Source organism: Fluviispira multicolorata (assembly GCF_009208585.1).
In the GTDB taxonomy this organism is placed as follows: Bacteria; Bdellovibrionota_B; Oligoflexia; order Silvanigrellales; family Silvanigrellaceae; genus Silvanigrella; species Silvanigrella multicolorata.
Map to the genome: position 1 here is coordinate 1 of NZ_WFLN01000007.1, position 115343 is coordinate 115343.

Consider the following 115343-nt stretch of genomic DNA (forward strand, 5'->3'; position numbering starts at 1 on the left):
AAAATTTCAAGAAAGCAACTTGAATTTTCAATTAAGATGGGATGTTTTGAATTCTCACTTGCTTCCATAATTTTCTGAAAGAATTGTTTAATTTTTTTTTCTGCAACTTTTTTAACACCCATACTATGATACATGAGTCCACAACATTCATTAGGGAAATTTAACATTTTAATTTCATAATTTAATTTGTTTAGTATGGATTTTATTTTATCGAGCATGGAATCGTTATTTTTTTTATCTAATAATTTACTTGCACAAGATGGGAATAAAAATACTTTTTTTTCTTGCATAAGAGAGAACTTTCTATTTTATTTTTCGAGTTATAATAAGAAAATATTTAGCAAATAAGTTTGTTATATAATGGGTTTTTGAAAATAAATTCCAAAAAAAATACTTTTCATATGTGCAGTTTATTGAACGCCAATCTTTTATAACTTTTCCTGTATCTATTCCAACAGGGCATGTAATAGCGCACATTCCGCTGGTAGCACAGGTGTCAGAACCAAAATATTTAAATTTTTTATTCATTTTTTTGAATTCTAAATTTTCATTATTTTGTTTAAGAACATACATTGTTCTTAGTGAAACAATGCGCTGTCTTGGGGTCAAAGTTAGACCATATGAGGGACAAACTCTTTCACAGGCACCACACTCGTTACATTGGTCAAAGTCAGGATTAACTTGAGGAACTCGTTTTAAATTTTTTATGTGAATATTTTTGTCGTTCGAAAAAATAACATCTGGATTTAAAATAAATTCAGGATCTAAATATAATTTTATTTCGCGCATGAGCTCATATGCAAGGGTTCCCCACTCCATTTCGACAAAAGGAGTAATATTTCGTCCTGTTCCGTGTTCAGCTTTTAATGATCCATCATATTTTTCTACAACGAGTTCGGAAAGTTCTTTCATAAACAATTTATATTTTTGAGTGTCCGCATCCGTTTCAAAGGACATTTCAATTAGAAAATGTAAATTTCCATCTTTAGCATGCCCAAATAAACAAGCATTATGAAAGTTATGCTTGGCAAATAATTTTTTTAGGTCTTGGGTGCCATCAGAGAGCATTTCTAATGGAAATGCAATGTCTTCTAGTAAAGCAATATATTTTGCACTTCTTTTTGCCTGTATTATTGGTAAAATACTTTTTCTTATTTTTAAAATTTGTTTGTAATTTTGTCCTGCAAAAAATTCTGTAGAGTAGAGTATGCCTTGGACCTTGGATAGTTTTTTATTTATTTCAAGAATATTTTGATCTAATAAATACTCTTCATTTGCTCTTAAATCTACTATCAGGGCGGTTGTGGATTTTGGATCAAATCCCTTTGGTATAAAAATAGAGAGTTCGTTTTTTGCACATTCAAGTGATACATTGTCAAGCAATTCTACTGCAGATGTTATTGAACTATTTAGAGCACTGACTGCATTCATTGCAGATTGAATATCATTGAAAAAGATAAGTGCCGCTCTTTTATACTTTTCGTCACTTACACTTAAAAAAGTGATCTCAGAAATAAATCCGAGAGTTCCTTCTGAGCCAATCATGAGATGAGCAATAATTTCAATGGGGTCGTTAAAGTCTAAAAAAGCATTTAGGCAATAGCCAACTGTATTTTTAATTGTGTATTTTTTTCTAATTTTTTCTATGAGTTCATTATTTTCATTAATTCTCTTTTTTATATTTAAAATTTTATTTAAGAGTTCTTTTTTATTTTCTCTGAAATGTCTAACAGACTCTTGTTTGCTTGTATCTAATACACTGCCGTCACTAAAAATTATTCTGATATCTTGCATAGTATGGTAGCTATTGTGTTTTACTCCGCAACACATTCCACTTGCATTATTAGCAGCAATACCTCCGATTTTCGCAAAATCAATTGAAGAAGGATTTGGACCAATTTTTTTATTAAATTTTGATAAATAGTAATTAGCATCTTTACCAATAACGCCAGCTTGTAAACGAATAGCATGTCCTTCATTAAGTATTGTATATGCGCGCCATTTCCAGCTGATGACAATTAGAACAGAGTTTGTAATTGACTGCCCAGAGAGTGATGAACCGGCTGCACGAATTGTCACAGGTATATGGTATTTCTTTGCAAGTATAAAAATATTCTGTACTTCAATTTCATTATCGACAATAAGAATTGCTTTAGGAATTAAAATATAATGACTCGCATCATGGGCATATGCGTGACGGTTTAGGGAATCTATTAGAACTCTGGATTTTGGAAGAAAATTATAAATCTTTTTTAAGAACTCTAAAGGTATCTTTTCAAAATTTTGGTCTTTTAATTTTTGCAACATAAAATCTTAAAATGCTCCATTTAAAAACTTTTTACAATTTATGGTAAAGGTTGTATAGCATTTATATCTTATCTTTATTCTCTTTATGTGTCTATATGAGTTTGTAGACGTAGCCTTTGTCTGGACTTAAAAATGCTCATTTTTTTCTCTTATAAAATCTCTAATTATTTTCTTTTGGAGTATATTATCAAATTAAGAGTTATGATCTCAATTATTTTAAGTTCATGTTTTAATAATTCTATATTGCTGTTTCATATTTATGAATTATCTATTGTAGATGCATATATTTCAAAAATTGTTTTAAATAGAGAAATTTTTTTGACTCAGGAATAGGAAGAGGAATTCAACGCAAAACATGAAAGCAAATGATCTTGATTTTTGGTTTGCAGCAATGTGTATTTTAATGTTATCTATTTAAATTGTTAACTTTAAGCTTCTTTTTCCTGATATCTTTGTTAAATTCTAAGGATGGGATGCAAATATATTTGGTTATTTACCAGGGATGGCAAGTTTAGAAGCTTTTTTATAGCTACATTTGTTATTTTCAAAGGGAGATTTTATCTAATGCTTATTTTATTAAAAGTAAGAAAGAGTAGCTTAAATGTATGCAATTATAGTTGATTCCTTTTCAAGTGGCTTTGAATATTTAAGTGAGCTTAAAAAAAATGATATTAAGATTGTTTCAGTTATATCGAAAAAAGCAAAATATTTAAATTTTAAAGAAAAGATAGAAGATATAATTGATGAGGAAGAAGAGTATTCTGACCTAATAAAAAAAATTAAAGAATATGTTGAAAATGGAAAAATTTTATTTTGTCTGCCTGGAAGCAAATCTGGTGTTGAGCTTGCTGAAAAAATTGCAAATACTTTACAGTTAAAAACTAATCTAAAAGATTTTTCTAGATCAAGAGTAAATAAGTACTTAATGCAAGAGCGCATGAAAGATTGTGGATTGAAATCTATTAAACAAACCATAGTAACTCATTTGGATGAAGAAAAGTATGGTTTTAATTATCCTGTCATATTAAAACCTACACAAAGTGCAGGAAGTGATGCTGTTTGTTTATGTAAAAGTAAAAAAGATTTAGTTTATTATCTAAATACACATTTGGCTGAATTAAATAAGCTTGGAAACGTAAATAATGAAGTCTTAATGCAAGAGTTTATTGAGGGAACTGAGTTTATTGTTGATTTAGCTACGTATGATCAGCATTCTGAATTGATTGCTATGTGGGAATATGAGAAACAAATGTTACCTGAAGGAGCTTTTATTTATTCAGCTTTAAAGCTTCTAGACAGTCAACATATATATTTTCAAAAGCTATTAAAATACTCTTTAGATGTTATTCATGCTCTTGGTGTACGCATTGGTCCATCTCATGTAAAAATTATGATGAATAAAAAAGAAGAACTTGTATTAATTGATGTAGGTAGTTGTCCGCATGGAGGAAAATCTCAATTTATTATGAAAGAATGCTTGGAGTATAATCAAATATCTAGATCGCTTGATCTGATTTTAAAAGGTACAAAAGTAGATAGATATTATCCTAAAAAATATGCTCAAATCACATTTTTAATCTCTAAGAAGAGTGGAGTTTTTCAAAAATTTTCATACTTAAATGAACTGAAAAAATTACAAGGATTTTCTCAGTTTTTTCCATATATCTTTGAAAATGAAAAACTTGTAAATACGATGAATCTGTTTACAACTCCAGGTATTGTGATATTTATCCATAAAACTGAAGCTGTTGTGAAAGAAAGCGTGAGGCAATTCAGAGCACTTGAGCTGCAAGAAGATTTTTATCAAACAAAAATCTAAAATAACTTGACACACTCTGCAAAGACAGATACCCATGAATTCAACAAAGTTTAACGCTTTGGCTGTGCTGATTGCAACGGGGAAATACCGGATCCCATTCCGAACTCCGAAGTCAAGCTCGTTAGCGGCAATGGTACTGCACTTTTAAGTGTGGGAGAGTAGCTCTGTGCAGCCATTAAATTTAAAATCCACTAAATACATATTTAGTGGATTTTTTTTCTTATAAATTCATTAACTCTGGTGAGTTTATTTATTAATAGATAAAAGAAAATCCTCCTTTTTTGCTTCGATATATTTATAATTGTAGAGTTTAAATTTAATTCATTTATTTATAATAAAAGGATTTTTTTTGTTGTATTTTATTTTTAAATTATTCTTTTATAATAAATAAAAATATATTATAAAATTATCGATGGTTAGATTGGTTTCTATTAATATTATTTAATTTGGGGTATAAGCTGATATGAAGTTTTTTATTATAATAATTTTATTATTTTTTAGAACTCAATCTTTTTCTCATGAAAAAACCTATGTGTATTGTGTCAATGCTTTTGGCAAATGGAAATGGTTGGAAAATGAACAAGGGCAAATTGAACAAGTAAGTGGCACTTTGCATAAATGGCATACGAATTTAACCAGTAATAAAATCAGAATTAGAGATGTCTATTTTCATTACTTTATTCCAATTAATGCAGAGCAAAAAATTTCCGAACTCAGTCAAAAGTGTATTAAAAAATTTGGAAAAGAGTTTTTTACACCTCAACCAGCAAATAATAAATTTAATAAGTGGAAAATTTTTGCAATTGATCATGAAAATTTTATAAGTGGAATATTTGATAGTAGTCAAGCTCCTTTTTATTATTATCCTTCAGTTTTTGATAATAGAAGTATTGTCCAATATAATATTATTCCTTATGTTTTTAATCAATTAAGTTTTTTTACGTTAAAGAAAAATATTATTTTTTTTGAACCAAAAACCTTTGAAAGAAAGGCATTGAGTGAATTTAAGTGTAAGCTTAATTGTTGATTTGATTGTTTTTATTAAGTATTTGATTTTATTGTATAAAAATATCAATGTCTCTTATCATTGAGATTTAGAGGAGGCCAATAATTCTCCAAACAATACTTGTCATTCTTGAGTTTTTAAGATACGTACTCCATTCCAGCTCAGGGTCATAGACCTAATGCTTGGATATTTTATATAGAAGGGGGGTGAACAATATGCCAGTTGTAAAGATTAAAGAAGGCGAAACCTTTGAAAGCGCAATGCGTCGTTTTAAGAAGCAATGCGAAAAAGCAGGTATTCTCTCTGAAATTCGCAAACGTGAGCACTATGAAAAACCCTCTGTTAAAATCAAGAGAAAACGTATGGCTGCTCGTAAGCGCGCTCTAAAAAAACAAAAGAAACTCATGGCTTAAGCCTTAATGAGCGGTTTTTTTGAGCTAAGATAGAGCTTTAAAGAAAGAGAGAGTTGTTCTTACGGCTCTCTCTTTTTTTTCCTGAGTGCTGAAAGTGTGGTAGGTTTGATCTCCTTGGAGTGGAAAAGTAAACTGAAACTACCCAAAGGTAAATCTATCGAACTTAAAGTATTAAAAAAGCTGCGAAAAGTAGTTTCGTTTTGTTCAATAAAATGGTGAGGTTCTTATTTGAGGCTTCGCAAGCAATCTATTCAAAATATTATTGATTCTATTAATTTACAAGAACATCTCAAACGTTACATAGAAGTTAAGCGTTCGGGGAGCCATGCTGTTGCCAAATGTCCTTTTCACCAAGAATCGACCCCAAGTTTTTATATTTATCCAACAAACTATCATTGTTTCTCATGCAAAGCACATGGCACTGTGGTTGATTATGAAATGCATAGAACGGGAGCTTCTTTTCGAGAAGCTATGGAAAACCTCTCTGAAATGTATCAGATACCTTTAGAATTTGAGTCTCCTACTGAAAGAGATCAAAAAAATCAATTGAGTTCTGCATTTTTTGATAAGCAAAATAAAAACTTAAATGACATGGAAGGTTTTTTTAAAGAAAATTTAGCAAAACTTATCCAAAAATTAGATGAAGAAAAAACGGATTTATTTTCTTTTATAAATAATGGTTTAAAGGGGTTTCTTGATTTTTCTTATACTGGCTCAGAAAGTGAGTTTCAGAATTTTTTTTCACGTAGTCAAATATCAATTCAGACAAATTTAGATCTTTCTGAGCGATTTGCTTTTCCTGTATATAAAGATAATGGGAAAATAACAGGGTTTCTTTTTTCAAATAAAATTCAAGTATTTATTAATAATTCTTCGCAAAATTATATAGACCTATTTGAAGATTTAGAAACTTATACTCCTTTTCCTAAATCATTTTTGCCTATACTTAATTGGAACACAGCGCGCATACATGCAACAAAAGCAAAAGAATTATTTGTTGTTTCAAGTATCCCTGATTTTCTTACATTAGTGAAAAAAGGAATTTTAAACGTAACAATCTGTTTACAAGAAAAATTAGATATTAATTTAGCTAAAATATTTTCTAAACGCGTTCCTATTGTTACATTAATATTGGATGATTCGCAGTTTGGAAATTCATTTTTATGGAAAACATTTGTTGATAATATTCATATTGATGATCTTTTATTTCAGGTGCTTAGATTTCCAAAAAAACCTGATAGTTTAGAAAGATTCTTAACGAAATTTGATACCAATGGAGTTTTAAATTGGCTTGCAAATTCAAAACAAATAATTGACGAAGTAACTGTAAAAACTATGAAAGATCTTCCAGCATCACAGAAAATGGAAGAGTTTAAGAAAAAAGTATTACCTGTTTTAAATAAAATTGAAAATTATGCACGTAAAGATAGGCTGCTAGATTATTTATGTAAAGAGCATTTTGGCTCTGCCAAGGATATTCTTTATCAAGCAACCTCAAGTTTACATATTGAATATACACAAAAGAAAAACTCTAATTCTATAAAAATAGATGAGAAAAAAGGAAGTTCTTATTTATTAAAAGCATCTCATCAATCTGACATAAAAGATATAAGTGATATTCATGGGGATAAAGATTTTTTAAATAAAACAATTCTATTTTATAATAGAATTCTTATATCAGAAATAGGGAAAGAAGCTCGTTTTTATTTACAGGAAAGAGGAATTTCCAACGAGCAAATGATAAGTTGGAATTTAGGTTTTTCTCCAGGAAGCAATGAATTATCTCGTAAAGTAGAATTAAAAAGAATTGAAGCTGAGAAACCCCTGAAATTGGGTCTAATTAAAAATAGTAAAAATATAGGTAAATACTTTGATCTTTTTCATGATCGAATTATCATTCCTATTTATGGAAATGATGGTTCACCTGTTGCTTTAGCTGGGAGACTTTTTGTTAAAAGTCAATTTAAGCAAGCAAAAGAAATGCCAAAATATATTAATTCACCTGAGTCTGATTTATTTGCAAAATCACAAATTTTATTTCATTTTCATGGTGCATTAAAATCAATTATCAGCTATGGATATGTCATTGTGGTTGAGGGTTATATGGATTGTATTTCTCTTGTGAATGCAGGGATATCAAATACGGTTGCCGTAATGGGGACTGCTTTAACCCAAGCTCATATGGAAGTTTTAACAAAGGTTACAAAAAGAATTGTTATTTGTTTTGACAGTGATAAAGCGGGTCAAAATGCTGCTAAGAGATCTTTCTCGGTTGCTTTTCCATTTTCTGGGGTAGATCTTGAATATATGTTACTCCCAGAAGGAAAAGATCCTGACGAGTTCATAAGAAAATTTGGTGTAGAACGCTTTCATAAGTTAACAAATCAATGTGTTCCCTTAATTCATAAGATATGTGATTGGTTATATGAAGAATCTAACGCACAACCTGAACGATTTCTGAGTTTAATAAAGGAGCACATGCTGACTCTGGTTATTGCTCATCCAAACGTACAAACTCAAAATGAGGTTTTGAGTTTTTTATGCGAAAGATACTTTTCTAATATGACGGTTGTGGGTTTACGAAAAGAAATGGAAAGTTCTTCGTTCTTTTCATCGAGACCTCTTTTTGTTAAAGAAGCTTCTGCACCGCAATCTGGGTTGCTCGCTGATTGGCCGGTTCTAAATGTCCACGAAGTGAAACTTCTTTTTACGCTTCTTCATTCGAAATTCTTCGAATTACCAGAGCGCTTAAAAAATGTTGCACAAGGTCAGTCAAGTGAAGAAGAGTGGGATGAGAAGATCTGTGCTTTGGCGCTAAATCATCAAATGAGTTCAGAGAGTTTTTCGGTTTTTCTTGAATTTATTTCTATAATGATTGAAAATCCTTATGTTTCTTTGCTAGATTTAGAGAGTATTGAGAAGGACGGGCTTTCTTCGCATGCGAAGCTCCTTATTGCTTATGTTACGTCAGAAGCTCATATTTTATTGCAGTATCATAAGGAGGAATTGTTGAAGGAAAGCTTGCCTGTCAATGCGTCCATGATATCATTAAAAAATATTTGGGATTTAAAAAACTCTGGCTTTTTAAGGTTTCAGTTGCGGAATGTTAAACTATCCTCTCAACGAGGGGGATTAACCTCTTTTGTTGCAGAGACTTTACTTCATCTCGAACTCGAATATATTGACAATGCTTTAAGAGCATTTTCAAGTTTTCATTTTGATGATGAAATAGACAAGCAATTTCAGGATCTTGTCAGAGAGAGGACGCGACGGCGTACAAAATTTAGCAATTTTGAATCTTTTAGTTTGCAATGAGAGAAAAATCATTTCAAATTATTTCTTTTGTGCTATTCAAGCATCGCTGTTCGAATAGTTTTTTGTTTTGTGATTCTTGGGGGTTTTTAAAATATGACGAATTCCAAGTCAAAGTCAGCTGTCATTGGTAGTCAGAAACGTGCTTCTGAGCATACCCAAAGCAAAGAAAAAACTACGAACTCAAAGCCTGCACAGCAGGTAAAAAAAATTGAAAAGACTCCTGCGAAAGCTCAGCCTCAAGCGAAGTCTGCGGAACCATCTAAGACAGTAAAAAAAGAGAATCAGCCTTTGACTAAAAAACAATCTGCCAAACCATCTGAACATGTTTCTAAAGACTCACCGGAAGCTGCGAAAGAAGTTAAAAAATCTGCTGCAGTCAAACCAGAAAAAGATATGAAACATAATGTCGTTAAACCTCAAAAAGAAGCTAAAGAGGCTGAAAAATTGGGGGAAAAATCAAACTCCTCTAAGTTAGAGAAAAGTGGAAAAGTGAGTGATAAAGAATCGATTAAAGCTCCCTTAGTTGAGAAAAAAGTGCTTAAACCATCTGTTCCTGCTGCTCAAATAGTAAAAGGAAAAGAAAAATCTGTAGCAACCTCTTCAACTAACGCAAAACCAGTGAAAGCGAGCCTCTTAAAGTCCGAAGGCTCTGTGAGTAAATCAGTTGTACCTAAGACATCTGGTGGACAAAAGAGAATTATTGATAAACCATTGGGCGAAACTGTATCGGCAGAAAAAAAAGCACAAAGTGACGTTTTCTCTGCAAAAAATCAGCCCAAAAAAGCGGCACCTAAAGAAGGTGATCTTATAAAAGATAAAAAGAAAAGACCTTCTTCAGATAAAATTATCTTAATCAAAAAAGATAAATCAGTTGAAGGAAAGGAAGGTCTTTCTTTAGAGCAAGCGAATGAAGAAAAAGATAAAAAACTATCCATTGCAGCGGCTACCGCAAATTCTAAGAAGAAGGAAGCAAAACCAGAAGCAGGTGGTAAGAAGACTGTTAAACAAGCTAAAGGCAAAGGTTCTGACTCTGAAGAGGAAGATTCATTTGAAGAAGCTGCCGTGGAAGAAGAGGCAGATGATTTCACTCTCGATGAAGAAGAAGATCTTCTTGCAGAAGTGGATGCTGATTCTGAAGACCCAACAACTTTGCCTGAAGATGACTTTTTAGCGGCAGAGGAATTTGGAGCCGATCTCGGGGGCGAAGAAGAAGAACTCGATGCTGCAGGGCGCAGCAACGATCCCGTGCGTGTTTATTTAAGAAAAATGGGTCAAGTGGCACTTCTCTCTCGCGATGGCGAAGTTGAAATTGCCAAAAAAATTGAAAATGAAGAAAATAAACTTCTCGAGCATTTAGTCTCATTGCGTATTGGTATTAACCATATGTGTGATGTTGGACAGAAATTTATCGACGGTATTATCAAAGCAAAAAATCTTGTAAAAGGTTTTGATGACGAACAAGATCAAGCTAATGACGAAGGTCAATCCCAACGTGTTCGCGTGCTCGTGGAAAGCTTTATGAAGCTTGCTAATACTGTTGTTGAGATTGAAGATAAATTTGGTTTACAAGGTCTTGATAAACTTTCAAATCATGAGCGCGAAATTTTAAACGAATCTCGCGGACAAATGTTTGAAATTGTTAAAGAAATAAATGTTAATCGTCGTATTATTCAACAGATAGTGACTGAACTTGACACCCATGCAAAATCTGTATCCGATTGCATGAAAGAAATTAATAAGGTTAAAGTCAGAACTCGTCTTGATGAGGCACGTCTTGCTTCTTATTGTAGCAATAATGCAGCTCGTCCTATCGAAGTAAATTTCTTAACCGAAAGAGATTGGGAAAACTTTAAAAACACTTATATTTCAGCTCAAAATGCAATTTTATCCAGCGAGCAAGCTTGCTTTCTCAGTCGCAGTGAAATCGCAATAAAGTATCAAGTTATTAATAATGCAAATCGTTTTGCTGAAGAAGCAAAGCGTGAACTTATTGAAGCAAACTTGCGCCTTGTTGTTTCAATTGCTAAAAAATATATGAACCGTGGTCTTCAATTTCTTGACCTCATTCAAGAAGGCAATATTGGCTTGATGAAAGCTGTTGAAAAGTTTGAATACCGTCGAGGTTACAAGTTCAGTACTTATGCAACTTGGTGGATTCGCCAAGCGATCACACGTGCTATTGCAGATCAAGCGCGCACTATTCGAATTCCTGTGCATATGATTGAAACTATTAATAAAATGGTAAGAACAAGTCGTCAGCTAGTTCAAGAAATGGGACGTGAACCCACTCCCGAAGAAATTGCGCAGCGCATGGACATGAGCATTGAAAAAGTGCGTAAGGTTATGAAAATTGCACGTGAGCCAATCTCTCTCGAGGCTCCAATTGGCGAAGAAGAAGACAATCACTATGGAGACTTTTTGGAAGACAAAACTCATGGTGCGCCAATTGACATCGTTGCAAATCAAAGTCTTTCCGATCAAACCAAAAAAGTTTTGGCAACTTTAACCTCTCGCGAAGAAAAAGTTTTGCGGATGCGTTTTGGTATTGGTGAAAAAACTGACCACACTCTTGAAGAAGTTGGACAAAGTTTTGATGTGACACGTGAACGCATTCGTCAGATTGAAGCGAAGGCGTTGCGAAAACTACGTCATCCAAGCCGTTCCAAGAAATTAAAGGCGTTTATTGAAAGCTAAAAAAAGGTGTTTCGTTTAACGGAACACCTTTTTTTAATTAAATTCTTTTTCAGCTTCTATTTTTATTTTTCCAGTAAAATTATGAAGAGGAACATAACCTTTTTCAATAGAAATACGAGCCGCCGCGATTTTTGGAAATTTATTGCCAATTGAGTTCAGTAGATGTTCTGCGAGATATTCTAAAAGTTTAATTTTATTCAGTTCTTTTATTTTTTCTGTGATATATTCACACACATAACTATAGTCGACTGTATTTTCAAGCTTATCATCTGTATCATTGAGTTGAATTTTTAAAGAGAGATCAAGGCGCAAATTTTGTCCAATTTTCTCTTCATACTGGTTGGCTCCTAGATAAAGAAATACCCTTAGATCGGTGATATGAATCCAACAGAATTCCTGTTTTTTTAATAGCTTACTGTAGTGGGAAACCACGTTCATTTTTTATTCCTCTATTTTTTGGCGATAAGCGAGAAACAAAGTTATAAAAAAGATCCAAAGTAATTGTTTCTCTTTATCCACAGCATCACATAGAACAAAGGTGACCTTATGACAAATCCAAAGAGTTCAGAGATAGCAAAAAAGTATATAGATTTGGCAAATAAATATGGAGCCCATAATTATCATCCCCTAGAAGTTGTTCTCACAAAAGGGTTTGGAGAATGGGTCTGGGATATCGACGGCAAAAAATACCTCGACATGTTGAGTGCTTATAGTGCGGTCAATCAAGGACATTGTCATCCTCGTTTGCAAAAAACTCTTATGGATCAATCACAAAAAATCACTTTAACTTCAAGAGCATTTCATAACGATCAAATGGGCCTTTGGTTAAAGCAAATTACAGAAATGTGCGGGATGGATATGGCTTTGCCTATGAACACTGGGGCAGAAGCTGTTGAAACTGCAATAAAAATTGCTCGTAAATGGGGATATGTGGTAAAAAAAATTCCTCTCAATTCTGCAGAAATTATCGTTTGTGATCACAATTTTCATGGACGCACTTCAACTATTGTGAGTTTTTCGAGTGAACCTCAGTACAAACAAGAGTTTGGACCATTTTGTGGGGGATTCAAAGCAGTGCCATTTGGAGATGCTGATGCTTTGGAAAAAGCGATAACTCCAAATACAGTTGGTTTTTTATTTGAGCCTATTCAGGGTGAGGCGGGAATTATTGTTCCGCATGATGGTTATCTTTCCCAAGTGAGTTCAATTTGTAAAAAACATAATATTTTATGTATTGCTGATGAAATTCAGACTGGTATGGGGCGTACTGGAAAACTCTTTGCCCATCAATACGAAGACTGTCATCCTGACGTGTTGATTCTTGGTAAAGCATTGGGTGGAGCATTTTATCCAATCTCAGCTGTTGTTGGGTCTAAAGATGTCATTGGGGTGCTTAAACCGGGTGATCATGGCTCTACTTTTGGAGGAAATTCCTTAGCATGTGCTTTGTCGCAAACGGCCATGAGTATTACGATTGAAGAAGATCTTCCACAACGTTCATTTAAACTCGGAGAAAAATTTAGGAAAGCATTATCTATTCTACCCAAGCATGTTGTTAAGGAGGTTCGTGGAAAAGGGCTCTTAAATGCGATTGAAATTCAAAAAGAAGCAGGGCATGGGCGTTTTTATAGTGAACTTTTACAGGAACGTGGTATTTTAGCTAAAGAAACACATGATGTTACAGTTCGTTTTGCTCCTCCACTTATTATGCAGGATTCGAGTTTAGATTTTGCAATTAAAACTATCCTTGAAGTCTTTTCAAAGACTCAAGATGAGTGGTCTAAGAAATAAGATTTGACTTTTGCTTTGTTGGTTGCTATAAGAATACGTGCTTTCATAGCCGTCCGTTTAAATGGCACAACCAGCCAAAATCCCTTCTTATTTTTCCCTTTCAACTTTTTTTCTTTTGGAATCATTCAGCATGGCAGATGACAAAAACAATGATGACTTCGATAATGAGTCACCTCGTAAACGTACTACAAATACAACAACAACAAGAAGATATATCCGTAGAACTCCCGATGAAAATAATCTTTTCAGCGAGAATAATGCGCCTGCTTCAAACTCTAGTGAAAATTCTGAAGTAGAAGGAATTTCTACCTATACACCTTCGCGCCGTATTTTTACGAGGTCAAAAGACTCATCAAATGCTCAATCTTCAAATAATTCGAGCATGTCGTCTTCAAACTCTCCAGCAAGCTCTCAAGCCGCTTCATTTTCGCCACGCCCTTTCGGAATGAATGCGCTTCCCCCAAATAGAATGGGATCTCCGCAAGCTTCAATGAACGCAGGAGGAGGCTCAACAAGTCATCCCGCTTCACCCGCTATGCAACAGCAAGGTGGTAGCAATACTCCTCAAAATCGTTCTTTTCAGGGACAAAATAATTTTTCTCAACCTATGAATCGCAATCCAAATATAGGTAGAAGACCAGAAACCCCACGCCCAGTTCCTACGGGTGATGAAAAAGAACCTGAATTTAATTCAGAAGTTCCTGTTATGAACCTTAAAGAACTTAAAGAAAAACACATCAGCGATCTCGTCCATATGGCAAAAGAAATGGGCATCGATGGCGCTGCAAACTTAAGAAAACAAGATCTTGTGTTTGCATTGCTCGAAGCGCAGGCTGTGCGCAATGGTGTTGTTTATTCCGAAGGTGTGCTCGAAACTTTACCCGATGGTTTTGGTTTCTTAAGAGCTCCTGATTATAACTATTTGCCTGGGCCAGATGACATTTATGTTTCTCCATCGCAAATCCGTCGCTTTAATTTACGCACAGGCGACACAGTTTCTGGACAAATTCGTCCACCAAAAGACAATGAACGTTATTTTGCTTTGTTAAAAGTTGAATCTGTAAACGGTGAAACTCCTGACTTTACAGGCGAGAAAATTTTATTCGACAACTTAACAACAATTCACCCTGACTTCCGCTTTAAACTCGAGCATGATCCTCAGGTTTATAGCACACGTCTTATCGATCTCTTTGCCCCAATTGGTAAAGGCCAACGTGCTCTTATTGTTGCGCCACCAAAAACAGGTAAGACAATTCTTTTGCAAAATATTGCAAACTCAATTGCACAAAATCATCCCGAAGCTGTTCTTATTGTATTGCTTATTGATGAACGTCCAGAAGAAGTAACCGATATGGAGCGCTCCGTACGTGGAGAAGTCGTTAGCAGTACGTTTGACGAGCCAGCCCAACGTCACGTTCAAGTTGCCGAAATGGTAATTGAAAAAGCGAAACGTTTGGTTGAACATAAAAAAGACGTTGTTATTTTGCTTGATTCCATCACACGTCTTGCTCGTGCTTACAACAGTGTTGTGCCACCAAGTGGAAAGATCTTAACAGGTGGTGTTGATGCCAATGCTCTTCACAAGCCAAAAAGATTCTTCGGTGCGGCACGTAACGTGGAAGAAGGTGGAAGCCTTACCATTATAGCAACAGCACTTATCGATACCGGTAGCCGTATGGACGAAGTTATTTTTGAAGAATTCAAAGGTACAGGTAACATGGAACTTGTGCTCGATCGTCGCTTAGCAGAACGCCGTGTGTTTCCTGCTATTGACATCAATAAGAGTGCAACCCGTCGTGAAGATCTCCTTCTTGGTCGTGAAACTCTCAATCGTTTGTGGGTTCTTCGTAAAGTTCTTCATCCAATGTCACCTATTGAGTCTATGGAATTCTTATTACAAAGATTCGAACGTTGTGAAACCAACGATGATTTCTTAAACAGTATGAATGGTTAATTTCATTTGTATTGATGGACAGAAAGAGAATTATTTAAAAATGAGTCTTAAATTTATTTGAGACTCATTTTTTTTATAAGGAGCCTAGATTTTAAATGAACTACTTTCTTAAATAGTTTTTCTTATTTTTGTGGTAATTCCAAAATGGCAAATTGGACCTATTCCATGCCCAATTTTATAATAAGATCCTTGCAAAATAGATTTTGAAATAAATTTTTTTGCTTCTTTAAATGATTCAACTCTATTTAATCCAATTGCTAAATTTGCAGCAAATGCAGCAGAGAATGTACACCCAGTTCCGTGTGAATTATTTGTGAAAAACTTTTCAGATTCAAGCCAAAATACTGTAACTTTATTTTCACTAGAAATGGCCATGCAATCTGAACATTTATTTCCATTTGAAAAATGTCCGCCTTTTACGACAACGGCCTGTGGCCCTAAAGAAAGTAAATCAATAGCTGCTTTTTCAATATCATAAAGTGATTGAATATTTCTTGAGAGTAATATTTCTGCTTCAGGTAAATTTGGTGTTAAAATCTCAGTTAATGGGAATAAATTATTTATTAATGTTTTATATGCATCATTTTTTAAAAGTTGAGTTTTATTTTTAGATAAAATCACAGGATCCAATACAATATTTTTGCATTTATATTCAATTAATTTTTTTGCTACAATCTTAATTATTTCATTTGAAAACAGCATTCCTATTTTAATCGAATCAAAATCAATATCTCTTAAAACGCAGTCTAATTGGGACTCAATAGAGCTTTGTGGTATCTCATGTATATTAAAAACACCCATTGTATTTTGTGAAGTAACAGCCGTAATAACAGATGCTCCATAACATTTGAATTCATGGAAAGTTTTTAAATCTGCTTGAATTCCCGCTCCACCTCCTGAATCTGAGCCTGCAATACTGAGCACTTTAGAATAAGCCTTAAATTTTTTTGAATTTTGCATAGTAGACATCCTAATATTTTAAAGTTATACAATTTGCTGATCACCAGAGGAGCTCTTAATCGAGCTGAGATTGCCATTTCGGCTAAACTCTTGGAACCTGATCTGGATTATACCAGCGTAGGAAGAGTGATAGATTTTGTTTAATCATATTTTAAATTTACAACCGCAAATATTTAAATATAGAGTTATTAGCAAGCAACATATATCTGCATTTATATTTAAACACATCTTTTTATCTCATTCCATAGTTTCCGCTGGATTTCCAATAATTATTTTTAATAAAGGAATTCATCTTTTATGGAAACTTTTAATCATTTTGATCCAAAAGAAATATTTCAAGATCATCCAGAGAGTCATAAAATTTATTTAGAAGGTAGTATATTTAAGGAAATAAAAGTTCCTATTCGTGAAATTAGAATAAATGGAAATAAAAAGAAAGATATTCCCAAAAGTTTTTATGCTTATGATACATCAGGAGCTTATTCTGATAAAAATTCTCATATTAATATCAACGAAGGTTTATCTCCTATAAGGAAAAATTGGCTTTTAAAGAGAAAGCCAATTCATGGGGGAGCAACTCAAATGGGATATGCTAAAAAGAATATTATTACTGAGGAAATGGAATTTGTTGCAATCAGGGAGTCACACCATAATTTAAAATTGTTTGAAGAAAATAATGAACGTGAAAAAAGGTTACAAAGTAGAAATAAAAAATTTACTATTCCAAAAATAATAACACCTGAGTATGTCCGGAATGAAATTGCAAATGGTCGAGCCATTATTCCTGCTAATATAAATCATCCTGAACTTGAGCCAATGATTATTGGTAGAAGTTTTTTAACCAAAGTAAATGCAAATATTGGAAACTCAGTAATAAACTCTTCAATAGAAGGAGAAATTGAAAAATTATTATGGTCATTACGTTGGGGTGCTGATACTATTATGGATCTTTCAACAGGTAAAGATATTAAAGAAACAAGAGAATGGATTTTAAGAAATTCACCGATTCCAGTAGGTACAGTTCCAATTTACCAAGCTTTAGAAAAGGTAGGCGGTATTGTTGAAGATTTAAAATGGGAAATCTATCGAGATACTATTATTGAACAAGCTGAACAGGGAGTAGATTACTTTACGGTTCATTCTGGTATTTTGTTACCTTATATTAGCTTAACTCGAAATAGAATGACAGGAATTGTTTCCCGTGGTGGAGCTATTATGGCTAAGTGGTGTACTTCTCATCATAAAGAAAATTTTATCTATACGCACTTCCAAGAACTTTGTGAAATAATGCGTCATTATGATATTTCTTTATCTCTTGGAGATGCCTTACGCCCTGGCTCTATTGCAGATGCAAATGATGAAGCTCAATTTTCTGAATTAAAAACCCTTGGTGAGCTTACAAAAATTGCATGGAAATTTGATGTTCAAACAATGATTGAAGGACCAGGACATGTGCCAATGCATCTCATCGAAGAAAATATGGAAAAACAAATTGAGTATTGCCATGAAGCACCTTTTTATACACTAGGACCTCTGACAACTGATTTTGCTCCAGGTTATGATCACATTACCAGCGCAATAGGTGCTGCAATGATTGGATGGTATGGATGTGCAATGCTTTGTTACGTTACGCCAAAAGAACATCTTGGTTTGCCAAATAAAGATGATGTAAAACAAGGACTCATTGCCTATAAAATTGCCGCACATGCCTCTGATCTTGCCAAATGTCATCCTGCAGCAAGGAGCTGGGATGACGCACTTTCTTATGCAAGATTTCATTTTCATTGGGAAGACCAATTTCATTTAGCGCTTGATCCCGCAACAGCTCGTAAACATCACAATGAAAGTTTACCAGAAGAAAAAAATCTCCATACTCCTTATTGTTCTATGTGTGGGCCTCGTTTTTGTTCTATGCGAATAAGTACACAAATATATAATGCAGAAATAAATTTATAAATCATTATTATTTTTAAATGAGGTTAATCACTTGAGAGTTGGAATTATTGGTGCAGGAGTGCTAGGGAGACTTATTGCAATTGATCTTTTTAAAAGAAATTATAAAGTCACTCTATATGATAAAGGCGATATTTTTTCTTCAAAATCTTGCTCAGCGACTGCAGCAGGAATGCTTGCTCCTTGGTCAGAGGCATATGAATCAACTCAGATTGCTTTTGAACTAGGAATCATCTCGTTAAAATTATGGCCTGAAATTTTAGAATCATTAAATGCAGTGAGTTTATTGGAAAGGCAAGGTACAGCGCATCTTGCTCTACTTCGTGATAAACAGCAATTAGAAAATTATTTTAACCGTTTGAATAGAAGAGGAATTGCTTTTGAAGCAATTGAAATTAATAAAAATAATAGAAAAGAATTTATCGGAGATTATTCACATGTGTATTCAATAGGGTATTATTTTCCCAATGAAGCGACCTTAAATCCGAGAGAGTTTATTTTAAAATGTAATGGTTTTTTTAAAAAAAATAATATTATTTTTAAATATAATAGCGAAGTGATTGCCTGTGAAAAAAATAAAATAAGTACTGAGCAAGGTGAATTTAATTATGATCTTGTTATTAATACTATGGGTATTGGCGCGAAAAAAAATTTTGAAGCAAGCACTGAAACTTTAAGAGGAGTTCGTGGATCATTGGTACTTGTGAATGCTCCATTGGTTAATGTTCATTCAGTCATTCGCTTGATTCATTCACGTTTTCCAATTTACATTGTTCCAAGAGGAAATCATAATTATATAATTGGTGCGACAAGTCATGAAACAGAATGCTTAAAACCAATAACAGTTGAATCATTACTTGAGCTTTTAAGCGTTGCCTCACATTTTGATAAAGGTTTTTTAGAGGCAAATCTACTTGAGCAAAGAGTCAACTTACGACCAACATTTACAAGCAACTCACCCCATTTTTATACAAAGGATGGAGTTTATTTCATTAACGGTTTGTCTCGTAATGGAATAACTATTTCACCCGCTTTAGCTAATATATTTTGCAATTACGTTCACAAAAAAAGAGATCTATTTTTAGATAATTTAGAAATAGAAAGTGATATTATGGAGAAGTTATGGCTGAAATAATATTAAAAATTAATGGAAATGAAAAAAGTTTCAACATAGAAAAATTAAGTATACAAATGCTTTTAGAAAAAGAGTTTATTAACTCGAAGGGCATTGCTCTTGCCTTAAATAAAGTATTTATTCCCAAACAAAAATATTCTGAATTATTCCTTCAAAATAAAGATGAAATTGAAATTGTTACCCCATTCCAAGGAGGATAAATGTTAAATTTATACGGGGAAAAACTTAAATCACGTTTTCTAATTGGCAGCGCAAAATATCCTTCTTTAGATATTTTAAAAAATGCTGTGATTGCATCTGATGCTGAAGTTATTACTGTTTCTATAAGAAGATTATCAGCAGAATTAAATGAGAAAAATTCATTTTGGGAAATAGTAAAATCTTTTAATTTAAGGATTTTACCAAACACTTCTGGTTGTTATCTAGCAAAAGATGCAATTACAACAGCCCAAATGGCAAGAGAGATATTTGAAACAAATTGGATAAAACTCGAAGTGTTTGGTGACAGTTTAACTTTGCAACCAAATCCTTACGAATTATTAAAAGCTGCCGAATATCTTGCAAAACGTGATTTCTGCTTGTTTCCTTATATGACAGATGACTTGGTTATAGCAAAAGAACTCGTAAATCTTGGTTGTGAGGTGTTGATGCCGTGGGCTTCTCCCATTGGTTCGGGTAAAGGAATTATAAATCCATTTCAATTGCAGGTTTTACGAGAGCGATTTCCTAAAATTACATTAATTGTTGATGCGGGAATAGGTGCCCCAAGCCATGCTGCCCGTGCGATGGAGTTAGGAATAGATGCAGTTCTATTAAACTCAGCAGTTGCCAATGCGCATGAATCAATTGAAATGGCAAAAGCTTTTTCAATGGCTATTGTGGCCGGACGAAAAGCATTTTGCAGTGGAATTATTCCACAAAGTGAATTTGCAATTTCTAGCTCTCCTATGATTGGCATTCCCTTTCAGTAATATATTTGAGGAACAAATGCTTGAATCAGAAAAAAATAAAATGAGATTTTATCCTATAGTTGATAATTTTTATTGGGTAAAAAAATTAGTGCATTGGGGTGTTAAATCAATTCAGTTAAGAATTAAAGATAATAATAATTTTAAAAATAATTCTGTCGAAAAATTTGATTTGGAAACTGAGATAAAACTTTCAATTGATTATTGTAAGAGACATCAATGTCAACTTTTTATAAATGATTATTGGGAGATTGCTTTAAGGCATCAAGCCTATGGAGTTCATCTGGGTTATGAAGATTCGCAAAGTGTTGATATAAAGGCTATTCACAATGCAAAAATTAAACTTGGTCTGAGTACACATGATTATAATGAACTTGATTTTGCATTAAAGCAGAGCCCTTCATATGTTGCTCTTGGCCCTATTTTTCCGACTCAAACAAAAATAATGCGTTTTGCTCCACAGGGTATTCTTAGAATTAATGAATGGAGAGAATTAATTCCTAGGGATATTCTATTAGTTGCTATTGGAGGAATAAGCTTAGAGCATGGCTTAAGTATTTATTCAAAAGGGGCAAATAGCATTTCAGTTATTAATGATTTTAAATCTGCACAGGATCCTGAAAAACAAATTAAAAATTGGATAAAATTAGGTAAAATTTATGAATTTTAATAAATATTCAAGACAAATTTCACTCCCATTTGTAGGTGTCTTTGGACAAGAAAAAATTAAAAATACAAAAGTTGTGGTTATTGGAGCTGGGGCTTTAGGGCATAGTACTTCAATTTATCTTGCTGCTTCAGGTGTTGGAGATATTACTATTTTTGATCAAGATATTGTTGAAGAATCAAACCTGTCGAGACAGATCTGCTTTACAGAGCAGGACATCGGGAAACCTAAGGCGGAGTGTCTTACAAGACATCTTAAAGAACTCTATTCAGACATCAATTTTCGCTTTTTCAATCGGAAATTTTCTGTGGAGGAAAGTAATTTATTACCATATAACTGTAACATTATGATAAATGCGAGCGATAATTATAAGGCAAGGCGAGCAATTAATCAGGTGAGTTTGCAAAAGAATATTCCATGGATAGATATTGGAATTTTTAAAACACAAGGGCATTTCTGTTTATTTAAACCAGGTTTAGGCTGTTATGAATGCATATTTCCAGATGTTTTCGATTCAACAGAAAATTGTTCTTTATCTGGAGTTTTATCTCCCATCTGTGGTATAATTGGTTCTTTTGCAGCAAATGAAGTTGTTAAGTTCATACTGGAAAAATATTCAAAAGTTGTGAACCATTTTTTTAGTTTTGAATTCCTAGGAAATGATTTTAAAAAATTTTATTGGAAAAAAAATATGGATTGTCCTTCATGCAATAGATTTTTGAATTTAAATGAACTTAATAAATAATTATTTTTTGATCGTAACCTCTATTTGAATTTGACCCTTTTCCATAAAGAAAAAGGGAATGAATAGACAAATTAACTGCGCTTCGAAAGGAGTTTAAGTATGACTAGAGGTGCATTAAAATAAAAGAATAATATAGAATAAATTCTAGCTGAAATTAAAAAAAGAGAATAAATAAAAAAAATATATTCGATAATGAAATTGAATGTTCTTGTCCTTCCTAAAAATCAAGTGCAATGAACAAATCATACAGGCACTTGAAAAATAGTAACTCTACATTCAAATGCAAGATGGTGTTTGGCTTCCTTGCTGGATAATTGCAACTAGAATAGGTTTTTTTAAAAATCTCTCCCAGCTCTTTTGGTGCCTTTAAATATTTGCAATAGAGCCTCTGCTATCCTAGCAAATGAAAATTCAGAAAAAATAAATGCTATTTGAAGTATTGATCAAAATGGGGATACATTATTTATGACTTATGAAGGCAATACAGATTCTGAAGTTGATATTAAATACATTGATATACAAAATTAGAATTTCATAGCGCAGTAGAATTATAGCTAAATAAATTAGGAAATGAGCCTACATTACTTAAATTGTTTTTTAAAAAAAATGAACTTCGTTTTATTGATTTTTTTTCTCCTTTAAAATTTAACTCTGAGGAGAATATCGCTGAGTAGTAAATTCAAAAAGCTGACATCTTCGATGCATGGGTCAATAAGTAACCAATTTGTCTTTATGAAGTTTGAATTTTTTAATAAATATTAACGAAAGTTTGGTTTAAGAAATCATCAAAATATTATTCATTGAAAATGATGCTATAAGTATTAAATAAAATACACAAATAAAAGAGATGTGGTTAATTGTAAAGTTTTGAGGGAAATAAAGTAAGTAAAATTATAAAAATAATCTTCCAAAGTAAGGATACTTAGACTAATTTTTTTATTTAAAGTTTCGTTTATATATTCTTGTCCATTTTATATTAATTCTTGATTTACAAATGAAAGCGAAAAATATTAGAAAAAATGGAATATAAATTAATACAACTGGATTTATATAATTAACTAAAATACCTGTTGTTACAGAAATAAAAGCCATAGAGAATGTCAATATCTGATATTGCTTTGAGCTTGCCAATCCAATTTCGTCAGATGAAAAATATTTTTGAAAAGCATACATACCTAAAGAAAAAATAATATTCGAAAATATATGAGCAAAAATTATTATTAATAAAGATAAAAATAAATAGTTACTAAAATACAAGAAAGTATATAATAGCAAAAATAAAAACATTAATAAAAAAAATAACATTTTATTACTATAAATTTTATTAAACATATTTCTCTTAATAATCAATGGGCCGCACATCTGACCAATTGATTTGCTTAAAATAAATAATATTGCCGGCGTTAGAATGTAATTAAATACAGTCACATTTGAACCAAATTTATTCCCAATTATAGGTAATAATGAAATTGATGGCGTTGTTATTATCGCAATATATATCATCATAAAAAAAGCATATCTTTTTTTATGATGCATATTTTTAAAATAAAATAAATAACTAGTAAAAAATTTATATTTATTTATTTTATCTGTTAATATAATTTTTGAGACTCTTTGAGTTAGATCTCTTTTGAGACAAAAAGCTAATGAAAAAATCATAAATGATAATATATAGCATATCATATTTATAACCAAATATTTTTGTGTATTAAATAAATTATAAACAATAGATCCAATTCCAGTTCCTATTATAGTATTAACTGAAAAAACATAAACATCAAACTTTGCGGCTAGTGGTAGCATTTCATCATTTATAAAGACACGCTTTATGTATATTTGAAATGGCGGATAACATAATCCAGCAATAAAGGATGAAAAAAATTCTGCTGAAATTAGAAACACGATCTGATGGTAAGTAGCTACTATTAAAGGAATAATTAAGGAAATAAATCCAATAATTTGAGCACCTAAAATTAAATATATTATCTTAAATTTAAAAGTAAAATAACTTCCAAGTCTACTTGAAAAGAGTCCAGGAAAAACTGCTAAAGAAAAAGCGATTGTAAAATATACTGGATTGGCATTTAATTTTACCAACTCTCCATAAACAGCGACTTGAGTAAAACCGATCCCAATTTGCATAATTAAACTGGCTAATAAAAAATAAATAAAATAGAAATTATTTCTTAAAAAATTTATCATAATATATTCCTAATTAACATTTTTTACAAGATCAAAATCTACTATAATAGCAAGGCGTTGCCAATTATGCTTAATTTTTTTTACACTATGCCAAGAATGTTCCGATATTTCAAAGCTAAAAAATGTGTTGAATTCTGGATTAATAATATCATAGATTTTAAAATCACCAGATATTAAATTCTTTTCATATATAACAAGCTCCCCCTCAGATAAGTATGTCCAATCTCTTGAAATATAAAAAATCACTGTAAAATCTCTATTTTGATTAAAATCTGTATGAGGAAGCAATCTTTTACTATTCGTTTTAATACCTGCTTTTTAAACAGGCAAACATGAAAGAGAATTTCATATTATGGAATAATATAACGAAACAAAATCCTATTTTGGAGAGTAGCGAGATTTTTGGAGGAATCAAGATTTTATAAAATTAATGTCAAACCGTTTAAATTTTAATATGGTGAATTCCGTATTAGATGTCAGTTGTGGAGTTGGGCATTGGGGTTGGATATTCATGCCTTTTTTTCCTGAATCAACTTTACTTTCTCGAATTAATATGGGAAAAATATCTATTTTAAAAGAAAACTCTTTTCTTTTGCTCAAGTAAATGGAATTGAAAACGTTGTTTTTACTTTGCTGCCCGTGCAGAAAACATCTCATTTCCAAGTAACAGCTTTGATATGGTAACATGTTAAACAATGGTTAAAAAATTAAATTTATCGCATATTAATGTTTACCAATCTGACAAGGCTTCTTCTTATCTTCCGCCCTATGAAACAGACGAACAAAAAGCAAATGTAATGCAAGTCTGTGGAAATGAGAAAGCTAAAAATATTATCTTGCTGACGGAGGCACTAAAGAAGATTTTAATTCTCATTGGGGATTCTTAAGAAATGAGGATATAAAATTCAAAGAACGAATTTTTGAAAAAAATTTTACATTGCAGGTGGTTCATTCACTACTATACTTAATATTTGGAAGAAAATAATTTACAATTTTGATAAATATATTTTAGACACTAAGCTTAAAACTCCCGCTGATACATTAATTGAGCAATGGGATTTAAATATTTGCAACAGAGCCTATGCTTTCCTTTTTTTGTTGCCTTTAAATATTTGCAACAGAGCTCGTTTTATTCTATGGTATGCGAATCTATATAATTTAAATTTTATTGCAAAAATAGATATCAATTATGCGTCTATTATTGTCATGACGATTATTAAAACTATAAAGGAGGGAAAGTGTTCCTAGAAAACCTTAATTCAAAACTAGAGTCTTTACAATCTCTTGTTGGGAATACGCCACTAAAACTTCTTAGATTTAAAGGGCTAAATCTTTTCGCGAAGCTCGAGTTTATGAATCCCGTTGGTAGTGTTAAGGATCGCCCAGCTTTGCGAATCCTTTATCGTGCACTTCAAGCCGGAAAAATAAACGAAAAGACACTGATTGTGGAATCCTCTTCGGGAAACTTTGCTTCTGCGTTAGCCATTTATTGTCGAGAACTTGGTTTGAATTTCATTCCGATAATCGATCCCAATATCTCAAGTTGCTACGAGGACTTTTTACGTATCACTTGCGATGAAGTTATTAAAGTTCAAGAACGAGACGAAACAGGTGGTTATCTTCTTACACGTCTTGCGGCAGTAAGACGTATTTGCTCCAATACTCCAAATAATTTCTGGCCAAATCAATATGAGAATATTGAATGCATGTGGGCACATTATTTTGGTGGTGGAGCTGAACTTGTTCGTGATCTTCCAAAACTTGATTACGTGTTTCTTGGTGTGAGCTCTGGTGGCACAATATCCGGTATTTCTCGTCGTTTAAAAGAGGATTTTCCTGATTGCAAGGTTGTAGCAGTTGATGTTGAAGGCTCTGTCATTTTCGGAGGGCCTGCTAGCAAACGCTATATCCCAGGTATTGGTGCGAGTTTAAGACCTAGCCTTCTGAATGAGGCGAAGATTGATGAAGTTGTATATGTGACGGAGCGAGCCAGTGTGGATGGGTGTCTTGAGTTATTGCATCAGCATGGTCTTTTTGTGGGAGGGTCTACAGGAAGTGTTTATGCAGCTATAAAAAGTTATTTTTCAAATCGTTTGCCAATGGCTAAAATTCCCACTGTCGCTTTCCTTTGTGCAGATCGCGGAACAGCTTATTTGGATAAAGTTTTTAACTCGAAATGGGTAGAATCAACTTACCCTTCAAAAAGGGAATGCTACCAATGAATCGTCATAAGTGTCGATTCCAACCATTTATCCCGCATTCTCAAGAAGTTCGGGGCTATCCACTCTGTGAGAGTCCCAGTTATATCGTTCATCGCTACAATCTTGAATTTCGTTCACAGCATGGATTGATTGTTGCATTGGATTTAGCATCATCAAAGGGGAATCCTCCGCTTCCTCACGAGAAAACGAGGACTAAAAAGGTTGAAGAACTTAAGAGACACTTTTCTATGAGTGAATGGGATGAAAACATCATTATGCTCATAACCCGTTGGGGTGACAAACTATCTCAAGCATGTAGAGCCGTTGCTTCAAAAAGTGAACCTATTATTACAAAAAGTGGACAGTTTGGAAAAGAAGAGTTTTTTCTTGTTAATGATTCTTGCGTAAACGCTGAAATCTCTAATCTGCTTAACGAGATTGGTGATATTGTGATTGCAGATGGTCACCATCGTGTTGAAGCTCTTCGATGTTCACTCGCAGAATCTGAGTTTCCAGAACAAGATACACAAATCCTAGCATTGTTGTTACCCGAAACTGAAATCTCAGTTCTCAGTTACAATCGAATTGTTAAGCTTCAACACGGGGTAGAACTTGATGAAATGATTACATTTTTAAGGGAGCGGTTTCAAATGAGATCCGTATCTCCTGTAACGAATTCTTCTAATATATTTGGTGACGAGATTCTCATCGTTAGTGCACTTGGTTTTTTTACATTAAGACTTCCTGATGAAGAAAAAATGAAACCCTCGCTTTCACACCGTCTCCAAGAAGAGATTCTCATACCCTATTTTGAATTAAATGATCCTGAAACGAGCGATCGAATTGAATTTGTACAGGGAGATTTGAACACTCATTCTCTCTCAACTTATATTGAGAATAATCATGATCGGATAGCTTTTATATTGCCACCTCCTTCACTTGAAGAAATTTTCAAGTGTGCGCAATGGAATTCACTCTATCCTCCACATTCCACTTATTTTCCTTTGAAACCAGCTAGTTTCTTGATTCGTGAACGTCAATTTATGGCAAGAAAATCGAACCTTTCACAACCGCAGAGAGAGTAAAAATATATAAGTTTATTGAGATTATTTCTAGTTACTACTGGTTTTTTGATGGGCTTTACTCGCTTCTTCCGCCGTTATTCCCTCAAGACCAAGCTGATCGCTGTTGATTCGATAGAGTCTGTCACCTTTGGTTCCAGTTGGAAAATGACCGAAAGAAATATCGATATGTAAGGAAATAAATATGTTTAACAGAGAGATAAATTTTGAAGTGATTACGGGAGATTTTATCAATAAAGTCATCGAAACCTCCCGACGGGACATTATCGAGCTGGTTCGCCAAAGCTATCTGACTCACCATCAGGGGAAAACAGAGAACCCAGACAGTTATTTCCTACGTTTTAAAAATAAACCGGAAGCAAGAATCATCGCGTTGCCAGCGGCCATCGATAATCCTGAGTCTGACATTTCTGTTTCCGGCATTAAGTGGATAGCAAGTTATCCACGAAATATCGAAGCTAACTTGCAGCGAGCATCGGCGGTAATTTTGTTGAATGACTATAGGACAGGGTATCCGTTCTCATGTCTAGAAGCATCACAAATCAGCGCGGCGCGAACTGCAGCTTCCGCGGTATTGGCAGCTAATTATCTTGGGCCAAGCGGTAAACGAGCTAAGAGTCTGTCGGTAATTGGCAGCGGCCTAATAGCCCGAACTATCCTGTCATTTTTCAAGGATGAAGGTTGGCAGTTTGATAACGTATTGATTTACGATATCTCTGAAGAATATCGCGACGCATTTATCAGAAATACCAAAGCAAAAGCGCTCTATCCTGTACGAGCAGCTAAGGACCAGGCTGAAGCGTTGTCCGCCGACATTGTTATTTTCGCCACGACAGCAGCATCACCATATGTAACAGATGAACGTACATTTGCAGCTCATCAATTTGTGCTTAATATTTCCTTGCGTGATCTTTCCCCAGAAATAATTCACGCTCACAACAACGTGTTAGACGATGTTGAACATTGCATGAAAGCTAATACTTCACCGCATCTAGCTGAGCAAAAATATGGACACCGTCTTTTCATCAACGGCACTTTGGCACAATTCATAAACGGTGAGATAAAACTCGATAAAACTAAAGCCACTCTGTTTTCGCCCTTCGGGTTGGGCGTGCTTGATTTGAGTCTGGCAATGTTTATTTATCGTCATAACCAACAAGCGCCAGGACGACACATCATTCCAAGTTTCTTCCCTGACACTCAATGTTGGAGTCTTTAATTAATGAATAATCATTATAATGTCCAGCCTTTGGTCGGCGGTGCTTCACATGTTTTTCTGGTGACAGCCAATAATAGCGAAGCGTCCATTGCTGGTTTTTTTCGAAATCGCAATATCGATGAGATTTTGGCTGAGAAGGGTGCATTGCTCTTTCGTGGTTTCCCTATCAAAGAGGATCAGGATTTCAGCCGGTTAGTAAGCTTCCTAGCGCAAGAAGAACTGACTTATCAGGAACGTTCGACTCAGCGAAAGAAGACTGCTAAGGGTGTTTATACAAGCACAGAATATCCAGCGGCGAAAACTATTGCAAACCATAGTGAAAATGCATTTCAAAGCGTGGTTCCGGGTAAGATCTTGTTCTATGCTCATCAAGCTGCACTCAAGGGAGGAGAAACCCCTATTGCTGATAATGCTAAGGTTCTAGCGCTCATTGATGAATATATAGTGGACAGTTTCCGGCAGAAAGGTATTCGCTATCTACGTAATTTTGATGGAGGTTTTGACCTTTCCTGGCAAGAGGCTTTTCAGACAGAGAGTAAGGCCGAGGTTGAGTCTTACTGTAAAAAAAATGTAATTGATTACGAGTGGTTGTCCGACAGCCATCTGCGCACTTCTCAGTATCGTAGTGCTACGCGCAAACATCCCCTAACGGGTAAAGAGATGTGGTTTAACCAACTGCATTTGTTCCATATCACCAACTTGGAGTTGCCGATTCGGCAGGCATTGCTCGCTAGCCTAGGTCGGGATTTGTTGCCGCGCCACGTGGTGTATGGTACTGGGGAAGAAATCCCTGATGAAGTGGTAGACCATATTCGGAAAGTATTAGTTCAGGCGGAATTGGTCTTCCCTTGGCAAACCGGAGACGTACTGATTGCGGACAATATTCTAGTCAGCCATGGGCGCAAGCCTTTTGAAGGGGAACGGTCAATACGGGTTGCCCTGATCGATCCCGTTTACCCTTCAGCAGAGGAGAACGCTTATGCTAACCGTTGATTTTTCCTGCCAACCCTCTTTGAATACGCTACTAGAAATAACTGCTAAGCGTTTCGCGAATCGTGTGGCGGTACAAGATGAGACACGGGCTCTGACATTCGTTGAACTTTATGATGAGGTTGTCACCCTAGCAGTTAGATTGCAGGCGCTGATTGAACTGGGTGACCACGTGGCCGTTCAGTTAAGACGCGGGCTCGATTATATCGTCGCGGCCTATGCTATATGGAAGGCTGGAGGAGTCTACCTACCGTTGGACGATCAGTGGCCGCAATCACGTATAGAGGGGATACTGCATCAGGCGCATGTACAGGTACTTATTACACATGCCTCTCAAGTGGGGTTTGGTATAACCTTGACCGAGCTGAACCCAGAATCTCGGACAGAACTTCTGGCAACAGACGTACCCGCCTATATTATTCATACTTCTGGCACCTCTGGGAAACCCAAAGGGGTGGTGATTAGCCATGAGTCATTGTTGCATCTGGTAGGCAGCCATCAGCGTGATATTTATCAGATGCATGGCGTCACCGAAGGGGACGTCGCAATCAATGCGTCTTTCTGTTTTGACAGCTCACTAGAACGTCTGGCTCTGGTGGCTTTGGGATATAGCGTGCACGTTGTCAGCGATCGAGTGAGAAAATCGCCGCATGAGTTGGTGGCATATTTGCGCAAATATCAAATCGTTAATGTAGATTTAGTGCCTTCCCACTTAAAAGTATTACTCAATGTGGGGCTGAATGAGAAATGTAGAGCGCTGCGGCTGGTGATTGTCGGAGGTGAAGCGATTGACGCCGAACTTTGGCATAAACTTGCTGCATATGATGCAGTTTATATCAATGTCTATGGCCCTACCGAAAATACTATTAATACCACCTTCTGTGAGATCTGCGGCGAAACTCCTCATATTGGCCACCCATTTGAAAATGTGGAGTGCCTGCTCCTAGATGAGGATGGACAATGTTGTCCTCCGGGAGAGGCTGGTGAACTTCTTGTGGCCGGTAGACATCTTTCGTTGGGTTATTACAATGCACCTGAATTGAACGAGCGAGCCTTTTTTAACTTCAAGGGGCGGCGTTACTACCGTACCGGTGATCTGGTACAGCAGCAAGTTCAAGGAAATTTGCTGTTCCTCGGGCGTATTGATGACCAGGTCAAAATAAATGGATACCGGATTGAACTGGCTGACGTGCAATACAATTTAGCTCAATTACCCGGCATACAATTCGCTGCAGTGACGCCGCTCAAATTACCTTCCGGACAGGGCCTTTTGGCCTCCATCGTCTGGCATACCGATGCCGATGGTCGGAAACTTTTCGACCTCGCGGCATTGCTTGGCGAGAAGTTGCCATCCTACATGGTGCCCGATCGCTGGCAGCAACTTGATGCATTGCCGCTGACTGATAACCTAAAGCTTGACCACAAATCGCTACTGAACAGTTGGCAAAAGCACCAGAGTGAAATCGATAAGAATGTCCATGGTGAGCGGCTTTCTACGACTGAACGACGGATTCAGGCTATCTGGCAACGGATACTGATGCGATCTCAACTGGCCCCTGACGCTCACTTTTTCGCTTCAGGTGGAGACTCCATGGCGGCAATGACACTACTGGTTGAATTGAACAATGAGATGTCGCACGAGATTGGGTTGAGAGAGATTTTCAAATACCCGACGATTCGCAAAATGGCCGCTTGGCTTGATGCCAACACTGTGCAATCGGAGGGTCGGAGATGAGCCTGATTTTTTGTCTGCCGCATGCAGGCGGAGGGGCTCACCATTATTCTGGCTGGGCACCGTATTTTGCCCCTGGGATTGAGTGGGAACCTCTTGATTATGCTGGACACTTTTCTCGAATGAATGAACACGCATACACAACATTCGAACATGCAGTTCAGGATCTGACAGATGAAATGATATCCCGCGCTGACGGTCGCCCATTCGCTGTATTTGGTCACAGCATGGGCGGTGCGCTCGCCTATGAAATTGCTCATCTTATGGTCGAACGACAAATGGCACAAAATCTCTTGTTCATTGCAGTGTCCAGCGCATTACCACCACACAGACGTGATCCAGATATGCTTCGTTATTACGAATTGTCCGATAGGGACTTTATTCAGCACCTAGTTGATACCGACGGCATTTCGTCGCAACTGGCTGAACTGCCTGAACTAATGTCTAATTATCTGCCATTAATTCGGAAGGACTATCAACTTTATCAACAATACCAGCCACAGACGCGCCCACTATTATTTACCCCTCTATTTGCTTTGTGGGGCGAGCAGGAGGAGGTGCACAACCTCAAAATGCCGAGCTGGGTGGATCTCAGCCGCGTTTTCGTCGGGAGTGGGATTTATCCTGGCGGCCATTTCTACTGGCGTAACTGTTTAAATACTGTCACAGCCGATATTTCGACTATCGTCGAACAATTAGCAGCCTGTCAGACCACAGGTATTAACCAATCATTAGGAGTATCCCTATGCCAATTTTAAACAACAAAGAAGTTATTGTGATAATTGATGCTTGGTCCGGTGGCAAATATTTAATTCCCGCTTTTCAGGCTTTGGGGTATTTTTGTCTGCATATTCAATCTCCGTTTCTCCCAGCGATCTTTGTTAAGGACAACCAATTGGCTATCGATCGTAGCGATAAGCATATCGTTCATGATGGTAATTTTGAAACCCTCCTCAAAGCGTTGAAACCTTACGCTATCAAGGCCATTTTGGCTGGCAGCGAAGGCGCGGTTTCTTTGGCCGATCAGTTGAACGACGTCTTGGCTCTCAAGTTTACTAACCAGGCAACACTCTCAGCTGCGCGACGCAACAAGTTTTTGATGCAGGAGCAGCTTGCACGCAGCGATGTAGCATCCATTGAGCAACAGCTAATCACCCATCTCGACGAATTGCGGCGCTGGCTGGCGAGTTACAATCGCTGGCCTGTAGTACTGAAGCCGGTGCAAAGCGCTGGCACCGACGGCGTGTTTATCTGCCATAGCCTAAAACAGGCCGAACAGGCATTTGATGCCATTTTGAGCAAGAATGATCTGTTTGGTAACTGTAACCTTGAAGTGCTGTGTCAGGAGTTTCTAGAGGGTGAGGAGTTTGTGGTCAATGGTATTGCCTGCCAGGGGCGGTACTTTTTTACCGAATTATGGCAGTCTAAAAAGAAACAGCACAACAGCTTCCCGGTGTATGAAACGCAGTATCTGTATTATCAGAATGATGCCTTCTTTGATGTGCTGTCTGCCTACACTGAGCAGGTATGTCATGCGTTGGGTATTGAGAACGGGGCATTTCATGCTGAGGTGATGATGACGTCGCGCGGGCCGGTGTTGATAGAGATCGGAGCTAGAGTCGCTGGTGGGGCAGACCCTTATATTATTGAGGAATGTTTAGGACATTCTCAGATCGGCAAACTGGTACAGGCAATCCTACATCCGGAGATGTTCCTGCAAGAATCTAGGAGGGAACGTGATTTTCCCAACCACCGGCGTGCTGCCTATGTTTACATGATTTCGCCAACCAAAGGGTGGGTGCAAAGTTCACCGGAAAAGCGATTTATCGCTATTGATGGCGTTATCAGCGTCAATTACCACCATGTACCCGGTGATATTCAGGAAGAGACGTGCGATCTGCTGAGCTCTCCAGGCGTGATTATTGTTATAAGGGATAATCCAGTTTTACTGAACCAGGCAATTACAAAGATTCGTTCCACTGAAAGCGATTTTTATCACACGAGCCTGATAGCAGTTGAATATGGGAAATAACATGAATCTGGAACAATTGATAAAGCAAATAGGAGATACTTTTCCTTGGTATGCACAATTGCTTAGGGAAAATAAGGTGGACGGTCGCCGTTTGGAGGATCTGCCACTGGTGACGGAGGATCTGCTAACACAATATTATTATCATGCTGAACATCGGTTTTCCGATCCTTACCATAGCTATCTAACCTCTGGTACCACATCAGGCAAGCGAAAGTGCATTCTTTATTCCGATAATGATGAGCGAATATATCTGCAACAACGTATGAATATAATCAAGGACTTTTGTGGTGAAGGTCTAGTCCGTGCCTGTGCCGATCTTGGTACAGGCCATGCGGCCGCTACTGCCGATGAAATTTTTAAGGAGATGGGGTGTAACGTAGAACTGATCGATTTCACCTGGCCGATTGAGGAACATATTGAGGTTCTCAATCGATTCAAGCCTGATATTTTCTTAACCATGCCGATGATTTTGGACTGCTTGATAGCGACGGGTAAACTTGATTTTCAACCAAAGAAAATCATTGTCTTGGGAGATGTGGCTAGCCTAGCCTGGCAAAGCAAGGTAGCGGATTATTTCCACATCAAGTCACAGCATGTACTAGATCTGTTCGGTAGCATAGAAATCGGCTCAATAGCTTTTTATAACCACGCGCTGGGACGTTACCAGTTTGATCCCTATCTGTTGCCAGAAGTGCTCCCGGTGCAAAGCATTTATCCCGATGCTAACTACCGCGGCGAGGGAGGAATTCTGCTAATCACCTCGTTTGCTCGGGAATACTTCCCTGCAATTCGTTTCGTGACCAACGATCTGATTGAGGGATTTAGACAAGAGACCCATCATGGTCAAACTGTTTACACCTATAAACGTTGTCTGGGACGCTTTGCCAGCGAGTTTAAGCACGGTGAAAAAATTAGCCTCAGCGATATCACTGACGCAATGGCAAAGAACATGCCTTATCACCGATTTGATCTCGATGATCATAATTGCGGTTTGGTAATTCGTATTGCGACATCGTCGATTACGCCGCAGATTATTAAAGCCATCAAGCATGACCTGTTATCTCACAACCCAGACATCGCCCAGATGATTGCTTCAGGGCTAGTCGGGGATATTCGCATTCAATGTGTTGATGAAAAGCAAATTACCAGCAACATCAGCAAACGCCGTTATTAAGAAGCTGGGATTGAGGATAACTTATGTGTGGCATTGCAGGAGTCATTAATTTTAATCATCAACCGACGCAGCCTCAGTTGTTAGCGTCGATGTTAAACGTTCTGAAGCACCGTGGTCCCGATCAAGATGGCACCTATCATCAGGGGCATGTCAGCATCGGCATGCGACGTCTAAAAATCATTGCGCTAGATAACGGTGCACAACCCTGTTTCAGCAATGATGGACGCTATGTGTTGGTATTTAACGGTGAGATCTATAACTATCGCTCTTTGCGTAATGAGTTAATGGCGCAGGGATTTCTGTTTGACACTGATTCTGACGCGGAAGTGATTGTTAATTTGTATCAGCGCGATGGCGAAAGTTTTTATCAGCAGTTGGATGGTATGTTTGCCTTGGCTATTTTCGATCGCATCAATGAAACGCTTTATCTGGCGCGCGATCCAGTCGGTAAAAAACCTCTGTTTTATGCTTTCCACAACGATACTGTCAGCTTCTCATCTGAGCTGAACTCACTGCTGAAGAATCCGACAATTTCACGCCGTATTGATCCCGTAGCACTCGATTATTATTTGCGTTTTCGGGTAGTGCCAAGTGATCGATGCATTTTCCAAGGTGTCAGTAAAGTGCCAGCTGGTGGTGGCGTTAGTTTCAAGCATGGTAAGAAAAGCAAGCATCACTATTGGAGTGTTGACTACCAACCTGTTGAGGAAGACAAACCGCTGGAGCAGTGGGTTGATGAGATAGACGAGTGCCTGAATCAAGCGATTAGCAAACGAATGACGGCTGAAGTACCAATAGGCACCATGCTCAGCGGAGGATTAGATTCTAGCTTAATTACCGCAATGGCTTGTAAGCAGCAGGGGCATAGAAAACTTAAAACTTTCGCCGTGGGTTTCAATGAGTCTGCCTTCAACGAGCTAGACTACTCTCAGCGTCTGGCAAAAGATCTTGGTACTGACCACCATGACCACATTATTACACAACATGAAGCATTCGATGTGGCGCATTCGTTAGTTGGTAACTTCGGGGAACCTTTTGCTTTCCCCTCTTCGATGGCCAGTTATTTTATGTATCATCTGGCACGCAAGCACGTGACAGTAGTGCTGGGTGGTGATGGTGCCGATGAGCTTTTCGGCGGCTATGCTCGATACTCGCTGGTGGCTAATTTCCCTCATTTGCCGTTCGAAAACAGACTGCCGCGCAAAGTAGACCTGTTCAATAAAACATGGCAAGTGGATTCGTTTCCCGATTTTTATCAGGCTCTACTTACCGATGGCGCTGGAAGTCAACTGCGTCAGCTTCTTTACAGCAAGCAGATGACATTACAATTGGCTGGAGAAAACAGAGTTGTGCAGGTCAGTCGGTACAAAGATGAACTCGCTTTGCACGCCGATCCCCTTTCTGCCGCCATGCAGTATGATTTCAATCATTGGATGCAAGAGGCACAACTGGTCAAGATAGACATTGCCTCGATGGCCAACTCGCTTGAGGTGCGTGCACCTTTCTTGGACAAGCTGGTGGTAGGTTTAGGCAGCCGTCTACCTGCGCGGCTCAAATTTCATGCTGGCAAGGAAAAATACCTGCTGCACTGCTTAGCGAAGCGTTACCTTCCCGACTACATAATTAATCGCAAAAAACAGGAATTGGCGGTGCCGTTGGAAAAGTGGATGGTATTGTCAATGAAAAAGCGTATTTCGGAAACTTTGACCAGCGAACAGGCTTTGTCGCGTGGTTATTTTAATCCTAATAGAATGCGTCAGTTCATCAGGGAATTCGATGGTAGCCACAGCTACACGCTGTGGACGATGTACATGTTGGAGAAATGGCACCAGCAGTTTGTTGACAATCAGGAGTTGTGAATGATGGATCAAAATAAATACCTTTCAGGTGTATTTTGTACGTTACTGTATATTTTCATTGCCTCGACACAGAGCGTGATGTTGAACATTTGGTTGTTTGGCGTAAATATTTTTTTAGTCGTCGGCCTGAGTTTTCTAGTTGTGACCATTGTATTTGCCACCATTGGGTTATTCCGCCAACGAGATGCTTACGTGGCTCTATTTTCACAATGGCACTTGCTGATAGCACTGAATATAGTGTCGATGTTCAATTGGTTGTTTTATTTTCTGGCAGTTAAGTACCTTGAACCATCCGTTGCCGTTACGCTGACACAGGGATTGGGGCCAGTTAGTATGACGCTTTACATGTTATTGACTGGTAAAGCTGTTAGTAAGGTTACGCGCTACTGCCACCTGGTGATCTTCATAATAGCGATAGCTATGTGCATGTATACCGTGATGTTCCGCAATGCTTATACCCTCTATAGTCGCAATGAGATGATTATGGGAATCGTTATTGCCGTCCTGTGCAGCATTAGTATCACTGCCACGGTAGTGATTTCCAAGCGTTTCGCCGTTAGTAAAATACCAGCATCGGCACTATTGTCGCTGCGTTTCCCGTTGTTAATCTCATTGTGTCTAGGAATATTGTCGCTGCAACACAACGTGGTTGTTAACAGCAGTATTCTTTACGCCATTCTTTTAATTGCATTGGTTGGTGTGAGCGCTTCAATCTATTTTCTACAGAAGGGGATTGAACTGACAACGCCGCTGGCGGTTTCTACTGTCTTGGCGCTTTCGCCGCTGGCGGTGTTTGTGATTCAGTTGTTCAATAACCATACGCCATTCAGTTTGCCACTGTTTCTGATAATAATGATCATTGTTATTATGTCAATAGTATCAATTACTTATGAGGCTAGACAAGCGAGCTCTGTCGCAAATATTTAAAGGTAACATAGGAGCTGAAAGAGATTTTTCAGAAAGCCTATTTTTAACGCGATTTTCCAACGAGGAAGCTAAATTGCTCTCAAATAGGCAAATGACTATTAAATTTGTACTGCCTTTTGCTAAGTTTAAGATGATGCTCTATTTTATTTAAGGTAGCTTTCGTCGATTTCAATGAAAGAAGTACAAAGCATAACCTTTGTACTTCTTTCATTATCCAAACAGTCATAATACTTGTTGAAATTGATAATCCCAATGAAAAGAGCGCAACGGGCGACGAAGATGCTCCGAAAAAATGTAAAATCTGGATGATTTTATCTGCTAATGGAATATGAGGTAGGGCAAATATAAAACCGGCAATGGATGCGAATATAATTGGATTTTTAAATAGAACTCCTTTTATTTTATTAAGTATAAACATTAAATAATTTTGTTTTTTTGTATTTTTATCTTTGCGAAATATTTCAATCAAAAATATGATAAAAGTGAAAAATATAATATTTTGAATTGCCATAAGTGGAAAAATGCTTGCAGCTGATCCAAACAGAAGTGTGATAAGAGGAATACTATAATAAGCTCCATCAACTTGAGTGACAGGCATTGCATTCATTATTAAGGTTGTAATATCTTTTTTTAATAAGTATTTACATATAAAGTAATAAATTATAATGACAGAGACAGTGGCTAATACATAGGATATTAAATAAAGAAAATTCTGCTTTATAGCAACTTAAGAATAAGGCCGAAGGAATTGCCATATATAAACGTAACGAATAAGAGTGGATGAGTCTTCAGCAGTAAAAACTTTGAATCTACCAAAAAGAAATCCAACAAAAATAGAGTTAAAGAGTATTGAAGTAGCAGAAAGAACATTCAACATATGAAAACCCTCATAGCTTCACGTCAAAAAAAATATGGATCTCATAAAAATCTTACCGTGGATCACTTCTTACAAAAAGAGCTTTTATTGGATGAAAAAATTTTATTTTAATAATTTACGAAAAAATATAATTATATTGTTGATAGTATCAAAAAACTAAATTAAATTTATTATTTTATAATTTTTTGTATTGTTATGATATTCTTGCAATATTGACTAATATATTTTATAATATAACTTATCGATACTTAGGCTTGGTTTATTTAATGCCAAAGCTTTTTTTAATAAATTTCAGCGGAAAAATTAAATAAATTTATTTCTAATGGCGAGTCGTTTCTGAATTTAATAACGAAAAGTGAGGGATTTATGAAAATTTTTAAGTTAACATTTTTGTTTTTTATGCTTTGTTTACAGATTAAAGCCTGGTCAGTAACTATATTTTTCGATGATTTTAGAGACAAAATATTTACAGAAAAAAAATATATAATCTGTATTAACAAACAAGATAGCTCGATTTGGCATTGGGCTACTAGGACACTTGGATCATATGAGTATGCACGTGGTAAAGAACTTTTAACTCCCACTGAAAAAGAGCATTTAAATACGAGCGTAAATGCTCCTCTATTTTTAATAAGTAATAAATTTATTAATGTTGTCGTAAATGCCTGTCCAGCTCATTATGACACACAAGTAGCAAACTCATTAAATGATTTACATCAAATAGTCATTATGAATGAAAATCATATATTTTATATCTTTCCAGGCATTCAAAGAGTTTCTTATAAACCAAAGAAGATTAATATAGATCCCATGGCTGGATTATCTATAGGATGATTTCTCTTGGTTATGGGAAATGTAACTTAAAAGTATGAGTGCCAAAAAAATTCAAAAATTCTATTTGAATTTTTGAATTTTTTTCCTATACTCAAAAACATCTTGACTCATCAAGACCGGCAGAGGGACAGGCCCTACGACGCCGGGGCAACCTCCTTAAAACTTTTTAGTGATTAGGGAACGGTGCCAATTCCTTCGGATGCCCTTTGTGTGGCTTGCCGGTAGATGAGATCGATTGGGTACGCTGCTATGTCGACATAGGCGTATGCCAAACCTTTTGATCCTCTCTTCTTTGGTAATTCATCTGGGTTCTCCAATTTTATAAAAATAATACTGCAAAATATGCAGAATTATCGGGTATTTTTTAATACCAATTTAAAATTTTTTTTGGAGTAACACTTATGGTACTTAATTCAATTCAAGATATTTCTGTATTTCCCCGTGTGCATGCCCTTAAAGATATAAAAAATCATATTTATTATAATAAAAATAATGAGACTATATTTGAAAATAAATTGTTTAAAAGAGGTTGTGGTACAATATCTTTATCCCAAATTTTTAGTCAAAGTGATTTGTTTTTAGAGTATGAAATTTCAGGTAATTTAAATGCGCCCATAGTCATTGTTCAAGGCGGCATTTCATCAACAAAACATATTATTACCACCGCCAAGAATCAAATAAAAGGTTGGTGGGATAATATTGTTGGATATGATAAATGTATAGATCTTAACCAATATTGTTTAATAAGTTGTGATTATCTTTCTTTCAATAATGTTTCAACCCATGATCAAGCTGCTGCTCTATCTTTCTTATTACAGCATTTAGAAATAAAAAATTTACATGCATTTATAGGATATTCTTATGGGGGCATGGTAGCTCTCGCATTTGCAGAGTTAAATCCTAATAAAGTGGATCATATAATTGCACTGGGAGCTGCGCATGAAAGTGTTCCACAAAGTTATGCATTACGCTTAATTCAGCAGAAAATTGTGGAACTTAATAAAGGAACCGACAAAGAAAAAGAAGCTTTAGCAACAGCAAGACAACTTGGAATAATTACGTACAGAAGCAGCGAAGAAATTAACTCTCGCTTTAATTGCCATGAAAAATCTGTTGTCAGTTATCTTAAAAAGAAAGGAGATGATTTTGTCTCTACATTTTCATCAGAACGATTTTTAAATCTTTCTAAGTCAATTAATGGGCATAAGGTCACTCCAAGTAAAATTTGTTCTAAAAAAATAAGTCTCATTTGTTGCAAGTCCGATCAAATCACTCCCTTGAGTCAAATCAATCAGTTTGCTAAAGAAATAATTTCTCCAACAGTTGTCTATGAATTTGATTCAATTTATGGGCACGATTCATATCTAAATGAAACAGAAAAGTTAACGAATATTTTAAATAAAATTGTTTAATATATGGGTGTAATTATTTTAAAGGAAATCAAAATGTCTTCTCAACTCATTACAAATTGTGTTCGCTCAGGAATTGAATCCGACTTACAACATGGTTCGGTTATTCCTCCCCTCTATTTATCGGCAAATTATGCTTTTGAAGAAATTGGAAAAAAAAGAGAATATGACTACACAAGGAGTGGTAATCCAACAAGAAACTTACTTGCAGAAACCTTGAGTCAATTGGAAGGGGGCAAGGGTGCAGTTGTTACTTCATCGGGGTTATCTTCTGTTACTTTATTGCTGCAGCTTTTACGGCAAGGGGATCTTGTTGTCGCTCCACATGATTGTTATGGAGGAACATGGCGACTTTTAAATGCCCTCTCACAAAAGGAACAAATAAAAGTTATTTTTGTGAATCAAAATAATTTGGAAGAATTAAAAAAAGTGCTTGAGCTCAAGCCTAAACAAGTATGGATTGAAACTCCAAGCAATCCTTTGTTAAGAATTGTTGATATAGAAAAAGTATGTGAGTTGGCACATCAGGTTAGCGCCCAAGTGATTGTAGATAATACTTTTCTTTCTCCTATATTACAAAGTCCATTGAAATTAGGAGCTGACTTTGTTCTTCATTCTACAACTAAATATTTAAATGGACACAGTGATGTTGTGGGTGGGTGTGTTATTGCAAATTCTAATAAAGATTTTGAATCATTAAGTTGGTGGGCAAATGCGTCCGGACTAACAGGAGCTCCCTTTGATAGTTGGCTTACTTTACGGGGACTTAGAACCTTAGAAGTGCGTATTAAAAGGCAGCAGGAGAGTGCTTTTAAAGTCGCAGAGTTTTTGAGTGAGCAAAAGAAAGTTAAAAATGTATTTTATCCAGGACTTTCCACTCATGAAGGACATCATATTGCAAAAAATCAACAAAAGGGATTTGGGGCAATGTTGAGTTTTGAATTGTCTGGAGGGATTTGTGCAGTTAAAAATTTTGTAGCGAATCTAAAATGCTTTTCCTTGGCAGAATCTTTAGGTGGTATAGAAAGTTTAGTTGCGCATCCAGCGACTATGACGCATGCTTCAATGACTGAAGAGGCAAGAAAAACAGCAGGAATACAAGATGGTCTTTTGCGGTTGTCTATCGGTATCGAAGAAAAAGAAGATTTATTATGTGATATCAAAAATGCTTTAGCACAAATCTAAATTTAGCAGAACTTCATTCATAAATAGACTTTCAATAAAAAAAATAAGATAATCAAAAATGATTTCATACCAATTATAAATATTTCTTTTTTTATTGCTTAAGGGATAATGGGAGGATTAAAATGTATAAAAATTCAAATATGTTACCTTTTCGGTTTTTATTTATTTTTTTGTTATTTTTCTTTTATCCTCTAAACTTGCAAGCTGAAGAATGGAAAGGCCCTACAGATGGACCAAAAGCAATGAAGTCAAAGTATATTGTTTTTGTTGCGTCTGATTTTAAAAACGGGGGTGTTTTAGGTGTGTATAAGGCTGCAGAAAATGCAGCAGAAGAGATTGGTTGGAAAATTCGAACTTTTGATGGCGAAGGAAATCCGGAAAGATTGAGAAAAGGTTTAATAGACACTCTCGAATCGCGCCCGGATGGAATTGTATTGGGAGGTTTTCAGCCTGATGATTATCGTGAAGTTTTAGCTCTAGCAAGAAAAGCAAAGATTCCAGTTGTGGGTTGGCACGCTTCTGAAAATCCTGGTGCATATTATGATTTATTTGTAAATATTTCAACTGACCCAATTATTGTGGCTAAAATGGCAACAGATTATATTATTAATAGCGGCAAAGAAAAAATTGGTGTGATTATTTTCAATGACAGTCGCTTTGCCATTGCAAATGCTAAGACAGAACAAATGAAAGATATTTTAATAAAATGTGAAAAATGTAAATTATTATCAGTTGAAGACATTCCACTTTCAAAAGCAGATATTCTAGTGCCAGATGCTGTACCACGTTTGAATGCAAAGTATGGTGCTGAGTGGACTCACTCATTAGCAATTAATGATTATTATTATATTAAGATGGATAGTCCTTTAAAAAGCATAAATAGGAAAGATATTATTAATGTTGCTGCTGGTGATGGCGGTTTAAAAGCTTTCAAAAGAATTAAATCTGGAGAATCACAACAAATTGCAACAGTCGGTGAGCCTTTAAATGCTCAAGGATGGCAAATTATAGATGAAATGAATAGAGCTTTTTCAGGTGAAAAACCAAGTGGATATGTGTCCACACCAATATTATTTTCGACGGAATCTCTGAAGAAAATTGTAGGTCTTGAGGCATTAGAGGTAAATACACATTATAAAGATGCTTATTTAAAAATATGGAATAAAAAATAAAAAAATTTATTTACTCGAAAAAGTTTTTTCAGCATATTGAGAAACGGCTTCCTTTTGGTTTTCGGTTAATCCACTTTTAAGATGAGACATCATATCAACTTTTCCATCATTTAAAATTTTAATAATTTGCTTTGCATTATATGCTTTTAAATGTTTTGGTTTTGGAATTAAATTTTTACCGACAGGACCATTGCCATCCCCTTTTTCACCATGACACATAACACAATTATCAACATATATTTTTTTCCCTTGTGTGACTAAAGAGTCATTTTTTATGTCTTTAGCATATACTTGAAACGAAAAAAATATAAATGTTATTTTGCAAAAATTTTTAAATAAAGCATTCATAACTATTTCCTTATAAAAGTGCTTGCATACTTTTAAAGTATCTATTCTTTTTATTAAATTAACGGACAAGTGTCAATGATAACTATTTTGTCTTGTTTTGTTCATCATCGTTTGAAAATGCATATCCAAGCGTAATCATAAATATATTGGTGTTACCATTTGTTTGTTGCTGGGATCTTAGCTGTTGTAAAGCAGAACCAATTGAATATTTCCCAATATAAATATCGAAACCAAAAACAGATGAGGTTGAATTTGGAATTTGAGCACTCAATGTAGTAGTTGATGCTCCCGTATTGCCTGGTTCATCTGTAATTGTTGCTGTGCCTGAGAAGGAGCTTACAAGAAAAAAAGGACTTATTCTTATTCCAATTTCAGGGGAATATAAATCTATTTGAGCTCCATATTGTCCACCAGACATACTAGAATAAACGGAAAGTTTATTAGTAAATCCTGTAAAAACTCGTCCAGCATTTGAAAAACCCGGTGAAACAATAATGCTGTATGGAGTAGAAATCGTAGTGTTATTAATGAGGAAGGTTGGTCCACCAAATACAATCAGACTGAAATTATTTGTATGGAAAAGTTGAATTTCAAAATTAATGCTCATTCTAAACATAAACATGGAAGTTTGACCTGTACCATCGATTCGATAAAAATATCCAGGAGTGAGAGAGAGTGGAGCAATTCCGGGCATTGTCCCTTGCAATCCTCCCATTCCAACTTCTCCATCAAATCCAAAATATTCATTAATTGCATAACGTCCTTTTAAATCTGCAAGACCTCCACTCAATGCAACTTGATCTGCTGTTATATTAATAAAACTACCATCAATTTTTCCGCTGTATTGATCTGGTACAAAAGATGGAAAAGGAATTGGAGAAGGAAGAATATTAAAGTTACTTTGTTGAGCATTACATGAATTATAAAATGTGAAAAAATTGAATATTAATAAAATTAAACTTAAAATAAATTTCATATATTTATTCTTTACTTAAAGGTTTTACTTTTTTCGGCGAGATTTTTAATAAATGAATATTATTTAAGTTCAAAAGAATGGCGAAAATCAAAAAAAAGAGAAGTATTTAACTCCTCTTTTTTTAATTTCCTAAAATTTTATCTTGCAGGTTTTTTGGAAGTGTTTCATAGCGAGCAAATTGCATTGAACTGCTTGCTCTACCTTGCGAGAGAGAACGGATGTCTGTTTCATAACCAAAAAGTTCAGAAAGTGGAATGTTGGCATGCACAACTTGTAAATGACCGCGGGAGTCAAGTCCAGAAATATGTCCACGTCTGCTATTTACATCTGAAACAATTGTTCCGCTAAAATCAGGCGGTACAACTATTTCTACTTGCATAATAGGTTCCATCATAACAGGTTTAGCAGAATTGAGAGCCGTACGAAGTGCATTGCTAGCCGCAACTTTATAGACAACTTCATCAATAGATTGTGGGTCATAAGAGTAATCTGTTACTTTTACCTTTAAATTTACAAGAGGGTATCCACAAAGCGAACCACTGCCCACTGCTCCTTGCAATGATTCTTTAATCGCAGCAACAATATTTGCAGGTACTTGTGCTTTTGCAGGAACATGAATTTCAACATTTGTTTTTTCACTGTTTGGTTCAACTTCCACAGAAACTTTGGCAGTATAAGTTTTATTTTGTAATGTTCTTGAAAAAGTATCACTGCCAATAGCTGCAATGGAAATACATTCCCTATAAGAAACTTGAGGATTACCAACGTTTGCATTTACTTTAAACTCTCTTAACAAACGATCCGCAATGATTTGTAAATGCAATTCACCCATTCCTGAAATCAGCACTTGCCCCGTTTCTTCGCTGGTTGAGACACGCAGTGAAGGATCTTCTTGGGCTAAACGATTGAGGCTTTGGTTTAATTTGTCGAGATCCCCACTGCTTTTAGGTTCAATTGCGAGAGAAATAACAGGATCAGGAAACTTCATGGATTCATAGGCAATTGCTGCATGAGGATCACACAGTGTATCGCCTGTTGTGGCAAACTTAAGACCAACTACAGCAACTATTTCACCGGCAGATGCTGTTTGCAATTCTTCTCGATCATTTGCATGCATACGAAGAATTTTAGTCACTCTTTCTTTTTTATTTTTAAGAGTGTTAAGCATGGCATCGCCTGTTTTTATTGATCCTGAGTAAATGCGCATAAAAAATAATGCACCGACAAAGGGATCCGTCATAATTTTAAAAACAATACCAGAAAAAGGTTCTTCATCACTTGGTGCTCGTTTACTCGCTTTGACGACACCTTCAACTTCAATTCCGTCCACTGGAGGGAGATCAAGTGGAGAAGGAAGGTAGTCAACCACAGCGTCGAGGAGAGGTTGAATTCCTTTGTTTCTAAAAGATGAGCCAACGAAGATAGGAACAATTTTCATATTGATAACAGCGTTGCGTAAAGCCTTTTTGATTTGTTCAACACTAGGTTTACTATCAGATAAAACTGCTTCGGCAAGAGTGTCATCAAAGTCCGCTAAATTTTCTATGAGTTCTTGTTGATATATTTGAGAATCATCAATTAATTCTTTAGGTATTTTTTTTATAATTGGAGCCGCATCTTTGTCGTCGCTTTCCCATACAAAGGCACGCATTTCGACGAGATCAACCACGCCAGAAAAGGCTCCTTCTTTTCCAATAGGCAATTGGGCAAAGGCCACATTGGCATTGAGTTTTTCTCGCATTGAATTGATGCACATGTCTTGATCTGCGCCTACTTTATCCATTTTATTTAAAAATGCGATGCGTGGTACATGGTACCTGTCTGCTTGTCGCCAAACGGTTTCAGATTGAGGTTCGACACCATTGGCTCCATCGAATACGGCAACTGCTCCGTCGAGGACTCGCAAAGATCGTTCCACTTCAACTGTAAAGTCCACATGTCCAGGGGTATCGATGAGATTGATTCGGTGATCTTTCCAAAATGTCGTTGTAGCTGCAGAGGTGATCGTAATTCCACGCTCTTGTTCTTGCACCATCCAATCCATCGTGGCTGTTCCCTCATGAACTTCTCCAAGTTTATGACTGCGCCCCGTATAGTAAAGAATGCGCTCAGAGGTGGTTGTTTTCCCTGCATCTATGTGAGCCATAATACCAATATTGCGATATTTGCTGAGATCTTGCGACATAATGTTTTCTTTCAAAATGATTTCTGGACAAAAAATCTAGATTATTGAACGATATTTCAATAATCTTGCAAAGGACTAGGTATACAATTTATCTCTAAAAATCAATAACTGTTAAAAACGGCAGTTTTGGCATTGAAGCAAAGTTTTCTCAACGGATTAAGAATAACAATAATTTAATTCTTTGTATATTTTCCAAAGTTTGGTTGGTATTTTTTGAATTTTAAAGGAAGTTTTTCAAAAAATGTACCTAGAGTCCCATTTGAAGACTCTATAAGAGCATGTTTTATGTCTTCTGGCTCATATACAATTCCATAAAGATATCTATAAAATGTACCATCTGGTTTTATAAAATAAAGAGCTCCCGCATGCGAATAAGTTTCTCCTTCTGCATCTGGTGCATAGTAAAAATTTAATTGTTGAGTTATCGATTCTATATTTTTCTTATCACTCACATAAAAATTCCATTGTGCATTATCTTGACCTGTTTTGGGTACCCATGTTTTTTGTAATAACTTTGCATTATTTACTGTGTCCTTAGGATCAAAACTGATAGTTGCAATTTTAAAACCTTTACCGATTGGCCAATTCATCTTATTCAATGATTTAGATAAATTCATGAATTGAAAAGTGCACATGGTTGTGCAACTGAAATAATTTAAAGTTAAAATAAGAATTTTATTATCATTTAATATTTCTTTTAAAGTCTCTTTTTTCCCATTTTGATTTATAAAGGTCAAATTCATATTAAGTTTTGTATTTAATTTTTCGAAAATATTTAAAGTGCTTTCTTCTTGTTGAACTAATGTGGAGGGTGAAATATTAATAGCAAAAGATTTAAATTCAGTGCAGAATGAAATAAGAGCTAAATAAATAGCTGCAGTTTTTAATTTTTTAAAATACATATTCATTATTCTCACTATTTAATTTTACTTTTTCAAGTAAATTTTCTATTTAGCAAGGGCGAAATGCCTTTGAAATCGTGTCAATATATATAACTATAAAAGAAATTCAAGCTAAGCTCTCTTTTTCAACTGCAGTAAAGTGTTGCTCCCTCTTGGCTCAGAGAGTATCATATGTAGGAATTTGTTACTTATGGGGGATACTTTCTGTGTTAAATTGCCTTTCTGGAAAAATTGTTGTGATTGGTTTTGGAAATATGGGTAAAGCCCTTGTGCGAGGGTTGCAATGTAGGAATCAAAATATCGAAATTTATGTATGCGATCGATTCGAGTTAAATCCAAATGAAGATTATCCTAGAGACATCGACTTTAATAAATTGACTTATTTGAGTTATAATGATCTTAAAAATGTTAAAAGTAATCTGCGTCTTTCTGAAAAGGATTCGGTTATTTTTTGTGTTAAACCGCAAAATTTTCTTGAAGCAGTGGAGCGTTGGAAACCTATTTTATTAGGAGGAGAGTCACATCCACTTGTGATTTCAATTTTAGCAGGGGTTCCAACAGAGCTTATTCATAAATACTTTTCAAATGACTGTCCGGTCATTCGTTGTATGCCAAATATAGCATCAACAGTAGATTGTTCTGCAAGTGCTTTATGTGCAAGTAAAAGAACTTCTAACAATTATTTAGATCGCGCAAAACATATTTTCGATTCTGTCGGTAAAACTTGGGTTGTGAATGAAGATCAACTCGATGCTGTGACAGGACTCAGTGGAAGCGGTCCTGCTTATATTTATATGATAATTGAAGCTCTTTCAGATGGGGGCGTGAAAATGGGGCTTTCACGTCAACTTTCACTTGAACTTGCTACACAAACAGTGCTTGGTGCAGCAAAGCTCGTTCAAGAAACACGTTTGCATCCCGCTGTATTGCGAGATCAGGTGACAACTCCAGGTGGGACAACTATCAGTGCAATTCATGAATTAGAAAAGCACGGGTTAAGACCCATGCTCATTTCTGCTGTTGTGACCGCGACTGAAAAAAGTGCATCACTTGCTCAGTTGGTTGAAAGAAAAATCATTAAATCGAATTCTGACACATTCAAAGAATGAGAGATTAATTACGGTACCAAGTATAGACATTAGGCACGCAAGGTTGTTGAGTGCATAATTCTGGTGTCACATTATTTTTAACGGGATATGCAGACCACGCATTTAAATTGTGAACAACATTTTCTAATGGAACTTGTTTAGTCTGTGCTGCTCTCACTGAATAAGGTAACCATTCTCTTAAAGGAGAACGTGGATTATCATTCCACCAAAAGTTATGATATTTATATTCAGCATTGTTGTTGTTTGCTGAATTTGGCACTGTATATGAAGAAACTTCAGTACCTGCTACAGGAGTCCACAAAAAGTCAGGATGAGCATTTTGATACCATTCACCGCCTGTAATTACGCCATCGTTTCGTATTTCTAGATCGTAATAGTATTCAACCCTAGAAATACCATCTCGACTTGAATCGTCTTGATTCGATGTTGATGGTTGGGTCTCAACCATGTAATCAATTGTTGCTTTAACTCCGACAATATTTTTTACATTGTTTGAACGGTATTGAGAAAAAGGATCTGTATTATAATTATTTTTATTTATCATTGCTTCGGATGCATTTTTATAAACATTGCCAGTTAAAACATTGTAATAAACATAGCTGTAGCCGAGAATAGGTTGATTCCAAACTGTGTAGTCATAAGATGCATCAAAAACAAAACTGCGTTTGTTAATTCCTATCTGATTGACCAGTGCAAGGTGAAATGCTGCTGGGTTAGAATCAAAACAATTTTGACTGACTATTCTTCCATTCGCATCTTTAGGTGGATCCTTATCGTTACATCTTTGTCCTGAAAATTTCGTGTTATAATTTAAATTAGCCCAAAGTAAAGAATTTAAAGCTTTGATATCTGAGGGTCTAAAAGTGATTTTTTTACCTTCATTATTTTGCACAGTGATGCTTCGCGTAGGACGATAATACATATATGAAGCAGGAGCCCAACCATGACAGATTCCTTCCCAGCCTTCTGGGTTTCTCCCTCGAATGCCACTTAATACAGAATTTGTAAGTGAGAAGTTTTTGTCATTCATTAATAAATCGTACTTTTCTGCAGGGGAAAGCAAGTCGATTTTATTTTCTGCGATTAAATTATTTGCTGGTCTTTGTTGAAGAACATATTTATCATAGTCGCTAAATTTATCGGATTTAGGAGCATTTGGATCTGCATAGCGGAAGGTGACTGAGCCACGGCTAAGTGGCCAATAACTGTCTGACCAAGGAGTGAAAGAGAGTCTCGCATTGGCAATGTTTTTTTGATCAATAACTTGAATATTATCTACAAAATTTTGTGGAAAATCCACTAAATCACGGGGATTTTCTTGAGCTAAGTAGTCAGAAAATGGAACAACCCTAAACTCATTGCTATTTTCAAGTTTCTTCTTCATGATGTCACCGCGAAGCTGATCTTTCTTCTCAATAAAATCTTTAGAATTTATATCATCAGGTGAAAAAGGATTTGATGTTAAAGCATGCTTTGATATCACTTGCTTTTCAGGAATTCTATCTAGAACAGTATGCGGACTCTCACGAAATTCTTTAATAAAGTTTTTAACTTTTTCTTCATCATTTGCGTATGAATTTAAACTCAGAGTTGCAAAAAATGAGATGGGAATTAAATATAATTTGTTTTTAGATAACATATTTACCTCTAGTATCTATAATTTTTTAACTAGTTATTTTTTAGTGATCATAAAAAATTTATAACATATTTTGAAATACCGGTATTTCATTGTTCAACTTATCTGAACTCAAAATGCCTGTCAAATAAATGAAAAATAGGGAATAAATGAAATTAAATTTAAATGGTTTTCTATAAAAATTTAAAACACACTTTTTTTAGGGTTTTAGAAGAATAAAGTTTTTTTATAATTATATTGTCACTCAAAAAAATTATTATTTTATTAAATATTGGTTTTTAACAAATTTATCCCTGATTTGCTGAGTCATAAAATACAGAGCATTATTATTGGATGTAGATTCGTTTGTGAGGTTTATTTTAACTTTACTAGAACTCTAAAGAAATTTGAGCGGATTAAAATTTTTAATTATGAAGCAAATCAAAATCGAACTTCATAATTTTCTGTATATATCAATTTCCTTTTTCCAAATAATAGGCATAATCAAATTTCAGCTGGGTTGATCTTTAAGGCGTTTTAAGAATAGGACTGGTTCCTAAGATAACTGCATATGTCGTGCAGGGAGGTTTATTTAATGAATATTCTTGTAATTAATAGTGGGAGTTCATCCCTAAAGTTCCAAATTATAGAAACAGATCAGGCTCTTATTGATGTCTCACAAGACAAAGTTAAAGTTAAAGGCCTTATCGATCGTATTGGCACACAGTCCGTCGCAAAAATTTCTGTAACAAATGGTATTGAGATAAAAGAAGCAATTGCTATTCGTGATCACTCAGCGGCTCTTGATTATATTTTTCGAAAAATCACCTCAGGAACATTAAATATTGAAGGTATATCTTCAATTGCGGATATCAAGGCTGTTGGACATCGTGTGGTGCATGGCGGGGAAAAATTTAGCAATTCCGTTCTTGTTGATAAAAGTGTTTTAAAGGAAATAGAAGAGTGTATTGATTTGGCACCTCTGCATAATCCAGCAAATTTAAAAGGCATACAAGCTACTCTTTCTTTATTTGGGGAAAAGGTTCCTCACGTGGTTGTTTTTGACACGGCGTTTCATTCGACTATTCCTGAGGTAAATTATTTATATGCATTGCCTTACCAATATTATCGACGCTATCGAATTCGTAAATATGGGTTTCATGGAATGTCTCATCGCTATGTGAGTTATCGCTATCGCAAACTTGTAAATTTAGAGAGAGATAAATTAAATATTATTGTGGTTCATTTAGGTAATGGTTGTTCTGCTTGTGCAATTAAGGATGGTAAATCATTTGATACATCCATGGGATTTACCCCTCTTGCTGGGCTTGTAATGGGAACAAGGGCGGGCGATATTGATGCTTCAATTATGGATTTTTTAGCTCATAAAGAAGGTGTTACTTTATCTGATATCGATATTTTATTAAATAAGGCTTCTGGATTACTTGGAGTTTCTGGCTTAACCAATGACATGCGCGAATTGCTCGATGAAGAAAAAGAACATCATGACAGAAGAGCGACGCTTGCAATAAATATGTTTACCATGAGAATTAAGCATTATATTGGCGCTTATTTAACTGAAATGGGAGGCGCAGATGCTATCTTATTTACTGGCGGAATTGGTGAAAACTCTGCAGAAATCCGTAAAAGAATCTGTGAAAATATGAAATTCCTTGGGCTTGAAATTGATGATGCATTAAATAAACAAAAATGTTTTGGTGCTGAAGGAGAAATTTCAACTCCTTCAAGCAAACTTAAAGCATGGGTCATTCCAACCAATGAAGAATTGATGATTGCACGTGATACTTTCCGTTGTGTTGCAAAGGTTCCTTCGACTTAATTTATTTTAATTAAAAGTTTAACTGAGAGCTAAAGTTAAAATAGCTGCATGTGCAATATCTTCTGCAGATGCTCCACGGGATAAATCTGAAAATGGTTTAGCAGATCCAAGTAAAATGGGACCCCAAGCATCTGCGCCACCTATGCGCTGAGTGATTTTATAGCCAATATTGCCTGAGTCTAAATCAGGGAAAATAAAAACATTTGTTCTGCCTTGCACTTTTCCATTCGGATTTTTTCGTTTTGCTATCTCAGGAACAACCGCTGTATCAAATTGAACCTCACCTTCAGCAAGAATTTGTGGATGCTTTTCGCTAAATAATTTAAAAGCATCTCTGATTTTTTGAACATCAGAATGTTCTGCGCTGCCTGTGGTAGAAAAGCTTAGAAATGAGACTTGAGGTGTTTTGCCCGCCCAATTTGAAAAGGCTTCTTGAGAAAGAAAAGCAATGTCTGCAAGATCAGCGCTTGAGGGTTGTGGAATGACTCCGCAGTCAGAATATAAAACGAGACTTTCTCCACCTTGAGTCGGCTTAGGTAGTGCTAAGAGGAATGCACTTGTTATTACTTTTGTATTTGATTTCAATCCCACTGTATTTAAAGCTGCACGTATAACATGTGCTGTGGAGTTTAAACAGCCTGATACTACTGCATCGACTTCACCGCGGGCAAGCATGGCTCCACCTTCAAAAGTTGTGTCGATGGACATTACTTCCACTGATTGAGATAAAGCTTTTCCCTTTTTCTCTGCAATACTCTGCATAGCTTGCAAAGTGTAATTTTTATTTTTTTTAGCTTCTTCTATGTTTCCTAAAATACATTGAATATTTAATTCCTTTTTTAAAATTTCAGAAGCCTTAATAACTCTTTCATCATCGCCTTCTGGAAGGGATATCTTTTTATTCTTGGCACGTGAAAAAAGATTCTCTTTAGCCGATTCGTTTAAAGTATTAAATAACACTACAATTCTCCTGTAAAATTAAAAGGAATATTAAATTAAACTTTCATAAAAAATTTAATTTGAAATAATATTTATTATCAAATTTTTTTGAAATGGGATATCACTCATCAACTTGAATAATATCTATTGCTTTAGCGGATTGACTTTTTGTGCGACGCTTTTCTAATAGGCGAATGACGACACCTACGTCAGTGAGCTTTCCCTGAGAAATAAAAACGGATAATAAATTTGCTCTTTGAATGATCATAAACATACCGAGGCCCGCACTGACCTGTTGGTTGCTGAGTAAATGTGTTCCTGTTTGCCCAGTTTTAAAAATAAAATTTACATATTTATCCATTATTTCAGGATTAAGTCTGCCAAAAATATCTTTCACAGAAATTGCGAGTTCTTTTCCATTGAATGCCCATTCTAAGTGTACTTCTTCTCCCGGCTCGAGGTCTATTGGAGTGGTTCTCGGTTTCATGGCATGTTTAGGATTCGCATCCCAGATTGCGTTCATGAGGAGTTCTTCTTGTATTTCGACAGCATATTGTGAGAGTGTCGGGTTTTTTGAGCCAGTTACTGGTTCTATTTCATCAAAAAATTTTTCTAATTCTTCTGCAAATTTTAATCTTTCTTTAGAGCTTTTAACAATAAAATTTCTAATAATAGGAAGCTTTATTCCACTTGAATGAACAACGGGGTCTAATGTAATAATTGATCTCACACCCGTAATTTCTTCATTTTCTTTTTTTATTTTAATACTGTATTGTCGTATAAGAGCTTTACGAACACGTTCTTCAAGAAAATCATTTTCATTAAAAATGATATAATGATGAAATCCATCTAAATTATTTACACCTTTAAAATCAGGAATTCGAGTTACATTTACTACGAGAATATTGACTGCTTTTTCAGACTTTGTAGAATGATCATCTGATAAAAAAACATCGCATTCTTGTGGAGTTGTTACAAGTTTAAAATCTTTTGAAATCATCTCTTGGAGAGATTGTTTTATATTCTCATCTTTAATTGCAAGAAATATTTTAAAATTCTTCAAAAGAAACTCCTCATATTTGACATCGCTCTTAGTTTCGATAATATTTTAAAAATTCTTAATGAGTTAGATGTCAAAAATATGAAGAGAAAATTTCACTTATTCTTTTTAAGGATTACGGCAAAAAATCCGTCGATGTCATCAGGATTGCCAGAGAAAATGAGTAATTCATTTTCTCTGGTGATGTATTTTTTATAAAAATCGTGAACTCTATCTAAGGGGTTGATTTTTTCAAATTCTGGATGGTTATTTAAGAAATTATTAATTTGCTCGGTTGTTTCTTCAACTTCAAAGCTACAAACAATATAAATAATTTCACCATTGACGGTTACATTTTCAGATAATGAATTTAAAAGGCGTGCCTGTTCAGCTGCACAGTTTTGTATATCGTTTGGTGAACGGAGCCATTTAATTTCAGGATGTCTGCGGATAACTCCCATTGCAGAGCAAGGGGCATCGAGCAATATTTTAGTGAATTTTTTTCCTTTTACTTGTTCAACAACATCGCCATGTAAGATATTTGCATCATTTAATTTTACCCGTTCAAAATTTTCACGAAGAAGTTTTAAACGCTTTTGGGCAAAATCACAGACTGTTAAATTGCTTGGTTCAAGACCGTTGTCCCATAGATAGATTGCTTTACCACCTGGTGCGGCGCATGCATCAAGACATGTATCTGTAGGGGTAATATCCGCTAAACTTGCAGCAAGTTGAGCGGCTTCGTCCTGTACAATGTAACAACCATTTTTGAAAGCTTCGCAGTTATCGAATTTTGGCAAAGTTTCTAAACGTAAAGATCCATTGAGAGGGCGCCATGCGCTTTCAATAGATTGTGTTTTAAGCAAATACGTTGCAAGATCTTGTTCACCATCTGGTAATGGATTTCTTTTAACAAGTTTTAAAGTATTTTTTGGAATACGGTTGCTATTGGATAGTAAATGCTCAAATCGTGTTAAAGAAAGCTGGTTATACCAGCGTTCTACCATCCAATTTGGAAATGAATGGTGCATGGAATAGTATTCAACAGCTTGTGTTACTTTATCTGGTTTTGGAAAATACTCCGATTTTCGAGCGACTCTTCGTAAAATAGCATTGACGAGTGAAGCAGCGTTAGGTACTCCAACCTGTTTTATAGCTTCGACTGTTTCAGAAACTGCAGCACGCTCTGGGACTCTATCCATATAATATATTTGATAAGTTCCAACTCTCAGAGCATTGGCCACACGTGGATCAAGGCTTGAAAAGGGTCTGTCTAACATATGAGACATAATCCAATCCATTTTTGCAAGCCATCTTAAAGAGCCAAAAACCATTTCATAAATAAATGCTTTGTCTAACGGACGCAAGTTTGGTTGATTTGCAAAGAGTTTTTCCAGTGCCACATCGGTGTGGATGTTGCGTGTTAGAACATGAGTCAGTGCATCAATGGCAATTGCTCGTGTCAGCGTGCCAGAGCGTGTGGACATATTTGTGCTCCAAAATGAATGAACTTTTGTTGTTATATCCCTGTCTTACATTGAGTTAGATCAGGGTAAATAATGGGTTTGAGTGTTTCTTCTGTGGCACATTTTGTGCATTTCCAGACAAACGAAGGAAAAAAAGCATTACAATTTTCACATTGGTGAGAAGTATAGCCAATTTGTGCAGCTTTGCTTTGATTTATAATAAACTTAAAGCAATTATGGTCTTCCACAAGTATAGCAATGACATCGCATAAAAACTTGCTTTTTTTCAGCTCAGGTGATTCCTGTATCAAAAGAGTTGCATGAAAGATAGATGCCCAAAGGCTTTTTTGAATATTTTCATCAAATTTTTCTCGTTTGAGAGCACGTAAAAACTCATTCTGAATTATAGCATAGTTTTCGATGATCCCCTGTTGATTCCCCATTTGAGTGAGTATTTTTGCAAGAAAAGGTGCTGCTGCAGCTGGAGATGTTTTCGTTGTTTTGAAAATATGGACAAGTGCATCGAGGTCGGTTGCAAGTGCTGTCCACATCAATTTTGGATCGTTTTCAATCCGTTGCCATAACTCTTGACTGGTTGCCTGCCATAAAAGAATGAGAGCTCTGCCAGATGTTCTTATCCAGCCAACAGCAGTGCGAGCCCATTCTTGGGCTTGAGTCGCATTCTTTTTGTCAAAATGAATTTCGCCAATTTTACAAAGTGCATGCGCAATTGAAATACGCAGCTGGTCATCTGGAGAACCTTTATAAATACTTAATGCCGTATTAAGTTTATCTGGAAAGTAGCCTTGTGAACAAATTTCTAAAATATGGGTAAGAATTTCAGTTTGTTTTGGTTTTCTATAAAAAAGTTCAATTGCTGTATCGAAGGCACGCATAAATAAGCCAATTGATGAATAAACTTGTGAAAGCTCAAAGAGAGCTCGATTGGTTTCGATTTTTGAAACATTTTCATTTGTTAAAATATCAATATATATTTGAATTGATTTCCGTGCATTGCCAATTTGAAATGAATTGCGTGCAATAACGAAATCCAGTGCCAAATTTGTTTTTTCATTTGATTTTTCTTTAATATTATTAAAATTATTTTCAATTACTGGAATGTTAACTGGGCTCAATGTGTCAAGAATTATTTTTAATTTGACATCTAATTTTTGTTCTAACTTTTCATTATTTGGAGCATATTGAGAGCTTTTACGAAAACGTCTTCTAAAGGTTCTCCACAGCGAAGGAAAGAGTATTCCCAAAACAATACCTACAGAGAGACCTGCACCTAAAAAAAAACTGACCTCAAATGTGTCCCACAGAGGCATCCCTTCGGTGCTTATTGTGGCAATTTGTCGTGGCACTTTCATTCTCCTTTTTGCACCCATGGGAGCCTAGCATAGGATTTTTACATTGTCGTCATACGCAATGCAATATTAAATCTGCATCTGGAAATTTTAAGTTGAAATGATATAGTTCTCAACTGAGGTTTTGTTAAAATCTCTTAAAAAAAAAGGTCTAAAAAATGTTAAATTCAAATAATAAAAATTCTGTTTATATCGTTATACCTGCTCGTTTTGCTTCGACTCGACTCCCAGGAAAACCTTTGCTTAAAATTGGTAAGCATAGTATGATTGCTCGTGTTATTCAGCAAGCTCAGCTCTTTTTAAATAGACTTTCTCAAAATAATCTTATTAAAGATGTTCATTTAGTCGTTGCAACAGATCATGAAGAAATTTTATCAGAAGCAAAAAAATTAAATGCAATTGCTGTCCTGACAGATAGCAATTTAAAAAATGGGACAGAAAGAGTTTATTCAGCATTAAAAAAAATTCATAATGAAAAGCCTATTTCAAATCAAGATATTATTTTAAATATTCAAGGTGATGAACCTTTTTTTTCAATAGATGATGTTGAAAATTTAATTATACAAATGCTGCACAAAAGTGAAATTTCCATGGGAACTCTCGCATTTAAAAGAAAGAACACTCAAATGTTTTTTGAAAGCTCCGTTGTAAAAGTTGTTTGTGACAAAAATCAAAATGCACTTTATTTTTCACGTTCTCCAATTCCATATCCTAAAGAGTTATTGGGTGCCTCTGGCAACAGCTGGCTTGAGAATATAAAAGATATTAAAAAAGAAATTACTTTTTTACATCATGTGGGTGTGTATGCTTTTCGCTTTCAAACAATTTGTCAGTTTGTAGAAAACTTACTAAATTCGGAGCTAGAATTTTTAGAAAGTTTAGAACAGTTGAGAGCACTCGAAGCAGGGTGGAAAATTTATGTTAGTGAAGCCCAAAATGAGCCTTTTGGCATTGATACGCCTGAAGATCTTGAAAAAGCCCAAATAATTGCGCAAAAGCTTGATTGAAAAACAATGAAAAATAAATCTTTTTTTATATTGTTTTTTTTCATAATATTATTTTTATTTAAAAATAATAGTTTTGCAGTACCAGCTAGTTTTTTAAAATCTGATTCAGGAAATATGCGTGATTTAAATTGGAATCGCCTTGAAAATAATATTTTTTCTATTTACTATGAAGAAAATTCAAAATATATGGGAGAGTATTCTTTAAAGTCTTTGCAATTTTCCTATCCATATTTAGCTTTATTACTTGGTGTTAAACTACCAAACGACTTTATGCCAATTTTAAAATCACAAAAAGATCGATTTTTAATTTCAAGTTTTAATACTGTCCCTGTTATTTTAGGTAATAAACTTGAAGGTGCTGGGTTTGCTAATCCATTTACAATGAATATTGAGACTCAGATGATTCATGCACGCAGCGCAGCTTTTTTTCAACATGAACTTGTGCATAGACTTATGTATGAACACAATAATTTTCATGTTGGTCCACTGGGGCGTGTATTTAGTCTTGCTATGTTTCCAACCTGGTGGATTGAAGGTTTAGCGGAACATTTAACAGAAAGTGTAGGCAGTGCTGAGACCAATGCAGTCATTAGGAATATGGCATTACAAGATAGTTGGCCTTCATGGGATCGCATGCATGCTCTTTATAATACAGACGGCGATACGAATTTAAGAGGTTATGTTGCATCAGGAAGATTTTTGCGCTGGATTTTTCAACAATTAAAGGAAAAAGATTTATATAAAATTCATGAACAAATCTCAATGCAAACAATTATTCCACCTTTTTATGATGCAACGGACTCTTGGCTCTATAAGAATTTAGGAAAAAATGGTGAGACACTTTATGAAGAGTTTAAGATTGAACAAAAATCAGAATGGGAAAATTATCTTTCCCAAATGCCTTCGCTTTTAAAAGTATCGACTCAGTCGGTAAAGGAGAAATATTATTTTCCTTCTATTGTGGTTAGTGATAAAGTTATTTATTCAAATTTAACATCTGAGCGTTCAGCCAAAACAAGTTCATTACAAATTTATGATTCTAAAAAAAATCATAGCATAAGAAATCCTCTAAAAATAACAGGTTCACAGGTCTTTGCTACAAATAAAATTTTTTCTGGGACTTTAGTGACAGCAGATCGTATTTTCTTTTCTAATGCTGCGCATGGGGATAGACTGCGGGTTATAAAGTTTAAAGGAGATATTACAGAATTAAATGATGAAAGTATTGAAAATCAGATATTTATTGAACTTGCTACTCTTGAACATCCTTATGTCGTTGATGAAATAATAAGCGTAGAAAATGGAAATTTTTATATCAGTGCGAGTTTAAATGGAAATCAAAATATTTATTTTTTTGATGCTGAAAAAAAAGCATTAAAATTAGTTAAAAGTTTTTCTTTCCCTCAATTTATAACTTTTTTAAAATTTGGAGTTAATAATAATTATTCGCAAAAATGTTTGATATATATATTAAATAATGATTTGAACAGAACTTCATTAAATCGTATTTGTGAGGATGGTTTAATTGCCGAAATTATAAAAGAAAATAAATTTTTTATAAAAGAAGGTTATATTTTAAAAAATGGTAGCTATCGTTTGCTTATAGAATGGGATAAAGTTCTTGCTCTTATTGATTTCTCTCCTGCACAAAAAGAAAATTTTATTGCTGCATTCCCTGAAAGAGTAGATGGAATCACTCCATGGAATGATGAAAATGAAGACTATATGGGAGCTTGGATATATAAAGACCAAAGTTATTATTTTAGTAAAATTGATGTGAAAAAATTAAAAGCATTATTTAGTAATTGGCAGAAAAAACAAGAAACTAACTCTATTTTTTCTAAAAATTATCAATTTAAATATTATATTCCTCCTTTTCAAAAGATTTATGAGCAACAAAAATATAATATACTTGTTGAAGATATAAATGAATTTGAAAAATATTTGCTTGAAAATAGTAAAAAAATTAAAGAAATGAGTGTTCAAAATTTAGATGATGAAATCTCTGATAGCAGTCAAAAAAATATTGTAAATGAAAATAAGAATATTAGAAATGCTCGAGCAACTTATCGGAGTAACCTTTTATTTGTTTACCCATTTTTTCAACCCGATTTTATAGGGGGACCAAGTTTAGGTCTTGCCGCTGTTCCTTTTATTGATGAGATGGAACGTTATAGAATTCAGATATTTGGAGGATATAATTTTTATTTAGATGCACCAAGTGGTGCTTTGACCTATTTAAATAATAGACTTTTTGATGGATTTTCAATTTCAGTTTTTTCAAGTCCTTTTTTTAATGGATATTATGATTTAATCAGCAATCAAAATAATGCCCAAGGTTCAATTACGACACGCTATTTTAATTATCTTCAACAAAACGGACTCAATTTAAATTTAGGCTTTAATTTTTTGCCCTCTACTTTTGCTATGCAAAATACTTTTACACTGTCTAATATTCAACCATATAGTACTTTGCGAACACCACCTGCAGAAATAGGAGCGCAATCGACAACATTATTTTCTGCAGTTTCGTCAATTTCTTTTAATTTATTTAATGAAGGATTTTATTTAAAAAATAAAAATATGCCAAAAGGAAAATGGCTTATTTGGAAAACAAATGCTCAGCTTGGTATAGGAAAATTTAATAGTATTGGTAATGCGAAAAACTCAGTTGGACAAAATTTAGGTGGTTTAGATTACTATAACTTAAGTGCCTCTCTCCTTTCTCGCTTTACTCTCTTTAAACAAAATATTTCATTGCTTGGAAATATTTCTACGACACAAGGTAACAATACATTTAATTTAAAAGAGGTTTATTCCCCGGTTCAAAATTATATTTTAGGAGAAAAAACTTCACTTAATTTTGTGAGTTTTCCAATTATTGGAAGCGGCACATTATTTGACTTAAAGGCGGGGTATTGGAGTTATTCTGGTACAATCAGCTATGATTTTCCATTTAAAACAGATTTCGAAAAGAAATTTCTTATGACTTTTCTTGATGATTGGCGAGGTATCATTTCTTTAAAAGAAGGTGGAGTTTCTACAACTAAAGATTTTACTTCTTTTGATTCTGTTACAAGCGTTGGAATTGGTTCGGGACTTAATGTTGATATTAAAGGGTTTCAAATTTCCCCTTCTCTCATTTATGGTTTTGTTATTGGCGACAGTGGATGGTATATTTTAACCCAAATTAAATTCATGGATATTATTTAAGGAAAATTTTAATGATTTTACTTTAAATTATGTTCTACTCATTTTTCTTTGGTTTTTATTTTGATAGATTTGAAAAATAGTATGTAAAATATAAATCCCAAGAGCTATCCAGACCAAACTAAAGCTAATCATTTTGCTAGAATCCACCTTTTCATTAAAGACAAAAATTGCTAATAATAATTGTCCTGTTGGTGCAATATATTGAAAAAATCCTACACTTGATAGTGGTAAGTATTTGCTCCCAGCAACAAAGAGCAATAAAGGCAAAGCTGTTATAATTCCACCGAGCATAAGTAAAAGACTGATATTTTCTGAAGTTAAAAATATCATTTTTTGGTTTAATGTAATATATATTAGATAACACAATGCAAATGGGAATAAGTATAAAGTTTCAACACTTAAACCAACAACCGAACTCACCGCAATTTTTTTTCTGACTAGAGTATATATTCCAAAAGTCGTAGCAAGTCCAAGACTGATCCAAGGTCCAGCTCCTAAAAACTGAGCAGAAAAAATTTGAATAGAAATGGCTCCGAGAGTCAAAATAAGAGAAATTTTTTGAATGAAAGTTAATTTTTCATTTAAGAAAAGAACTCCTAAAATAATATTTAATAATGGAGTCAAAAAGTAGCCAAGACTTGCTTCCATAATATAATTATTTAAAATTGCCCAAATAAAAATAAGCCAATTTGTAGAAATAAGAGCTGTTGTTATGAAAAGTAAATATCTATACTTTACAATTTTAATTGTTGCAAAAATTTGATTAAACTGCTTTTGAATTAATAATATAACTAACAAAAAAAGCAATGACCATATGGCTCTCTGGGCAAGTATTTCAAGTGGGCTTACTTGAGTTAACAGTTTAAAATAAAGGGGAGAGAGTCCCCAAATAACAAAGGCCGATAGGACTAAAACGATGCCTATTTTTGATGATGTTTGTGAAGAATCCACTGGTGCCTCATTTTGTAGTATCAACGATTAAAGCTTTAAAAATACAAAAGATTTTTTAAACCATTTTTAAATTATACGCTTAAAGAATTGAATTTATTATATATATATTGTAAACTAAAACAAGCTTCTTAAAATATTTTTTCATTTTTCATGAAAAATAACATTTTTAAAATAGGTTTATTTTTTATCTAAAATAAACTTGCATATATAATTTATTTTTTGTAATGTTAATTTTGTTATTTTATGTTTTTTTATTAATTATTGTTAGGTATTTTTAATATATGCGTTTATATAAAAAATTATTATTTAGTTTTTGCACATTGTCATTTGCAATTGCGGATTGTTCAGCTCAAGCTGATGAATCTACTGTTTCTTCCAATCGTATTTATTTTTCTTCTGGATATTTTGAAAATACTTTTAATTCCAATGAAGGTATGTCCTATTTCCCAATGAGCGTGTATGAAACGTACAATTGGGGATTTGAGAAACTTTCTTATGATAGCTCAAAATTATCAAGATTTTTTTCATGGTTAATTGGTGGGCAAATTTTGCCACTCTATGTTCATGGGGTTACTAACACTTCGTTTCACGAGTTTGGGCATGCCACTCGCGATCGTAGATACGGATTTAATGATATTTATTATAGACCTAATGATAGCTCTAAAACAGTAACCTCTTTCTTTTCTATGTTTTTTGAAAGATTTGCCACGCCTTTTGATGGAGCTTCAACAGGAGCTCCTAATAGAGGAACAGCAGATGATGAGGCAGATTTTGTCATATCAGCAGGTGGTATGAATAATGAGATCTTATTAAGTAAGCTTATTGCGGAACGTATCCATGAAAGAGGTGGTTCGGTACCTGATCTTAGTTATTATTTAAACTCTAAATTAGGGCCGTATGGATACTCCACATCAGATTCTAAAACAGGAGATCCTGAACGTCTTGTATCAGGTTATTCAAGATTAGGTAAAAATATAACTCGTAAAGATTTTCAAAATCACTATCTATTTAGCACTTTTGCCAGTGGAACATTTTATTCATTACTTTGGGGTAATATTGATTATTTAAGAAACTCTCAGCATCGTATTAAGCCATTATCTTTAGGCGGTTTTACATTACCGGATTTTTATACTTATTTAAACACCAAAGGGATTTCCACAGAAGCTGTATTGCATTATCAAGCAACTGAAAATATAAAGCTTGGTCTTTCCTATGAACGAATTTATGAAGGAGATTCTTACGATCAAATTTCTCCCGAAATTCTTTTTCAAATTAATAATCAATCTCATTATATTAAAAATTATTCATTAAAACCTCAACTTGTTATTGGAATAGAATCTGGCAGGGTTGATTTAGGTGGCAGTGTGCTTGTTGAAGCAACAACTCAATTGGATGTTGGAATGTTCTTAAAATACACTTATTATAATAAAAACACTCTATATGGAGAAAGAAACTCTCCTTTTGCTTCTCATTCAAACGAATTGTTGGCAGGCGCTTATTACGTCTTATAATTATTAAGTAGGAAAAATATTCCTACTTTTTTTTTAATTAAAACCTTCGATAACATTCTCATTAAATTAAAAATAATCCTTTTTAGCAAGCTTAGGAGATAGTTTAGTGAGATGTTTTAAATTCAAGATAAAAATTTCTATTTATTTAATCTTAATATCTTTTGTAGCTTCTGCAAAAGAGAATGATGAAAATTCAAACCGCTTTATAATCACGAATGGATATTTTGAAAATACTTTTAATTCCAATGAAGGTATGTCTTCTTTTCCCATGAGTATTTATGAAACATATGATTGGGGATTTCGCAAAATATCTTTAGATGGGAATGGGGTTGGTCGCTTTTTCTCTTGGTTTTTATCTGCATTATTTCAAGTTGCATATTTAGATCCTACCTATTTAAATTTAACTTACCATGAATTTGGTCATGCAACTCGTATGAGAAGTTTTGGCGCTAGCAATGTTTTCTATTATGTTGATGGTAATTTTACTGTGACAGCCAATTCATATTTTTCTTTGGTTATAAATCGAGCTTCTTACCCCAGCCAAAGTGCAGCAACATCTGGAAGTATTCCTGCGCAGAATTCGTCTACCGAAAATAGTCTTATTGTGACAGCTGGCGGAATGAATAATGAAATCTTATTGAGTAAAAATATAGCTGAAAAAATTTATGACAGAGGAGGCTCAGTCCCTGATTTTGCATTTTATTTTATGAATAAATTTGGTCCATATAGTTATTCAAAAATAAATCCCAATGAATTTCAGGGGGGAGACCCTGATAAAATAGAAACCTATTACGCAAATTTAGGTAAAAATATCTCACGAACCGATTTTCAACAAGCTTATTTATTTAGCATGCTTGCGAGTGGAACTTTTTACTCCCTATTATGGGGTGATTTAAAATATATTGGAACAGGGGAGCATAATATTAGTACATTGGAAATTTTTAATTTTTCGCTACCCGACTTTTCAGCATTTATTAATCCCAGAGGCTTGTCGATGGAAACAATGTTACATTATAGGGTCAATAAAAATATAAGTCTTGGCCTTGCTTACGAAACAGTTTATAAGGGAGACAGTTATAATCAAGTTAGCCCTCAAATTCGTTTAAGCTCTAAAGTTAACGGCGGTCTTTTTAGAAAAATATCAGCTAAGCCTCAATTGGTGATGGGTTTTTCAAATGGCTTAGACTTAGGTGGTAGTATTTTGTGTGAAGCTGAGGCTGAAACTGTGGGAGTTTTTTTAAAGTACACTTATTATAATAAGAATAATCTTTATGGGGAAAGAAATATTCCATTCATTGATAAACCGCATGAAGTATTAGGTGGAATTTATTTTAATATGAGATAAATAGAATTAAATTAAATTTTTTTGGCTAATATATTTTTTTCAAATTCATTCATTTTAATAAAAATATATAAGAGAGTGAAATAAAAACTGCTAAGAATAATTATAGATCTAAAATAAATATAATTTTCACTATTTTTTTGAAATAAATAATTATAAATAAAAATAAAAAAATCGCACTCAAAAGGAGTGCGATTTTAATTTTCATACAAAGCAAATAATTAAATTTAACTTTTTAATGAGATTAGCGGCGAAGATTGAGAGCTGCAATAATTTTTTGGTAACGAGCTTCTTCTTTACGCTTAACATAGTCAAGTAAGCTACGGCGTTGGCTAACAAGTGCAAGAAGTCCACGACGGCCTGCAAAGTCTTTAGCATGCTTACGGAAATGTTCAGTAAGTTGGTTAATACGAGCTGTTAAAAGTGCAACTTGCACTTCTGGTGAACCAGTGTCAGATTCGTGTGTGCGAAACTTAGCAATGATTTCTGCACGTTGTTCTGTAGTGATTTGCATGGAAAACCCTTTCTGGGATAAGACCCAAATGACTTAAAATACAGGAATAAACAAGTTTTGGTCCTCCATGCGATTGGGGCGCAAAACCGATTTCTTCCTAAATGGACAATCAGAGTCTGCTAGCTATCATTATTACTTTAGAAAGGCAATAAGAATGTCTTTAACATTGCGATCAGGATTTTCTTTTGGAGGCGCATTAAGCATGCTCTTTCCAGCAGATAAAATAAAGAATGAGCAATCATTTCTTGAAAATACAGATGAATATTGGATGAGCAAAGCTCTTGTAAAAAGTATGGAAAATGCTTCAATAGCGAATCCCAACCCATCTGTTGGCTGCCTTATTGTTAAAAATAATGAACTAATATCAAGTGGTTGCACTGAAATCTGGGGTGGAAGGCATGCAGAAAGCATAGCTTTTTCAAGACTCTCACCCGCTGATCTGTCTGGTTCAACTGTTTATGTAACTTTAGAACCTTGCACTCACGTGGGAAAGCAGCCTCCTTGTATTGAGCTGTTTAAAAATAAAGGCATTCAAAAAGTAGTGATAGCTAGTAAAGATCCAAATCCCCTTGTCGCTGGACAAGGTCTTATAAAATTAAAAGAAATGGGAATTGAGTGTGTTACGGGCGTGTTAATAAATGAGGTTCAAGCTTGGCTTGCGCCTTTTTTTGTCCAGCAAAAACACAAACGTCCTTTTATAGCACTCAAATGGGCTCAAACATTGGATGGTTGTTTAGCAGATGATAATAATGGCTGGCAATGGATTTCTGGAGAAAATTCGAGAAAATACACACATTGGTTGAGACAAAAATACGATGCTATTTTAATTGGGGTAGGAACTCTTTTAAATGATTTTCCGTCATTAGATATAAGAGAAATTCAACATCCAAATAAAAGAAACCCATTAAAAATGATATATGATCCATTTGGAAAAATATTTCAGTGTGATAAAATAGAACAAGAAAAATTAAAAGAAAAGACATTTAAAGAAGGAACGAAAAAAATAATTTTTATTAACTCTTCTGTTTTAGCAATTGAAAAAAGTAAAAAAAACGAATGGCTACAAAGTATAATTCAAAATAAAGATTTTTTAATTGTCCCATTAGGAGAGCAGAATCAGCCTCAATTTACAAAGTCCTTGCTTGAAAGTTTTCTCGGAAAAGAAATTGAGGATTTTTTAGGGAGGCCTTTACAAAGTGTGTTGGTTGAGGGGGGGGGGCGTCTTTTGAGCGCCTTTATAGAAGAGAAATGTTTTGATCTCATTCATATTTTTATTGCTCCTTTTTTTCTGGGCGGAGAAAAGCATAAACTATTTTCTTCGGCGCAAAAAGGATTCTTATCTTATCCATTAAAAGAAGTATCCACAGTTCAGAGATATATCATGAAGGTGCAAGAAAAATTAGGAGAAGATATTTTAATTGAATTGGTACAAAATGAAATGAATTAAATATGTGCGAAATCTGTGTTTATAAGACGATATCTTTTTGCAGGTCGATGGAAAATAATGGGAGCAATTTTATTTGTTGTTATTAATTTTATTTGATAATTGTTGCATTCCATGCGAATTTTAGTGTTTGATATCTTTGAGCAAATTCTAACAATTATTTCATCGTTAATTTCAATTGCACATAAAGTCTTGTGAATGCTGTCAATCTTATTTAAACTTCTCCATATAAAACCTACATAGTCCCCATAATTATAATAAGGGCTATTTACCTTATCTTCGATTGTTATAATTTCAGCATCACGGTAGCGGGATTTAAATAAGAGAATATCTGTGTATGCTTTGGACTCTTGATCTTCAAACTCATAAAATAATTTTGCGCATATTTCTTCGCTTATTGGGAAAGAGCCATTTCCTTCAAAGAACCAGTTCTCAGAGATTTTTACTCCTTCACTTAAAAATGCCTCAAATATTTTTCTCCCAGTTACTTTGGAGCGAACAATTGGACTTTCTTCGTATTGCTTAATTGAATTTGAAAGTATATTGTATTTTAAAGAAAAATATCTTTTTGTTTTGTTTAAGACTCCGACTCGAATGGAATAAGCTCTTAATCCAGCAGATTGTGTTAAGATTCTTTTTATGTCGGACATTGTCGATCCTTTTAATTTCTAAAAACAATAAAATATTTTTATAAGTATTAAGAATATGAATGTTTAAAAAAATAAAATATAAAATGACTGCAGTTTAATAATTATTTTAAATACAGTCGACTTCCAGTTTCTATTAAGCACTTTTCCATAGGAGTGTCCAAGTTCTGTGGAATAAAATCTTCACTAGCTTTGAATAATTTTAGTTAATTAGCAAAACTGAAAACAAATCAACTTATTCTACCAAAATAAAAAATCTATTTTATTAAATCAAAAAGAGATAAATTGTTTCACTTATATAAATTAATTGTATTTTGGGCAGAAAAATGAATATAGACTTATATTATTGAATTTGCTAACCATAATTATTTGAATTAGATAAAAAGCTGTGTTTTCAACTCTTATCCAATAATTACAATATATTATAATTATTGGATAAAATTAATATTTTTAAATATCGATTCGATTTTATGTATATTATTTATTTACTTTAAATAATTAAAATATTTATTTTAAATATTTACGAATGTTAAGTTTATAGAAAACATTCAATCATGAAAATGTTTAGGTTAAGTATCCGTTAATAAAGTAATTTTTATAAAATCATAAATATAATGTATTAATATTGTTTTATTAATTTTTTTTATGTAGTAGTTATTGAGAGTCAATATTGAAACGAATAGGTTTTACATACCGTATTTTAAGCGCTCTTCATAGGAATGCTTTCCTTCACTAAAACGAGTTTTTTTGGGGAGATTTTCATGGATGGAAATTTTATCAACCATCAGTCTGCAGTGACCGGAATTGTTAAAAAAGAGTTCTATAATCAAGAGCCTTTCGCATTTTCAAAACTTTCTTCTTTACTGATCCGTTTTTTGAACCAACTCAAGAAAAATGGGAAATCTTCAAATACAATAAGTGCGTATAGAAATGACTTAACGCTTTTTTGTGAATTTCTAGTTGAGAAACAAACAGGTCCGGATAATTACTCTTATCCTGCTCAAGAAAATTGGCTGCACTTTTTAAAAGAAAATGGGAGAAATTCTCAGTCGAGTGTTAGGCGTGCACAAATGAGTGTGCGTACATTTGTTCATTTTCTTGTATCTGAAAAAGTAATTCAAGGTTCCCCCTTTTTAGAATCAAAATCTCCGAAACAGCCCGTCTCAATTTTATTAACTGTTCCCCATGAAAAATATTTAAATTTAAGTAGAACATTAAAGCATTTAGCTTACAGTAAAGATGAAAAAGCAATTCGCGATTGGACTCTTATTCTAATATTAGGTGAATGTGGTTTAAAAGCTTCCGAAGCTGCTAATTTATCTTGGGGCGATGTTTGGCCAGAACTTGAAGAGCCGACTTCTGAAATTTCGATTGCCGGATGTCTAAAAGTTACAGGAAATAATGAAAGACTTGTTCCTTATCATCTTGAAGTTGCAACCGCTTTGTCAATGCTTAAAGATGCAAGAGAGCAAATGGGCTTGACAACAGAGCTTGATGATAAATTATTTTTTGGGTATCTAAATGTAAGTCGTAAAACACGTACTAATTTCTTGCACAGACATGGAATAAAGTTTGTTATCTATGAAGTTTGTTCAGAAATCTTAGGAGTTCCTTATAATTCTGAAAGTTTAAGAAATCATGCAATATTACGATGGCTTGCTAAGGGCATTGAAAATGAAAAAGTAGCAAGTTTGGCTGGTTACTCTTCGTTGCATTCCCTTGAGAGATTTTTAAATAGTAGAGAAAAGAAAAAAACAAGTTCTAGAAAGATAAAAACCAAAGAATAGTTGGTATTTATTATGGACCAAAATATTCGTATTGTTTCTTTAGTCCCAAGTTTAACAGAGACCTTATGCGATTTTGGTATGCAGAATAATATTAAGGGATGCACAAAATTTTGTGTATCTCCAAAAATATTACGCAAAAGTGCTCTCGCGGTTGGCGGTACTAAAGACCCAGATATTGATAAAATAATTTTTTTAAAGCCAACACATATCATTATAAATCAAGAAGAAAATACTCCTGAAGTAAGACAAATGCTATTTGAAAGAATTGATAAATCTTCGACTATGATTATCGATACTTTTCCGAAAAATATTTATGATGTTATTCCTCTTGTTCAGAACTTAGGAGAAATATTTTCGTGTCAAGATTATGTGCATGAATGGGTTCAGAAAGTGGAATATCTTTTAAAAAAATGTAAAACAGTGGAATCTCCCCAAATTTTATTTATGTATTTTATTTGGCGAAATCCTTGGATGATTGCAGGCGATAAAACTTATATTTCTTCAATGTTAAATTTGGTTGGATTTAAAAATACTGTAATCACAGGCGAAGAAATGAATTTAAGATATCCTGTTGTAAAAGAAGAAAATTTTTCAAATTTGAAATCTACTGATGTTTTTATGTTCAGTTCTGAACCCTTTCCTTTTAAAAAACGGCATATCGAAGAATTTTATCAGTGTTTTAACATAAAAAATAAACACTTTTTAAGAGTAGATGGCCAGAATTTAAGCTGGTATGGCACTCGATCGCTTAAATGTTTAGAGTACTTGAGAGAACTCAAATTGGAGTTTTTAAAAGAACAAAACATTTAGCAAAAGGATTCTTTTTTATAATGAAGTATTTAAGAAATCTAGTTTTATTCATATTTATAAGTATAACTACCTATGCTTCGGCGTTTGAATCTACCTATTTTGTTATCAATTGCAATGACGGTGACACCTGTCGATTAAGAAATACTGATAATATAAATATAAAAATAAGACTTATTTCTATCGATGCCCCCGAAATAGCTCAAGGTAAAAAGAAAAAGGGACAACCTATGGGGACTGAAAGTAAAATCTTTCTCAATTCTTTAATCAAAGGAAAATCAGTAAAGGTTAAGAACTATAGTCAAGATCATTTTGGTAGAAATTTATCAGAACTTTTTTTAGATAATATTAATATCAATTTAAAAATGGTAGCAAGTGGTATGGCTGAAGTTTATCATGGTAAAATAAATCCAGAAGTTTCAATCGAAAAATATAATATTGCAGAGAAAAAGGCAAAAAAAATTAAGCTTGGTATTTGGTCTTTGCCAGATTATGAAAGTCCTTCTCAATGGCGAAAAAATAATAAAAAATAACTTAAGAGATTGTTTTTAATTTTTCAATTATGGCTTGAATAATATTTGTAGGAATACCTGTTTTTTTTGAAACTGTCTGGATATTTTCATTTAAAAGTTCATTTAAATTTGGAAAACTCTCAAGAAGTTTTTTTCTTCTCTTAGATCCAAGGCCTTTCACGTCTGTAATAATAGACTTTATACTCAATTTATCTCTTTTCTTTCTGTGGAAAGTGATGGCAAATCTATGAGCTTCATCACGCATTTGAGTAACAAGTCTATATTCTAGAGAACCATTCGTTAATATAATGGTATCAGGTGAAGAGTTTGGCAGGATTTCATTTAAAGAATTTCTTTTTGGAACAATTAGTCTTTCTAGGCTTTGTTCAATATCTTTGTGGTAAAATTTATTTTTAATTCGTGATTTTGCAATGCCAATCACTGGTATGGTTTTTAATCCTAAAGAATGAAGCATCCATGCAACTTCACGAATCTGTGGAGCTCCTCCATCTATTATAATTAAACTGGGAAGGTGAGACTTTTCATTTTCTTTGAATCTTCTGCGAATAACTTCTCTTAGACTTGCAAAATCATCATTATGTCCAATAGTTTCTTTAATAATATATTTTTTATAATCTTTTTTTGAGGCTTTTCCATTTTTAAAAACAACTTGAGCCGCTACAGTCTGTGCTCCTTGAAAAGTAGAGATATCATAGCACTCAATATTTATGGGCAGTGATGCTAAATTCAAAAATTTCATTAGAGATGTAAGCATTTTATTGCTGAATTCATCAATTTTTGATTGCTCATGAAACTTATTTTCTGCATTTTGATATGATAATTTGACTAAATCTACTATTTTTTTTATTAATATCTTATCTTTAATTTTATTTATACTAAAATAATCTTCACTTTTAATGGAGAATATTTGTTCGTTTTTACTATTGTCATCGTTATTTTTTTTGTTAATTAAAAATTCGTTGATTAAATTAACATCATCTATACTAAAAATTTCAAAAGTTTTATCGAATAATATGCTTTTAGGAATGAATTTTTTTTCATAATATTGACTTAAAAATGCTGTATAAATTCTAGATTTTTCTTTTAAAATTGGGTTTAACTCATCTTCATTTGTAGGTTCTTCTATTAAATGTTCAACCACATTCGGATATCCTCCAATAACTTTTCCATCTCGAATGTTTGTTACATAAAAGGTGACGAGTTCTTCATTCCAATATGATCCAATTATATCTAACTCAATTTCTGTATTTAAATTAACTGATTGTTGACTTAAGAGAGCTTCAAGTGCTTTGAGTTGTTCTCTATAGAGAGCCGCTTTTTCAAACTCTAATTCTTTAGCTGCATTTAACATGTTCTCTTTTATATTTTTAGAAATATCCTTAAATTTCCCATTTAATATATTTATTACCGAATTTAAATGCGAAAAATATTCTTCTTTTTTTACAGGTAATTTACAAGGGCCTAAACATCTTTTTATATCATAATAGTTGCATGGACGAGTAACTGTTTTAAAAAATGTAGGAGTGCATTTAACAAGTGGAAAAAAACGATTGAAAACTCCCATGAGCTGTTGAATTTGTCCTGAAATAGAATAAGGGCCAAAGTAAAGAGCCCCATCTTTTTTTCTTTTTCTTGTGGTCATCACTCGAGGCCAATCTTCGTGCATATCTATTCTAATATAAGGATAAGTTTTATCATCCCTTAATAAAATATTATAATTAGGTTGATTGTGTTTGATAAGATTGCATTCAAGAATTAAAGATTCATATTCATTTTCTGTTACGATAATTTCAAAATCAAAAACTCTTTCAACCAGAGCTCTTGTTTTTGGTGTTTGCCGATCTAATGAAGTAAAATAGCTCTTGAGTCTTGAATTGAGATTTTTTGCTTTGCCAACATAAAGAATTTCGCCTTCGTTTCCTTTATGTAGATAGACCCCTGGTTTTTGTGGAACATGTGAAAGCTTTTCTCGAAGAAGAGCTAAACGCATTTCGAGGCTTATTTTTTGCGGAGCTTGAAAATTCATTCGTGACTTTTCTTTCGTTAAGGTTTATCTCTTTGCTAAGGATGCAATCCTACTTTCGCAGGGTCACTTTACTTTTCCTTGAGGAAGGTGTCATGCTTACCTTTTATCAAACTTTTTATGGGACTTTTTATTGTGACTGAACCTACAAAGATAGCCATTAACTCAGATTCCTTTATATATGCGGTTCATCAGGCTTTTGAAGCACGATCCAAAGCCAACGGTGATTTTAACTCTCACCTCCGATTTGAACCGTTCTTAATTGGCTCATGGACTTCGCCTGAGTCTTATGATTTTTCGTCGTTCAAAACACTTTTAAGTGACATCATTGCCCATCATATTAAAGTTTTACCCCATTTTAATCGCAATGAAACCGTAACCTTAGAAAACATTGCTTGGTTCTCTCATTCTATTGCAGCACTGTTTGCAGATATTGAATTTATGCTTGTTTCTTATACAGGTTTTGGTTTGCCTAAACTGTTAAGTGGCAATTTACCAAAAGCAACTAGTAGCAAGAACATTGTTTTTGCTCTTAAAAAATATCAAAATTATATTGCTTTAGATTCAGAAGAGCCAAGAGAGCCATTTTCATTGTTTCCTTTATTATCAGAATCTGAAGAAGCTTTAGATGAGCATTATGTTCAAGAAATTTGGAGTCTCATCGCTTCTATTGCTAAAAAATATTTAGATTCCTACTTCGAATTATTTTCTTCTTATGCACTCTGGAAATACACCGCAAAAGAAGTCTTTGTTGAAGCAATTGATTGGAATGTGCGTCCTCCCTGCGGAATCGCTTATAGAAAGCAATTTAAAGAACTTTTTGATAGAGAGCGTGAAGAGCGAAATGCACGTCGCAATGAAAAACATTCGCAAAGAAAAGGTGATAAAGACAAGTCAAGCTTTAAAAAAGAGGATAGAAAACCTCATTACACACAAAAAATAGATAAAAATGACATGGTTGAAAAGCCTAAAATAAGTTCTGATCTAAGCACATCTACGACTGAAAAACTATCTTTTGTAATAGAGAACTCTGCACAAGTTCCTGAAAAACCACGTTTTGAGGGGAAAATGCAAACACGTTCTGCTGTTGCGCAACAACAAAATGTTTTTCAAGGTGCAAGCAGCAATCCTCTCGAACCTAAAAACCAGCAAAATCTTGAAGATGCCTTGCATGAGGTGAGTAAAGCTGTTCAGAAAATGCTTAAAAACAAGAGTATTCCTGAAATAAGTCTAAACCCTCAAAATTCGTTTGTGCGTCGCCAACAGCATGTCGTTATATCTGAAGCTGGTTTCGATACAGAAAGTCGTGGTGATGCACGCAATCGTCATGTGTGTATTAAGAGAAAAGATTAAAGATCTTTCATAGTATAGAGCACTCTGCTGCCAAGAAACTCATATGTATCCTTTGACACCCTAGTTAGAATAAGTAATCTCAATCTGACTTAGTGGTGTTTTTTTATGTAATAAACAATCCTTCTCGGAGGACTAAAGTGAAAATACTTGTTCTTGCTAAACATGTTCCAGACACTGAAACCGTTATAAAAATTTCTGGTGGTGGTAAAACTATTGATGAATCTGATTTTAAATACATGGTTAATCCTTGCGATGAATATGCAATGGAAGAAGCTATTCGCACTCAAGACAAACACAAAGGTGAAAGTGTTGTCGTCAGTGTAGGACCTGCACGTGCTCAAGAAACTATTCGTAAAGCTCTTGCAATGGGACTCGATCGAGGAGTGTGGATTAACACCGAGGGGTACTCAGGTGGGCTTGACTCTTATTCTGTTGCTCTTGCAATTTCAAAAGTTGTAGCCGAAGAAAAACCAGATGTTATTTTTGCTGGTCTCAACACTATTGATGAAGGTGCAGGAAATGTAGGTCCTATGGTTGCTGAGTTTGCTGGAATGCCAAGTCTTGTTAATATTTCAAAACTTGAATGGCAAAATGAAGGTAAATCTGTACGGGCTGAAAGAGATGTTGAAAGTGGTATTGTTGAAATCTATGAGGCAAAAACTCCCTTGCTGATTGCCCCTCACCAAAACTTAAATGATCCTCGGTTTCCATCTCTCCCAGGAATTATGAAGGCAAAAAAGAAGCCAATTGCAGAAAAAAAAGCTGCTGATCTTATCACTGATAAACCAAAAGTAGAAGTTCGCACATATAAACTTCCTCCTGAAAAGGCTCCTGGGAAAATCTTTAAAGGTAAACCAGTTGAAGAGATGGTGACAGAAGTGGTCAAATTACTGCGTTCAGAAGCTAAGGTTATATAAGGGGAAGAAAATGACTCATAAAGTTCTTGTTTATGCTGAAGTGAGAAATGGAAAGCTTAAATCTACGGCTGGAGAAACCCTCGCAGAAGCAAGAAAAATGCTTGCCGGAAAATCTGAAAATCTACATGCCGTTCTTTTAGGTGAGGGGTGTGAGCAACATGCTAAAACTCTGGCAACTTTTGGAGCTTCTAAAATTTATGTAGTTGACACTCCTGATACAAATACATATCAGGGTGAACCTACTATCCAGGCATTAACTCAAATTATCCAAAAAAATGGTTATACAGTTGTCGTTGGACCCGCATCTCCAACAGGTCGAGATTTTTTTCCAAGGTTATCTATTCGCAACAAGGGAGCTATGCTCACTGATGTCGTTGGTTTTTCTCTTGATGGAGATTCAGTTGTTTCTGATATTCCAATGTATTTAGGTAAATGTGCAAAACAAGCCGTGTCAGCAGCGTCTATTACGTTTGTTACTCTCAGACCTAATGTGCGTCCATCTGAGATAGTTGATGCCAATGCGCAAGCCAATGTTGAAAAATTCTCAGTGGAGTTTGATCGTGCGAAAATAACTTCCAAAGTTGTTGAAGTACGTAAAGGAGCAGGAGAACGTCCTGATTTAACCGAAGCAAATATTATTATTTCAGGTGGTCGTGCGATTGCAAGCAAAGATAATTTTAAAATTCTTTTTGAATGTGCAGATGCTGTGCATGGATCCGTTGGGGCTTCACGTGCTGCAGTTGATTCGGGTTATGCTCCCTATGAAATGCAGGTTGGGCAAACAGGAAAGACTGTAAATCCAGGTCTTTATGTGGCTTGTGGAATTTCAGGTTCTATTCAGCACCTTTCTGGTATGAGAACATCAAAGTGCATTGTTGCCATTAACACCGATGTTGATGCCCCTATTTTTCAAAAAGCAGACTTTGGAATCGTTGCTGATCTTTTCCAAGCTGTACCAATATTAACAAGAGAATTTAAGAAGTTGATGGAATAAGAATCTAAGCACCTTATACTCATCCTTTTCTCTTGCAACTCTTAAAGTTTTGTATTATCGCTTTGCTCTCACGCCCAAATTGCACCTTTTTTTGGGCTGATTGTTCCATTTTATGAGGAAAGAACCATGGCAAAGAAAGTCGTAGGACTTATTAAGCTCCAAATTAAAGGCGCTCAAGCAACTGCAGCGCCACCTGTTGGTCCAGCTTTGGGTCAGCGCGGTGTTAATATCGCAATGTTTGTTAAAGAATTTAACGCTCGTACGCAAAAGCAACCTGGCGTTGTTCTTCCAACAATCATTACAGTTTATTCTGATAAATCCTTTACATTTATCACAAAAACTCCACCTGCAAGTGTTCTTCTTAAGCAAGCTGCTAAGCTTGAATCTGCAAGTAAAACTCCAGGTAAAGCAATTGCTGGTTCTGTAACAGATAAGCAAGTTGAAGAAATTGCAAAAACAAAACTTCCTGACTTGAACTGCTACGATCTTGAAACAGCAAAAAGCCTTATTAAAGGTTCCGCTCGTTCTATGGGAATTGAAGTTAAAGCTTAAATTTTTCGAGGGAGGCTTTAAAAGCCGATGAACCTCAAAGGAATATATTATGGCAAGAAAAATTAGTAAAAAATTAAAAGCTGCTTCTGCTAAATTTAATGCAGAAAAGTCTTATAATTTAACAGAAGCAAGTGTGCTTCTTAAAGAAATTTCATATGCAAAATTCGATGAAACAGTTGAAATTGCTATGAATCTTGGTGTCGATCCTCGTCATGCCGATCAAAACGTGCGCGGCGCGGTTGTTCTTCCTCACGGTCTTGGCAAAAAGGTGCGTGTTTTAGTATTTGCTAAGGGCGAAAAAATCCGCGAAGCTGAAGAAGCTGGCGCAGATTTTGTTGGTGGTGAAGAGCTTGCACAAAAAATTCAAGGTGGCTGGCTCGATTTCGAAGCTGCCATTGCAACTCCAGACATGATGGGTCTCGTGGGTCGTCTTGGCCGTATCCTTGCTCCTCGTGGACTTATGCCAAATCCAAAAGTTGGTACTGTAACTCAAGATCTTAAAAATGCAGTTAAAGAAGCTAAAGCTGGCCGTGTTGAATTTAAAGTCAACAAAGCTGGAATTATTCAAGCTCCTGTAGGAAAAGTTTCTTTTGAAGCAAGTAAAATCGAAGAAAATGCAAAAGCATTTGTCGACGCAATTGTTAAAGCTAAACCAGCAGCTGCTAAAGGCACATATATCAAGTCTGCTTATGTAAGCTCCACAATGAGCCCATCTGTTCGTCTTGAAACTGCTGAGTTCAAAATATAAATTTTTAGTTTCGTAAGGGTCTAAGACTGCTGGTTATTCTGCACTGTGCAGATATGTAAATCCCGCATAGACTTTGGCCCCTGCGGTTTATCAACCTCGTAATTCCATTTTGCCTGTGGGAATACGATTAACTTAGGGGAGGCATTCTCTTGGATCGTAACGCTAAACTTCAGTGGCGTAATAGTGTAGTCGAAGCTCTCGACAAATCTAGCGCCGTGTTCCTAGCCAATTACTCAGGGATGACAGTTGAAGAGCTTACGACTATGCGTCGTGAACTCAAAGCAGTTAACGCTGACTTTCACGTAGTCAAAAATACAATTGCTCAAAAAGCAGTTGAAGGCAGAGATGAAAATGTCATTTCTGATCTTTTCGTTGGTCAAACCGGCGTTGTTTTTGCATACGGTGATGTTGCCGCTGCTGCAAAAGCATTTTCTGAGTCCGCAAAGAAATTTGAAAAGCTCAAAATCACAGGTGGATATATGGAAAAATCCGCCTTGACTCCTGCAGCAGTTCAAAATCTAGCATCTTTGCCATCTCGCGATGTGCTTATTGGTCAAATTATCGGCTCAATGGTTGCTCCACACCGTGGACTTCTCAATGTGCTTAATGGTGTGCCTAGAAACTTGGTTCAAGTTCTCAATGCCATCAAAGATAAAAAGGCGAGCTAATTATAGCTGTTAACTTGTGTTTTAATTTTGTGTTTAATCTATTAGTTTCGCTATTGAAACTAGAAAATTTATAAGGGCTTTACAATGTCTATTACTAAAGAACAATTCATTTCCTACATCGAAAACCTCACTCTTATTCAAGCTGCTGAACTTGTTAAAGAACTCGAAGACAAATTTGGCGTATCTGCAGCAGCTCCTGTTGCTATGATGGCAGCAGCTCCTGCAGCAGCAGCAGCAGCTGAACAAACTGAATTTGAAGTTATTCTTAAAGCAGCTGGCGACAAAAAGCTTGACGTTATTAAGGAAGTTCGTGCTATCACTGGTCTTGGTCTTAAAGAAGCTAAAGATCTTGTTGAAGGCGCGCCAAAATCTCTTAAAGCTGGCGTTACTAAAGCTGAATCTGAAGAAATCAAAAAGAAACTTACAGCAGTTGGTGCAGCTGTTGAAGTTAAATAATAAACGCGACTCTTTACTGAGTTTAGTTTATTAAGAGTCAAGCTATTGAACATGCGTTCTTTAGCTTGACTTTTGCTATTGTGCAAATATTGTGTGCTTTGCTTCCTTATGGTATGCCAGAAGGACGCATTCCTATTTTTTGCACAATTCATTATATTTGTATCCTTTCTTTCTCATGCAGAGGATTTCATATGGCCAACTTGGCATCTAGCTTCGTCCGTCACCGCCGCACTTTTGCAAAAGTCAAACCGATTATTGGTATGCCCAATTTAATTGACATTCAAAAGAAGTCGTACGCAGAATTCTTGCAAGGTACTGACTCTGCTGAAAATCGTATTGAAGCTGGTCTTCAAGGCGTTTTCAAAAGCGTGTTCCCTGTTCAAGATTTTGATGCAACAGCTTCTGTTGAATTTGTCAGTTACTCTCTCGATGAACCAAAATACACTGTCGAAGAATGCCGCTCAAAGGGCATGACTTATGCTGCTCCTGTTAAGGTTTTAATTCGTCTTATTATTTGGGATGTTGACCATGAAACAGGCGTTAAATCTATTCGTGGGTTTAAAGAGCAAGAGGTTTATTTTGGTGAAATTCCTCTTATGACACAAAACGGTACCTTTATTATTAACGGTACAGAACGTGTTGTCGTTTCTCAGCTCCACCGCTCACCAGGTGTATTTTTTGATCATGACAAAGGAAAAACTCTTTCCTCTGGTAAGTTTTTATACAATGCACGTATTATTCCTTATCGTGGATCATGGCTCGATTTTGAGTTTGATACAAAAGATATTCTTTACTGTCGAATAGATCGTCGCAGAAAAATGCCTGCAACTGTTCTATTAAAAGCTCTCGGCTACACAACGGAAGAATTGCTTGGCAAATTCTATGAATGCGAAACAGTCGTAATTCGTGATGGTCAATTTTACCGTAAAGTAAATCTTGATCGTTTGCGTGGACAAAGAGCTTCGAGTGATATTATGGATCCAAAAAATCCAAGTAACACTCTTGTTAAGCGTAATCGTAAAATTTCTGCTTTACATATTAAACAACTTAAAGCAGCTGGTGTTGAAGAACTTCAATTTCCACGCGAAGAAATTATTGGAAAAATTATTGGTCGCGACATCATTGATGACGACACCGGTGAAGTTTTATTTCCAATTAATACAGACATCTCCGAAAAAATTCTTGAAGCTATCATGCTAAAAGGAATTACTTCTTACGAAATCCTCTTTATTGATGATCTCAACGTAGATTCCTCTTTCCGTGACACTCTTATGGTTGATAAAACAGCTAATACAGAAGAAGCGCTTCTTGAAATCTATCGTAGAATGCGTCCAGGTGATCCACCCACACTTGAAAATGCAAGTAATCTTTTCCAAAATCTATTTTTTGAAAAAGATCGTTATGATTTATCCCGTGTTGGTCGTTTAAAACTAAATGAAAAACTCGATCTTGAAATCGATATCGATTACCGTACTTTGACCCGTGAAGATATTATTGGTTCTGTTAAACGTCTTCTCGATGTTCGCAGTGGTAAAATTAAAGTGGATGATATCGACCACCTTGGTAACCGCCGTGTGCGTGCCGTGGGCGAGCTTCTTGAAAATCAATATCGCATTGGTTTAACTCGCATTGAAAGAGCCATTAAAGAGCGTCTTCAATTACAAGATCTCGACAGTCTTATGCCGCATGACCTTGTCAACGCTAAGCCTGTAACTGCTGTTGTGAAAGAATTCTTTGGATCTTCACAGCTTAGCCAGTTTATGGATCAAACAAACCCGCTCGCTGAAGTTTATCATAAACGCCGTCTTTCCGCCCTTGGGCCTGGGGGTCTTTCCCGTGAAAGAGCAGGCTTCGAAGTGCGTGACGTACACCCAACACATTACGGACGCATCTGTCCTATTGAAACTCCTGAAGGTCCAAACATTGGTCTTATCGTTTCATTGGCTTCATTTGCGCAAGTAAACAAATATGGCTTTATCGAAACTCCATATCGTTCTGTTGTTGACCGTCTACCGGTTGATGAAGTTCGTTACTATTCATCAACTGATGAATGGCGTGATCACGTTATTGCGCAAGCGTATATGCATCTTGACAGTGAAAATAAAATCAATGCGGATGATCTTTTGAATGCGCGTAGCTCAGGTGAAACTAACATCTACACAGCCGAAGAAGTGGACTTAATGGACGTTGCAACAAACCAAGCGGTTTCTGTTGCGGCCTCACTTATTCCGTTCCTTCAAAATGACGATGCCCACCGTGCCCTCATGGGCGCCAACATGCAACGCCAAGGTCTTCCATTGTTAAGAACCAAAGCTCCACTCATTGGTACAGGTATGGAACGTACAGTTGCTGCAGACTCTGGAGTGACTGTGGTTGCGCGTCGTGCGGGTACAGTTATTGCAGTTGATGCGGAACGTGTTGTTATTAAGACAAATGAAGCATCTTCTGACATTACTGAAGTGGCTTCCGAAGTTGATATTTATACACTCATTAAATTCACACGCTCCAACGTGGACACCTGTGTTAACCAAAAGCCAATTGTAAAAGTTGGTGATAAAGTTGAGCGCAATGACATCATTGCAGATGGTTTTGCGACTGAAATGGGTGAGCTTGCACTTGGTCAGAACGTTGTTGTCGCATTCCTTCCTTGGAATGGTTACAACTACGAAGATGGTATTGTTGTATCTGAGCGCATTGTGCGCGAAGATCTGTATACATCTGTTTATATTCAAGAATTTGAATGTATTAGCCGCGATACCAAGCTTGGAAAAGAAGAAATCACTTCTGATATTCCAAACGTAAGCGACGAGTCCTTAAAAGACCTCGACGATGCTGGTGTTGTTCGTGTTGGTGCAGAAGTTAAACCAGGCGATATTCTTGTTGGTAAATTAACTCCAAAAGCAGAAACTCAACTTACACCCGAAGAAAAACTTCTTCGCGCAATTTTCGGCGAAAAAGCAGCCGACGTGCGTGACACATCTCTTCGTGTTCCACCAGGAGTACAAGGGACAGTGATTGGAGCAAAAGTATTTTCTCGCGAAGGTGCTGAGCTCGACAGTCGTATGATTCAGGTTCAAGAACAAGAAATTACTAAGCTTAAAAAAGATGAACGCGATCGTATTCAAATTATTCGTAAATCTACAGCTGAAAAGCTTGAAGATCTAATTGCGGGTGAAACCGCTGCGGTTAGCATTGAAGTTAAAAATGACAGTTCTTCTTTCAAAGTTGCTTCTGGTGAAGAACTTACTAAAGAAGTTCTTGCAGATCTGTCTATTGAGCAAATTAAGGCTCTCGAAGTTATCAGCTCCGACAAGAGTGCACTTCTTGCTAAAATTAAAAAATCAATGAATGAGAAAATTGCTCTCGTTCGTGAAATGACAGAAACTCAAATTGCACGTGCAAAACGTGGTGATGAATTGCCACCAGGCGTTATTAAAATGGTCAAAGTATATGTTGCCATTAAACGTCGTCTTCAGGTGGGTGATAAGCTTGCAGGTCGTCATGGTAACAAGGGTGTTATTTCAAAAATTGTTCCTATTGAAGATATGCCATTCCTCGATAATGGTCAGCCTGTTGATATTGTCCTCAGTCCGCTCGGGGTTCCATCTCGTATGAACATCGGTCAGATTATGGAAACTCACTTTGGTTGGGCAGCGCGTGGAATTGGTATTAAAATCAATGAAATGCTCGATAAAGCAGCTCCTCGTCATGAACTTGAAGAGTATATCTGTAAAGTATGGGATGATACTTCTGTTCATGAGTTTGTAAAAGCATGCTCAAATGACGAGCTTCGTCAATTTGTCCGCAAGTACAAAGATGGTGTTACTCTTTCAAACCCCGTGTTTGATGGTGCTGTTGAAGAAGAGATATTTAAATATCTTGAGCTTGCAGATCTTGATAGATCTGGACAGGTCACTCTTTACGATGGAAGAACCGGTGAGAAATTCAATCGTCAAGTGACTGTTGGTGTTATGTACGTTCTTCGTCTCCACCACTTGGTAGACGAGAAAATTCATGCCCGTTCCATTGGGCCTTACAGTCTTGTCACACAACAACCTCTTGGCGGTAAGGCACAGTTTGGTGGTCAGCGTCTTGGGGAAATGGAAGTGTGGGCGATGGAAGCCTATGGTGCAGCGTACACCCTTCAGGAATTCCTCACTGTTAAGTCCGACGATATCGCAGGTCGTACAAAAATGTATGAAGCTGTTGTTAAGGGTGAGAACATGATGCTTCCTGGTTTACCAGAGTCCTTCAATGTTCTTATCAAAGAAATGCAATCGCTTGCGTTGGATGTCAGCCTCATTCGCGATGAAAGTGAAATCAGTCTCGATGACTTGCAACGTGATGTGCGCGAAATCCAATAAAGTCGAAGGAGTTTAAGCATGAGTATGAATGAAGGTACCAAAGATGTTTACAGTTTCTTCGAAAAACCTGTAGATCCTTTGAGTTTTAGTGCAGTAAAAATTGGTTTAGCTTCTCCCGAGCGCATCAGAAGTTGGTCTTATGGTGAAGTAAAAAAACCTGAAACAATTAACTACAGAACATTCAAGCCTGAACGTGATGGTCTTTTCTGCGGAAAAATCTTTGGCCCCGTTCGTGATTTCGAGTGTATTTGTGGAAAATATAAACGTAAAAAACACCGCGGCACCGTATGTGAAAAATGCGGCGTGGAAGTTATTGAAAGTAAAGTGAGGCGTGAAAGGCTTGGTCATATTAACTTAGCTAGCCCTGTTGCCCACATTTGGTTCTTAAAGAGTTTGCCTTCTCGTATTGGGTGCGTTGTTGACATTTCACTTAAAGATCTTGAAAAGGTTCTATATTGTGAATCCTATATCGTTCTCGATCCAGGAACATCCGATCTTAAAAAACATGAGCTTATTTCTGAAGAGCGTTTTGCTGCAAAAGTTCGTGAACTTGGTAACAACGCATTCCGCGTTGGTATCGGTGCCGATGCACTTCTTGAAATGCTTCAGTCTGTCGATGTTTTTGAGCTTGCTGAGCAACTTAAAGAATCACTCTTGAACACAACATCTGATGCTCAAAGTAAAAAGCTTATTAAAAGACTTAAGGTTGTTGGTGCTTTCACAATGAGTGACAATCGTCCAGAATGGATGATGTTATCCGTTATTCCTGTGTTGCCCCCAGATCTGCGTCCGCTTGTGCCACTCGATGGTGGTCGCTTTGCTACCTCCGATCTCAACGACTTATATCGTCGCGTGATTAACCGTAACAATCGTCTTCTCAGACTTATAGAATTAAATGCGCCTGAAATTATTGTGCGCAATGAAAAACGTATGCTTCAAGAAGCTATCGATGCGCTTTTTGACAACGGTCGTCGTGGAAAAGTTTTCACAGGCCCTAACAAGCGTCCTCTGCGTTCCCTTTCAGATATGTTGAAGGGGAAAGGTGGTCGTTTCCGTCAAAACTTACTTGGTAAGCGCGTGGACTACTCAGGTCGTTCCGTAATTGTTGCAGGTCCAGAATTACGTTTGCACCAATGTGGTTTACCAAAGCTTATGGCTCTTGAAATGTTTAAACCATTCCTCTTTAACAAACTCGAGGAAAGAGGCTATGTTTCTACAATTAAAAGTGCAAAGAAAATGGTGGAAAAGGAACGTCCTGAAGTATGGGATCTCCTTGAAGAATGTACAAAAGAACATCCAGTTCTTTTAAATCGTGCGCCTACATTGCACCGCCTTGGTATCCAAGCGTTTGAACCTGTTCTTATCGAAGGCAAAGCTATACAGCTACACCCCTTGGTTTGTCAGGCATTTAATGCGGACTTTGACGGTGACACAATGTGCGTCCATGTTCCACTGAGCCTCGAAGCACAAATCGAAGCACGCGTTCTTATGATGTCGACAAATAATATTTTGTCTCCTCAGCACGGAACTCCGATTATCGAGCCTCGTAAAGACATCGTTCTTGGTCTTTACTATTTGACTCGTGAAAACATCACACTTCGTGGTGACAGCATGAAATTCTCAGGTCTTGAAGAAGTTCGTGTTGCCTACGATCACGGCTTTGTCGAATTGCACACCCGTATTTTCGTGCGTGAAAATCAAGGTGATAAGCAACTTGTGCAAACCACTGTAGGGCGTTGTTTACTGAGAGAAGTGATCCCTGATAAGGTTCCTTTCTTTAAGAAATATAATAAGGCGCTCGATCAAAAAGCATTGGCTGTGCTTGTAAACGACACCTACCGTCTTTGCGGTGCAAAAGAAACAGTTCTTCTTGCCGACGCATTGCGTGAATTAGGTTACCGTTATGCAACAGAATCTGGTATTTCTATTGCAATTAAAGACATGATGATTCCAAAAGAAAAAACAAAACTTTTGGATGAAGCATATAGTGAAGTTAAAGAAGTTCGTGAGCAGTATGCAGAAGGTCTAATTACCGAAGGAGAACGTCACAATAAGGTAATCGACATCTGGTCTCGTGTTCAGGATGAAATCACTGTAAAAATGTTGAAGCAGCTTGAAACTCAAAAAGCTGTAAATCAAAAAGGTGAAGAAATACGTATTCAATCCTTTAACTCACTTTACATGATGGCTGACTCTGGAGCCCGTGGTTCTAAGCAGCAGATGCGTCAGTTAGCTGGTATGAAGGGGCTTGTTGCGAAAGCAACGGGTGAAATTATTGAAACCCCGGTGACTTCTAACTTACGTGAAGGGTTTACAATTCTTCAGTACTTTATCAATACTCACGGTGCTCGTAAAGGTCTTGCCGATACTGCTCTTAAAACAGCATCTTCTGGTTATCTTACACGTCAGCTTGTGGATGTTGCGCAAGATACTATTATCTCTGAAACAGACTGTGGAACTCTTGATGGGGTTGAAATCACATCTGTTGTTGAAGGTGGGGAAGTTATTCAAAGAGTTGGAAATCGTACTCTCGGAAGAACATCTCTTTATGACATCAAAAACCGTGCAACTAGTGAAGTGATTGTCAAAGCAAATGAAGAAATAAATGAAGAAGCGGTTATTCGCCTTGATCAGGCTAAAATTGACCGTGTCTATGTTCGTTCTGTTCTAACTTGTCGTACGCGTCGTGGTGTTTGTGCTAAGTGCTATGGTCGCGACCTTGCAACAGGTAATCTTGTGAACGTAGGTGAAGCAGTTGGTGTTATTGCAGCTCAATCCATTGGTGAACCTGGTACTCAGTTAACAATGCGTACGTTCCACTCTGGCGGTACAGCGACCACGCAATCTCAAGCTTCATCTTATGAAGCTAAGGTTGAAGGTACTGTTCAGCTTTCCAATGTCAGCCTTGTTAGAGGCCGTACAGAATGGGACACAGCAATGGGCCGTAATGGTGAAGTTATTGTTTATGACCTTGATGGTATTGAACGTGACCGCCACTCTATTCCATATGGTTCTAAAGTCTTTGTAAAAGATGGGGCAAGTGTAAAAGTTGGTACCATGCTTATTGAATGGGATCCGCACTCTGTGGTCATCGTTTCTGAAGTTCCTGGTAAAGTTAAGTTCCAAGACCTTTTCGAAGGTGTCTCTGTTGAAGAGCGTACAGACGAAGTAACAGGTTTGACCCGTCGTGTTGTTATCGAAAATAAGGACACAAAGATCAAGCCTGCAATTGTCGTAACTGATTCCTCTGGAACAGCTATTCGTATTACAGAAACCCGTGATGCTCGTTATCCGCTTCCAAGTGGTGCGACAATCATGTTTGCAGATGGTGATTCTGTTTATCCTGGTGATGTTCTTGCTAAAATTCCTCGTGAACAGGCAAAGACAAAGGATATTACCGGTGGTCTTCCGCGTGTTGCTGAGCTTTTCCTTGCTCAAAAACGTAGAACTTTTGCAATTATTTCTGAAATCGACGGCTTTGTTTCCTTTGGTGCGGATATCAAAGGCAAGAGACGTGTTGTTGTCAATCCAGAAATGGGTGGAGGGGACAGCCGTGAGTATCTCATTCCAAAGGGACGTCACGTTGTTGTTACTGAAGGCGACTTCATTCGTGCGGGTGAACCACTTGTTGATGGTCCATTAAACCCACATGACATCTTGAAGGTTCTTGGTGAAAAAGCTTTGGCCAGCTACCTTGTTTCTGAAATCCAAGCAGTTTATAAGCTGCAAGGTGTGAGCATCGATGATAAGCATATTGAAATTATCGTTAAACAAATGCTTCGTCGTGTTCGCATTAAAGATCCAGGGGATACTGAGTTTTTACCTGCGGCTCAGGTAGAGAAGTGGACTTTTGAAGAGCAAAACGAACTTGCTATGCAAAGAGGTGCTCGTCCAGCAACTGCTGAACCACTTCTTCTTGGTATTGCAAGAGCGGCATCTTCAACAGAATCATTCATCTCTGCAGCATCATTCCAAGAGACAACAAGAGTGCTTACAGAAGCGGCTCTTGCAGGACGCAAAGATCTTTTGCGTGGCCTCAAAGAAAATGTCATTATGGGTCGTTTAATTCCTGCTGGAACGGGTGTGAACTACTACAACAATCTCGATATGTTTGTTGAAGGGCAAAGCCTAGATGCAGAAGCTATTATTGAGGCTTCAATTCCTCAAGTTGTTGCACGTCTCGGAACGGGTTCACATCATCAGATGAGATAAGCAATTTTAACCTGTTCCATATGTTTAGATATTGCTTAAATTTTATAAATTTTGCTTGACAGTGGGCGTCGTTCTACGTTACGAATCGACGCCCAACGGTTTGGAGTGTAATTCAATGGAAAGCCAAAAAATCCGTATTCGTCTCAAGGGCTATGATGTTTCTCTGGTTGACCAGAGCGTAGCTCAGATTATTAACAAGGCAAAAGGCACAGGAGCTAAAATAGCTGGTCCTGTTCCAATGCCAACAATTATTAATCGTTATACAGTATTAAGATCTCCTCACGTAGATAAAAAATCTCGTGAGCAGTTCGAAATCCGCACGCACCGTCGTTTAATCGACCTTCTTGAACCAAAACAGCAAACTGTTGATGGCCTTATGAAGCTCGATCTTGCAGCTGGTGTTGATGTAGAAATCAATCTTTACTAATAATCGATTTTTATTGATTTATTTAATTATACTTTCTGAGTAATTTTAATTCAGAAAGTTTTAACAACAAGCTGGCGCTGTGATTTATCGCATCCAGCAGGAGTTAAAGTTATATGGTACGTTATGCTTTTAGCAAAGTTGGCATGACTAGTGCATTTACGCAGATTGGCGCAGCTCAAGGCGTAACTGTATTAAAAATGCAGCCAGCTAAGGTTGTAAGACACGAGATATTGGCGAATGGCCAAGTTGTTGTCGTTGTTGAATACGAAACTGGTCACAAAAATAAGCTAGTTCGTGGATGGGTTGTTGAAAATCCTGCTGAATATGAAGTAGGCTCACCTCTTAAAGCTCCTTCTCTCACTGTCGGACAAAAATTAAAAATTACTGGCTTTTCAAAAGGTCGCGGTTTCCAAGATGCTATGACTCGTCATGGTTTTGGTGGCGGTCCTGCGAGTCATGGTAGCCGTTTCCATCGTTCACCTGGTTCTATCGGTATGCGTACTGAACCTGGTCGCGTTATGAAAGGCAAAAAAATGCCAGGCCAAGACGGTAATGTACAAGTAACTCTCCGCAATGTTCAGGTTGCTTACTGGTCTCATGAAGAGTCAATTATGGCTGTCGTAGGCGGTGTTCCTGGTGCACGCGGCGGTATGGTATTTGTTTAAATTTAAGTTTTGGGAAGGGATAGCAAAATGTTGTCTAAAATAGAAAACCTTCCAGAGAGTTTGGTTAGCTACGCTGACCGTAATAAAGGCACTCTCTGGCAAGTTGTTAAGGCTTACAGAGCCAACCAAAGACAAGGTACTGTTGGCGTTAAAACACGCGCAATGGTTAAGTCAACTGGTAAAAAGCCTTATAAGCAAAAGAAAACTGGTAGTGCTCGTCGTGGTTCTTTCGTAGCCCCTCTTCACGTTGGTGGTGGTGTTGCTCATGGACCTAAGGCGCGTGATTATCGTCAAGCGATTCCATTAAAAATGAGTCGTGTTGCTCTTGGAATTGCAATTTCTGAGCGTGTTAAATCTGGTAAAGTTTTTGTTGGTGCGCTTGACTTTTCAAGTGGAAAAACAAAAGACGCAGCGACCGTATTAAAAAGCGTAGCTGATTTCACTGGGAATACTTTAGTTTGTCTAAGTAATCCAAGCGAAAACACAATTCGTGCTCTTCGCAATATTCGCGGCGTGCATCTTGTGAGCCCAGAGCAAGTGAATGCTTTCACTGTTCTTCAAGCGCGCAGTCTTATTGCAAGTCCAGAAGCGTTCAAAGTTCTTGAATCAAGACTTGCAGACTGAATTTTGAAGAAAGGAAATGAACATGCGTTCAGATTATGTTATTAAAGGTTCAATTTTAAGCGAAAAATCTTATGGTCTTTTAGAAAATAAGGTTTATACGCTTAAGGTAGATCTCAAAGCTACAAAATTAGACATTAAAGCAGCTGTTAAAGATGTTTTTGGTGTTGACGTTGTAGATGTGAATACTTCTATTTTACGTGGAAGAGTTGTTCGTAAAGCTCGTTCTAAAAAAAGTGGTGCTGTAGAAGTTAAGCTTCCTAACATCAAAAAGGCGTTCATTCGTCTTAAAGATGGTCAAGAGCTTCCAGCTCCAGTCGTAGCCGCTCCAGCTGATGCTGCTGCAGAATAAGCTTCTTCGGTTTTGTTGGTGTTTTTTTAGTGCGCGGAAAAATCCTCGAATTATCGCGCAAGGATGAGGAAAATGGGAATCAGACAATTAAGGCCTTATACGGCCACAACAAGAACACAGAGTTATATTAACTACAGAGAAGTTCTTACGACTGATACTCCTTACAAGCCTCTTTTGGCTGCAAAGCCTCGTAAGGCTGGTCGTAATAACAACGGCCGTATTACTGTGCGCCATCAAGGCGGTGGTAATAAGGTTAAATATCGTATTATCGACTGGAAAAGATCTCGTAAAGACGTCGAAGGTGTAGTAACTTCTGTTGAGTATGATCCAAATCGTACTGCGTTTATCTCCTTAATTAAATTCGTTGATGGAGATCGTCGTTACGCTCTCGCTACAGATGGTGTTAAGGTTGGTACAAAAGTTATCGCTTCTGGTGAGGCAGATATCAAAGCTGGCAACAGTCTTCCGCTCAAGAAAATTCCAGCGGGTACAGTTGTTCACAGTATCGAGATGCGTCCTGGAGCAGGTGCAAAGCTTGTTCGTAGTGCAGGTGCTTCTGCAACTTTAGTAGGCCGCGTTGAGCAATACGCTCAAATTCGTATGCCATCTGGAGAACTTCGTCTTATCCCTGAAGATTGCTATGCGACTATTGGTACGGTTTCCAATGCGGATCATATGAATGTATCCCTTGGTAAAGCGGGCCGTAATCGTTGGAAGGGTGTTCGCCCAACTGTTCGTGGTGTCGCTATGAACCCTGTAGACCATCCAATGGGTGGTGGTGAAGGCCGTACAAGTGGTGGTCGTCATCCATGTTCTCCATGGGGTCAATTGTCTAAGGGTTATAAAACTCGCAAGGTGAAACCGAGCGATAAGTTTATCGTAAGCCGTCGTAAGAAATAATTTTCGAATTGGTTAAGAGGTAAAAGCATGCCACGTTCGTTGAAAAAGGGTCCTTTTGTTGACTCCTATCTGTTCAAAGCAGCAGAAAAGAACAAAGGTGCCACTAAGGTTATTAAAACTTGGAGTCGCCGTTCAACAATTCTCCCTGATTTTGTTGGATTAACTTTTGCAGTTCACAATGGAAAGAAATTCGTTCCAGTTTATGTGAACGAAAACATGGTAGGACACAAGCTTGGTGAGTTTGCGCCAACTCGTACTTTCCATGGTCATGGTGCGGATAAAAAAGCCGCTAAGAAAAAGTAAGAGGTAAGTTATGGACGCAAAAGCAACACACTATGCTGCAAAGTGTACTGCACGTAAAGCTAGATTGTTAAGGCCAATGATTATTGGCAAAACTGTTCCACAGGCTATAGCAATCCTTTCTGTTGAAAGACGCTCTGGTTCTGTTGCTGCCGTAAAGCTTATTCGCTCTGCGTTGGCTCAGCTTCCTGAAAATAGCGCTGTAAACACTGTAATTAGTGATTTTGTAGTGAATGAAGGTCCACGCCGTCGTATGTTTATGCCACGTGCTCAAGGACGTGCAACGCCAATCTTAAAGAAGACGTCGCACTTAACTATTCGTCTTAAACTTAATTAACAGAGGGTACAGCAGTGGGTCAGAAAGTACATCCAATTGGTTTGAGACTTGGAATCAACAAGACTTGGGATTCTCGCTGGTTTAGCAAGCGCGAATTCGCAAAAAATCTTAATGAAGACTTGAATGTTCGCAAGTTCATCTCAAAAAAATACTCAGAAGCAGGCGTCGCTCGTGTTGAAATCGAACGCGCTGCAAAACAAGTAGTTATTAAAGTTTATACAGCTAAACCTGGTAAACTTATTGGCAAACAAGGTAAGGGGATTGAGCTTCTTCGTGATGAAGTAAGAACAGTTCTTAAAACGAACGACAAAAATATCAAAGTTGATGTTTTTGAAGTGAAAAGTCCTGATACAAATGCACAACTCGCTGCATTTAACGTTGCTCAACAGCTTGAAAAACGTGTTTCCTTCAGAAGAGCTATGAAGAAGGTTATGCAACAAGCTATGAAGGCCGGCGGAAAAGGTATCAAGATTCGCGTATCCGGTCGTCTTAATGGGGCTGAAATGGCTCGTACAGAATGGTATATGGAAGGACGCGTTCCTCTTCATACTCTTCGTGCAGACATCGATTATGGCACTTCCGAAGCTTTAACAACATATGGTCTTATTGGGGTTAAGGTTTGGTTATTTAAGGGCGAAGTTTTTGGAAAAACAGCCAGCTCTGCTGTGAATACCAAGAATTTGCGCAATGAGGAGTAATTAGAACATGTTGGCTCCAAAAAAAGTTAAGTTTCGTAAGTCTCACAAAGGTCGTATTAAAGGTATTGCAGATCGCTGCAATAGCATAGATTTTGGAGATTTTGCTCTTCAGGCTGTAGAACCAGGGAAACTTGAAGCTCGTCAGATCGAAGCAAGTCGAATTGCCTTGACTCGCCACATAAAGCGTGGTGGAAAGGTTTGGATTCGTGTGTTTCCAGATAAACCAATTACAAAGAAACCTGCTGAAACACGCATGGGTTCTGGTAAAGGTGGTTTGGATCGTTGGGTTTGTCCTATTCGCTCCGGTCGAGTTATTTTTGAAATTCAAGGCGTTCCAGCAAACCTTGCTCAAGAGGCGTTTGAACTGGCTGCGGCTAAGCTTCCATTCAAAACTCGTATGATGAGCAGAAGTGATAAGGTTTGGGAAAATCAATGAAAAAACAAAAAAAGTTTGCTGATTTGAATTCTAGTGATGCATCTTCTAAGCATATTGAGCTTGTTAAAGAACTCGTTAAGTTTAGAGTTTCCATGGATCCTGCTCTCATTAAGAATGCGGGTGGTATTGCAGGGCTGAGAAGAGATCTTAAAATCGTTTCTCGTAAAAAAGCACAATCCGCTAAATAATTGGGGTAATATTATGGAAAATGCAAAAATCACTAAAAATCCTATCAGAGGTCGTGTTGTTGCGGTTTCAAAAGACACAAAGACAGTAAAAGTGGAAGTTCCACGTGTTGTTCCTAACGGGACATACGGCAAACGTCTTCACCTTCATACATCAGTTTTTGCAGATACATCCGGAATTTCAGATGTAGTTGTTGGTAAAGATGTTGATATTTTGCCATGCAGTCGTATTTCTAAGAGTAAATCTTGGAAAATTGTTTCTGTTGTTAGTCGCTAAGATAGCAACATTGTAAGATAGTTTCTATTTTCTTTCTCATTTAATGGGGTGTATCGTGATTCAGCCAGAATCTATCCTGGTAGCAGCCGATAATAGCGGGGCGCGTACTCTCAATGTCATTCGTGTTATGGGTGGTTCATTCCGCCGTTATGCACGTGTTGGCGATTTGATTGTAGTCTCCGTAAGGGATGCTGTGCCTGGTGGGCGTGTTAAGAAAGGCGAAGTGCACAAGGCAATTGTGGTTCGCTGTAAGAAAGAAGTTTCGAGAGCCGATGGGTCTCGAATTCGTTTTGATGAAAATGCTGCTGTTCTTGTAAAAATTGTCAAAAATGAAAAAGAGCCAGTTGGAACCCGTATTTTTGGACCAATTGCTCGTGAATTAAGACAACGTAATTGTGGCAAGATTATCAGCTTGGCTCCGGAGGTTCTATAATCCATGGCAAGCGAAAAAAATCAGGCAGGTAAAAAACCTACTGGAAAAAAAGGCGCTGATTACGGCGCAGTAGTGGTTCGCGGTGAGCACACTAAAGGTGTGAAACCAAGATTCATGGCAAAGTTCAACGACAAAGTTTTACCAGAACTTAAAAAGCGTCATTCCGAAAAGAATGTTATGGAGCTTCCTAAGATCGTAAAAATCGTTGTTAATACCTGTCAAGGCGAAGCTACTCAGAATATTAAAGCTCTCGAAGCAGCTGCTGCTGAGCTTGAATTGATTACTGGCCAAAAGTCTGTAATTACTCGTGCAAAAAAATCTATTGCAACGTTTAAACTTCGCGCAGGAATGCCAATTGGTGCTTCTGTTACTCTTCGCAAAGAGAGAATGTTTGAATTTTATGACAAGCTTGTTTCGGTAGCACTACCTCGTGTACGTGATTTCCGTGGTGTTTCGTCAAATAGTTTTGATGGTCGTGGTAATTATTCTCTTGGTATCCGCGAACAGATTATCTTTCCAGAAATCGAAGCGGATAAAGTAGATAAAACTCGTGGTTTGAGTATCACAATTGTGACATCTGCGAAAACAGATGAAGAAGCGCGTGAACTTCTTACTCTCCTTGATATGCCGTTTAGAAAGTAAAAGGGGAAGCTGTGGCTCGTTTAGCTATGATTAATAAGGCAAATAAAAAAGCCAAATTTTCTACGCGTCAGCACAACCGCTGCAATCAATGCGGTCGTCCTCGCGCATATTACAGAGATTTTGGTTTATGTCGTATTTGCTTACGTAAAAACGCCCTTTCCGGTCAAATTCCTGGAATGGTCAAGGCTAGTTGGTGAGGTGAATAAAAATGTACGTTACTGATCCAATTGCTGATATGTTAACACGTATCCGTAATGCTACAAATGCAGGACTTAAGTATACAACTGTTCCTGCAAGCACAATAAAAATTGAAATTACAAAAATCTTGGAAACAGAAGGACTCATTCGTGGGTACCGTCTCATCAAGGATAACGGTCAAGGTAAAATTAAGATCGCTATGAAATACACAGAAGCTGGGCAACCCGCTATCCGTGGTTTGACTCGCGTTTCTAAGCCTGGTTGCCGTGTGTACAAAGGTGTTTCTGATCTTCCTAGAATTCGTGGTGGTCTTGGTTTCGCTATTCTTACAACTCCTAAGGGAGTTCTTACAAGCAAGACTGCTCGTCAAGAACGCGTAGGCGGAGAAGTTTTAGCTTATATTTGGTAACTTTCGAGGACTTTTAGGAGGCTTCTATGTCAAGAGTTGGTAAGCAGCCAATTAAAATTCCTTCGGGAGTAACCGTAAAACTAAACGGCTCTATTCTCGAAGTGAATGGACCAAAGGGTATCATGAAGCGTGATACTCTTGGTCGTGTTTCTGTCGCTCAACAAGGTAGCGAAGTTGTTGTTTCTGCAGGTGCTGTTGAAAACAGTTCTGCATACTGGGGTCTTTATAGAACCCTTCTTGCTAACATGGTTCAAGGTGTTTCTGCTGGTTTCAGCAAATCCCTTGAAATTCAAGGAACTGGCTACCGTGCAAACATGGCTGGCAAAATCTTGAATCTTACTGTTGGTTTTTCTCACCCTGTAAATATTGATCCACCTGCAGGAATCACTTTTGAAGTGGATAAAGCTGGTAAGGTTAGTATTTCTGGTGTTGATAAGGAACTTGTTGGTCAAATGGCTGCTAAAGTACGTTCCGTACGTCCAGCAGAACCATACCAAGGCAAGGGTATTCGTTATTCTGGCGAAGTTATTGCAACTAAGGTTGGTAAATCTGCAGGTAAAAAATAATTAAACTTGCTTATTTTTAGTGTTTTCTGTATGTGAGCAGAAAACCAGGAGATTTTATGTATCGTATAATCAATCGTAGACGAGTTAGACAATTGCGTAAGATGCGTTTCTGGCGTCGTCGCTCCACTGATTTAACAAAGCCACGTCTTTGTATCTTCAGAAGCAGTCGTCATATTCAAGCTCAAGTTATAGATGATGCAAAAGGAATTGTTCTTGCATGTGCAAGTTCTATTGAAGCAGACGTTAAATCGACTGGTCTTCGCGGCAAAGAAATGGCTGTCAAAGTGGGAGCTGTTGTAGCTGAAAGAGCAAAAAATGCAGGAGTAACCACTGTTGTATTTGATAGAAACGGTTTCACGTATCATGGGCGCGTTCAAGTTCTTGCTGACTCCGCTCGTGAAGCTGGTCTTCAATTCTAAAAACTTGACTTTGTAAGGATGAGCATAAAATGCAAATGAATAAAGAAGAGCAGAAGAAGGATCGCTTTGAAGATCGAGTTGTAAGCGTTTCTCGTGTATCAAAAACTGTTAAAGGTGGTAGACGCATGAGCTTTTCAGCTCTTGTTGTTGTGGGTGACCGTCAAGGTACAGTTGGCTACGGTCTTGGTAAGGCTGCGGAAGTTCCTGAAGCAGTTAGAAAAGCAGTTGCTCAAGCTAAGAAGTCACTTATTACTGTTCCAATGGAAAAGCAAACAATTCCATTTGTTGTAAACGCAAAATTTGGTGCAAGCCACCTTCTTTTGAGTCCTGCAACAGAAGGTTCTGGTATTGTTGCCGGAAGTTCAGTGCGTGCCGTTGCAGAGCTTGCTGGTATCCCTAATATCATGGCTAAAATCCAAGGCAGTCGCAATCCACATAACGTTGTTAAAGCAGCTTTCAAGGGTCTTAAACAGCTTTCGACTACTGAAGAATACTTAAGAGCTCGTAAGTAAAAAGGGTCTCTCAAAAATGAAATCTATAGACACGAAAAATATTAAAGTGACATTGCTTCGCAGTTTTGCGGGACGCAATGAATCACAACGTAAAACCCTAGTTTCACTTGGTCTTTCTAAAATTGGTTCTTCACGTGTATTACCAAACGTGAATCCAATTCTTGGCCAGGTCAACAAGGTAATTCAGTTTATCAGAGTTGAGCCAGCTGAGTAAGGAGTAAAAAGTGAGAATAGAAGAACTTCGCCCAAATCCGGGTGCAAGAAAAGATAGACGCCGTTTAGGCAGAGGTCCAGGTAGTGGTCTCGGTAAAACTGGTGGACGTGGTGGTAAAGGCCAAACAGCTCGTTCTGGCTCAAGCATTCGCCCTGGTTTTGAAGGTGGACAAACTCCTCTTTACCGTAGAATTCCAAAACGTGGATTCAAAAATGTGTGTGCTATCCAAGTTGAGTCCTTAAATTTAAAAGACTCTTCACAATATATTGAAAATGGCATTTTAGATGGCAAAGGTTTTAACGCCTCTGGTATTGCAAAATTGCTCTCTATGGGTGATGTTCCTGCAGAGCTCCGCTCTGTAAGAAATTTTGTAATGTCCGCTGGAGCTCGTGAAAAACTAGTGGCAAAAGGTGTAACTATCGAGGAGTAAGCAGGGGATGCCTCAGGGAAGTGGCTGGACAGATAATGTCCTTGTAAAGCGTTTGTTGTTTACATTGTTAGCACTTCTCGTGTTCCGATTTGGAGTGCACATTCCAATTCCAGGTATCGATGCCAAAGAACTTGCTTTGTTCGCAAGCCAACAGGGTGCTGGTCTCCTTAAAATATTTAATATGTTTTCTGGCGGCGCACTAAGCCATTTTTCTATTTTTAGCCTTGCAGTTATGCCTTACATTTCTGCAAGCATTATCATCCAATTGATGACAGTGGTTGTTCCTGCTTTGGAACAAATGCAAAAAGAAGGTGGTGTTGGTAGACAAAAGATCACTCGTATTACGAGAGCTCTTGCTGTGCTTTTAGCACTTGTGCAAGGCTATCTTTTAGCAGCAGGTTTAGAAGCCTCACGTGGTCCTGGTGGTGGGATGATAGTTCTTGATCCTGGTCTGTCGTTTAGACTCTTGTCTTGTGTCCTAATGGCTGCTGGCAGCTGTTTTGTAATGTGGTTAGGCGAGCAAATTACCGATAAAGGTATAGGAAATGGCATAAGCCTTCTTATCTTTGCAGGAATCGTTGCTTATCTACCTTCTTCAGCGAGCACAATTATTGAAATGGTTAAGCAGAATAGCGGTGCTTTTGTGGGTGCCCTTGGCATCATCGCATTTGCCCTCGTTCTTGTTTTTGCGGTTACTTTTTTTGAGCAAAGCTATAGAAAAGTTCCAATTCACTATGCAAAGCGCTTAGTTGGCAAGAGAGTGATGTCTGCACAGTCAACACACTTACCGTTGAAAGTTAATATGGCTGGTATTATGGCTGCAATTTTTGCATCCACACTATTAGCTGTACCAGCAACATTTTTAAGTTTTGGAAATTCGTCTGGGAATGTTTGGCTCGCTGATTTTTTACCAGGCCATTGGCTATATAATGTTGCTTTTGTGATTTTAGGTCTCTTTTTCTCATTTTTCTACGCATCCATTGTCTTTAAATCCGATGATGTGGCTGAAAACCTAAAAAAGCAAAACGCATATATACCAGGAATTCGTCCTGGTAGTGAGACTGCTGAGGCTCTTGATACTGTTGTTTCTCGTTTGACGTTTGCTGGGGCGGTTTACATGAATCTTATTGTTGTCGTTCCTTCTCTCGTTGGTGGGACTTTCTCTCAGCAAATGACCTTTGGAGGAACTTCACTTTTGATTGTAGTAGGTGTTGCACTTGAGGCGATTCGCCAAGTAAGGGCACAACTTGCAACTCAAAAATATGATTTTCTGATTTTCCCTTCTCATTCGCGAGATACTGCAAATGATACAAGGCTATGAAACAGGATTGTAAATGAAGGTAATCATTTTTCTAGGTCCTCCAGGTGTTGGCAAGGGGACTCAGTGTTCTCTTCTCAATTCACGTTTAGGAGTGAAGCATATTTCTACAGGCGCAATCATACGCCAAGAAATAGCATCCGAATCTGCACTCGGGTTGAAAGTCAAAGGTATTGTTGAGTCGGGCCATCTTATTGATGATAAGTCGATGTTTTTGTGTCTTGAAAATGCTCTGTCGTCAATGACATTAAATCAAAACGACATTGTTTTGATGGATGGCATTCCGAGAAATCTTTCACAAGCAAAAGAATTTGATACTCTTTTGAGTAAATTTTTGAGTAAGGTTGATTTGGTCTTATCACTGACTGCCGACCTCGAAAAGTTAGTGGAGCGTTTCGAAAGAAGATGGACTTGTTCTGCATGCGGCAAGGTCGATTCTATTGCAGCACATACTGAAGTCTCAAGATATTCTTGTGTGAGCTGCGGCAAGTTAGGTTCAATGTTCCGTCGCAAGGACGATGAACCTGAAACAGTAAGACGTCGTTTTACTGTTTATCAGCAGGAAACCTTTCCTTTAGTTTCATACTATGCGGATAGGAATTTATTAAGTATTGTTGATGGGTTAAAATCTCCCGAAATTGTTTATGCTGAAATTGTATCAATTTTAATGAGAAAATAAAGATTGGTCTTGATTTAAGCAGCAGTTTGAGATACCCAATAACGCTCTTTGTTCTCTTTGGAGTATGATTGTAAATGTCTGAACGTGATGAAAAGCCTAAGAAGGTAGAGTTGGAAGGGATTATTGCTGAAAAGCTGCCCAACAATTTGTTTATAGTAGAACTCGAAAATAGTCTCAAGGTTTTAGCCTATGTCTCTGGAAAGATGAAAATGAATTGCATCAATATATTGCCCAGTGATAGAGTTACAGTCCTACTAGATCCCAATGATAAAACAAAAGATGGAAGATTTAGGGCTAGAATCACTTATAGAGCTAAATAATTACGTTTTCGTGAGTTTTTACTAGGAGTATGCTAATGAAAGTTAGAGCTAGTGTTAAACCAATATGTGACAAGTGTAAAGTAATTCGTCGTGTTGGTGTAGTAAGAGTTATTTGTGAAAATAAAAAGCACAAGCAGCGTCAAGGTTAATAGAATAATATCGGAGGTTAGTTGTGGCACGAATTGCGGGCGTTGACATTCCGCGTAACAAGCGTATCGAAATTTCGCTTACGTATATACATGGTCTTGGTCGTAAATCCTCTCAAAAGATTTTGGATCAGTTATCTATAAATAGAGATACTCGTACCCAAGAACTCAGCGACGATCAGATTAACGCCATAAGAAAGCTTATTGACACAAACCACACTGTGGAAGGCGATTTGCGTCGTCTTGTTCAGTCCAATATTAAGCGTCTAATGGACTTAGGTTGCTATCGTGGTCTACGTCATCGTAAGGGCTTGCCTGTTCGCGGGCAAAGAACCAAAACAAATGCGCGTACACGTAAGGGTCCTAAAAAGACTGTGGCTAACAAGAAGAAGTAAGACCGAGTGAGGTAATGGATAATGAACAAGGTAGTATCAAAGAAGAAACGTGTTAAACGTAACGTTCCAACCGGTATTGCTACAGTATCTGCAAGTTTCAACAACACAATCGTTACATTTGCTGATGCAAATGGCGACGTTGTTACTTGGTCAAGTGCTGGTAGCAAAGGCTTTAAGGGTTCTCGTCGTAGCACTCCTTTTGCCGCTCAGGTTGCCGCTGAAGACGCTGCTCGTAAGGCGATTGATTGTGGAATGAAAAGCTGTTCAGTTATTGTAACAGGCCCAGGTTCTGGAAGAGAATCAGCTGTACGTGCAATTTCTGCTACAGGGATTAAAGTTACTCTTATTAAAGATGCGACACCTGTTCCACACAATGGATGCAGACCACCAAAACGTCGTAGAGTTTAATGATTGAAACTCGCTTCGTTGAGTAAAAGTGTGGTTCTGTACTGCTTTTTTTCTTGCAGAGGCTCAGAAAGAGCTTAAAGTTCAATTTGATGGGTTTTGGGCTCATTCTCTTTGCAAGAACAAATGCCAAGAAAAGTATAGTCCGCTCTAGAAAAACGAATCAGAATGATTTTTAATAGAGCTTTACATTCAAATGCTAAAATGTTTGGAATTCTAGTTTAGTTCAATGGGCTTATGCTAGGTTTCCAATTTTAGTGTTTTAAATGGAAAGTACTAGAAGTGCTTCAAGGCAACTTGCGCAGCATCATCAAAGACCAGCTTGAGAAGATGTTCAAATTCCGGTGCGTGAGCAATTGGTAGTGGAGCTTTATTTTTTAGTAAGAGCTTAAAGAGTGCTTTGGGGCAAAATACGAAACGGAAAAGTTGACGGAGTCAATAATGCAGAGCAACTGGAAGGCGCTATTAAAGCCGCAGTTTATTGAAAAAGAAGATATTTCTTCTGCTTTTGGGAGATTTATAGCTAAGCCTCTAGAGCGTGGTTTTGGGACTACGTTAGGTAACGCATTGCGTCGTGTTTTGCTTTCTTCTCTTCAAGGTGCTGCTGTCGTAGGTTTGCGCATTGAAGGAGTAGAGCATGAGTTTTCGACAGTTCCTGACGTTTCTGAAGATGTAACAGAGATTGTTTTGAATTTGAAAGCTTTGGATGTATGGCTTGATACAGAAGGTGAAAAGACTGCTGTTATCGATGTTGTTGGTCCAAAGGTTGTCAAAGGATCTGATATCATTTCAGATGGTTCACTACGAATTTTAAACCCTGACCACATTATTTGTACTGTGGGTGCGGGTGGTAAGTTTCGTGCCGAAATTACTGTGAGAACTGGTAAAGGTTATTTAACAAGCGATGCTGTTAAGGATGGTTTGCCATTAGGTGTTATCCCAATAGATGCTGTTTTCTCACCTGTTAAAAGAGTTAGCTTCAGTGTTGCTGACACACGTGTTGGTCAACGTTCTGACTTTAACAAACTTATTCTAGAAATTAGCACAAATGGTGCGGTGACCTCTGAAGATGCTTTGGCTTATGCGGCTAAAATCCTTAAAGATCAGCTATCCATTTTTATCAATTTTCAAGAAGCTGATGATGAAGTTCAAGTGATCGACTCAGTTCAGGTGGATGCTCGTTTGAATGAGAATCTCTATAAATCAGTTGATGAACTCGAACTTTCTGTGAGAGCTGCTAACTGTCTAGAAAATGCGGGTATCCGTTACATCGGAGAACTTGTTATTAGAACTGAAGCTGAAATGCTTAAAACTAAGAATTTCGGTCGTAAAACTTTGAATGAAATCAAAGACCTTCTTGCTGAAATGGGACTTCACCTTGGCATGAAGATTGAGGGATTTGATCCCGCTAAATTAAGAGAAAGACTTTAAGTCTGATATTTAAGGATGGAAGAACATGAGACATCGTTTGGCACATAGAAAGTTAAACAGAGATTCCGCAGGGCGTAAGGCTCTTCTTCGTGGTTTGGCAACACAGCTCATTGAACATGGCACATTAGTGACTACAGTTGAGCGTGCAAAAGAGTTAAGAAAGGTTGTTGAACCTCTTGTAGCTCTTGCGCGTGTTGACAGCGTAACAAATAGAAGAAATGCTGCCGCAACTCTTTACAGTAAAAAATCTGTTGGTGATCTTTTTAACAAAGTTGCTCCAGCAAATGCTGAAAGAAAAGGCGGTTATACACGCATCTTAAAACTTGGATTCCGTCCTGGTGACAATGCCAGAAGAGCTCTTATTGAGTTCGTAGAACCTAAGGCAATTAAGGCTGAAGTAGAAGCTGTTAACGCTTAAGTTTAGCTAAATTTATATATCATATCGTGCTACGAAGTTCTTTTCTTTTTTTTCGATATGCTACATGAAAAACTGAGAGGGATCTTAAACGATCTCTCTCAGTTTTTTTTTATTTAAATCTACTGTTGTAAAACTGTAAAGAATGAATTTTTTCTAAAGTAAATGCAGTAGATTTATAATGCAATTCAAATAGAATCTGTGGATGCATTAGAAGAACACAGACATTAAAAGAAAATAGACTTGGCTATCTTATAGCCGCCCCGGTGAATTTATTTGCAGTATAGAGTGACCAAGAGCCATCGTGTTGTCATTGATTTCAAAAGTATGCTAGGAATTTATGCACAGGTTTTCAGGTTGAGCATAAATATAGTTTTCCCATATTCGTTTTTACAAGCATTTTGGAGTTGGAGGTTATCATTTTTACCTCTATCAATGATAAAATTGATTCTGCATAGAGATCTTACTTTTTGAATTTCCCAAGTACCAGTTACTGTTACATTGCCGCTTTCTAGAAATGCCCATTTTTTGTCTGCGGTGGAGCAATAAACCTTTGCAAGATCTGGCCCTGTTGTTTGTATAGTTGTATTAATTAATCCACACAATGTGGAGTAGTAAGTCATTGAACTATGCTCTTGGGTCGATAAGATTGAGCCGCAAAACAAAGATAGCTTAAGTAAAAAGAAAATATTTTTATGGACAGATTTTAAAATTATCATAAAATATCCTTATATAATAAGATCTGACACACAATTAAAAAATTTCTGTTACTTTTTAATAAAAAATAGAATATTATATATTGATTTAATAAAATAGGTTTTTAAAAAAAAATAGTTTTAAGTACAATATTTATGCGTTATGTAATGCAGCAGTTAAGAGTGTGATTTAGAGTGTAAAAATAAAATAAATATGATAAAAATTTAAGTATATATTTATATTTTTTCATAAGCACTGACAATACCATTTCAAGCTATAAGAAATTAATGAAACCAAGGTCTAATGGAGTATCTTTTTAAAATATTTAACATCTCCCCTTTCTTTATCATTTCTTTAATCTGTGAGTTTAAGTGTTTTACCCTTTGAGTTGACTCAGGATTTTTTGGAGAAAAAGCAATAAATATGTTACCAACCTCGATGCATTTAACTTTTTCAATTTCATGAATTTCTGGGTGTTTCTTTAAAATATAATCAATGACATAAGAGTCTTCAACGATAACATCCAAACGATTAGACATAAGTTTTAAAAGCATTCTTTCTTGCACATTTTCACCAAAGTGTTCTTCAATTTTGCTTTTGTTAGATAGATTTTTCTTAATATATTGGTTTAAGGCCGTATAGTATGAATAATCTTTAATGATTCCTAAAGTAACGTTGTTAAGCGAGTTCAATCCGTTGAATTTAAATTTAAATTTTTTTTGCGCATAATAGCAATTATCAGTTACGCCGAGTGGGCTGCTAAAAATAAAATCAGGAGCGTCCTCTTTTGTGGCTCCGACTAAAATTTCATTACTACCTTTACGAGTTTCAGAGATTGCTCTTGCCCAATTTATCAATTCATAGTTTATATGTTCTTTGCCAAAGGATTTTTGTAAAATTTCTATCATATAACCTGGTTTTTTATCATTGGGATTACAATTATATGGACACCAATAATCGCCTAGAACATTTAATTCTTTGCAATTTGCAGCTGAACTTATGCTGTTTACAATTAATAGAAAGAATGAACACTTAAAGATTGTTTTACCCATAAAAACCCTTTCAATTTATAATATGAAACTAATAATATTTTATCATAAAATAATTTTACTGTGTCTTATATTGATAATATGCTTTATAACTTTTAACTCTATAGAAGTAAATAATTATGAAAGAAATATATTAAATTATGTGAACTGTATTGCCTTGTGAGTACTTAGTATTTTACACACTACATTTGCAAATGCAAAAGAAGAACGAGCAAAAGAACAGATAAAGGATGCTTTTGTTCCTAATTTAGCTCATGAAAAAATTATAGTATTCAAAATTGATAAAGAGCAAATTTATGAAAAGTTAAAAAAGATTGTTGCGCACATGTTTCAATCTGTCGTAAAAATGGGGAGGTGTCGCGTCTAAGAATTGCTAAGCACCGCGCTTTGGCAAAAATTAATGGATCAAAGGAAGTGAAAGTTTGAAAAAGAGTGAGAAAAAAATTGTCTTTTCTGGCGGGCCAAGGGTGTAGAAAATTAAAAGATAGAACTCTCTCTATATAACTTTCGCAGCAAAACCACCATCTACATTTAGAATTGTTCCTGTCATATAGGAGGCGGCATTGGATATAAGAAACTGCAGCGCTCCTAAAATTTCGCTTGGAGTGCCAGGTCGTTTAATAATGCTATTATGAAACATAATTTCTTTATTTGCTTTTTCATAGCTCTCAATGTTTCGTTCAACTGCAATATAGCCTGGAGATATGCCATTGACACGAATTCCTAGCTTACCGAATTCCAGCGCTTGAAATCGGGTTAAGTGTTCAGCAGCGGCCTTTGAAATGGAATACATTCCATAGTTTTCTTTGGTTAAGTAAGCCATTCCAGAAATAATATTTACAATACAAGAACCATTTTGCATTTTATTGACAAGCAAATTGGATAATTTAATGATGCTATTGACATTGGTCTGCATTGTTTCGTTAAATGAGTTGTCTGTAATTTCCTGCAAAGGAGATTTAGGAACAATGCCTGCGCAATTTATGAGCACGTCGACTTTGTCAGTATGAAATGGTTTTGGATTTTTAATATCCATAATTTCAAAGCGGAATTTAGTATTAAATTTGAGTAATTCTTTTTCTAAAGCTTTTGCTTTTATTTCATCTTTGGCAATAAGAATAAGTTCGCACTTTTGTTCAGCAAGAAAAAGGGCAAAGCTCTTGCCTATTCCCGATGTTGCTCCCGATAAAACTATTTTTTTACCACTGATGTTAAACATATTTAAACCTCGCTATTGTGATAATATATTTTAATTAGGGTGTGTTCTCAGATATTTGAGAACACACCCTAATATTGAAATTTTTTTTCTGGTTTAGAAAACGAACTTACAAAAATCCAAATATAAGCAAAAGAATTCGCTGATCCAGGACAAACTGCATTTATTCGAATGCCAAGAGGCGCAACCTCAAGTGCTAAGCTTTTTGTCAGACCTAAAACTGCATGTTTACTTGCAATATAATGGCGGCCAATTGGGAAACCAATGTGTCCACTTATAGATGATATATTTATAAAATTACCTGTTTGATGCTTTTTCATTTGTAAAATTTCATTTTTCCATTAAGAATGGGGTCTAATTGAATTGATTTTTTTTGGGGATTCTCAAAAAAAATCAAGAAGAAACTTTTTTACAGTCTTTTAATATCTGTTCAAAAATTCCTGAAACTTCGAATTCTGCAATGGAATCTTTTTTTGCAGCAAGAATATCTCTTTGCATTTTAACTCCATCACGACAACTTGGGCATCCTGTAACAACTGCACTTGGAGGTTCTTCTCTAATCTGTTCGAAAAGTTTTTCAGAAATCTTTGTGCCTATTTTGGGATGCTTCAAGCGGCCTGTTCCAGATAACCCACAGCATCTATCATATGATGCAACTCCTGTGTAATACATTTTGAGTAATTCAATTTGAGCTTGTGTTGCTGCCTTTGTGTTATGACATGGAACTTTAAGACCAACCGTTTTAGTTACTTTATTAAGTGTAATTGTTTCTTCACTTATTTTGATGTTTTCTGTTTTTGATTTTTTGATTAAACTCATTGCAAGCTCTGCTGTATCTTGAATGTCAAAATCAATTAATTTCATATTAAAATCATCAGGAATTTTTGATCGAATTCTAATTTGTTCCATAATGCTTTCGCTTTTTAAAAGCTCTCTCATCTCTTTAATTGCTTCGCAACAAGTGGGGCAATTTGAAAATACAATAAATTTTGGAATTTCATGAAAAGAGTCTTTGCACTCTTGAATGAGGCGATTGATACATTTCGCAATTTCAATTAGACTTAATATTTGACTTTGCTTAGCCCTTTCATGCAATCCGTCGGCTTCAAATGGAAATCCACAACACATTTTCTTTTCTAAATCGACAATACGTGAATTTAGTACGCTTTTAAAATATTCATCTACACTTGTTGTTGCTTCAGGTTTTCCAAACGTATCCATGCAGCCACGATAACGGATATAAACGGTTTCTTTATCTAATAAATCGTTGGCAATGAAGTTGTCTGTCCCAACATCTTTAGAAATAATGACAAAATTATCTTGATCCTCAATTTTTGCACCTTCATTTACGGGTTCATAATGAGCAAAAGCAAGTGTGGGAGGAACAGTGTAGGATTTTATCCAATCGGGTATAAAAGAAAGCTTGCGAATGAAATAAAGAAATGGGGCTCCAAGAAAAATAAAGAAAGCGACAAGACGATATGTAATGGATTTAAAAAAGTCTTCTCCCATTAATCTTTCATAAATAAATCCCCAAAGTTTAGAACCCATGGAAGGAAGTTTACCCATTTTATGATAAGCACGCATGAGAGGGTGGATTTCAATATCTACAGGACAAGCCTTATCGCATTTTCGACAGTAGAAGCATTTTGAAAGCAAAGATGCACTTTCTTTCATCATTTGTGCAGTTACTTTAAATATTTTTTCAACCGCATTTTTATCTTCAGTTTGCTCTGCTGCACGACGTATATGAGTTATTTTTTCCATAAACATAAGAATATTACGTTTACTTGGCAATACTGACTGTTTACTTTTGCGTCTATTTTCTCTTTCAAGTTCGTGTTCAGCATCAATTACAGGACATACTTTACAACTGTTGCAGCGCGTACATCTTTGACCTTCAAGTACAGCGTAGTTTTCTGCTGCTAGTAAGGAAAGTGAAGAATCTACTAATTCAGAGTTTTCAACATTTTGTATTTTCCTAGTTTTTGCAAGTGAATCAAGAATAAATTTAGCACTTGTATTTAAGAGACGAGCTCTTAAAGCTCTTGAGTGGCTTGTTCTTAAAAATAAAGTTTCAGGATTAAATAGATCTTTTTCATCGAGAGTATCTTTTACAGCACACATTCTTTTGAAGTCATTTTCAGGAATATAGTTTAACCATAAAAAAGGCGCTTTTCCTGCCACCCCGTGCTCTCCTGTAAAGCGCGCACTGCCATGTTTATCATTTGCAGGAGCTAAGCTTTGAGCTTTGCCTATAACATTTTCTAAATAATCCCATGCAATATCTGCTTGTTCTTCATCATAAAGATCAAATCCGCCAATATTCCAGTGAATAATTGCAGTGTGATTTGGAGTGAGGTGGCCAAAAAGCACATCTTGTTTTTGTGTGGCACGTGCACGCGGATTTGTCCCAGCAACAATTTTTAAAACTTCACCTAAATATTCAGTACGAATTTCCATGTCTGTTTTACATTTTGTCCGCAATTTTTTAGGAAGTTCTTCACGAGGTTTACGCAAAACTTCAAACTGATCTATTCCTTCACTTTGTAAAAGAACATTTGTTTTTTCCATTTTAATTAAAACATCAGTTACTTTATAGCCGTTCTTTAGCATCTCTTCATGCGCCATTTTTTCATTGAGCATATGACGTAAAGCGCATTCTTCTTTATTATTACCTTCAACAGCTAAAATAATTACAGCTTCATCTTCATTTGAAAAGACTGTGGGAAAATCATGAATTAAGAATCTTTTAATACTTTGACCTGAAATAAATTCGAAATATTCAGGTTGTTCATTTTTGGGAAGTTTTTTTATAGCGCGTGTTGCACACATTGCGGCATCAACATTATTAAAATGCCAGCGTGAAGCTTGTAGCCATTCAAGTGGTTTGTCAATTTCAAAGGTTACTTCATAAATAAAACCTGTGCTTCCTTCAGCACCTACAAATGCTGAAATGGGTAAAGTCGGAGAATCCTCCATTGTGTCAATATGTGATGTTCCTTTTTTAATTTGCTCTGCTTTTTGGGCAAGCATATTTGCATTTGCCTTCATGCCTTGTAAAGGAATAACAACGCCAGTTGAATTGGGAGTGATACAGGCTTTTAATTTTTTTCTTTTTAATTCGAAATATATACTTTCAAATTCTTTTGTATTTTCAATACTAAAAAATTTTCTTGCTAATAAGAAAGGTTCATTGTTAATGCAATCCGTTTCGAATTTATCGGCAGCAAAGCATAGAGCAGTTCCGTCTGAAGTAACAGCTCTACCATGTAAAATTACTTCAAATGCTTTGCGTCCTCCGTTACTTCCTGTGGCTGCAATTCCTCCTGTTGCAGCGCGAGGAGTATTTGGATCACAACGTAAAACAAATCCTCTTTTTGCAAGATAGGCAACAAGATCTTTAAATGGAACTCCTGACCCAACAGATACTTCAAATTTCCCTTCTGTTCTACGGCTTGGTTTTATTTCAGATATATGATCAATTCCTCTAAGGCTTATGGTTACAGCGGGAGCCATTGGAGTTACTCCCATATTGTATCCACCACCTTCACCATAAGGAATCATGGGAATATTGTGATTATAAAATAAAGTAACAATTTTTTGTAATGCTTCGCTAGAATAAATATGAATTACAGCTTCAGTTATAAGTGCTCTATGCTCCATACTATCAGCAGAAAATGCTTCTCTGTCTAGCCAAAGTGCAGAAAAATTTCCTTCACCTACAATTTCAATAATTCGATTTTGTAAAGTTTTTAATTTATTTCTAATTTCAAATGTTTTTTCAACTCGTTTGTTGATAAAATTAAAAAGATCTTCATTTAACTCTTGCTTCATAAGTGGCAATATTGAATTTGCATATTCATTTCGCGTAATGAGGCTAGGTAAAAAAGTATGTTTACCTGAAGTATCAACACCTAATTTCTTATATAATTTTTTAGCAGCTTCATTAGGCATAGGAGGCATGAGACCGGCTATATCAAGCCAGTTATCAATTTCCTGTGTGTTCATTTTATCTCCTTTAAAAATCTTGTGAAGCGAGCTTTTCTTTTTTGAAAGTTAAAAGATTTCCTAGAACTCTTTCTCTTACAGATTTGTGTTGTTGTGATTTGTATTGTTCATGAGATGCTGGCCCAAATTTTGCCATTTCATAACTTTCCTGATCCATCATTTGTATTTCAATAGGAAAATAATGAGCAAAATATTGAGGTATAACGGATTCCATCCAAGGTTCTTGGCGTTGAACTCCGGTGTATCTGCGCAATTGATTTGTCATTGATTCTAAAACGAGAAAAGCTGGATTTGGTGTGCGAACTAGGTGTCTTACTGTAAATTGTAAAGAGCGATAATGTTGACTTGTAAATGAATTTGTTCTTTTTTGATGTTCATCATTTATTTCATTTGACCAAATAATATTTTCACACATATTATCAAATTCTTCATTTGAAAGACTTCCACAAGATTTTAATTCTTTCAAAAATGTAAATATTTTTTTAGGATGTTTAACATTTAATAATGAATTTCTTGTTCTCATTGCAACAACTTGATGTGGAATAATAATATCAGTTTCAATAAGTAGTTTTAAAAGTAGAGGTATTTTACTTGATTTTTCTACAACAATGCGGACGCCTAAATAATCAAAAACATCATCAACAATGCTATCTGGTTTATGTAAAAGTTTTAATACAATACTGGTTCTTGTTTTTGCCTCTTTCCATTCAACCTTATTTAAATAAATGGAATCATTTTTGTACTTAAATTCAAGCTTTTCATCTTTATGCTGATGCATATAATTACGAATTCTTTTAAATATTTGTTCACGAGCATCATCTATAATATGTAAGCGACCACTGTACTGTAAATTTGAAATTGCATACATTACTTTTAAAATAGAGCAACTCCAAAGTCTTAAGTAACGTTTACGTGGATGATTTGTACTTGCAAAAATAAGAAGATTGCAAGGATTTTTTAAGTAAAGGAGATTCGCAGGAATAATAAAACTTGTTCTTTCTTCATCTGTAAATAACACATGTCGAATAAAGTAAAGCGCTTCACCATAAAACTGTTCAAATTGCTTTATGTGACTTTGATTTGTTAAATCGAATCCACAATTTTTTAAAAAGATTCGAGCCTGATTTTCAGTTAATATGTTTAGGTTTCTCTGTGAATAAGAATTTTTTAAACCTAGGATCACTTCAAATTCTTGCCATGGAATGTTCCAAGCTGTTGTATTTGATTGAATTGCTGAGTCTTCAAACTCTCTTTTTGTATGTTTAAGAAGGCTTTCTTTCAAGTACTATCCCCCAATAGCGACAAAATTCAGACAATTTTCACTTTTCGTCTGAAATGACTATTCTATATTTGTCAGTAATTCATGAAAAAGGAAAGGAGGGGTGCATTGAGAATCTATAAAAATATTTTTGACTCAATTGCATCTGTTGGATATTTATTTTTCTTAGCCATCCTTTTTAGTTCTATTTATACAGCAAAAGTTCATTCTGAGGATGACAAAAAGAAAGATCCTATGGCAGGAGGTCAAGGTGCTGTTCCTGTCATTAAGCCTCTTCCACGTCATTTCAGTATGCCCCCTGTTACGTATGGCAAAGAACCTTCGGTAGAAGGTGAAAAAAAACTAGATTTCTCGAATATGCGTTTTTGGTATGTGGTTGTCATTGCATCTTGGAATCCTCGCTCTGAAGAAATTTCGGATGTTCTTAATAAAAACTATAAAATCTTTGTCGCGCGTAAAGTTGGTGTTTTAGCATTATTTTCACAAGATACGGAAAGCTCAGTGGCTAAGTGGCGAAAAAAAATTATCCCGCAGTTTATGAATGAATTTGCTTCGAGAGATTTTTTAGATGCAATGAAGAATCCAAGAGTTCCAACTGTTTGGTTAGTTGGATCGGAAGGAGAAATTTTACAGCGTCTCGAAATGCCTACCAAAGAAGAAATGGCACAAAGTGTAAATAAAGTCATGATTTTGACTGGATTTTGATTTTTTCAAAATCAAAGACGATATGATTCGATAAGATGACCAACTTGTCAGGGGGGTATTATTCATATACGTTTAAAAATGTATTTTTTTGAACCCTACGGAGAGTATTGATGCTTAAACTGGATAAATTTAAACAGAAGATATCTTTTGCTCTCGTCATTCCACTTATTTTAGCTCTAACTGCTTGCATTAATCAAAATAACAATTCAAATCAAAATTTAGTATTAAAAGGCTCGGTTGCAGATTTAAACGAGAAGGCTAAGTTTGATCCAAACTTCTTAGCTAGACAAAAATCAGCGGAAACAAGTTTTTTCGGTTTTCCAAGCATAAACTCCAATAGCAGCGATGAAGATTTGGTAATCGACGAAGATGAAGGACTGGGCGTAATTGAAAGTGATCCTTTTGAAGCACAACAGCAAATTGCTAGAAATGATCCCTCATTAGGGAAATTTGGTGGATTTCCACTTATTTGGCCTGTTAGTGGAACTTTTACAAGTCCTTTTGGTATACGTCGCCTAATGAAACGAGTGAGACCGCACAATGGTATTGATATTGGTGCACCGTCTGGAACGCCTATTCGAGCAGCAGCAGATGGACAGGTTTTATTCTCTGGTGCTAAAAGAGGTTATGGTTATTCAGTAATTATGGGACATGATGCTTCGCATGAAACTCTTTATGCACATATGAAAACAATTGTAGCACGATCTGGTCAGTTTGTCCGGCGTGATCAAATTATTGGATATGTTGGAAAGACAGGAAGATCTACGGGACCACATTTGCATTTTGAAACACGTATAGCTGGAGTTGCAAAAAATCCACTTATGTATCTGCCCACGCCGCACAGTGGTAAAATGAGAGTTGGAGTGCATACGCCAAGTTATTCAGATCAAGTCGCTTATTATAAAAGACTATCACAAATTGCTTATAACTCTGATCAAAATAAAGTTAGAAAAGTAAAATAATTTTAATTTTAATAAAAACATAAAAAAACCCTCAATAAATCTTAGCAAAATAATTTTAAGCAATCTATTCTCTTTTAAATAATTTTGTATAGAATTAATTAATAGTTATTAAAGTCCTTATAGCTGAAAATTAAAGAATTATTTTGAGAGTATTTCTTCATAATCTAATGATTAAAGGAGGGTTTAAATGAAAATTAAAAAAATATTTATACATTGTTTATTCACTACACTTGTCTTTCAGACAAACTCTTTTGCAATTCAAGAAAAAGAACAAGAAACAAAATACACACGCAAACCAAGTTTTTATGATCGAATGCTTGAGACAAAAAAAGGAGGTGTTTTACACTTACCTTTAAGTAACGATCCTAAAGTAATGAATCCTATTTTAAGTACAGATGCTGAATCAAATGCAGTTGAAGGGTATCTGTGGATGAGTCCTTTTATTTTAGATCCTGATACACTTGACTATTTACCTGCCTTAGCAACGAATTATTTAATTTCCTCAGACAAAAAAAACTATACCTTTATATTAAATGAGAAGGCGAAGTGGCAAGATGGTTCTTCTGTTACTGCAGCAGATTTTAAATTCACTTTTGATACGTTGATGAATTCAAAGGTGCATGCAGCGGCTTTACGCAGCTATTATGAAGGTATTTCCATAATAGCAGATTCTAAATACCAAATTACCTTTATTGTGAATGAACCACGTTTTGATACATTCGATTTTCTATCAAGATTTGTACCAATCCAAAAGAAGCAATTTGAAAGCTCAAAAGACTTTAATAAAGATAAAGGTATTATGACTCCCATTAGCAATGGTCCTTATATTATGGAGAAGTATAAGAGAGGACAGAACATCGTTTTCAAGCGAAATAAAGACTGGTGGGGATATGAACTTACACAGTTTAAAAATAGATATAATATAGATGAAATTATTTTAGATATTATTCCAGAGCCAAATCTTTCCTATGAAAAATTCGTAAAGGGTGATGTTGATCAAATGAGTTTCACTCCTGAACAATGGAACTCTAAAGTAACTGGTGTCGATAAAGATAAATATGGCTCATCTCCAAAAGGAAAAAGTATTTGGGCACTAAAAACTCAGAATAAATCGGCAAAGCCCTATACATTTATAGGTTGGAATTTTAAAAATCCCCTTTTTCAAGATGTTAAAACAAGAAGAGCATTGTCGTATTTAGTGGATTATAAAAAAATTATAGAGAAAGTTTATTTTAATTTATTTACTCTTTGTACATCTCCATTTGGCTCATTTACTTTAAACTCAGCCGCTGATCTCAGACAGAAAGATAAATTGATTAGTTATGATAGGGCAAAGGCCTTAAAACTTTTAAAAGAAGTCGGTTGGAAAAATGATGGATCACAGACATTGGTAAAAGAAATAAATGGTAAAAAAGTACCATTTGAATTCACTTTGGATACTAATACAGGAAATCCAGCTCGCTTAAAAATTGCTGAAATTATTAAAGAGGATTTTAAATCAGCTGGAATTAAGGTAAATATTAAAATGTCTGAATGGAATTCATTTCTTGATACAATTGACAATCGTCGTTTTGATGCCGTTATTTTAGGCTGGACAGGTACTATTTTTCCAAATCCAAAGCAAATTTGGCATTCAAGTTCTGAAAAAAATCAAGGATCTAATTTTATTAGTTATAATAATTCGAAAATAGATGATCTTATTCGAAGAGCAAATATTGAGTTTGATCCTAAGAAACGGAATTCAATTATGCAAGAAATTAATCGCATTTTATACGAAGATCAACCTTATACATTTATTGCAGAAATGAGTTATATTTTACAAGGATTAAATTCAAAAATAGGATCCGAAAGATGGGTTGCAAACTATGAAACAGCGGTAGCAAATGATTTATTCTATCTTGTAAAATGAAAGGCTTTAGATATGCGGAATTATTTCATTCGCCGTTTTATAGCCATAATACCAATGTTTTTTTTAATGACAGCAACGTATTTCTGTATTCAAAATTATCTTCCAGGAGGGCCTGTTCAAGAAGCTCTAGCAAGATTAAAGGGAGTGGGCGGAGAAGGAGGAAGCGCAAAGACGCTAAATGCAGAAGATCTTCAAAAATTGACACAAGAATTACAAGTTGAATATGGTCTTGATAAACCTGCAGTGACTCGTTACTTTATTTGGATTAAAAATGTTTTTACACTTAATTTTGGTGATTCAATTACAACCCGAGCACCTGCTATTGAGCAAATTATAGAACGGCTTCCTATTTCGCTTTCATTTGGAATTCCAGGGTTTTTTTTAACTTATCTTATTGCAATTCCCTTAGGTGTTTATATGGCTTTGCGAGATGGATCTCGCTTTGATGTTATTTCTTCATTTGTTTTATTTGTAACATATAGCATTCCATCTATCGTTTTTGCAGTTATATTTCTTTTAATATTTTGTACGGATAGAATTCTTCCTGGAGGAGCATGGTTTCCGCTAGGTGGATTTCGTTCTGATAATTATGAAAACTTAAGTAACATTGAAAAATTGATCGATTTAGGGAAACATTTATTTTTACCTGTTCTAGCTTCTATTATTGGAAATTTTACAGTATATGCCTTGTTGCAAAAAAATAGTATGCTTGAAGTTATTCGATCCGATTATATCAGAACGGCGAGGGCAAAAGGGTTATCTGAAAATGCAGTTGTTTTTAAGCATGCACTTCGCAATGCCTTGTTACCTTTGATGGTTGGCTTTGGCGCTGTTCTTGGCACTTTTTTAGGTGGCTCAATTATTATAGAGCCGATATTTGGATTACCTGGCATTGGGGTTTTAAGTCTGCAATCGCTAGCAGCTCGTGATTTTAATGTTATAATGGCAATCGTTGTCTTACAATCATTAGCAATTCTTTTTGGACAAATATTAAATGATGTTGTTTATGTAATTGTCGATCCAAGAATTGAATATAAATAGATATAGGCTCAAAAATGTCATCCATAACAAAAAGAAGATGGAATAATTTTTTAAAGCAAAAGCGAGCAAAACTTGGGATTTTTATTTTTCTATTACTATTTATCTTTTCAATGACTGCAAATATATGGTCAAATAGTAAACCAATATTTATGTTAAGAGAGTTTGATAATAAAGACTCTTTTTTAAATAAAAAAAAAGAAATTAAGATTTATTTTCCACTTATTTTTTATTATAGTCCAGAGGAGTTTGGAATCATTGACTCGTTTGAATTAGATTATAGAAAATTAGCTGAATTAGATAAGGAAAATAATATAAAAAATTTTGAGGTTTTTTCATTAAACCGCTGGGATCCTGAAGAACAAACAGAGTCTATTTTAGCTCCCCCTTCACAATTACATTGGCTCGGAACTGATAATTTAGGTAGAGATATATTTGCAAGGCTATTGTATGGAACAAGAATTTCATTAGGTTTTGCCTTAATTCTTTGGATTATTTCCTATTTTATAGGAATTTTGCTCGGAGCAATGCAAGGGTATTATTTAGGAGCCTTTGATTTTATCTTAGAGAGAGTTAAAGAGCTTGCTGCAATTATTCCTATGCTTACAATTATTATTTTAGTAACAGCAATAACAAAAAATCAAACTTTTTTTATGATACTTTGTTTAGTTCTCATTTTTGGTTGGATGGGAATTGCAAGTCAAATTAGAGCAAATGTATTAACTCTCAGGCAACGAGAATTTTGTGAAGCGAGTCTTGCATTAGGAGGAACACACTTTAGAGTTCTTATGCGTCATATCTTTCCTAATATACTCAGTATTATTATTACATTAAGTCCATTTGCAATTGAAGTTGGAATTTCGCTCCTAGCTGCACTTGATTATCTTGGTTTTGGCTTACCACCTCCTACTCCAAGTATTGGTGAGTTGATGGCACAAGGACGTGATAATATCCAAAATGCCCCATGGGTATTAATTTCTCCAATTGTCATAATTTTGTTACTTTTAACTTCTATCAGCCTTATTGGGCAATCTTTGCGTGAAGCGTTCGATCCTAAGCTGTCATAAGGTTTATTAAAAAAGATATAATCCGATATTAATTTAATTCATCAGAAGTTTTTTCTATTTTTTATAATAGAAGGAAATAAAAATGGTTTCCTTGTTTACAAGTTTTTGGAGTAAACTTTCATTTCGCACGAAAATATTGTTTCCAAGCATAATTGCATATATTACACTTGCTCTTTTTTCTTTATATCTAATTTATACAGACAGAGAAGTTCAAAAGTCTCGTTCATTTGAAAGTTTTACAGTTGCTTTAGATTCAATAAATGATGTTATTGGTGGAAGATATATTGGTCGTTATACAACTATTCAAGCAATTGCCCTTGATGCAACATTAATGCAGCTAAATAATTCTGCTCGGATAATGGATTTACTTGAAAAATATAGAGCGGCTACACAGAGCGAACTCATTCTTTTTGTTGATAGAAGCGGAAAATACATTGCTTCAAGCACAAAATTAAGTACAGGTGTTCAAGCTAATTTGAATTTATTAAGAGGTAAAATTTATTCTGATAGGGATTGGTTTAAAAACGTAATAAAAGGAAATTTTACTCAAGATATTACGAATGGACTTATAGGTACCTATTCAAACGACTTTCAAGTTGATCCACTGGCATCAGAAATCTATGGGAAAGATAAAATAACTCTTGCATTTAGTGCTCCTGTTAAAGATAGAGCTGGAAATATCTTAGGTGTGATTACCACGAGAACAAGTGCCTCTTGGATGGAAAATGAATTAAAAAATGCATTTAATTCATTGAAAAAAAGTGGAGCACATTTTCCAAAAATCCTAATTGTAAATGGTAAAGGGACAACGATTGTTGATTTAAATA

At 35.8% G+C, this 115343-nt stretch carries 108 protein-coding genes, 1 rRNA gene, 1 pseudogene and 2 riboswitches (1 of these 112 running past the window's edge); of the genes and pseudogenes, 83 read left to right on the top strand and 27 right to left on the bottom strand.

The genetic code is table 11. The features are described 5' to 3' along the window. Both GCL57_RS08990 and GCL57_RS08995 read right to left on the bottom strand, forming a co-directional pair. Window positions 1-290 (bottom strand): heterodisulfide reductase-related iron-sulfur binding cluster (locus tag GCL57_RS08990; protein WP_152213026.1); only part of this gene is annotated, 290 nt, incomplete at its 3' end. Window positions 291-303: 13 nt separating this feature from the next. Beyond that, complete coding sequence (locus GCL57_RS08995) at window positions 304-2307, bottom strand: FAD-binding and (Fe-S)-binding domain-containing protein (protein WP_152213027.1); 2004 nt, start codon at window positions 2305-2307, stop codon at window positions 304-306. A gap of 601 nt (window positions 2308-2908) precedes the next feature. Between GCL57_RS08995 and GCL57_RS09000 the strand changes: the two genes are divergently transcribed. The 6 genes from GCL57_RS09000 to rpoD all read left to right on the top strand — a co-directional run bounded on the left by GCL57_RS09000 (window position 2909) and on the right by rpoD (window position 11554). Continuing rightward, window positions 2909-4126 (top strand): ATP-grasp domain-containing protein, encoded by a 1218-nt coding sequence (locus GCL57_RS09000; RefSeq protein ID WP_152213028.1) that lies wholly within the window; start codon window positions 2909-2911, stop codon window positions 4124-4126. Window positions 4127-4186: 60 nt separating this feature from the next. Next, window positions 4187-4301: ribosomal RNA gene (gene rrf, locus GCL57_RS09005) — 5S ribosomal RNA — on the top strand. A gap of 288 nt (window positions 4302-4589) precedes the next feature. Beyond that, window positions 4590-5153, top strand: a complete 564-nt coding sequence (locus GCL57_RS09010; RefSeq protein WP_152213029.1) for a hypothetical protein — start codon at window positions 4590-4592, stop codon at window positions 5151-5153. Between the two features lie 194 nt (window positions 5154-5347). Further along, entirely contained in the window at window positions 5348-5545 is a 198-nt protein-coding gene (rpsU, locus tag GCL57_RS09015) for a 30S ribosomal protein S21 (protein ID WP_148698276.1), read from the top strand. 228 nt (window positions 5546-5773) lie between these two features. Next, window positions 5774-8860, top strand: a complete 3087-nt coding sequence (locus GCL57_RS09020) for a toprim domain-containing protein (protein ID WP_152213030.1) — start codon at window positions 5774-5776, stop codon at window positions 8858-8860. Window positions 8861-9253: 393 nt separating this feature from the next. Beyond that, window positions 9254-11554, top strand: coding sequence for an RNA polymerase sigma factor RpoD (rpoD, locus tag GCL57_RS09025; protein WP_152213362.1), 2301 nt, complete (start codon window positions 9254-9256; stop codon window positions 11552-11554). 33 nt (window positions 11555-11587) lie between these two features. Here rpoD and GCL57_RS09030 read toward each other — a convergent pair whose 3' ends face one another. Beyond that, window positions 11588-11992, bottom strand: coding sequence for a dihydroneopterin aldolase (locus GCL57_RS09030; protein WP_152213031.1), 405 nt, complete (start codon window positions 11990-11992; stop codon window positions 11588-11590). A 108-nt stretch (window positions 11993-12100) separates the two neighbouring features. Here GCL57_RS09030 and rocD point away from each other — a divergent pair, with 108 nt between their 5' ends. Beyond that, a complete protein-coding gene (gene rocD / locus GCL57_RS09035) occupies window positions 12101-13345 on the top strand; it encodes an ornithine--oxo-acid transaminase (RefSeq protein ID WP_152213032.1) in 1245 nt (414 codons plus the stop codon). 535 nt (window positions 13346-13880) lie between these two features. Continuing rightward, window positions 13881-15299, top strand: coding sequence for a transcription termination factor Rho (rho, locus tag GCL57_RS09040; protein ID WP_425483349.1), 1419 nt, complete (start codon window positions 13881-13883; stop codon window positions 15297-15299). 108 nt (window positions 15300-15407) lie between these two features. On the opposite strand, the gene thiD is transcribed toward rho, so the two are convergent. Further along, the gene (gene thiD / locus GCL57_RS09045; protein ID WP_161597671.1) at window positions 15408-16259 is read right to left on the bottom strand and encodes a bifunctional hydroxymethylpyrimidine kinase/phosphomethylpyrimidine kinase; all 852 of its coding nucleotides are present in this window, start codon (window positions 16257-16259) and stop codon (window positions 15408-15410) included. A gap of 35 nt (window positions 16260-16294) precedes the next feature. After that, window positions 16295-16401, top strand: a riboswitch (TPP riboswitch). 155 nt (window positions 16402-16556) lie between these two features. Between thiD and thiC the strand changes: the two are divergent. The 6 genes and pseudogenes from thiC to GCL57_RS09075 all read left to right on the top strand — a co-directional run. After that, window positions 16557-18191: pseudogene (gene thiC / locus GCL57_RS09050) on the top strand (phosphomethylpyrimidine synthase ThiC); the annotation flags it as partial. A gap of 55 nt (window positions 18192-18246) precedes the next feature. Further along, window positions 18247-19347 (top strand): FAD-dependent oxidoreductase, encoded by a 1101-nt coding sequence (locus GCL57_RS09055; RefSeq protein WP_161597672.1) that lies wholly within the window; start codon window positions 18247-18249, stop codon window positions 19345-19347. Then, window positions 19335-19547 carry a sulfur carrier protein ThiS gene (gene thiS, locus GCL57_RS09060; RefSeq protein WP_152213036.1) on the top strand — a complete coding sequence of 71 codons (213 nt, stop codon included), beginning with the start codon at window positions 19335-19337 and terminating at the stop codon, window positions 19545-19547. The genes GCL57_RS09055 and thiS overlap by 13 nt, the downstream gene beginning before the upstream one ends. Continuing rightward, on the top strand, window positions 19548-20318 hold the full coding sequence (locus GCL57_RS09065; protein WP_152213037.1) for a thiazole synthase: 771 nt from the start codon (window positions 19548-19550) through the stop codon (window positions 20316-20318). It begins immediately after the preceding gene. Window positions 20319-20334: 16 nt separating this feature from the next. After that, window positions 20335-20985, top strand: coding sequence for a thiamine phosphate synthase (locus GCL57_RS09070; RefSeq protein WP_152213038.1), 651 nt, complete (start codon window positions 20335-20337; stop codon window positions 20983-20985). Further along, window positions 20975-21727 (top strand): HesA/MoeB/ThiF family protein, encoded by a 753-nt coding sequence (locus tag GCL57_RS09075; protein WP_152213039.1) that lies wholly within the window; start codon window positions 20975-20977, stop codon window positions 21725-21727. The genes GCL57_RS09070 and GCL57_RS09075 overlap by 11 nt, the downstream gene beginning before the upstream one ends. A gap of 936 nt (window positions 21728-22663) precedes the next feature. On the opposite strand, the gene GCL57_RS09080 is transcribed toward GCL57_RS09075, so the two are convergent. Beyond that, window positions 22664-23929: an MFS transporter gene (locus tag GCL57_RS09080; protein ID WP_152213040.1), complete on the bottom strand. Its 1266-nt coding sequence runs from the start codon at window positions 23927-23929 to the stop codon at window positions 22664-22666. 9 nt (window positions 23930-23938) lie between these two features. After that, on the bottom strand, window positions 23939-24217 hold the full coding sequence (locus tag GCL57_RS09085; RefSeq protein WP_161597673.1) for a 2OG-Fe(II) oxygenase family protein: 279 nt from the start codon (window positions 24215-24217) through the stop codon (window positions 23939-23941). Window positions 24218-24359: 142 nt separating this feature from the next. Here GCL57_RS09085 and GCL57_RS14790 point away from each other — a divergent pair, with 142 nt between their 5' ends. The 12 genes from GCL57_RS14790 to GCL57_RS09145 all read left to right on the top strand — a co-directional run bounded on the left by GCL57_RS14790 (window position 24360) and on the right by GCL57_RS09145 (window position 37145). Further along, window positions 24360-24533 (top strand): hypothetical protein, encoded by a 174-nt coding sequence (locus tag GCL57_RS14790; RefSeq protein WP_161597674.1) that lies wholly within the window; start codon window positions 24360-24362, stop codon window positions 24531-24533. Window positions 24534-24624: 91 nt separating this feature from the next. Beyond that, a complete protein-coding gene (locus tag GCL57_RS09090) occupies window positions 24625-24816 on the top strand; it encodes a hypothetical protein (protein ID WP_152213042.1) in 192 nt (63 codons plus the stop codon). A gap of 351 nt (window positions 24817-25167) precedes the next feature. Beyond that, window positions 25168-26151: a 2,3-diaminopropionate biosynthesis protein SbnA gene (gene sbnA / locus GCL57_RS09095; RefSeq protein ID WP_152213043.1), complete on the top strand. Its 984-nt coding sequence runs from the start codon at window positions 25168-25170 to the stop codon at window positions 26149-26151. Beyond that, window positions 26148-27215, top strand: coding sequence for a DUF1015 family protein (locus GCL57_RS09100; RefSeq protein ID WP_161597675.1), 1068 nt, complete (start codon window positions 26148-26150; stop codon window positions 27213-27215). The genes sbnA and GCL57_RS09100 overlap by 4 nt, the downstream gene beginning before the upstream one ends. 181 nt (window positions 27216-27396) lie before the next feature. After that, complete coding sequence (gene sbnB / locus GCL57_RS09110) at window positions 27397-28431, top strand: 2,3-diaminopropionate biosynthesis protein SbnB (protein WP_152213045.1); 1035 nt, start codon at window positions 27397-27399, stop codon at window positions 28429-28431. 3 nt (window positions 28432-28434) lie between these two features. After that, window positions 28435-29424, top strand: coding sequence for a TauD/TfdA family dioxygenase (locus GCL57_RS09115; RefSeq protein WP_152213046.1), 990 nt, complete (start codon window positions 28435-28437; stop codon window positions 29422-29424). Next, window positions 29411-31156 carry a non-ribosomal peptide synthetase gene (locus GCL57_RS09120; RefSeq protein ID WP_152213047.1) on the top strand — a complete coding sequence of 582 codons (1746 nt, stop codon included), beginning with the start codon at window positions 29411-29413 and terminating at the stop codon, window positions 31154-31156. Before GCL57_RS09115 ends, GCL57_RS09120 begins: the two co-directional genes overlap by 14 nt. Continuing rightward, on the top strand, window positions 31153-31911 hold the full coding sequence (locus GCL57_RS09125) for a thioesterase II family protein (RefSeq protein ID WP_152213048.1): 759 nt from the start codon (window positions 31153-31155) through the stop codon (window positions 31909-31911). The genes GCL57_RS09120 and GCL57_RS09125 overlap by 4 nt, the downstream gene beginning before the upstream one ends. After that, window positions 31899-33185: a dapdiamide A synthase gene (gene ddaF, locus GCL57_RS09130; RefSeq protein WP_152213049.1), complete on the top strand. Its 1287-nt coding sequence runs from the start codon at window positions 31899-31901 to the stop codon at window positions 33183-33185. The genes GCL57_RS09125 and ddaF overlap by 13 nt, the downstream gene beginning before the upstream one ends. Before the next feature lies 1 nt (window position 33186). Next, on the top strand, window positions 33187-34359 hold the full coding sequence (gene ddaG / locus GCL57_RS09135) for a fumarate--(S)-2,3-diaminopropanoate ligase (protein ID WP_152213050.1): 1173 nt from the start codon (window positions 33187-33189) through the stop codon (window positions 34357-34359). A gap of 23 nt (window positions 34360-34382) precedes the next feature. Next, entirely contained in the window at window positions 34383-36218 is a 1836-nt protein-coding gene (gene asnB, locus GCL57_RS09140; RefSeq protein WP_152213051.1) for an asparagine synthase (glutamine-hydrolyzing), read from the top strand. Continuing rightward, a complete protein-coding gene (locus GCL57_RS09145; protein ID WP_152213052.1) occupies window positions 36219-37145 on the top strand; it encodes a DMT family transporter in 927 nt (308 codons plus the stop codon). 79 nt (window positions 37146-37224) lie between these two features. Here GCL57_RS09145 and GCL57_RS09150 read toward each other — a convergent pair whose 3' ends face one another. Together GCL57_RS09150 and GCL57_RS14795 are read right to left on the bottom strand one after the other, a co-directional pair. Next, on the bottom strand, window positions 37225-37752 hold the full coding sequence (locus tag GCL57_RS09150) for an AEC family transporter (protein ID WP_152213053.1): 528 nt from the start codon (window positions 37750-37752) through the stop codon (window positions 37225-37227). A 120-nt stretch (window positions 37753-37872) separates the two neighbouring features. Continuing rightward, window positions 37873-38022: a hypothetical protein gene (locus GCL57_RS14795; RefSeq protein WP_161597676.1), complete on the bottom strand. Its 150-nt coding sequence runs from the start codon at window positions 38020-38022 to the stop codon at window positions 37873-37875. A gap of 366 nt (window positions 38023-38388) precedes the next feature. Here GCL57_RS14795 and GCL57_RS09155 point away from each other — a divergent pair, with 366 nt between their 5' ends. From GCL57_RS09155 to GCL57_RS09170, 4 genes are all read left to right on the top strand, one after another. Continuing rightward, window positions 38389-38856 carry a hypothetical protein gene (locus GCL57_RS09155; RefSeq protein WP_152213054.1) on the top strand — a complete coding sequence of 156 codons (468 nt, stop codon included), beginning with the start codon at window positions 38389-38391 and terminating at the stop codon, window positions 38854-38856. 104 nt (window positions 38857-38960) lie between these two features. After that, window positions 38961-39088: riboswitch (SAM riboswitch) on the top strand. A 169-nt stretch (window positions 39089-39257) separates the two neighbouring features. Next, window positions 39258-40268, top strand: coding sequence for an alpha/beta fold hydrolase (locus GCL57_RS09160; protein ID WP_152213055.1), 1011 nt, complete (start codon window positions 39258-39260; stop codon window positions 40266-40268). Window positions 40269-40301: 33 nt separating this feature from the next. After that, window positions 40302-41450, top strand: a complete 1149-nt coding sequence (gene metB, locus GCL57_RS09165) for a cystathionine gamma-synthase (protein WP_152213056.1) — start codon at window positions 40302-40304, stop codon at window positions 41448-41450. 122 nt (window positions 41451-41572) lie between these two features. Next, window positions 41573-42622, top strand: coding sequence for a substrate-binding domain-containing protein (locus GCL57_RS09170; RefSeq protein ID WP_152213057.1), 1050 nt, complete (start codon window positions 41573-41575; stop codon window positions 42620-42622). A 6-nt stretch (window positions 42623-42628) separates the two neighbouring features. Here GCL57_RS09170 and GCL57_RS09175 read toward each other — a convergent pair whose 3' ends face one another. The 4 genes from GCL57_RS09175 to GCL57_RS09190 form a co-directional block, all read right to left on the bottom strand. Continuing rightward, a complete protein-coding gene (locus GCL57_RS09175) occupies window positions 42629-42970 on the bottom strand; it encodes a c-type cytochrome (protein ID WP_152213058.1) in 342 nt (113 codons plus the stop codon). An 82-nt stretch (window positions 42971-43052) separates the two neighbouring features. Further along, window positions 43053-43946, bottom strand: a complete 894-nt coding sequence (locus tag GCL57_RS09180; protein WP_152213059.1) for a hypothetical protein — start codon at window positions 43944-43946, stop codon at window positions 43053-43055. 121 nt (window positions 43947-44067) lie between these two features. After that, a complete protein-coding gene (gene fusA, locus GCL57_RS09185; protein WP_152213060.1) occupies window positions 44068-46131 on the bottom strand; it encodes an elongation factor G in 2064 nt (687 codons plus the stop codon). Between the two features lie 173 nt (window positions 46132-46304). Beyond that, on the bottom strand, window positions 46305-47033 hold the full coding sequence (locus tag GCL57_RS09190) for an SCO family protein (protein WP_161597677.1): 729 nt from the start codon (window positions 47031-47033) through the stop codon (window positions 46305-46307). 206 nt (window positions 47034-47239) lie between these two features. On the opposite strand from GCL57_RS09190, the gene proC reads away from it, so the two are divergent. Then, window positions 47240-48142, top strand: a complete 903-nt coding sequence (proC, locus tag GCL57_RS09195; RefSeq protein ID WP_152213062.1) for a pyrroline-5-carboxylate reductase — start codon at window positions 47240-47242, stop codon at window positions 48140-48142. Window positions 48143-48146: 4 nt separating this feature from the next. On the opposite strand, the gene GCL57_RS09200 is transcribed toward proC, so the two are convergent. Then, a complete protein-coding gene (locus tag GCL57_RS09200) occupies window positions 48147-49781 on the bottom strand; it encodes a peptidase (protein WP_152213063.1) in 1635 nt (544 codons plus the stop codon). Between the two features lie 571 nt (window positions 49782-50352). Between GCL57_RS09200 and GCL57_RS09205 the strand changes: the two genes are divergently transcribed. Continuing rightward, entirely contained in the window at window positions 50353-51597 is a 1245-nt protein-coding gene (locus GCL57_RS09205) for an acetate/propionate family kinase (protein ID WP_152213064.1), read from the top strand. Window positions 51598-51615: 18 nt separating this feature from the next. On the opposite strand, the gene GCL57_RS09210 is transcribed toward GCL57_RS09205, so the two are convergent. The 4 genes from GCL57_RS09210 to GCL57_RS09225 all read right to left on the bottom strand — a co-directional run bounded on the left by GCL57_RS09210 (window position 51616) and on the right by GCL57_RS09225 (window position 56408). Next, window positions 51616-52557: a phosphate acyltransferase gene (locus GCL57_RS09210; protein WP_161597678.1), complete on the bottom strand. Its 942-nt coding sequence runs from the start codon at window positions 52555-52557 to the stop codon at window positions 51616-51618. Window positions 52558-52657: 100 nt separating this feature from the next. Continuing rightward, on the bottom strand, window positions 52658-53599 hold the full coding sequence (locus GCL57_RS09215) for a hypothetical protein (RefSeq protein WP_152213066.1): 942 nt from the start codon (window positions 53597-53599) through the stop codon (window positions 52658-52660). Window positions 53600-53691: 92 nt separating this feature from the next. Beyond that, window positions 53692-55062, bottom strand: coding sequence for a 16S rRNA (cytosine(967)-C(5))-methyltransferase RsmB (gene rsmB / locus GCL57_RS09220; protein WP_152213067.1), 1371 nt, complete (start codon window positions 55060-55062; stop codon window positions 53692-53694). Window positions 55063-55094: 32 nt separating this feature from the next. Next, a complete protein-coding gene (locus GCL57_RS09225) occupies window positions 55095-56408 on the bottom strand; it encodes a tetratricopeptide repeat protein (RefSeq protein ID WP_152213068.1) in 1314 nt (437 codons plus the stop codon). 161 nt (window positions 56409-56569) lie between these two features. On the opposite strand from GCL57_RS09225, the gene kdsB reads away from it, so the two are divergent. Both kdsB and GCL57_RS09235 read left to right on the top strand, forming a co-directional pair. Beyond that, window positions 56570-57418 carry a 3-deoxy-manno-octulosonate cytidylyltransferase gene (kdsB, locus tag GCL57_RS09230; RefSeq protein ID WP_152213069.1) on the top strand — a complete coding sequence of 283 codons (849 nt, stop codon included), beginning with the start codon at window positions 56570-56572 and terminating at the stop codon, window positions 57416-57418. A gap of 6 nt (window positions 57419-57424) precedes the next feature. After that, entirely contained in the window at window positions 57425-60631 is a 3207-nt protein-coding gene (locus tag GCL57_RS09235; protein WP_152213070.1) for a hypothetical protein, read from the top strand. Between the two features lie 27 nt (window positions 60632-60658). Here the strand turns inward: GCL57_RS09235 and rarD are convergent, their stop codons facing one another. Next, entirely contained in the window at window positions 60659-61582 is a 924-nt protein-coding gene (gene rarD, locus GCL57_RS09240) for an EamA family transporter RarD (RefSeq protein WP_161597679.1), read from the bottom strand. A gap of 281 nt (window positions 61583-61863) precedes the next feature. Between rarD and GCL57_RS09245 the strand changes: the two genes are divergently transcribed. Further along, window positions 61864-63093 (top strand): hypothetical protein, encoded by a 1230-nt coding sequence (locus GCL57_RS09245; RefSeq protein ID WP_152213072.1) that lies wholly within the window; start codon window positions 61864-61866, stop codon window positions 63091-63093. A 106-nt stretch (window positions 63094-63199) separates the two neighbouring features. Beyond that, complete coding sequence (locus GCL57_RS09250) at window positions 63200-64438, top strand: hypothetical protein (RefSeq protein ID WP_152213073.1); 1239 nt, start codon at window positions 63200-63202, stop codon at window positions 64436-64438. Window positions 64439-64679: 241 nt separating this feature from the next. On the opposite strand, the gene rpsO is transcribed toward GCL57_RS09250, so the two are convergent. Next, complete coding sequence (rpsO, locus tag GCL57_RS09255; RefSeq protein WP_130610747.1) at window positions 64680-64949, bottom strand: 30S ribosomal protein S15; 270 nt, start codon at window positions 64947-64949, stop codon at window positions 64680-64682. A gap of 154 nt (window positions 64950-65103) precedes the next feature. On the opposite strand from rpsO, the gene ribD reads away from it, so the two are divergent. Continuing rightward, complete coding sequence (gene ribD, locus GCL57_RS09260) at window positions 65104-66396, top strand: bifunctional diaminohydroxyphosphoribosylaminopyrimidine deaminase/5-amino-6-(5-phosphoribosylamino)uracil reductase RibD (RefSeq protein WP_161597680.1); 1293 nt, start codon at window positions 65104-65106, stop codon at window positions 66394-66396. Here ribD and GCL57_RS09265 read toward each other — a convergent pair. Next, complete coding sequence (locus GCL57_RS09265) at window positions 66393-67043, bottom strand: hypothetical protein (protein ID WP_152213075.1); 651 nt, start codon at window positions 67041-67043, stop codon at window positions 66393-66395. The genes ribD and GCL57_RS09265 overlap by 4 nt on opposite strands. A 758-nt stretch (window positions 67044-67801) precedes the next feature. Between GCL57_RS09265 and GCL57_RS09270 the strand changes: the two genes are divergently transcribed. From GCL57_RS09270 to GCL57_RS09280, 3 genes are read left to right on the top strand one after another with little or no spacing between them, the layout of a single operon-like run. Further along, window positions 67802-68827 (top strand): tyrosine-type recombinase/integrase, encoded by a 1026-nt coding sequence (locus tag GCL57_RS09270; RefSeq protein WP_161597681.1) that lies wholly within the window; start codon window positions 67802-67804, stop codon window positions 68825-68827. A 12-nt stretch (window positions 68828-68839) separates the two neighbouring features. Next, a complete protein-coding gene (locus GCL57_RS09275) occupies window positions 68840-69637 on the top strand; it encodes an ABC transporter substrate-binding protein (protein ID WP_152213077.1) in 798 nt (265 codons plus the stop codon). A gap of 20 nt (window positions 69638-69657) precedes the next feature. Further along, the gene (locus GCL57_RS09280; protein ID WP_161597682.1) at window positions 69658-70167 is read left to right on the top strand and encodes a thermonuclease family protein; all 510 of its coding nucleotides are present in this window, start codon (window positions 69658-69660) and stop codon (window positions 70165-70167) included. Between the two features lies 1 nt (window position 70168). Here the strand turns inward: GCL57_RS09280 and uvrC are convergent, their stop codons facing one another. Then, window positions 70169-72193: an excinuclease ABC subunit UvrC gene (gene uvrC / locus GCL57_RS09285; RefSeq protein ID WP_152213079.1), complete on the bottom strand. Its 2025-nt coding sequence runs from the start codon at window positions 72191-72193 to the stop codon at window positions 70169-70171. A 132-nt stretch (window positions 72194-72325) separates the two neighbouring features. On the opposite strand from uvrC, the gene GCL57_RS09290 reads away from it, so the two are divergent. The 37 genes from GCL57_RS09290 (at window position 72326) to rplQ (ending at window position 100587) form a co-directional block, all read left to right on the top strand. Further along, window positions 72326-73543, top strand: a complete 1218-nt coding sequence (locus GCL57_RS09290) for a R3H domain-containing nucleic acid-binding protein (protein ID WP_161597683.1) — start codon at window positions 72326-72328, stop codon at window positions 73541-73543. 137 nt (window positions 73544-73680) lie between these two features. Then, the gene (locus GCL57_RS09295) at window positions 73681-74460 is read left to right on the top strand and encodes an electron transfer flavoprotein subunit beta/FixA family protein (protein WP_152213081.1); all 780 of its coding nucleotides are present in this window, start codon (window positions 73681-73683) and stop codon (window positions 74458-74460) included. 10 nt (window positions 74461-74470) lie between these two features. Next, window positions 74471-75454 (top strand): electron transfer flavoprotein subunit alpha/FixB family protein, encoded by a 984-nt coding sequence (locus GCL57_RS14985; protein ID WP_152213082.1) that lies wholly within the window; start codon window positions 74471-74473, stop codon window positions 75452-75454. A 126-nt stretch (window positions 75455-75580) separates the two neighbouring features. Further along, window positions 75581-76006: a 50S ribosomal protein L11 gene (rplK, locus tag GCL57_RS09305; protein WP_152213083.1), complete on the top strand. Its 426-nt coding sequence runs from the start codon at window positions 75581-75583 to the stop codon at window positions 76004-76006. 49 nt (window positions 76007-76055) lie between these two features. Next, entirely contained in the window at window positions 76056-76754 is a 699-nt protein-coding gene (gene rplA / locus GCL57_RS09310) for a 50S ribosomal protein L1 (RefSeq protein WP_152213084.1), read from the top strand. A 149-nt stretch (window positions 76755-76903) separates the two neighbouring features. Then, window positions 76904-77422, top strand: a complete 519-nt coding sequence (gene rplJ, locus GCL57_RS09315) for a 50S ribosomal protein L10 (protein ID WP_161597684.1) — start codon at window positions 76904-76906, stop codon at window positions 77420-77422. An 84-nt stretch (window positions 77423-77506) separates the two neighbouring features. Then, on the top strand, window positions 77507-77878 hold the full coding sequence (rplL, locus tag GCL57_RS09320) for a 50S ribosomal protein L7/L12 (protein ID WP_170271531.1): 372 nt from the start codon (window positions 77507-77509) through the stop codon (window positions 77876-77878). Window positions 77879-78069: 191 nt separating this feature from the next. Then, window positions 78070-82242, top strand: a complete 4173-nt coding sequence (rpoB, locus tag GCL57_RS09325; protein WP_152213086.1) for a DNA-directed RNA polymerase subunit beta — start codon at window positions 78070-78072, stop codon at window positions 82240-82242. Between the two features lie 24 nt (window positions 82243-82266). After that, window positions 82267-86454, top strand: coding sequence for a DNA-directed RNA polymerase subunit beta' (gene rpoC / locus GCL57_RS09330; protein WP_152213364.1), 4188 nt, complete (start codon window positions 82267-82269; stop codon window positions 86452-86454). A gap of 115 nt (window positions 86455-86569) precedes the next feature. Further along, entirely contained in the window at window positions 86570-86881 is a 312-nt protein-coding gene (rpsJ, locus tag GCL57_RS09335) for a 30S ribosomal protein S10 (protein ID WP_130610705.1), read from the top strand. Window positions 86882-86994: 113 nt separating this feature from the next. After that, window positions 86995-87546 carry a 50S ribosomal protein L3 gene (rplC, locus tag GCL57_RS09340; protein WP_152213087.1) on the top strand — a complete coding sequence of 184 codons (552 nt, stop codon included), beginning with the start codon at window positions 86995-86997 and terminating at the stop codon, window positions 87544-87546. 27 nt (window positions 87547-87573) lie between these two features. Beyond that, window positions 87574-88170 carry a 50S ribosomal protein L4 gene (gene rplD / locus GCL57_RS09345; protein ID WP_152213088.1) on the top strand — a complete coding sequence of 199 codons (597 nt, stop codon included), beginning with the start codon at window positions 87574-87576 and terminating at the stop codon, window positions 88168-88170. A gap of 22 nt (window positions 88171-88192) precedes the next feature. Further along, window positions 88193-88519, top strand: a complete 327-nt coding sequence (rplW, locus tag GCL57_RS09350; RefSeq protein WP_161597685.1) for a 50S ribosomal protein L23 — start codon at window positions 88193-88195, stop codon at window positions 88517-88519. A gap of 72 nt (window positions 88520-88591) precedes the next feature. Beyond that, on the top strand, window positions 88592-89419 hold the full coding sequence (gene rplB, locus GCL57_RS09355) for a 50S ribosomal protein L2 (protein WP_152213090.1): 828 nt from the start codon (window positions 88592-88594) through the stop codon (window positions 89417-89419). Between the two features lie 27 nt (window positions 89420-89446). Beyond that, window positions 89447-89722 carry a 30S ribosomal protein S19 gene (gene rpsS, locus GCL57_RS09360; protein ID WP_152213091.1) on the top strand — a complete coding sequence of 92 codons (276 nt, stop codon included), beginning with the start codon at window positions 89447-89449 and terminating at the stop codon, window positions 89720-89722. A 10-nt stretch (window positions 89723-89732) separates the two neighbouring features. After that, a complete protein-coding gene (locus tag GCL57_RS09365) occupies window positions 89733-90056 on the top strand; it encodes a large ribosomal subunit protein uL22 (protein ID WP_130610686.1) in 324 nt (107 codons plus the stop codon). A 14-nt stretch (window positions 90057-90070) separates the two neighbouring features. Continuing rightward, entirely contained in the window at window positions 90071-90754 is a 684-nt protein-coding gene (gene rpsC / locus GCL57_RS09370; protein ID WP_152213092.1) for a 30S ribosomal protein S3, read from the top strand. Window positions 90755-90761: 7 nt separating this feature from the next. After that, window positions 90762-91190 (top strand): 50S ribosomal protein L16, encoded by a 429-nt coding sequence (gene rplP / locus GCL57_RS09375; protein ID WP_152213093.1) that lies wholly within the window; start codon window positions 90762-90764, stop codon window positions 91188-91190. Next, the gene (locus GCL57_RS09380; RefSeq protein WP_152213094.1) at window positions 91187-91378 is read left to right on the top strand and encodes a hypothetical protein; all 192 of its coding nucleotides are present in this window, start codon (window positions 91187-91189) and stop codon (window positions 91376-91378) included. Before rplP ends, GCL57_RS09380 begins: the two co-directional genes overlap by 4 nt. 13 nt (window positions 91379-91391) lie before the next feature. After that, window positions 91392-91652, top strand: coding sequence for a 30S ribosomal protein S17 (gene rpsQ / locus GCL57_RS09385; RefSeq protein WP_152213095.1), 261 nt, complete (start codon window positions 91392-91394; stop codon window positions 91650-91652). A 55-nt stretch (window positions 91653-91707) separates the two neighbouring features. Next, window positions 91708-92085, top strand: coding sequence for a 50S ribosomal protein L14 (gene rplN, locus GCL57_RS09390; RefSeq protein WP_130610671.1), 378 nt, complete (start codon window positions 91708-91710; stop codon window positions 92083-92085). Window positions 92086-92199: 114 nt separating this feature from the next. Next, window positions 92200-92727 carry a 50S ribosomal protein L5 gene (gene rplE, locus GCL57_RS09395; RefSeq protein ID WP_130612867.1) on the top strand — a complete coding sequence of 176 codons (528 nt, stop codon included), beginning with the start codon at window positions 92200-92202 and terminating at the stop codon, window positions 92725-92727. An 11-nt stretch (window positions 92728-92738) separates the two neighbouring features. Then, on the top strand, window positions 92739-92924 hold the full coding sequence (locus GCL57_RS09400; protein ID WP_130610668.1) for a type Z 30S ribosomal protein S14: 186 nt from the start codon (window positions 92739-92741) through the stop codon (window positions 92922-92924). An 11-nt stretch (window positions 92925-92935) separates the two neighbouring features. Beyond that, on the top strand, window positions 92936-93334 hold the full coding sequence (gene rpsH / locus GCL57_RS09405) for a 30S ribosomal protein S8 (RefSeq protein ID WP_152213096.1): 399 nt from the start codon (window positions 92936-92938) through the stop codon (window positions 93332-93334). A gap of 26 nt (window positions 93335-93360) precedes the next feature. Next, window positions 93361-93900, top strand: coding sequence for a 50S ribosomal protein L6 (gene rplF / locus GCL57_RS09410; RefSeq protein WP_152213097.1), 540 nt, complete (start codon window positions 93361-93363; stop codon window positions 93898-93900). A 56-nt stretch (window positions 93901-93956) separates the two neighbouring features. Further along, window positions 93957-94319, top strand: a complete 363-nt coding sequence (gene rplR, locus GCL57_RS09415) for a 50S ribosomal protein L18 (protein WP_152213098.1) — start codon at window positions 93957-93959, stop codon at window positions 94317-94319. A gap of 35 nt (window positions 94320-94354) precedes the next feature. Further along, a complete protein-coding gene (gene rpsE, locus GCL57_RS09420) occupies window positions 94355-94831 on the top strand; it encodes a 30S ribosomal protein S5 (protein ID WP_130612864.1) in 477 nt (158 codons plus the stop codon). 16 nt (window positions 94832-94847) lie between these two features. Further along, the gene (gene rpmD, locus GCL57_RS09425) at window positions 94848-95045 is read left to right on the top strand and encodes a 50S ribosomal protein L30 (protein ID WP_152213099.1); all 198 of its coding nucleotides are present in this window, start codon (window positions 94848-94850) and stop codon (window positions 95043-95045) included. Window positions 95046-95055: 10 nt separating this feature from the next. Continuing rightward, a complete protein-coding gene (rplO, locus tag GCL57_RS09430; protein WP_152213100.1) occupies window positions 95056-95475 on the top strand; it encodes a 50S ribosomal protein L15 in 420 nt (139 codons plus the stop codon). Window positions 95476-95482: 7 nt separating this feature from the next. Beyond that, on the top strand, window positions 95483-96796 hold the full coding sequence (gene secY, locus GCL57_RS09435; protein ID WP_152213101.1) for a preprotein translocase subunit SecY: 1314 nt from the start codon (window positions 95483-95485) through the stop codon (window positions 96794-96796). Window positions 96797-96809: 13 nt separating this feature from the next. Continuing rightward, window positions 96810-97472 carry an adenylate kinase family protein gene (locus tag GCL57_RS09440; protein WP_152213102.1) on the top strand — a complete coding sequence of 221 codons (663 nt, stop codon included), beginning with the start codon at window positions 96810-96812 and terminating at the stop codon, window positions 97470-97472. A 74-nt stretch (window positions 97473-97546) separates the two neighbouring features. After that, the gene (gene infA, locus GCL57_RS09445; protein WP_130610641.1) at window positions 97547-97792 is read left to right on the top strand and encodes a translation initiation factor IF-1; all 246 of its coding nucleotides are present in this window, start codon (window positions 97547-97549) and stop codon (window positions 97790-97792) included. Between the two features lie 35 nt (window positions 97793-97827). Next, window positions 97828-97941: a 50S ribosomal protein L36 gene (rpmJ, locus tag GCL57_RS09450; RefSeq protein ID WP_130610638.1), complete on the top strand. Its 114-nt coding sequence runs from the start codon at window positions 97828-97830 to the stop codon at window positions 97939-97941. A gap of 23 nt (window positions 97942-97964) precedes the next feature. Beyond that, entirely contained in the window at window positions 97965-98333 is a 369-nt protein-coding gene (rpsM, locus tag GCL57_RS09455) for a 30S ribosomal protein S13 (RefSeq protein WP_130610633.1), read from the top strand. Between the two features lie 21 nt (window positions 98334-98354). Then, window positions 98355-98741, top strand: a complete 387-nt coding sequence (gene rpsK / locus GCL57_RS09460; protein ID WP_130610630.1) for a 30S ribosomal protein S11 — start codon at window positions 98355-98357, stop codon at window positions 98739-98741. 438 nt (window positions 98742-99179) lie between these two features. Continuing rightward, entirely contained in the window at window positions 99180-100169 is a 990-nt protein-coding gene (locus GCL57_RS09465) for a DNA-directed RNA polymerase subunit alpha (protein WP_186647390.1), read from the top strand. A 25-nt stretch (window positions 100170-100194) separates the two neighbouring features. Beyond that, window positions 100195-100587 carry a 50S ribosomal protein L17 gene (gene rplQ, locus GCL57_RS09470; protein ID WP_152213104.1) on the top strand — a complete coding sequence of 131 codons (393 nt, stop codon included), beginning with the start codon at window positions 100195-100197 and terminating at the stop codon, window positions 100585-100587. A 335-nt stretch (window positions 100588-100922) separates the two neighbouring features. On the opposite strand, the gene GCL57_RS09475 is transcribed toward rplQ, so the two are convergent. From GCL57_RS09475 to GCL57_RS09500, 6 genes are all read right to left on the bottom strand, one after another. After that, window positions 100923-101303 carry a hypothetical protein gene (locus GCL57_RS09475; RefSeq protein ID WP_152213105.1) on the bottom strand — a complete coding sequence of 127 codons (381 nt, stop codon included), beginning with the start codon at window positions 101301-101303 and terminating at the stop codon, window positions 100923-100925. A 261-nt stretch (window positions 101304-101564) separates the two neighbouring features. Further along, window positions 101565-102332: a substrate-binding periplasmic protein gene (locus GCL57_RS09480; RefSeq protein WP_152213106.1), complete on the bottom strand. Its 768-nt coding sequence runs from the start codon at window positions 102330-102332 to the stop codon at window positions 101565-101567. A gap of 493 nt (window positions 102333-102825) precedes the next feature. Beyond that, complete coding sequence (locus tag GCL57_RS09485) at window positions 102826-103548, bottom strand: SDR family NAD(P)-dependent oxidoreductase (protein WP_152213107.1); 723 nt, start codon at window positions 103546-103548, stop codon at window positions 102826-102828. Between the two features lie 68 nt (window positions 103549-103616). Beyond that, window positions 103617-103865 (bottom strand): SDR family NAD(P)-dependent oxidoreductase, encoded by a 249-nt coding sequence (locus GCL57_RS09490; protein ID WP_152213108.1) that lies wholly within the window; start codon window positions 103863-103865, stop codon window positions 103617-103619. Window positions 103866-103938: 73 nt separating this feature from the next. Next, complete coding sequence (locus GCL57_RS09495) at window positions 103939-107556, bottom strand: FAD-binding and (Fe-S)-binding domain-containing protein (protein WP_152213109.1); 3618 nt, start codon at window positions 107554-107556, stop codon at window positions 103939-103941. A gap of 10 nt (window positions 107557-107566) precedes the next feature. Beyond that, the gene (locus GCL57_RS09500) at window positions 107567-108838 is read right to left on the bottom strand and encodes a TIGR04552 family protein (RefSeq protein WP_152213110.1); all 1272 of its coding nucleotides are present in this window, start codon (window positions 108836-108838) and stop codon (window positions 107567-107569) included. A gap of 105 nt (window positions 108839-108943) precedes the next feature. On the opposite strand from GCL57_RS09500, the gene GCL57_RS09505 reads away from it, so the two are divergent. From GCL57_RS09505 to GCL57_RS09530, 6 genes are all read left to right on the top strand, one after another. Continuing rightward, window positions 108944-109540 carry a hypothetical protein gene (locus tag GCL57_RS09505; RefSeq protein ID WP_152213111.1) on the top strand — a complete coding sequence of 199 codons (597 nt, stop codon included), beginning with the start codon at window positions 108944-108946 and terminating at the stop codon, window positions 109538-109540. A 110-nt stretch (window positions 109541-109650) separates the two neighbouring features. Beyond that, window positions 109651-110502 (top strand): M23 family metallopeptidase, encoded by an 852-nt coding sequence (locus tag GCL57_RS09510; protein ID WP_152213112.1) that lies wholly within the window; start codon window positions 109651-109653, stop codon window positions 110500-110502. A gap of 187 nt (window positions 110503-110689) precedes the next feature. Continuing rightward, window positions 110690-112411, top strand: a complete 1722-nt coding sequence (locus GCL57_RS09515; protein WP_152213113.1) for an ABC transporter substrate-binding protein — start codon at window positions 110690-110692, stop codon at window positions 112409-112411. Window positions 112412-112423: 12 nt separating this feature from the next. Continuing rightward, on the top strand, window positions 112424-113452 hold the full coding sequence (locus tag GCL57_RS09520) for an ABC transporter permease subunit (RefSeq protein ID WP_152213114.1): 1029 nt from the start codon (window positions 112424-112426) through the stop codon (window positions 113450-113452). Window positions 113453-113466: 14 nt separating this feature from the next. Beyond that, window positions 113467-114516, top strand: coding sequence for an ABC transporter permease subunit (locus GCL57_RS09525; RefSeq protein WP_152213115.1), 1050 nt, complete (start codon window positions 113467-113469; stop codon window positions 114514-114516). An 82-nt stretch (window positions 114517-114598) separates the two neighbouring features. After that, window positions 114599-115343: the 5' portion of a methyl-accepting chemotaxis protein gene (locus tag GCL57_RS09530; RefSeq protein ID WP_152213116.1), read on the top strand. It continues 1232 nt past the right edge of the window; only the first 745 of its 1977 coding nucleotides appear in the window; its start codon is at window positions 114599-114601; its stop codon lies beyond the right edge, outside the window.

Excerpts from the sequence above, each read along its gene's own strand:
- GCL57_RS08995 (WP_152213027.1), bottom strand. The coding sequence starts at position 2,307 with ATGTTGCAAAAATTAAAAGACCAAAATTTTGAAAAGATACCTTTAGAG.
- GCL57_RS09000 (WP_152213028.1), top strand. The coding sequence starts at position 2,909 with ATGTATGCAATTATAGTTGATTCCTTTTCAAGTGGCTTTGAATATTTA.
- GCL57_RS09010 (WP_152213029.1), top strand. The coding sequence starts at position 4,590 with ATGAAGTTTTTTATTATAATAATTTTATTATTTTTTAGAACTCAATCT.
- rpsU (WP_148698276.1), top strand. The coding sequence starts at position 5,348 with ATGCCAGTTGTAAAGATTAAAGAAGGCGAAACCTTTGAAAGCGCAATG.
- rpoD (WP_152213362.1), top strand. The coding sequence starts at position 9,254 with ATGAAACATAATGTCGTTAAACCTCAAAAAGAAGCTAAAGAGGCTGAA.
- GCL57_RS09030 (WP_152213031.1), bottom strand. The coding sequence starts at position 11,992 with ATGAACGTGGTTTCCCACTACAGTAAGCTATTAAAAAAACAGGAATTC.
- rocD (WP_152213032.1), top strand. The coding sequence starts at position 12,101 with ATGACAAATCCAAAGAGTTCAGAGATAGCAAAAAAGTATATAGATTTG.
- rho (WP_425483349.1), top strand. The coding sequence starts at position 13,881 with ATGCAACAGCAAGGTGGTAGCAATACTCCTCAAAATCGTTCTTTTCAG.
- thiD (WP_161597671.1), bottom strand. The coding sequence starts at position 16,259 with ATGCAAAATTCAAAAAAATTTAAGGCTTATTCTAAAGTGCTCAGTATT.
- thiS (WP_152213036.1), top strand. The coding sequence starts at position 19,335 with ATGGCTGAAATAATATTAAAAATTAATGGAAATGAAAAAAGTTTCAAC.
- GCL57_RS09065 (WP_152213037.1), top strand. The coding sequence starts at position 19,548 with ATGTTAAATTTATACGGGGAAAAACTTAAATCACGTTTTCTAATTGGC.
- GCL57_RS09070 (WP_152213038.1), top strand. The coding sequence starts at position 20,335 with ATGCTTGAATCAGAAAAAAATAAAATGAGATTTTATCCTATAGTTGAT.
- GCL57_RS09075 (WP_152213039.1), top strand. The coding sequence starts at position 20,975 with ATGAATTTTAATAAATATTCAAGACAAATTTCACTCCCATTTGTAGGT.
- GCL57_RS09080 (WP_152213040.1), bottom strand. The coding sequence starts at position 23,929 with ATGATAAATTTTTTAAGAAATAATTTCTATTTTATTTATTTTTTATTA.
- GCL57_RS14790 (WP_161597674.1), top strand. The coding sequence starts at position 24,360 with ATGTCAAACCGTTTAAATTTTAATATGGTGAATTCCGTATTAGATGTC.
- GCL57_RS09090 (WP_152213042.1), top strand. The coding sequence starts at position 24,625 with ATGGTTAAAAAATTAAATTTATCGCATATTAATGTTTACCAATCTGAC.
- GCL57_RS09100 (WP_161597675.1), top strand. The coding sequence starts at position 26,148 with ATGAATCGTCATAAGTGTCGATTCCAACCATTTATCCCGCATTCTCAA.
- sbnB (WP_152213045.1), top strand. The coding sequence starts at position 27,397 with ATGTTTAACAGAGAGATAAATTTTGAAGTGATTACGGGAGATTTTATC.
- GCL57_RS09115 (WP_152213046.1), top strand. The coding sequence starts at position 28,435 with ATGAATAATCATTATAATGTCCAGCCTTTGGTCGGCGGTGCTTCACAT.
- GCL57_RS09120 (WP_152213047.1), top strand. The coding sequence starts at position 29,411 with ATGCTAACCGTTGATTTTTCCTGCCAACCCTCTTTGAATACGCTACTA.
- GCL57_RS09125 (WP_152213048.1), top strand. The coding sequence starts at position 31,153 with ATGAGCCTGATTTTTTGTCTGCCGCATGCAGGCGGAGGGGCTCACCAT.
- ddaF (WP_152213049.1), top strand. The coding sequence starts at position 31,899 with ATGCCAATTTTAAACAACAAAGAAGTTATTGTGATAATTGATGCTTGG.
- ddaG (WP_152213050.1), top strand. The coding sequence starts at position 33,187 with ATGAATCTGGAACAATTGATAAAGCAAATAGGAGATACTTTTCCTTGG.
- asnB (WP_152213051.1), top strand. The coding sequence starts at position 34,383 with ATGTGTGGCATTGCAGGAGTCATTAATTTTAATCATCAACCGACGCAG.
- GCL57_RS09145 (WP_152213052.1), top strand. The coding sequence starts at position 36,219 with ATGATGGATCAAAATAAATACCTTTCAGGTGTATTTTGTACGTTACTG.
- GCL57_RS09150 (WP_152213053.1), bottom strand. The coding sequence starts at position 37,752 with ATGAATGCAATGCCTGTCACTCAAGTTGATGGAGCTTATTATAGTATT.
- GCL57_RS14795 (WP_161597676.1), bottom strand. The coding sequence starts at position 38,022 with ATGTTGAATGTTCTTTCTGCTACTTCAATACTCTTTAACTCTATTTTT.
- GCL57_RS09155 (WP_152213054.1), top strand. The coding sequence starts at position 38,389 with ATGAAAATTTTTAAGTTAACATTTTTGTTTTTTATGCTTTGTTTACAG.
- GCL57_RS09160 (WP_152213055.1), top strand. The coding sequence starts at position 39,258 with ATGGTACTTAATTCAATTCAAGATATTTCTGTATTTCCCCGTGTGCAT.
- metB (WP_152213056.1), top strand. The coding sequence starts at position 40,302 with ATGTCTTCTCAACTCATTACAAATTGTGTTCGCTCAGGAATTGAATCC.
- GCL57_RS09170 (WP_152213057.1), top strand. The coding sequence starts at position 41,573 with ATGTATAAAAATTCAAATATGTTACCTTTTCGGTTTTTATTTATTTTT.
- GCL57_RS09175 (WP_152213058.1), bottom strand. The coding sequence starts at position 42,970 with ATGAATGCTTTATTTAAAAATTTTTGCAAAATAACATTTATATTTTTT.
- GCL57_RS09180 (WP_152213059.1), bottom strand. The coding sequence starts at position 43,946 with ATGAAATTTATTTTAAGTTTAATTTTATTAATATTCAATTTTTTCACA.
- fusA (WP_152213060.1), bottom strand. The coding sequence starts at position 46,131 with ATGTCGCAAGATCTCAGCAAATATCGCAATATTGGTATTATGGCTCAC.
- GCL57_RS09190 (WP_161597677.1), bottom strand. The coding sequence starts at position 47,033 with ATGTATTTTAAAAAATTAAAAACTGCAGCTATTTATTTAGCTCTTATT.
- GCL57_RS09200 (WP_152213063.1), bottom strand. The coding sequence starts at position 49,781 with ATGTTATCTAAAAACAAATTATATTTAATTCCCATCTCATTTTTTGCA.
- GCL57_RS09205 (WP_152213064.1), top strand. The coding sequence starts at position 50,353 with ATGAATATTCTTGTAATTAATAGTGGGAGTTCATCCCTAAAGTTCCAA.
- rsmB (WP_152213067.1), bottom strand. The coding sequence starts at position 55,062 with ATGTCCACACGCTCTGGCACGCTGACACGAGCAATTGCCATTGATGCA.
- kdsB (WP_152213069.1), top strand. The coding sequence starts at position 56,570 with ATGTTAAATTCAAATAATAAAAATTCTGTTTATATCGTTATACCTGCT.
- GCL57_RS09235 (WP_152213070.1), top strand. The coding sequence starts at position 57,425 with ATGAAAAATAAATCTTTTTTTATATTGTTTTTTTTCATAATATTATTT.
- GCL57_RS09245 (WP_152213072.1), top strand. The coding sequence starts at position 61,864 with ATGCGTTTATATAAAAAATTATTATTTAGTTTTTGCACATTGTCATTT.
- rpsO (WP_130610747.1), bottom strand. The coding sequence starts at position 64,949 with ATGCAAATCACTACAGAACAACGTGCAGAAATCATTGCTAAGTTTCGC.
- ribD (WP_161597680.1), top strand. The coding sequence starts at position 65,104 with ATGTCTTTAACATTGCGATCAGGATTTTCTTTTGGAGGCGCATTAAGC.
- GCL57_RS09265 (WP_152213075.1), bottom strand. The coding sequence starts at position 67,043 with ATGTCCGACATAAAAAGAATCTTAACACAATCTGCTGGATTAAGAGCT.
- GCL57_RS09270 (WP_161597681.1), top strand. The coding sequence starts at position 67,802 with ATGGATGGAAATTTTATCAACCATCAGTCTGCAGTGACCGGAATTGTT.
- GCL57_RS09275 (WP_152213077.1), top strand. The coding sequence starts at position 68,840 with ATGGACCAAAATATTCGTATTGTTTCTTTAGTCCCAAGTTTAACAGAG.
- GCL57_RS09280 (WP_161597682.1), top strand. The coding sequence starts at position 69,658 with ATGAAGTATTTAAGAAATCTAGTTTTATTCATATTTATAAGTATAACT.
- uvrC (WP_152213079.1), bottom strand. The coding sequence starts at position 72,193 with ATGAATTTTCAAGCTCCGCAAAAAATAAGCCTCGAAATGCGTTTAGCT.
- GCL57_RS14985 (WP_152213082.1), top strand. The coding sequence starts at position 74,471 with ATGACTCATAAAGTTCTTGTTTATGCTGAAGTGAGAAATGGAAAGCTT.
- rplK (WP_152213083.1), top strand. The coding sequence starts at position 75,581 with ATGGCAAAGAAAGTCGTAGGACTTATTAAGCTCCAAATTAAAGGCGCT.
- rplA (WP_152213084.1), top strand. The coding sequence starts at position 76,056 with ATGGCAAGAAAAATTAGTAAAAAATTAAAAGCTGCTTCTGCTAAATTT.
- rplL (WP_170271531.1), top strand. The coding sequence starts at position 77,507 with ATGTCTATTACTAAAGAACAATTCATTTCCTACATCGAAAACCTCACT.
- rpoB (WP_152213086.1), top strand. The coding sequence starts at position 78,070 with ATGGCCAACTTGGCATCTAGCTTCGTCCGTCACCGCCGCACTTTTGCA.
- rpoC (WP_152213364.1), top strand. The coding sequence starts at position 82,267 with ATGAATGAAGGTACCAAAGATGTTTACAGTTTCTTCGAAAAACCTGTA.
- rpsJ (WP_130610705.1), top strand. The coding sequence starts at position 86,570 with ATGGAAAGCCAAAAAATCCGTATTCGTCTCAAGGGCTATGATGTTTCT.
- rplC (WP_152213087.1), top strand. The coding sequence starts at position 86,995 with ATGGTACGTTATGCTTTTAGCAAAGTTGGCATGACTAGTGCATTTACG.
- rplD (WP_152213088.1), top strand. The coding sequence starts at position 87,574 with ATGTTGTCTAAAATAGAAAACCTTCCAGAGAGTTTGGTTAGCTACGCT.
- rplW (WP_161597685.1), top strand. The coding sequence starts at position 88,193 with ATGCGTTCAGATTATGTTATTAAAGGTTCAATTTTAAGCGAAAAATCT.
- rplB (WP_152213090.1), top strand. The coding sequence starts at position 88,592 with ATGGGAATCAGACAATTAAGGCCTTATACGGCCACAACAAGAACACAG.
- rpsS (WP_152213091.1), top strand. The coding sequence starts at position 89,447 with ATGCCACGTTCGTTGAAAAAGGGTCCTTTTGTTGACTCCTATCTGTTC.
- GCL57_RS09365 (WP_130610686.1), top strand. The coding sequence starts at position 89,733 with ATGGACGCAAAAGCAACACACTATGCTGCAAAGTGTACTGCACGTAAA.
- rplP (WP_152213093.1), top strand. The coding sequence starts at position 90,762 with ATGTTGGCTCCAAAAAAAGTTAAGTTTCGTAAGTCTCACAAAGGTCGT.
- GCL57_RS09380 (WP_152213094.1), top strand. The coding sequence starts at position 91,187 with ATGAAAAAACAAAAAAAGTTTGCTGATTTGAATTCTAGTGATGCATCT.
- rpsQ (WP_152213095.1), top strand. The coding sequence starts at position 91,392 with ATGGAAAATGCAAAAATCACTAAAAATCCTATCAGAGGTCGTGTTGTT.
- rplE (WP_130612867.1), top strand. The coding sequence starts at position 92,200 with ATGGCAAAGTTCAACGACAAAGTTTTACCAGAACTTAAAAAGCGTCAT.
- rpsH (WP_152213096.1), top strand. The coding sequence starts at position 92,936 with ATGTACGTTACTGATCCAATTGCTGATATGTTAACACGTATCCGTAAT.
- rplF (WP_152213097.1), top strand. The coding sequence starts at position 93,361 with ATGTCAAGAGTTGGTAAGCAGCCAATTAAAATTCCTTCGGGAGTAACC.
- rplR (WP_152213098.1), top strand. The coding sequence starts at position 93,957 with ATGTATCGTATAATCAATCGTAGACGAGTTAGACAATTGCGTAAGATG.
- rpsE (WP_130612864.1), top strand. The coding sequence starts at position 94,355 with ATGAATAAAGAAGAGCAGAAGAAGGATCGCTTTGAAGATCGAGTTGTA.
- rpmD (WP_152213099.1), top strand. The coding sequence starts at position 94,848 with ATGAAATCTATAGACACGAAAAATATTAAAGTGACATTGCTTCGCAGT.
- secY (WP_152213101.1), top strand. The coding sequence starts at position 95,483 with ATGCCTCAGGGAAGTGGCTGGACAGATAATGTCCTTGTAAAGCGTTTG.
- GCL57_RS09440 (WP_152213102.1), top strand. The coding sequence starts at position 96,810 with ATGAAGGTAATCATTTTTCTAGGTCCTCCAGGTGTTGGCAAGGGGACT.
- infA (WP_130610641.1), top strand. The coding sequence starts at position 97,547 with ATGTCTGAACGTGATGAAAAGCCTAAGAAGGTAGAGTTGGAAGGGATT.
- rpmJ (WP_130610638.1), top strand. The coding sequence starts at position 97,828 with ATGAAAGTTAGAGCTAGTGTTAAACCAATATGTGACAAGTGTAAAGTA.
- rpsK (WP_130610630.1), top strand. The coding sequence starts at position 98,355 with ATGAACAAGGTAGTATCAAAGAAGAAACGTGTTAAACGTAACGTTCCA.
- GCL57_RS09465 (WP_186647390.1), top strand. The coding sequence starts at position 99,180 with ATGCAGAGCAACTGGAAGGCGCTATTAAAGCCGCAGTTTATTGAAAAA.
- rplQ (WP_152213104.1), top strand. The coding sequence starts at position 100,195 with ATGAGACATCGTTTGGCACATAGAAAGTTAAACAGAGATTCCGCAGGG.
- GCL57_RS09475 (WP_152213105.1), bottom strand. The coding sequence starts at position 101,303 with ATGATAATTTTAAAATCTGTCCATAAAAATATTTTCTTTTTACTTAAG.
- GCL57_RS09480 (WP_152213106.1), bottom strand. The coding sequence starts at position 102,332 with ATGGGTAAAACAATCTTTAAGTGTTCATTCTTTCTATTAATTGTAAAC.
- GCL57_RS09485 (WP_152213107.1), bottom strand. The coding sequence starts at position 103,548 with ATGTTTAACATCAGTGGTAAAAAAATAGTTTTATCGGGAGCAACATCG.
- GCL57_RS09490 (WP_152213108.1), bottom strand. The coding sequence starts at position 103,865 with ATGAAAAAGCATCAAACAGGTAATTTTATAAATATATCATCTATAAGT.
- GCL57_RS09495 (WP_152213109.1), bottom strand. The coding sequence starts at position 107,556 with ATGAACACACAGGAAATTGATAACTGGCTTGATATAGCCGGTCTCATG.
- GCL57_RS09510 (WP_152213112.1), top strand. The coding sequence starts at position 109,651 with ATGCTTAAACTGGATAAATTTAAACAGAAGATATCTTTTGCTCTCGTC.
- GCL57_RS09515 (WP_152213113.1), top strand. The coding sequence starts at position 110,690 with ATGAAAATTAAAAAAATATTTATACATTGTTTATTCACTACACTTGTC.
- GCL57_RS09520 (WP_152213114.1), top strand. The coding sequence starts at position 112,424 with ATGCGGAATTATTTCATTCGCCGTTTTATAGCCATAATACCAATGTTT.
- GCL57_RS09525 (WP_152213115.1), top strand. The coding sequence starts at position 113,467 with ATGTCATCCATAACAAAAAGAAGATGGAATAATTTTTTAAAGCAAAAG.